The sequence below is a fragment of the Aliidiomarina sp. genome, from assembly GCF_022565475.1.
Lineage (GTDB): Bacteria > Pseudomonadota > Gammaproteobacteria > Enterobacterales > Alteromonadaceae > Aliidiomarina.
In genome coordinates this window covers 1-103,952 of the sequence record NZ_JAIUMR010000011.1, presented here as the reverse complement: position 1 = coordinate 103,952, position 103,952 = coordinate 1, and the positions used below count along the sequence as shown (strand labels likewise).

The 103,952-nt window shown below is 51.1% G+C and carries 103 protein-coding genes and 1 tRNA gene; 80 read left to right on the top strand and 24 right to left on the bottom strand.

The genetic code is table 11. The features are described 5' to 3' along the window. Nucleotides 1–300: 300 nt before the first annotated feature. Nucleotides 301–1,101 (bottom strand): inositol-1-monophosphatase, encoded by an 801-nt coding sequence (gene suhB, locus LAT77_RS10415; protein WP_290564498.1) that lies wholly within the window; start codon nt 1,099–1,101, stop codon nt 301–303. A 149-nt stretch (nt 1,102–1,250) separates the two neighbouring features. On the opposite strand from suhB, the gene trmJ reads away from it, so the two are divergent. From trmJ to fdx, 8 genes are all read left to right on the top strand, one after another. Beyond that, nucleotides 1,251–1,997: a tRNA (cytosine(32)/uridine(32)-2'-O)-methyltransferase TrmJ gene (gene trmJ / locus LAT77_RS10410; protein ID WP_290564497.1), complete on the top strand. Its 747-nt coding sequence runs from the start codon at nt 1,251–1,253 to the stop codon at nt 1,995–1,997. Nucleotides 1,998–2,177: 180 nt separating this feature from the next. Next, the gene (iscR, locus tag LAT77_RS10405; protein ID WP_290564496.1) at nt 2,178–2,648 is read left to right on the top strand and encodes a Fe-S cluster assembly transcriptional regulator IscR; all 471 of its coding nucleotides are present in this window, start codon (nt 2,178–2,180) and stop codon (nt 2,646–2,648) included. 99 nt (nt 2,649–2,747) lie between these two features. Beyond that, complete coding sequence (locus LAT77_RS10400) at nt 2,748–3,962, top strand: IscS subfamily cysteine desulfurase (RefSeq protein WP_290564495.1); 1,215 nt, start codon at nt 2,748–2,750, stop codon at nt 3,960–3,962. A gap of 82 nt (nt 3,963–4,044) precedes the next feature. Beyond that, entirely contained in the window at nt 4,045–4,425 is a 381-nt protein-coding gene (iscU, locus tag LAT77_RS10395; protein WP_290564494.1) for a Fe-S cluster assembly scaffold IscU, read from the top strand. Nucleotides 4,426–4,436: 11 nt separating this feature from the next. Continuing rightward, a complete protein-coding gene (iscA, locus tag LAT77_RS10390; protein WP_290564493.1) occupies nt 4,437–4,760 on the top strand; it encodes an iron-sulfur cluster assembly protein IscA in 324 nt (107 codons plus the stop codon). Between the two features lie 71 nt (nt 4,761–4,831). Then, nucleotides 4,832–5,341, top strand: coding sequence for a co-chaperone HscB (gene hscB, locus LAT77_RS10385; protein WP_290564492.1), 510 nt, complete (start codon nt 4,832–4,834; stop codon nt 5,339–5,341). A 104-nt stretch (nt 5,342–5,445) separates the two neighbouring features. Beyond that, nucleotides 5,446–7,305: a Fe-S protein assembly chaperone HscA gene (gene hscA / locus LAT77_RS10380; protein ID WP_290564491.1), complete on the top strand. Its 1,860-nt coding sequence runs from the start codon at nt 5,446–5,448 to the stop codon at nt 7,303–7,305. A gap of 10 nt (nt 7,306–7,315) precedes the next feature. After that, nucleotides 7,316–7,654: an ISC system 2Fe-2S type ferredoxin gene (gene fdx / locus LAT77_RS10375; protein ID WP_290564490.1), complete on the top strand. Its 339-nt coding sequence runs from the start codon at nt 7,316–7,318 to the stop codon at nt 7,652–7,654. 796 nt (nt 7,655–8,450) lie between these two features. On the opposite strand, the gene msrA is transcribed toward fdx, so the two are convergent. Continuing rightward, complete coding sequence (gene msrA, locus LAT77_RS10370) at nt 8,451–8,996, bottom strand: peptide-methionine (S)-S-oxide reductase MsrA (RefSeq protein WP_290564489.1); 546 nt, start codon at nt 8,994–8,996, stop codon at nt 8,451–8,453. A 227-nt stretch (nt 8,997–9,223) separates the two neighbouring features. Between msrA and ndk the strand changes: the two genes are divergently transcribed. From ndk to der, 8 genes are all read left to right on the top strand, one after another. Continuing rightward, nucleotides 9,224–9,655 (top strand): nucleoside-diphosphate kinase, encoded by a 432-nt coding sequence (gene ndk, locus LAT77_RS10365; RefSeq protein WP_290564488.1) that lies wholly within the window; start codon nt 9,224–9,226, stop codon nt 9,653–9,655. A 96-nt stretch (nt 9,656–9,751) separates the two neighbouring features. Next, nucleotides 9,752–10,888 (top strand): bifunctional tRNA (adenosine(37)-C2)-methyltransferase TrmG/ribosomal RNA large subunit methyltransferase RlmN, encoded by a 1,137-nt coding sequence (locus LAT77_RS10360; protein WP_290564487.1) that lies wholly within the window; start codon nt 9,752–9,754, stop codon nt 10,886–10,888. A gap of 57 nt (nt 10,889–10,945) precedes the next feature. Next, a complete protein-coding gene (locus LAT77_RS10355) occupies nt 10,946–12,016 on the top strand; it encodes a RodZ domain-containing protein (RefSeq protein ID WP_290564486.1) in 1,071 nt (356 codons plus the stop codon). A gap of 36 nt (nt 12,017–12,052) precedes the next feature. Then, a complete protein-coding gene (ispG, locus tag LAT77_RS10350; RefSeq protein ID WP_290564485.1) occupies nt 12,053–13,174 on the top strand; it encodes a flavodoxin-dependent (E)-4-hydroxy-3-methylbut-2-enyl-diphosphate synthase in 1,122 nt (373 codons plus the stop codon). A 119-nt stretch (nt 13,175–13,293) separates the two neighbouring features. Next, nucleotides 13,294–14,571 (top strand): histidine--tRNA ligase, encoded by a 1,278-nt coding sequence (hisS, locus tag LAT77_RS10345; RefSeq protein ID WP_290564484.1) that lies wholly within the window; start codon nt 13,294–13,296, stop codon nt 14,569–14,571. A 13-nt stretch (nt 14,572–14,584) separates the two neighbouring features. After that, the gene (locus tag LAT77_RS10340) at nt 14,585–15,202 is read left to right on the top strand and encodes a tetratricopeptide repeat protein (protein WP_290564483.1); all 618 of its coding nucleotides are present in this window, start codon (nt 14,585–14,587) and stop codon (nt 15,200–15,202) included. Between the two features lie 2 nt (nt 15,203–15,204). Continuing rightward, entirely contained in the window at nt 15,205–16,389 is a 1,185-nt protein-coding gene (gene bamB, locus LAT77_RS10335; RefSeq protein WP_290564482.1) for an outer membrane protein assembly factor BamB, read from the top strand. A gap of 135 nt (nt 16,390–16,524) precedes the next feature. Next, nucleotides 16,525–17,988: a ribosome biogenesis GTPase Der gene (gene der, locus LAT77_RS10330; RefSeq protein ID WP_290564481.1), complete on the top strand. Its 1,464-nt coding sequence runs from the start codon at nt 16,525–16,527 to the stop codon at nt 17,986–17,988. Between the two features lie 68 nt (nt 17,989–18,056). Here der and hslO read toward each other — a convergent pair whose 3' ends face one another. Together hslO and hslR are read right to left on the bottom strand one after the other, a co-directional pair. Next, nucleotides 18,057–18,923, bottom strand: coding sequence for an Hsp33 family molecular chaperone HslO (hslO, locus tag LAT77_RS10325; RefSeq protein WP_290564480.1), 867 nt, complete (start codon nt 18,921–18,923; stop codon nt 18,057–18,059). Nucleotides 18,924–18,940: 17 nt separating this feature from the next. Next, complete coding sequence (gene hslR / locus LAT77_RS10320; protein WP_290564479.1) at nt 18,941–19,333, bottom strand: ribosome-associated heat shock protein Hsp15; 393 nt, start codon at nt 19,331–19,333, stop codon at nt 18,941–18,943. Between the two features lie 150 nt (nt 19,334–19,483). On the opposite strand from hslR, the gene gspC reads away from it, so the two are divergent. From gspC to LAT77_RS10250, 14 genes are all read left to right on the top strand, one after another. After that, nucleotides 19,484–20,392, top strand: coding sequence for a type II secretion system protein GspC (gene gspC, locus LAT77_RS10315; RefSeq protein WP_290564478.1), 909 nt, complete (start codon nt 19,484–19,486; stop codon nt 20,390–20,392). Between the two features lie 8 nt (nt 20,393–20,400). After that, nucleotides 20,401–22,494 carry a type II secretion system secretin GspD gene (gene gspD, locus LAT77_RS10310; protein ID WP_290564477.1) on the top strand — a complete coding sequence of 698 codons (2,094 nt, stop codon included), beginning with the start codon at nt 20,401–20,403 and terminating at the stop codon, nt 22,492–22,494. Then, nucleotides 22,491–24,083 carry a type II secretion system ATPase GspE gene (gene gspE, locus LAT77_RS10305; RefSeq protein WP_290564476.1) on the top strand — a complete coding sequence of 531 codons (1,593 nt, stop codon included), beginning with the start codon at nt 22,491–22,493 and terminating at the stop codon, nt 24,081–24,083. Before gspD ends, gspE begins: the two co-directional genes overlap by 4 nt. A gap of 3 nt (nt 24,084–24,086) precedes the next feature. Next, nucleotides 24,087–25,307 carry a type II secretion system inner membrane protein GspF gene (gspF, locus tag LAT77_RS10300; RefSeq protein WP_290564475.1) on the top strand — a complete coding sequence of 407 codons (1,221 nt, stop codon included), beginning with the start codon at nt 24,087–24,089 and terminating at the stop codon, nt 25,305–25,307. Then, nucleotides 25,307–25,741, top strand: a complete 435-nt coding sequence (gene gspG, locus LAT77_RS10295) for a type II secretion system major pseudopilin GspG (RefSeq protein WP_290564474.1) — start codon at nt 25,307–25,309, stop codon at nt 25,739–25,741. Before gspF ends, gspG begins: the two co-directional genes overlap by 1 nt. Nucleotides 25,742–25,743: 2 nt before the next feature. Next, entirely contained in the window at nt 25,744–26,358 is a 615-nt protein-coding gene (locus tag LAT77_RS10290) for a type II secretion system protein (RefSeq protein WP_290564473.1), read from the top strand. Further along, the gene (gspI, locus tag LAT77_RS10285) at nt 26,352–26,741 is read left to right on the top strand and encodes a type II secretion system minor pseudopilin GspI (RefSeq protein ID WP_290564472.1); all 390 of its coding nucleotides are present in this window, start codon (nt 26,352–26,354) and stop codon (nt 26,739–26,741) included. The genes LAT77_RS10290 and gspI overlap by 7 nt, the downstream gene beginning before the upstream one ends. Beyond that, complete coding sequence (gene gspJ, locus LAT77_RS10280) at nt 26,741–27,367, top strand: type II secretion system minor pseudopilin GspJ (RefSeq protein WP_290564471.1); 627 nt, start codon at nt 26,741–26,743, stop codon at nt 27,365–27,367. Before gspI ends, gspJ begins: the two co-directional genes overlap by 1 nt. Further along, nucleotides 27,364–28,404 carry a type II secretion system minor pseudopilin GspK gene (gene gspK / locus LAT77_RS10275; RefSeq protein ID WP_290564470.1) on the top strand — a complete coding sequence of 347 codons (1,041 nt, stop codon included), beginning with the start codon at nt 27,364–27,366 and terminating at the stop codon, nt 28,402–28,404. Before gspJ ends, gspK begins: the two co-directional genes overlap by 4 nt. After that, a complete protein-coding gene (gene gspL, locus LAT77_RS10270) occupies nt 28,364–29,557 on the top strand; it encodes a type II secretion system protein GspL (protein WP_290564469.1) in 1,194 nt (397 codons plus the stop codon). Before gspK ends, gspL begins: the two co-directional genes overlap by 41 nt. After that, nucleotides 29,554–30,108, top strand: a complete 555-nt coding sequence (gene gspM / locus LAT77_RS10265; RefSeq protein ID WP_290564468.1) for a type II secretion system protein M — start codon at nt 29,554–29,556, stop codon at nt 30,106–30,108. The genes gspL and gspM overlap by 4 nt, the downstream gene beginning before the upstream one ends. A 14-nt stretch (nt 30,109–30,122) precedes the next feature. Beyond that, a complete protein-coding gene (locus tag LAT77_RS10260) occupies nt 30,123–30,869 on the top strand; it encodes a type II secretion system protein N (RefSeq protein ID WP_290564467.1) in 747 nt (248 codons plus the stop codon). A gap of 35 nt (nt 30,870–30,904) precedes the next feature. Next, nucleotides 30,905–31,765: a mechanosensitive ion channel domain-containing protein gene (locus tag LAT77_RS10255; RefSeq protein WP_290564466.1), complete on the top strand. Its 861-nt coding sequence runs from the start codon at nt 30,905–30,907 to the stop codon at nt 31,763–31,765. Between the two features lie 74 nt (nt 31,766–31,839). After that, nucleotides 31,840–32,079 (top strand): hypothetical protein, encoded by a 240-nt coding sequence (locus LAT77_RS10250; RefSeq protein WP_290564465.1) that lies wholly within the window; start codon nt 31,840–31,842, stop codon nt 32,077–32,079. A 6-nt stretch (nt 32,080–32,085) separates the two neighbouring features. Here LAT77_RS10250 and LAT77_RS10245 read toward each other — a convergent pair whose 3' ends face one another. Together LAT77_RS10245 and LAT77_RS10240 are read right to left on the bottom strand one after the other, a co-directional pair. Beyond that, complete coding sequence (locus tag LAT77_RS10245) at nt 32,086–32,382, bottom strand: HigA family addiction module antitoxin (RefSeq protein WP_290564464.1); 297 nt, start codon at nt 32,380–32,382, stop codon at nt 32,086–32,088. Continuing rightward, nucleotides 32,382–32,660, bottom strand: a complete 279-nt coding sequence (locus LAT77_RS10240) for a type II toxin-antitoxin system RelE/ParE family toxin (RefSeq protein ID WP_290564463.1) — start codon at nt 32,658–32,660, stop codon at nt 32,382–32,384. The genes LAT77_RS10245 and LAT77_RS10240 overlap by 1 nt, the downstream gene beginning before the upstream one ends. A gap of 225 nt (nt 32,661–32,885) precedes the next feature. On the opposite strand from LAT77_RS10240, the gene LAT77_RS10235 reads away from it, so the two are divergent. Next, the gene (locus LAT77_RS10235) at nt 32,886–33,965 is read left to right on the top strand and encodes a hypothetical protein (protein WP_290564462.1); all 1,080 of its coding nucleotides are present in this window, start codon (nt 32,886–32,888) and stop codon (nt 33,963–33,965) included. A 379-nt stretch (nt 33,966–34,344) separates the two neighbouring features. Here the strand turns inward: LAT77_RS10235 and xseA are convergent, their stop codons facing one another. After that, a complete protein-coding gene (gene xseA / locus LAT77_RS10230; RefSeq protein WP_290564501.1) occupies nt 34,345–35,748 on the bottom strand; it encodes an exodeoxyribonuclease VII large subunit in 1,404 nt (467 codons plus the stop codon). A 137-nt stretch (nt 35,749–35,885) separates the two neighbouring features. Between xseA and guaB the strand changes: the two genes are divergently transcribed. From guaB to tadA, 4 genes are all read left to right on the top strand, one after another. Continuing rightward, nucleotides 35,886–37,352 carry an IMP dehydrogenase gene (gene guaB, locus LAT77_RS10225; protein WP_290564461.1) on the top strand — a complete coding sequence of 489 codons (1,467 nt, stop codon included), beginning with the start codon at nt 35,886–35,888 and terminating at the stop codon, nt 37,350–37,352. 84 nt (nt 37,353–37,436) lie between these two features. Beyond that, nucleotides 37,437–39,014, top strand: coding sequence for a glutamine-hydrolyzing GMP synthase (guaA, locus tag LAT77_RS10220; protein WP_290564460.1), 1,578 nt, complete (start codon nt 37,437–37,439; stop codon nt 39,012–39,014). Between the two features lie 81 nt (nt 39,015–39,095). Next, the gene (locus LAT77_RS10215) at nt 39,096–40,511 is read left to right on the top strand and encodes a Na+/H+ antiporter NhaC family protein (protein WP_290564459.1); all 1,416 of its coding nucleotides are present in this window, start codon (nt 39,096–39,098) and stop codon (nt 40,509–40,511) included. A gap of 8 nt (nt 40,512–40,519) precedes the next feature. Next, the gene (gene tadA / locus LAT77_RS10210; protein WP_290564458.1) at nt 40,520–41,023 is read left to right on the top strand and encodes a tRNA adenosine(34) deaminase TadA; all 504 of its coding nucleotides are present in this window, start codon (nt 40,520–40,522) and stop codon (nt 41,021–41,023) included. A gap of 2 nt (nt 41,024–41,025) precedes the next feature. Here tadA and LAT77_RS10205 read toward each other — a convergent pair whose 3' ends face one another. After that, entirely contained in the window at nt 41,026–41,217 is a 192-nt protein-coding gene (locus LAT77_RS10205; protein ID WP_290564457.1) for a hypothetical protein, read from the bottom strand. A gap of 39 nt (nt 41,218–41,256) precedes the next feature. Next, on the bottom strand, nt 41,257–42,696 hold the full coding sequence (mltF, locus tag LAT77_RS10200; RefSeq protein ID WP_290564456.1) for a membrane-bound lytic murein transglycosylase MltF: 1,440 nt from the start codon (nt 42,694–42,696) through the stop codon (nt 41,257–41,259). Nucleotides 42,697–42,846: 150 nt separating this feature from the next. Here mltF and purL point away from each other — a divergent pair, with 150 nt between their 5' ends. After that, nucleotides 42,847–46,752: a phosphoribosylformylglycinamidine synthase gene (gene purL, locus LAT77_RS10195; RefSeq protein ID WP_290564455.1), complete on the top strand. Its 3,906-nt coding sequence runs from the start codon at nt 42,847–42,849 to the stop codon at nt 46,750–46,752. Between the two features lie 273 nt (nt 46,753–47,025). On the opposite strand, the gene LAT77_RS10190 is transcribed toward purL, so the two are convergent. The 4 genes from LAT77_RS10190 to LAT77_RS10175 form a co-directional block, all read right to left on the bottom strand. Beyond that, the gene (locus LAT77_RS10190; protein ID WP_290564454.1) at nt 47,026–47,829 is read right to left on the bottom strand and encodes a thioesterase family protein; all 804 of its coding nucleotides are present in this window, start codon (nt 47,827–47,829) and stop codon (nt 47,026–47,028) included. Nucleotides 47,830–48,269: 440 nt separating this feature from the next. After that, nucleotides 48,270–49,634 (bottom strand): alkaline phosphatase, encoded by a 1,365-nt coding sequence (locus LAT77_RS10185; protein WP_290564453.1) that lies wholly within the window; start codon nt 49,632–49,634, stop codon nt 48,270–48,272. Nucleotides 49,635–49,680: 46 nt separating this feature from the next. Then, nucleotides 49,681–50,283, bottom strand: coding sequence for a DNA endonuclease SmrA (smrA, locus tag LAT77_RS10180; protein WP_290564452.1), 603 nt, complete (start codon nt 50,281–50,283; stop codon nt 49,681–49,683). Between the two features lie 119 nt (nt 50,284–50,402). Next, on the bottom strand, nt 50,403–51,563 hold the full coding sequence (locus LAT77_RS10175; RefSeq protein WP_290564451.1) for a DcaP family trimeric outer membrane transporter: 1,161 nt from the start codon (nt 51,561–51,563) through the stop codon (nt 50,403–50,405). Between the two features lie 186 nt (nt 51,564–51,749). Here LAT77_RS10175 and acs point away from each other — a divergent pair, with 186 nt between their 5' ends. Genes acs through LAT77_RS10160 form a run of 3 tightly spaced genes read left to right on the top strand, consistent with a single transcriptional unit; the run spans nt 51,750 to nt 55,419 of the window. Continuing rightward, on the top strand, nt 51,750–53,693 hold the full coding sequence (gene acs, locus LAT77_RS10170) for an acetate--CoA ligase (protein WP_290564450.1): 1,944 nt from the start codon (nt 51,750–51,752) through the stop codon (nt 53,691–53,693). A 40-nt stretch (nt 53,694–53,733) separates the two neighbouring features. Further along, complete coding sequence (locus LAT77_RS10165) at nt 53,734–54,393, top strand: response regulator transcription factor (RefSeq protein ID WP_290564449.1); 660 nt, start codon at nt 53,734–53,736, stop codon at nt 54,391–54,393. 27 nt (nt 54,394–54,420) lie between these two features. Then, nucleotides 54,421–55,419 carry a Fic family protein gene (locus LAT77_RS10160; RefSeq protein ID WP_290564448.1) on the top strand — a complete coding sequence of 333 codons (999 nt, stop codon included), beginning with the start codon at nt 54,421–54,423 and terminating at the stop codon, nt 55,417–55,419. Nucleotides 55,420–55,428: 9 nt separating this feature from the next. Here LAT77_RS10160 and LAT77_RS10155 read toward each other — a convergent pair whose 3' ends face one another. From LAT77_RS10155 to LAT77_RS10140, 4 genes are all read right to left on the bottom strand, one after another. Continuing rightward, nucleotides 55,429–56,997: a YdiU family protein gene (locus LAT77_RS10155; RefSeq protein ID WP_290564447.1), complete on the bottom strand. Its 1,569-nt coding sequence runs from the start codon at nt 56,995–56,997 to the stop codon at nt 55,429–55,431. Beyond that, nucleotides 56,987–60,478 (bottom strand): PAS-domain containing protein, encoded by a 3,492-nt coding sequence (locus LAT77_RS10150; protein ID WP_290564446.1) that lies wholly within the window; start codon nt 60,476–60,478, stop codon nt 56,987–56,989. The genes LAT77_RS10155 and LAT77_RS10150 overlap by 11 nt, the downstream gene beginning before the upstream one ends. A 70-nt stretch (nt 60,479–60,548) precedes the next feature. Continuing rightward, complete coding sequence (locus LAT77_RS10145; protein WP_290564445.1) at nt 60,549–61,793, bottom strand: type II toxin-antitoxin system HipA family toxin; 1,245 nt, start codon at nt 61,791–61,793, stop codon at nt 60,549–60,551. Further along, nucleotides 61,790–62,050 carry a helix-turn-helix domain-containing protein gene (locus tag LAT77_RS10140; protein WP_290564444.1) on the bottom strand — a complete coding sequence of 87 codons (261 nt, stop codon included), beginning with the start codon at nt 62,048–62,050 and terminating at the stop codon, nt 61,790–61,792. The genes LAT77_RS10145 and LAT77_RS10140 overlap by 4 nt, the downstream gene beginning before the upstream one ends. 285 nt (nt 62,051–62,335) lie before the next feature. Here LAT77_RS10140 and LAT77_RS10135 point away from each other — a divergent pair, with 285 nt between their 5' ends. The 6 genes from LAT77_RS10135 to rhlP all read left to right on the top strand — a co-directional run bounded on the left by LAT77_RS10135 (nt 62,336) and on the right by rhlP (nt 68,182). Then, nucleotides 62,336–62,602 carry a DUF4212 domain-containing protein gene (locus LAT77_RS10135; protein ID WP_126794293.1) on the top strand — a complete coding sequence of 89 codons (267 nt, stop codon included), beginning with the start codon at nt 62,336–62,338 and terminating at the stop codon, nt 62,600–62,602. A 3-nt stretch (nt 62,603–62,605) separates the two neighbouring features. Next, nucleotides 62,606–64,312, top strand: coding sequence for a sodium:solute symporter family protein (locus LAT77_RS10130; protein ID WP_290564443.1), 1,707 nt, complete (start codon nt 62,606–62,608; stop codon nt 64,310–64,312). Nucleotides 64,313–64,452: 140 nt separating this feature from the next. Next, on the top strand, nt 64,453–66,294 hold the full coding sequence (locus LAT77_RS10125; protein ID WP_290564442.1) for a DUF294 nucleotidyltransferase-like domain-containing protein: 1,842 nt from the start codon (nt 64,453–64,455) through the stop codon (nt 66,292–66,294). Nucleotide 66,295: 1 nt separating this feature from the next. Then, entirely contained in the window at nt 66,296–66,916 is a 621-nt protein-coding gene (locus LAT77_RS10120) for a 3'-5' exonuclease (protein WP_290564441.1), read from the top strand. Between the two features lie 121 nt (nt 66,917–67,037). Beyond that, nucleotides 67,038–67,298, top strand: coding sequence for an acyl carrier protein (locus LAT77_RS10115; protein ID WP_290564440.1), 261 nt, complete (start codon nt 67,038–67,040; stop codon nt 67,296–67,298). A 35-nt stretch (nt 67,299–67,333) separates the two neighbouring features. Beyond that, nucleotides 67,334–68,182 carry a rhombotarget lipoprotein gene (gene rhlP, locus LAT77_RS10110; protein ID WP_290564439.1) on the top strand — a complete coding sequence of 283 codons (849 nt, stop codon included), beginning with the start codon at nt 67,334–67,336 and terminating at the stop codon, nt 68,180–68,182. Between the two features lie 109 nt (nt 68,183–68,291). On the opposite strand, the gene rpsT is transcribed toward rhlP, so the two are convergent. Continuing rightward, on the bottom strand, nt 68,292–68,558 hold the full coding sequence (gene rpsT / locus LAT77_RS10105) for a 30S ribosomal protein S20 (protein ID WP_290564438.1): 267 nt from the start codon (nt 68,556–68,558) through the stop codon (nt 68,292–68,294). 263 nt (nt 68,559–68,821) lie between these two features. Here rpsT and murJ point away from each other — a divergent pair, with 263 nt between their 5' ends. The 21 genes from murJ to LAT77_RS10000 all read left to right on the top strand — a co-directional run bounded on the left by murJ (nt 68,822) and on the right by LAT77_RS10000 (nt 87,340). Further along, nucleotides 68,822–70,396: a murein biosynthesis integral membrane protein MurJ gene (murJ, locus tag LAT77_RS10100; protein ID WP_290564500.1), complete on the top strand. Its 1,575-nt coding sequence runs from the start codon at nt 68,822–68,824 to the stop codon at nt 70,394–70,396. 40 nt (nt 70,397–70,436) lie between these two features. Further along, nucleotides 70,437–71,462, top strand: coding sequence for a bifunctional riboflavin kinase/FAD synthetase (gene ribF, locus LAT77_RS10095; protein WP_290564437.1), 1,026 nt, complete (start codon nt 70,437–70,439; stop codon nt 71,460–71,462). A gap of 37 nt (nt 71,463–71,499) precedes the next feature. Next, complete coding sequence (gene ileS / locus LAT77_RS10090) at nt 71,500–74,352, top strand: isoleucine--tRNA ligase (RefSeq protein WP_290564436.1); 2,853 nt, start codon at nt 71,500–71,502, stop codon at nt 74,350–74,352. Then, the gene (gene lspA / locus LAT77_RS10085) at nt 74,352–74,858 is read left to right on the top strand and encodes a signal peptidase II (RefSeq protein ID WP_290564435.1); all 507 of its coding nucleotides are present in this window, start codon (nt 74,352–74,354) and stop codon (nt 74,856–74,858) included. Before ileS ends, lspA begins: the two co-directional genes overlap by 1 nt. A gap of 18 nt (nt 74,859–74,876) precedes the next feature. Continuing rightward, entirely contained in the window at nt 74,877–75,338 is a 462-nt protein-coding gene (gene fkpB / locus LAT77_RS10080; RefSeq protein WP_290564434.1) for an FKBP-type peptidyl-prolyl cis-trans isomerase, read from the top strand. Beyond that, nucleotides 75,335–76,279: a 4-hydroxy-3-methylbut-2-enyl diphosphate reductase gene (gene ispH, locus LAT77_RS10075; RefSeq protein WP_290564433.1), complete on the top strand. Its 945-nt coding sequence runs from the start codon at nt 75,335–75,337 to the stop codon at nt 76,277–76,279. The genes fkpB and ispH overlap by 4 nt, the downstream gene beginning before the upstream one ends. A gap of 83 nt (nt 76,280–76,362) precedes the next feature. After that, nucleotides 76,363–76,854: a GspH/FimT family pseudopilin gene (locus LAT77_RS10070; RefSeq protein WP_290564432.1), complete on the top strand. Its 492-nt coding sequence runs from the start codon at nt 76,363–76,365 to the stop codon at nt 76,852–76,854. Continuing rightward, the gene (locus LAT77_RS10065) at nt 76,848–77,327 is read left to right on the top strand and encodes a prepilin-type N-terminal cleavage/methylation domain-containing protein (RefSeq protein ID WP_290564431.1); all 480 of its coding nucleotides are present in this window, start codon (nt 76,848–76,850) and stop codon (nt 77,325–77,327) included. Before LAT77_RS10070 ends, LAT77_RS10065 begins: the two co-directional genes overlap by 7 nt. Then, entirely contained in the window at nt 77,327–77,701 is a 375-nt protein-coding gene (locus LAT77_RS10060) for a hypothetical protein (protein ID WP_290564430.1), read from the top strand. The genes LAT77_RS10065 and LAT77_RS10060 overlap by 1 nt, the downstream gene beginning before the upstream one ends. Continuing rightward, entirely contained in the window at nt 77,698–78,033 is a 336-nt protein-coding gene (locus LAT77_RS10055) for a type II secretion system protein J (protein ID WP_290564429.1), read from the top strand. The genes LAT77_RS10060 and LAT77_RS10055 overlap by 4 nt, the downstream gene beginning before the upstream one ends. Nucleotides 78,034–78,152: 119 nt before the next feature. Next, complete coding sequence (ccmA, locus tag LAT77_RS10050) at nt 78,153–78,776, top strand: cytochrome c biogenesis heme-transporting ATPase CcmA (RefSeq protein ID WP_290564428.1); 624 nt, start codon at nt 78,153–78,155, stop codon at nt 78,774–78,776. Next, nucleotides 78,776–79,483, top strand: a complete 708-nt coding sequence (gene ccmB, locus LAT77_RS10045) for a heme exporter protein CcmB (RefSeq protein WP_290564427.1) — start codon at nt 78,776–78,778, stop codon at nt 79,481–79,483. Before ccmA ends, ccmB begins: the two co-directional genes overlap by 1 nt. Before the next feature lies 1 nt (nt 79,484). Then, nucleotides 79,485–80,255: a heme ABC transporter permease gene (locus LAT77_RS10040; protein ID WP_290564426.1), complete on the top strand. Its 771-nt coding sequence runs from the start codon at nt 79,485–79,487 to the stop codon at nt 80,253–80,255. Between the two features lie 4 nt (nt 80,256–80,259). Continuing rightward, a complete protein-coding gene (ccmD, locus tag LAT77_RS10035) occupies nt 80,260–80,484 on the top strand; it encodes a heme exporter protein CcmD (protein ID WP_290564425.1) in 225 nt (74 codons plus the stop codon). Between the two features lie 81 nt (nt 80,485–80,565). Beyond that, entirely contained in the window at nt 80,566–81,099 is a 534-nt protein-coding gene (gene ccmE / locus LAT77_RS10030) for a cytochrome c maturation protein CcmE (RefSeq protein WP_290564424.1), read from the top strand. Further along, nucleotides 81,089–83,083: a heme lyase CcmF/NrfE family subunit gene (locus LAT77_RS10025; protein WP_290564499.1), complete on the top strand. Its 1,995-nt coding sequence runs from the start codon at nt 81,089–81,091 to the stop codon at nt 83,081–83,083. Before ccmE ends, LAT77_RS10025 begins: the two co-directional genes overlap by 11 nt. Then, nucleotides 83,080–83,670, top strand: coding sequence for a DsbE family thiol:disulfide interchange protein (locus LAT77_RS10020; RefSeq protein ID WP_290564423.1), 591 nt, complete (start codon nt 83,080–83,082; stop codon nt 83,668–83,670). The genes LAT77_RS10025 and LAT77_RS10020 overlap by 4 nt, the downstream gene beginning before the upstream one ends. Next, nucleotides 83,667–84,173, top strand: a complete 507-nt coding sequence (locus LAT77_RS10015) for a cytochrome c-type biogenesis protein (RefSeq protein WP_290564422.1) — start codon at nt 83,667–83,669, stop codon at nt 84,171–84,173. The genes LAT77_RS10020 and LAT77_RS10015 overlap by 4 nt, the downstream gene beginning before the upstream one ends. After that, nucleotides 84,173–85,375: a c-type cytochrome biogenesis protein CcmI gene (gene ccmI, locus LAT77_RS10010; protein WP_290564421.1), complete on the top strand. Its 1,203-nt coding sequence runs from the start codon at nt 84,173–84,175 to the stop codon at nt 85,373–85,375. The genes LAT77_RS10015 and ccmI overlap by 1 nt, the downstream gene beginning before the upstream one ends. Then, nucleotides 85,375–86,274, top strand: a complete 900-nt coding sequence (locus LAT77_RS10005; protein ID WP_290564420.1) for a VacJ family lipoprotein — start codon at nt 85,375–85,377, stop codon at nt 86,272–86,274. The genes ccmI and LAT77_RS10005 overlap by 1 nt, the downstream gene beginning before the upstream one ends. A gap of 85 nt (nt 86,275–86,359) precedes the next feature. Then, nucleotides 86,360–87,340 (top strand): response regulator, encoded by a 981-nt coding sequence (locus LAT77_RS10000; RefSeq protein WP_290564419.1) that lies wholly within the window; start codon nt 86,360–86,362, stop codon nt 87,338–87,340. Between the two features lie 5 nt (nt 87,341–87,345). Here LAT77_RS10000 and galU read toward each other — a convergent pair whose 3' ends face one another. Both galU and LAT77_RS09990 read right to left on the bottom strand, forming a co-directional pair. After that, entirely contained in the window at nt 87,346–88,248 is a 903-nt protein-coding gene (gene galU / locus LAT77_RS09995) for a UTP--glucose-1-phosphate uridylyltransferase GalU (protein WP_290564418.1), read from the bottom strand. Continuing rightward, the gene (locus LAT77_RS09990) at nt 88,241–88,387 is read right to left on the bottom strand and encodes a hypothetical protein (protein ID WP_290564417.1); all 147 of its coding nucleotides are present in this window, start codon (nt 88,385–88,387) and stop codon (nt 88,241–88,243) included. The genes galU and LAT77_RS09990 overlap by 8 nt, the downstream gene beginning before the upstream one ends. Before the next feature lie 213 nt (nt 88,388–88,600). Here LAT77_RS09990 and LAT77_RS09985 point away from each other — a divergent pair, with 213 nt between their 5' ends. Beyond that, nucleotides 88,601–88,957, top strand: a complete 357-nt coding sequence (locus LAT77_RS09985; protein WP_290564416.1) for a DUF6170 family protein — start codon at nt 88,601–88,603, stop codon at nt 88,955–88,957. Nucleotides 88,958–88,977: 20 nt separating this feature from the next. Here the strand turns inward: LAT77_RS09985 and LAT77_RS09980 are convergent, their stop codons facing one another. The 4 genes from LAT77_RS09980 to cmoA all read right to left on the bottom strand — a co-directional run bounded on the left by LAT77_RS09980 (nt 88,978) and on the right by cmoA (nt 91,417). After that, nucleotides 88,978–89,346, bottom strand: coding sequence for a DNA-binding protein (locus LAT77_RS09980; RefSeq protein WP_290564415.1), 369 nt, complete (start codon nt 89,344–89,346; stop codon nt 88,978–88,980). Nucleotides 89,347–89,356: 10 nt separating this feature from the next. Then, nucleotides 89,357–89,536 carry a type II toxin-antitoxin system HigB family toxin gene (locus LAT77_RS09975; RefSeq protein ID WP_290564414.1) on the bottom strand — a complete coding sequence of 60 codons (180 nt, stop codon included), beginning with the start codon at nt 89,534–89,536 and terminating at the stop codon, nt 89,357–89,359. 149 nt (nt 89,537–89,685) lie between these two features. Further along, the gene (cmoB, locus tag LAT77_RS09970) at nt 89,686–90,666 is read right to left on the bottom strand and encodes a tRNA 5-methoxyuridine(34)/uridine 5-oxyacetic acid(34) synthase CmoB (protein WP_290564413.1); all 981 of its coding nucleotides are present in this window, start codon (nt 90,664–90,666) and stop codon (nt 89,686–89,688) included. Continuing rightward, nucleotides 90,659–91,417, bottom strand: a complete 759-nt coding sequence (cmoA, locus tag LAT77_RS09965; protein WP_290564412.1) for a carboxy-S-adenosyl-L-methionine synthase CmoA — start codon at nt 91,415–91,417, stop codon at nt 90,659–90,661. The genes cmoB and cmoA overlap by 8 nt, the downstream gene beginning before the upstream one ends. A 95-nt stretch (nt 91,418–91,512) precedes the next feature. Here cmoA and LAT77_RS09960 point away from each other — a divergent pair, with 95 nt between their 5' ends. From LAT77_RS09960 to LAT77_RS09900, 13 genes are all read left to right on the top strand, one after another. Then, nucleotides 91,513–93,318, top strand: a complete 1,806-nt coding sequence (locus LAT77_RS09960; RefSeq protein WP_290564411.1) for a diguanylate cyclase — start codon at nt 91,513–91,515, stop codon at nt 93,316–93,318. Between the two features lie 178 nt (nt 93,319–93,496). Continuing rightward, a complete protein-coding gene (gene aspS, locus LAT77_RS09955; protein WP_290564410.1) occupies nt 93,497–95,251 on the top strand; it encodes an aspartate--tRNA ligase in 1,755 nt (584 codons plus the stop codon). A gap of 3 nt (nt 95,252–95,254) precedes the next feature. Then, a complete protein-coding gene (gene ruvC, locus LAT77_RS09950; RefSeq protein WP_290564409.1) occupies nt 95,255–95,752 on the top strand; it encodes a crossover junction endodeoxyribonuclease RuvC in 498 nt (165 codons plus the stop codon). Between the two features lie 58 nt (nt 95,753–95,810). Next, nucleotides 95,811–96,422, top strand: a complete 612-nt coding sequence (ruvA, locus tag LAT77_RS09945; protein WP_290564408.1) for a Holliday junction branch migration protein RuvA — start codon at nt 95,811–95,813, stop codon at nt 96,420–96,422. 130 nt (nt 96,423–96,552) lie between these two features. Next, entirely contained in the window at nt 96,553–97,572 is a 1,020-nt protein-coding gene (gene ruvB / locus LAT77_RS09940; protein WP_290564407.1) for a Holliday junction branch migration DNA helicase RuvB, read from the top strand. 610 nt (nt 97,573–98,182) lie between these two features. Next, on the top strand, nt 98,183–98,662 hold the full coding sequence (ybgC, locus tag LAT77_RS09935) for a tol-pal system-associated acyl-CoA thioesterase (protein WP_290564406.1): 480 nt from the start codon (nt 98,183–98,185) through the stop codon (nt 98,660–98,662). Further along, nucleotides 98,652–99,362, top strand: a complete 711-nt coding sequence (gene tolQ, locus LAT77_RS09930) for a protein TolQ (RefSeq protein WP_290564405.1) — start codon at nt 98,652–98,654, stop codon at nt 99,360–99,362. The genes ybgC and tolQ overlap by 11 nt, the downstream gene beginning before the upstream one ends. A gap of 1 nt (nt 99,363) precedes the next feature. Then, on the top strand, nt 99,364–99,792 hold the full coding sequence (gene tolR, locus LAT77_RS09925; protein WP_290564404.1) for a protein TolR: 429 nt from the start codon (nt 99,364–99,366) through the stop codon (nt 99,790–99,792). A gap of 4 nt (nt 99,793–99,796) precedes the next feature. Beyond that, the gene (gene tolA / locus LAT77_RS09920; RefSeq protein WP_290564403.1) at nt 99,797–100,711 is read left to right on the top strand and encodes a cell envelope integrity protein TolA; all 915 of its coding nucleotides are present in this window, start codon (nt 99,797–99,799) and stop codon (nt 100,709–100,711) included. A gap of 23 nt (nt 100,712–100,734) precedes the next feature. Next, entirely contained in the window at nt 100,735–102,132 is a 1,398-nt protein-coding gene (gene tolB, locus LAT77_RS09915) for a Tol-Pal system beta propeller repeat protein TolB (protein ID WP_290564402.1), read from the top strand. 51 nt (nt 102,133–102,183) lie between these two features. Beyond that, nucleotides 102,184–102,717: a peptidoglycan-associated lipoprotein Pal gene (pal, locus tag LAT77_RS09910; RefSeq protein ID WP_290564401.1), complete on the top strand. Its 534-nt coding sequence runs from the start codon at nt 102,184–102,186 to the stop codon at nt 102,715–102,717. 158 nt (nt 102,718–102,875) lie between these two features. Beyond that, nucleotides 102,876–103,664 (top strand): tol-pal system protein YbgF, encoded by a 789-nt coding sequence (gene ybgF / locus LAT77_RS09905; protein ID WP_290564400.1) that lies wholly within the window; start codon nt 102,876–102,878, stop codon nt 103,662–103,664. A gap of 212 nt (nt 103,665–103,876) precedes the next feature. Then, a tRNA-Lys gene (locus LAT77_RS09900) sits at nt 103,877–103,952 on the top strand.

Sequence of the window (103,952 nt, the reverse complement as noted above, 5' to 3'; positions counted from 1 at the left end):
TTGTTTTGTAGTGAGTTCCTAATAAACCACAAAGTTTAGTAGCGTTAAAGCACTTTCTTAACTAAAAGTTAACAAACTGCCAAGAGAAAGGGGTCAGTGAGGCACTTATCTGTCCCTCCCCCCCCGCGCCGTTTGGTTGGCTATTTGCTGGACTCGAGTGGATGCCGCATCCCTGCGGCATACACTCTGGCTTTACTTATTCCAGCGCCGCTTGCGCGAGCTGGCGAAAGTCCGCTTCCGCGGCACTGGAGCAAGTACGCCAGAGACGCGGTAAACTCACACGCGTGAATTAATTGGAGCTTATTTGCGCATTGACTCTGGTAGCAATGGGCGCATTTGCGTGACCATGGCTTGAAGGACGCGCGGAGAAGCGGCGACGATGTTGCCGGATTGAGCATGGTTCATTCCGCCGCCGAAATCGGTGACGACGCCACCGGCTTCACGGACGAGTAGGTCGCCTGCGGCGGTATCCCAGATTTTCAAACCTGCTTCCCAGAAACCGTCGTAACGGCCTGCGGCAACATAAGCGAGATCAAGGGCAGCTGCGCCAGCACGACGGATGTCGGCGGCTTGTTCGAAGAATTTATTGAACACTGCTTGGTAGTCCGGCAGGAAATGCTTCATGCGGAATGGGAAGCCTGTCGCTAGCAAAGCACCGTTCAAATCTTTGCCGCCACCAACTCGAATCCGAAAGCCGTTTAACTGTGCGCCTGCACCGCGACTAGCGGTAAATAATTCTTCGCGCACTGGATCGTAGACGACCGCGTGCTGCACTGAACCTTTATAGGCGAGTGCGATAGAAATACAGAAGTGAGGAATGCCACGCATGAAGTTGGTGGTGCCATCAATTGGATCGATGATCCACTGGTAATCCCCTTGCACACCACTTTCACCTGATTCTTCGGCAAGAATCTGATGACCCGGATAGGACTTCAAAATGGTGCTGATAATCACTTGCTCGCAAGCTTTATCAACGTTAGTGACGTAGTCATGTAAGCCTTTACTTTGAACTTCGAGGTGCTGAGGTTCATTAAAGCTTTTGACCGCCAAACGGCCGGCTGCACGCGCAGCCCGCACCGCAATATTTAACATTGCATGCATGGGAATTTCCTGTAATGGCAAAGAACGGGTGAAAAAATCGCCAGCATTATAGGCAGATTCTCGCGTGATTGCAATGTCCAAGGTTAATGCATCGACGCTGCTGGTGTGCTAAAATCCCGCGGCTTTTTTAACCGCTAGAGGAAATACCCATGTTGGAGAACATCCGCATTGTCTTGGTGAGTACGACGGATCAGCGAAATATTGGCTCGGCGGCTCGGGCGATGAAAACTATGGGTCTCAGTCAGTTGGTTTTGGTGAATCCACAAGATCCGCCACAGGGCAAAGCGCAAGCCTTGGCTGCAGGAGCAACCGATGTGTTGGCGAATGCCAAGGTGGTATCTTCGTTAGCGGAAGCCCTAGCTGACTGTTCGTTGGTGTTGGCAACGAGTGCTCGTAATCGGACTTTGGATTGGCCGCAGCTGGATCCGCGGGAAGCGGGTGAGAAGATTGTTCGGGAAGGAATGTCTGCGCAAGCAGATCAGTCGCCGCAGATTGCGATTGTGTTTGGTCGCGAAGCAAATGGCCTGACCAATGAAGAATTGCAACAAAGCGATGTTCACATCCACATTCCGGCGAATCCTGACTATAGCTCTCTCAATTTGGCCATGGCGGTTCAGACGGTCTGTTATGAGGTGCGTATGGCGTGGTTAGCGGCAACGAAGGTGCAGCCGGAGCAGGCTCCGGAGTATCCGTTGCATCAGGAGCTCGACAGTTTTTATGTGCATCTTGAACAAGTGTTAACAAAGTCTGGCTTTATTGTTCGTCAGCACCCCGGTTTGGTCATGACGAAGTTACGGCGGATGTTTACACGAACACGCCCCGAGGAAAATGAACTGAATATTTTGCGCGGTATTCTCGCCTCGGTTGAGAAGTTTCTCCCGCAAGATAAGCCGTAACACGGTTTTCTCTTGCATGGCCGATACGCTTGTTGCAACTGCATAATAAGGAAGGTTCTCGAGGTTCATGGGCTATTAAGCGGCGAGTTTTTAATCTTGACTAAATTAGTCAGGTAAATACTTGATGAAAATAGTCGGGAATGTTAAAATTTGCCCAGATTTAGTCAGAGGTGAACCATTATGCGATTGACATCAAAAGGACGCTACGCTGTTACAGCGATGCTGGACGTTGCCTTACATCGTGATCGCGGCCCGGTGCCCTTAGCCGATATTTCTGAGCGGCAGGGTATCTCGCTTTCTTATTTGGAACAGCTGTTCGCGCGTTTGCGCCGCAGCGGTTTAGTGACGAGTGTGCGTGGTCCAGGCGGTGGTTATCAACTCGGTTTACCGGCAACCGATATCTCAATTGCAGCGGTGATTCATGCGGTTGACGAAAGTATCGACGCCACCCGCTGCCAAGGCAAGTCGGATTGTCACGGCGGTACGCGGTGCTTAACCCATTCTTTATGGTCGGGTTTGAGTGACCGCATCGACGATTTTTTATCATCGATTACGCTTGGTGAATTAGTTGACGACCATGACGTTCAGCATGTGGCCAAAGGCCAGCAAGTGCGTCGCGGTGAGAAAATTGCTTTAGATTTGCAGTTTTAATCGCTTGGATTTGCAGACGATTTAGAACGTTTAGTGTTACCAAAATGATAGCAGCGTCGGACGCCCCCAGAGCCGATTTGCTGAAAGAGGAGTAGCTTGATGAAATTACCGATTTATCTGGACTATGCGGCCACGACACCGGTCGATCCGCGTGTTGCAGAGAAAATGATGCAGTACCTGACGATGGACGGGATTTTTGGTAATCCGGCGTCACGCTCACACCGTTTCGGTTGGCAAGCAGAAGAAGCTGTGGATGAAGCACGGCAAAACATTGCTGACTTAATTAATGCGGATCCGCGTGAGATTGTCTTCACTTCAGGTGCGACCGAATCAAGCAACTTAGCCATTAAAGGTGCCGCTGAGTTTTACCAGCGCAAAGGTAAGCACGTCATTACCGTTAAAACCGAGCACAAAGCTACGCTCGACACCTGCCGTGAGTTAGAGCGTCGCGGTTGGGAAGTGACCTACTTAGATGTTCAAGAGAACGGTTTGCTTGACCTTAACAAATTAAAAGACGCAATTCGTGAAGACACGGTCGTTATTAGTGTGATGCACGTGAACAACGAAATTGGTGTTATTCAAGACATTAAAGCGATTGCCAAGCTTTGTCGCGAAAACAAGATTATTTTCCACGTCGATGCCGCGCAAAGTGCCGGAAAAATCCCAGTCGATGTGCAGGATTTAGATGTCGACATGATGTCGTTGTCGGGCCATAAAATGTATGGTCCAAAAGGTATTGGTGCGCTCTATGTACGCCGTAAGCCACGTACTCGTCTTGTTGCGCAAATGCACGGTGGCGGTCATGAGCGCGGTATGCGTTCTGGCACACTGGCAACGCATCAAATCGTCGGTATGGGTGAAGCAGCACGCATCGCGAAGGAAGAATTAGCCGGTGAAGTCGAGCGCATCCGTAGTTTGCGCGACCGTTTGTGGAATGGCGTGAAAGATATCGAAGAAACGTATATTAATGGCGATCCTGAAAACGGTGTTCCGGGTATTTTCAATATCAGCTTTAACTTTGTTGAAGGTGAGTCGTTGATTATGGCGTTGAAAGACTTAGCGGTTTCTTCGGGCTCGGCATGTACTTCAGCGAGCTTAGAACCGTCTTACGTATTACGTGCTTTGGGTCGCAACGACGAATTAGCGCATAGCTCGATCCGTTTTAGTATTGGCCGTTTCACTACGGAAGAAGAAATTGACTACGCCATTGAGTTAATTAACAACTCGATCGGGCGCCTGCGTGAAATGTCACCATTGTGGGACATGTTTAAAGAAGGCGTCGACTTGGAAAGCGTTGAGTGGGTTGCGCACTAAGCAACCCCATGCCCGCATGGGCAATTACTGATTTAGATTGCTAATTGGATGAATTAGCATTGCATGGCTGGAGGTAAGTACCATGGCATACAGCGAAAAAGTTATTGATCACTACGAAAATCCACGCAACGTGGGTGCGTTTGATAAAAACGACCCAAGCATCGCAACGGGCATGGTGGGTGCACCTGCTTGTGGTGACGTGATGAAACTACAGTTGAAGATTGGTGAGAATGGCGTGATTGAAGACGCAAAATTCAAAACCTACGGTTGTGGCTCCGCGATTGCGTCAAGCTCATTGATTACTGAATGGGTGAAAGGTAAGACACTTGACGAAGCAGCATCGATTAAAAATACCGATATCGCTCAAGAGTTAGCGTTACCACCGGTAAAGATTCACTGCTCGATTCTTGCTGAAGACGCCATTAAAGCGGCGATCGAAGACTACAAGAAAAAGCACGCCTAACGGAGGTTCGCATGGCAATTACCATGAGCGACGCGGCAGCTGAACGTGTCCGTAAGTTTATGGAAAATCGTGGCAAAGGTGTCGGTTTGCGCTTGGGCGTAAAGACGACCGGGTGCTCGGGCTTAGCGTACGTTCTTGAGTTCGTCGATCAGCTTGAAGACGGTGACCAAATGTTTGAAGAAAAAGGCATTAAAGTTATCGTCGACGGTAAAAGCATGGTCTACCTTGACGGCACTGAGCTTGATTTTGTCCGTGAAGGCTTAAACGAAGGGTTTACGTTTAAAAACCCGAATGTGAAAGACGAGTGCGGATGTGGCGAAAGCTTTACCGTATAAGCCAATCAAACAGTAAACACAGTCGCCGTGAATACGGTCAGCGTGTTTACTGAAGAGGTCACTGCGATTTCATGAATTATTTTGAACTCTTCGATTTTCCTGTCAGTTTCGACCTTGATACCGGTGAGCTCTCGCGCCGGTATCGTTTATTACAGCAGCAGTTTCACCCGGATCGCTTTGCCTCCAGTGGCGAACGGGACAAACTGAATGCGTTGCAGAAAACATCGCAAATCAACGATGGGTTTCAAACGTTGAAGATGCCATTGAGTCGAGCGGAACATCTGCTTGGCCTGCGTGGTGTCGAGTTAGCACATGAACAGCGGACCCTGCGTGATCCTGAATTTTTGATGAAACAAATGGAATTACGCGAAGCGCTAGAGACCATCGAGACACCTGAAGCCGTGCTCGATATGGATGTGCAACTGCAAGCTGAAATCAAAACCTTGATGGATGTATTGCACCGCGAAATTACAGCGAACGAAGACGAAAGCGCCGCCGATACTGTGCGAAAATTAAAATTCATGCACAAGTTACGCGATGAGTTGGAACGCATTGAAGACTCGCTGATGGACAGCTGGTAGATCTTTTCAGCTGCAAAAGTCATTAACGTCACTTTGGCGAAATTTAGATAGGTTAATGACCTCCATGACGACGCCAACATTCACCTAATTGAAGAAACGAAACTATGGCCTTATTACAAATTGCAGAGCCAGGGCAGAGTAGTAACCCGCATGAGCATCGTTTAGCCGCGGGCATCGACTTAGGCACCACCAACACCATGGTTGCGACCGTTCAAAGTGGTGCGTCACGTGTGTTGACCGACCGTGAAGGGAACGCAATGATTCCATCTGTCGTCCGTTATGCCCACGATCAGGCACCTGTTGTCGGACTCGCAGCACAAGCACAGGCGAGCCAAGCCCCGGAAGATACCATTGTCTCCGTGAAACGCTTTATTGGTCGTACCTTGACCGATGTGCAGCGTACCTTTTCACATTTGCCGTATCGCCTTAGCGAAACAGAATCTGGTGTTCCGGTTTTTAACACCGCAGCAGGTGATGTGAACGCCGTGCAAGTGTCTGCCGATATTTTACGTGCCGCCAAAGCACGCGCAGAAGCCGCCCTTGAAGGCGAGCTGACCGGCGTGGTCATCACCGTGCCAGCCTATTTCGATGACGCTCAACGTCAAAGTACCAAAGACGCAGCACGACTTGCCGGCCTGAATGTCTTGCGTTTGTTGAACGAGCCGACGGCAGCAGCCGTTGCCTATGGTTTAGACAGCAATGAGCAAGGCAATATTGTGGTTTATGACCTCGGCGGTGGCACGTTTGATGTGTCCATTTTGCGCCTCGATCAAGGTGTTTTTGAAGTTCTTGCAACCGGCGGTGACACCGCGCTTGGTGGTGACGATTTTGACCAGTTGATCGTGCAGCAGTTTAAACAACAGCTGGGACTAGAAGACCATGTAAGCGCCGGCTTGGAGCGCGAGCTTACCGATAAAGCGCGGGCCTTGAAGGAGCAGCTGACGTCAACTGCAAGTGCCTCCATTGCCGTAGCAGATTTAGGAAGCGTACGACTCACTCGCGACGAGTTCAATACGCTCATTAGTCCTTTAGTGAAGCGCACCTTAATGACCTGTCGTCGCGTCCTGAAAGACTCCGGCCTCAGTGCCGATGAAATAAGCAATGTAGTGATGGTCGGTGGCTCAACGCGCGTACCGTTAGTGCGTGAACAAGTCGGCGCATTCTTCCAACGCGATCCCATGATCGATATCGACCCAGACCAAGTGGTTGCAATCGGTGCTGCGATTCAAGCAGATATTTTGGCCGGTAACAAACCTGACTCTGACATGCTGTTGCTGGATGTCATTCCTCTGTCGTTAGGCCTGGAAACCATGGGCGGACTGGTCGAAAAAGTAATACCGCGCAACACCACAATTCCGGTCGCTCGGGCGCAAGAATTTACCACCTTCCAAGATGGCCAAACCGCGATGGCGATTCACGTCGTCCAAGGCGAACGCGAATTAGTTGACGACTGCCGCTCATTGGCGCGCTTTGTCTTGCGTAATATCCCCGCTATGGCTGCAGGTGCCGCGCATATTCGTGTCACCTTCCAAGTCGATGCCGATGGCCTGTTGAGCGTCACTGCCATGGAAAAATCTTCAGGCGTAAGCGCGTCGGTTGAAGTTAAACCGTCGTATGGACTTGATGAAGACACCATTACCGGTATGATCTCAGCGTCAATGACCAATGCTGAAGTTGATATGGCCGCACGTATGCTGCGTGAGCAACAAGTAGAAGCCAAGCGTGTGCTTGTTGCCCTGCAAGCCGCTTTGGCAAAAGACGCGGACTTGCTCGACGACAATGAGCGTGGTCAACTTGAATCTAGTATGCAAAGTCTCGCTGCGGCCGCTGAAGGATCGAGTACAGACGAAATTAAACAAGCGATCGAAGCCGTTGATGCTGCCAGCCAAGAATTCGCAGCGCGGCGCATGGACGCTTCCATTCGTAAGGCCTTGAAAGGGCAAACCATTGATGATGTTAAGTAAGGTGTAACCTATGCCAAAGATTATTTTTCTTCCTCACCACGAACTTTGCCCAGAGGGCGCAGCCCTCGACGCCGCAAAAGGTGACACAGTACTCGACGTTGCTCTGCGTAACGGCATCGGTATCGAACACGCCTGCGAAAAAAGCTGTGCCTGTACCACCTGCCACGTCATCGTCCGCGAAGGTTTCGACTCCCTCAATGAGTCCGATGAACTTGAAGACGACATGCTCGACAAAGCTTGGGGCCTCGAACCGGAATCACGCCTCAGCTGCCAAGCCATCGTCGATGACGAAGATCTCGTCGTCGAAATCCCCAAATACACCGTCAACATGGTCTCCGAAAACCACTAAACACCGCTCGCCGGCACAGTGCTTGGCTATGGCTCTACGCTGGCTTGCCGGGCAAGGGCTTGGCTGTGGCTCTGCGCTGGCTTGCCGGGTTAGGACTTGGCTGTGGCTCTACGCTGGCTTGCCGGGTTAGGACTTGGCTATGGTTCTGCGCTGGCTTGCCAGAGATAGGTTTAGGGATGTCAGAGACGCCGTGAACCCATCCATGGGGGCTTATATTCGGCATCCATGCCTCATATACTCTGCCATCCCTAAACCTACCCCTGACAGCCGCTCCGAGCCTGCAGCCAAGCTCTAACCCGACAGCCGCTTCGATCCTGCAGCCAAACCCTAACTCGGCAGCCGCTTTGTTCCTACAGCCAAGCTCTAACCCGACAGCCGTTTCAAGCCTGCAGCCAAGCCCTAATCCAGCAGTCACACTCCAGCCACAAGAGCGTTGCGGCGTGTTGTACTCCATTTGCGCTCAGAGTTACCAGCGAGGAGATCGCTTTCGAGTTGTCGCGGTAGGGCTTTTGCCTTCTGAGTTCGTGCCGGTTAGGGTGTGGTCCAGCTTTCGCATGCTTAAGCCAGTGTAGGTTGCGAGTAGGTGGTGTTTTCGCTGCCTATGTAAGAGTAGGGTGCGAAGTGGTGGCATAGGCGCTAGCGGAGTCGTAGGTGGGGTTTTCAGAGTGTATGCCGCATGGATGCGGCATCCAAGCCCCCATGGATGGGTTTACGGCGTCTCTGAAAAACCCACCTCGACGCAGCGAAAGCAGCCACCGCCTCGCAGCCCAGCTCGGAGCCAGCAGCGAAAGCCGCCTTAGGCTTTGAGCTTGGCGGCGAAGGTTTTGCGGAACTTGGCGAGTTTGGGGGAGACTACGGCTTGGCAGTATTGGTTTTGTGGGTTGCGGGCGAAGTAGTCGCGGTGGTATTCCTCGGCGGCGTAATAGGTTGAGAGTGGTTCGACGAGGGTGACGACGGGGTTGTTGCCGTAGATTTGTTCGGCGTTGATTTCGGCGATGATTACTTCGGCTTCTTGACGTTGGTTGTCGTCGTGGAAAAACACGGCGGAGCGGTATTGGCTGCCGATGTCATTGCCTTGGCGATTCAACTGCGTTGGATCGTGAAGGGCAAAAAAGATTTCGAGAATCTGGCGAAAGCTGATTTCGTCTGGATTGAAGTTAATTCGCACAACTTCAGCGTGTCCGGTTTCACCGGTGCAGACAGCTTCGTAGCTGGGGTTCTCGGTTTGCCCACCGGCATAGCCGGGCTCGGCGTCGATAACGCCGTGAACTTGGTTGAATGCGGACTCGATACACCAGAAACAGCCGCCGGCTAGGGTGGCTTGTTGTTGCTTAACTGCCATGAATGCCTCTATATTGACTACAAATAACCATCTAGACGTCTAAAATAACTGAGTTATACAACTTTGCCAAGCTTTCTTTTTGTTTGCGCTGCTAAATCTCAAATTTAGTGGGAAATTTTCTCTAAATCACGTATAATCCGCGCGTCTTTTTTAACCACTTGTCAGACCGAACACTTCCTGTTGTGAACAGCAAGTTTCGAGTCAAACACACTTATCAGGAGCAAACAATGGCTTTGGAACGTACTCTTTCGATTATCAAGCCTGACGCGGTCGCTAAAAACGTGATCGGCGCTATTGTAAACCGTTTTGAAACTTCAGGTTTACGTATCGTTGGTCAGAAAATGATGCACTTAAGCAAAGAACAAGCGGAAGGTTTTTATGCTGAGCATAAAGAGCGTCCTTTCTTCGGCGCTTTGGTTGAGTTCATGACGTCTGGCCCAATCGTCGTAATGGCGTTAGAAGGTGAAGACGCGGTTCGTAAAAACCGTGAAATCATGGGTGCAACCAACCCACAAGAAGCTGCTGCAGGCACGTTACGTGCAGACTTCGCAGAGACGATTGACGAGAACGCGGTACACGGTTCTGACGCGGTTGAGTCTGCTGCGCGTGAAATCGCTTATTTCTTCTCTGACGAAGAAGTGTGCGCACGCACTCGCTAAGCTATAATTTAGCGTTAGCAAGCTGAACAAAAAGGGGCTTTGCGCCCCTTTTTTGCCAGACCAATGTAAGATTTAGGTAAGTATGAGGTCGCCAGTATGACAACCGAAACCAAAAAGATTAATTTACTCGACTTGAACCGTCAGGGGATTCGAGACTTTTTTGCCGACTTAGGTGAAAAGCCGTTCCGTGCGGATCAGGTGATGAAATGGTTGTATCATTACTGCATTGACGACTTCGATGAAATGACAAACCTCAACAAAGCATTGCGGGCAAAGTTGAAAGAAGTCGCTGAAGTGAAAGCACCAGTGATCAAAACCCAGCAGCAGTCTGCGGATGGGACGATCAAGTTTGCGATGGAGCTGGAAGACGGTCAAGAAGTTGAGTCGGTTTGGATTCCTGAAGATGACCGTGCCACGTTGTGCGTAAGCTCGCAGGTGGGATGTGCTCTTGAATGTACATTCTGTTCGACTGGACAACAGGGCTTTAACCGTAACTTAAAAGTTTCTGAAATCATTGGCCAAGTTTGGCGAGTGAATAAATTATTAGGTCCATTTGGTGAAACTAATGTCAAAGCTGTAACTAATGTCGTCATGATGGGTATGGGAGAACCTTTGCTCAACGTGAAAAACGTTGTTCCGGCGATGGAACTCATGATGGAAGATTTCGGCTTTGGTTTATCCAAGCGTCGAGTGACCTTAAGTACATCGGGTGTTGTACCAGCGCTGGACAAGCTGGTTGATCAAATTGATGTGGCTCTTGCTATTTCTCTCCATGCGCCAACGAATGAACTACGTGACGAGATTGTGCCGATCAATAAAAAATACCCAATTGAAGAATTTTTAGCGTCTTCGCGACGTTATGTAGAGCGGTCAAAAGCGCAAACGAAAGTGACGGTCGAGTACGTGATGTTAGATCATATTAATGACTCAACAGACCAAGCGCATCAGTTGGCGAAAATGCTGAAAGACACGCCGAGCAAGATTAATCTGATTCCGTTTAACCCATTTCCGGGGTCTGATTATGGGCGTTCAAGTAATTCTCGTATTGATCGTTTCTCAAAAGTGTTGATGGATTACGGATATACCGTTATCGTAAGGAAAACTCGCGGAGACGATATAGACGCAGCGTGCGGACAACTAGTCGGCGATGTGGTTGACCGGACGAAGCGACTGATAAAACGGCAACAAAAACAAAAATCTGGGGAACCGATTAACATAAATATGGTCGGTTAGCTCTAGAGTCTTTCTTTTTGCTATGGATAGCATTAACGAACATTACCTCAGGCAATCATGACCCAATTAAACGACGACCAAGAACAACAACAAGAGGAAGCGGCTGAAGCTGCGTTGCCGACGTCTGGTGAACTGCTTCGCGCTGCGCGTGAGCAAGCGGGCCTCACTGTACTTCAGGTGGCAGACCGGTTGCGACTCCGTCAACAATTAATTCAAGATTTAGAGAATGATCATTTCGATGGTCAGGCCGGTGGCACCTATGTACGCGGGTATCTGCGTGCGTATGCGAAACTGTTGCAAATTTCTGAGTCTGAGATCATGGACGCTTACAAGCGCACTCAGGGGTCTGAAGAAGTCACCCAGAGCACTATGCAGAGTTTTTCGAAGAAAACCAGCATTGAGTCTCAAGATAATAAGCTGATGATTTTGACATGGATTATTGTCATCATTTTGATTGGCTCGGTCGCTGTGTTTGTTTGGCAGCAGTTTTTGGAAGACAAAAACGGTGCGAATCAATCCAGTGCCGCCGAAACCCAGCAACCAACAGCGGCTGTGGTAAGCAATACCGATGCGGAGGCATACAATAATGCTGCTGATGAATGGTCGGTAGAACCGCAATCATCCGAACTTGGTCACGAAGAGCCTGAATCCCTAACGACCACGGACGAGTTAGCCGCTGGTGCAGCAACTGAATTACCAACGCGCGGCGAGTTGACTGCCGCAGCGAATCAAGCTGCAGAGGATTTGGCTGAATCTGCACAAGGCATTGTGACTGACGCCGCAGAACAAGTATCGACGCCAGCGGTGACGAGCTCGCAAAACGCCACAAACTCAGCAACAAGCGCACCTGCAACAGAAGAATTGAATTTGGCGACTGCGCTTGCGAGTCACCCATTAGTGTTCGTTTTTCATGGTGATAGCTGGGTTCGCATTGAAGATGCAGACGGCGAGCCGTTAGCCTTTGGTGTGAAAGTGAAAGACTATATTATGCCGTTGGCTGGTAAGGAACCCTATAGTATTACCCTAGGTGCGCCGCATTTAGTGGACATTTATTACTTAGGCGAAAAAGTTGATTTAAGTGCATTTGGTGGTGGCCGCGTTGCCCGTTTACAGGTGCCGGAAGAGTAACATCGAGTAACTTTCCTATTTTAGAGCAGTAAAATAATGACTCACCCGTCCCCGATTACCCGCAAGAAAACTCGCCGAATTTACGTCGGAAATGTGCCGATTGGTGATGGTGCGCCAATTGCTGTGCAATCGATGACGAACACGTTAACAACCGATGTCGATGCAACCGTTGCGCAAATAGAACGCATTGTTGCTGCCGGCGCCGATATCGTTCGTGTTTCGGTCCCGACTATGGATGCCGCTGAAGCATTTAAATTAATTAAGCAACGGGTTGAAGTTCCGTTGGTTGCTGATATCCACTTTGATTATCGCATAGCGTTAAAAGTAGCTGAATATGGCGTCGATTGTCTGCGCATTAATCCGGGTAATATCGGTCATGAGGATCGGATTCGTGCGGTTATTGAAGCAGCAAAAGATTACAACATTCCGATTCGGATCGGCGTGAACGCGGGATCACTAGAGAAAGATATTCAAGAAAAATATGGTGAGCCGACCGGTGCGGCACTAGTTGAGTCAGCGATGCGCCATGTTGATATTCTGCATCGCTATAACTTTGAAAACTTTAAAGTGAGCGTGAAAGCGTCAGACGTATTTTTGGCAGTCGATGCGTATCGACTGCTTTCGCAGCAAATCGACCAACCCTTGCACCTTGGCATTACTGAAGCAGGCGGCGCTCGGGCCGGTGCGGTCAAATCGGCGATTGGTTTGGGTATGCTCCTCAGTGAAGGGATCGGCGACACGTTACGGGTATCGTTGGCCGCGGATCCGGTGGAAGAAGTGAAAGTTGGCTTTGATATTCTTAAATCACTAAGAATTCGCAGTCGTGGCATTAACTTTATCGCTTGTCCGAGTTGTTCGCGTCAGGAGTTTGACGTAATTGCCACGGTCAATGCGCTTGAACAGCGCTTAGAAGACATCACCACAGCACTGGATGTGTCCGTCATTGGTTGTGTGGTCAATGGCCCTGGTGAGGCGATGGTCGCGAATATTGGCTTAGCGGGTGCGAAGAATAAAAGTGGCTTTTACAAGGATGGGCAACGTCAGAAACTGCGCATTGATAATCAGAATATTGTTGATGATCTGGAAGCGCAAATTCGTGATTATGTCGCCAAGGTGAAAAAACAACAGTCGATTGCTGTTCAGCAAGTCGACGATTAACGCGATTTTACCGCAAGCACGGAAATACGTATAATCAGCCCTCAGATTCAATTCGATGACGGCGCTGGCACAAAATGTGCCATAGCAGCCGTCATTTTTTAACCAAGGAATATCATCAGGTGGCCAAGCAGATTCAAGCCATTCGCGGAATGAACGACATTCTTCCCGAACAAACAGGCCGTTGGCAGTATTTTGAAGCAGTCATTCGTGATTTGCTTGCAAGCTATGGATATAGTGAAATTCGGATGCCAATCGTCGAGCAAACTGATTTGTTCAAGCGCTCCATTGGTGAAGTCACCGATATCGTAGAAAAAGAAATGTACACCTTCGACGATCGCAATGGTGACAGCCTAACCTTGCGGCCAGAAGGGACCGCCAGTTGTGTGCGCGCTGGTAACGAACATGGTTTGCTGTATAACCAAACTCGGCGAATGTGGTACATGGGACCGATGTTCCGCCATGAGCGTCCACAGAAAGGGCGTTATCGTCAGTTTCATCAGGTCGGTGTCGAAACATTTGGTCTGCAAGGACCCGATATCGATGCGGAACTTATTTTGATGACCGCACGACTCTGGAAGAAATTGGGTCTTAGTCAATTTCTCACCTTAGAGCTAAATTCGTTAGCGTCCAATGCTGCACGAGCGGCGTATCGGGAGGCATTGACGGCGTATCTGCGTGAGCACAGTGCTGTGCTGGACGAAGATAGCGTGCGCCGACTCGACAGTAACCCACTGCGAATACTGGACTCAAAAAACCCAGCCATGGCAGAGATGTTGGCCCAAGCACCGAAATTGAGTGAATACTGGGACGAAGAATCGCGAGTACACTTTGCTGAGCTTTGCGCCAGACTAGACGCGGCAGGCATAAGCTATGTCCATAACGAGCGCTTAGTCCGCGGTCTTGATTATTACAATCGCACGGTGTTCGAATGGGTCACTGAAAGCTTGGGCGCGCAAGGGACAGTGTGCGCTGGCGGCCGCTATGATGGCTTGGTCGAGCAACTCGGTGGCAAAGCGACACCGGCGGTAGGATTTGCGATGGGTGTGGAGCGTCTAGTCCTGATGTTAGAGCAGCTTGACCAACAAAGCTTGCCTCGGGAAGTCGATGTCTATATTTTAGCGGCGACTCAGGACGCGGAAATTCCAGCGCAACAGCTTGCTGAACAGATACGTGATCAGGTCACCGGTCTCAGAGTTATGTTACACTGCGGCGGTGGTAAGTTCGCCAAGCAGATGAAGAAAGCGGATCAAAGCGGTGCCGAGCTGGCATTGATTCTCGGCACGGATGAAGTGCAAAATGAACAAGTGACAATTAAGTATTTGCGCCAAGAGAAAGCGCAGGAAACATTAACCTATGCGGCCTTGACTGAAGTGCTTGGCGCTTTAGTTGCAAAATAAGAGGAAGAAGTCCGTGGAACATGAAGATCAACAAGTCGAAGAGATTAAAAAGTTTATAAAAACTTACGGCCCATGGATTGTTGCCGGTGTCGTCATCGGTTTAGGTTCGTTGTTTGGCTGGCGCACATATAGCGATCATCAAGTGGCAACGCAACAAGCGCGTACAGCTGTCTATGAGCGCGCACTCGAGCGTTTACAAGCAGCGTCGCCAGAAGAAGCCCCAGGGATTGCCCGCAACTTATTAGAAGAAGTCAGCGGAACTGAACATGCGGGTTTAATTCGTTTACAGTTGGCGCAAAAATTGGTTCTCGGTAACGACCTCACGGCCGCGAAACAAGAGCTGGAAACTGCCTTAGGGGAAGTCAAATCGTCTGAATTACAGGCGTTGATTCGTACGCGGATTGCCCGTATTGCTATTGAGCAAGGCGACTTTGATGACGCAGAACGGCACTTAAGTGCAATCAATCAAGCTGCCTATCGTGGCCTTGTTGCAGAAATTCGTGGTGATTTACTTTACGCGCGTGGAAACTTTAGCGCCGCTCGCGAGTCGTACCTGCTAGCGCAAACAGAGCAGGCAGAAACAGCGTCGCAAGCTCTGCAAATGAAAATCGATAATTTAGCAGGACAATAATAATGGTATTAAAACGTTGGCTTACCGCGTTCGCAGCAACCGCTTTACTTGCCGCGTGTTCATCGTCTGACGATGGCCCGCGTCATGCAGAACTGCAGCCGATCACCACCACAGTGGAAGGTCGCATTGAATGGCAAACGCGGGTTGGACAAGGCATTGAAGGGCACTATTCACAATTACGACCCGTGGTGCAGGACGAGACAATTTATGTTGCTGATCGTCACGGTACCGTGGTCGCGCTCAATGCAGCCAACGGCCGTCAACTCTGGCGTGCTGACTTCGGTGGACGCCGAGGCATCCTGAATCGTTGGTTCCGTGGCGAGCCCGCGCGCATTAGCGGCCTCGCGGTCGCCGGCTCGATGCTGTTTGTCGGTTCTGAAAACGGTAAAGTGATGGCGCTGAATAGCGACAATGGTGAGCTGATTTGGGAACAGAAAGTTCCAGGCGAAGTTTTGTCGGCACCGACAGTCGGTGACGGTCGCGTGGTCGTTCATTTAGGTAGCGGCTATGTTGTTGCCTTAGCGGCACGGACGGGTGAAATTCAATGGCGTCATGAAGATGACGTGTCACTCCTTTCACTGCGTGGTACTTCACGTCCAGCGATCGCAAGTGGCGGTGTCATGTACGGCAGTGCTACGGGTAAGGTCGTAGTATTGATCGCGCAAACAGGTCAAATGGCTTGGGAAGAGCGAATCGCGACGCCAACCGGCTCAACCGAACTTGAGCGCATTGTCGACGCCGACGGGTCACCACTGATCGTGGGAGGTACCATGTATTTGTCGGCTCAGAATGGCGAGCTTGCCGCGCTTGATTTGCGCACCGGTGAAGTTCTTTGGAAACGTGATTACGCGGCATGGCGCTCACCAGTACAAGTGCAAACGCGGGTTGTTGTGGTTGATCAGGAAAGCTATTTAGTGGCAGTCGATCGCAATAATGGTCTTGAACAATGGCGCAACACCGACTTGTATTTGCGTAGTGTAACCGAGCCAGTGAATGTGGGCTCGTATTTAATTGCCGCTGATCGATTCGGTTATGTGCATTGGTTTAATCGTAACGATGGCCAATTGGTCGGTCGTTTGTCACTGAATGATGATCCGGTACGTGCAGCGCCTGTGGTAGCCGGTGACCGCATTATCGTGCAAGACGCTGCCGGCCGAGTGTATGCAATCAGTCAGCACGAACGCTAGCGCGGCAGCAACGACATCGCCCTAAACAGCAACGCGAAAGCACCGAAAGTCAGCTAAACTGACTGGCAATAGGTCATACAACGCCTGAGTCGTCGTCGACTGCTCAGGCGTCTTTTAGTTTATAGAGGAATAAATATGTTACCAGTGGTCGCATTGGTTGGACGCCCAAATGTGGGTAAATCAACATTATTTAACCGGCTCACGCAGAGCCGTGATGCACTGGTTGCTGACTTTCCGGGCTTAACCCGCGATCGGCAGTATGGTCAAGGTCGTTACGACGACTACCAGTTCATCGTGGTGGATACTGGCGGTATTCATGGCAAAGAAGAAGGGCTCGATCTTGCGATGGCGCGGCAGTCATTAGCGGCAATTGATGAAGCCGATGTGGTGTTGTTTTTGGTCGATGCACGAGAAGGCGCAAATGCGGCGGATGAGTTTATTGCCGAGTATTTGCGCAAACAAGATAAACCAGTGTATTTGGTCGCGAATAAAGTGGATGGTCTAGATGGCGATGCCGCTGCAGCAGACTTCTACGGCTTGGGTTTAGGTCAAGTGTTCCAAATCGCTGCCGCCCATGGTCGTGGTGTCTCGCAATTACTGCGCGAAGTGATGGATCCGCTTGCCCTTGAGTTCCCCGGCATGTTGGAACTTGCGCGCAAAGAAAAAGAAGAAGTCCCCACGGAATTGACCGAGGAAGACGCGGACGCAGAAATTGAACGTTTGCAAGCGCAACCGATTAAATTGGCCATTATTGGCCGCCCAAATGTAGGTAAATCAACCCTGACTAACCGCATCCTTGGCGAAGACCGGGTCGTTGTCTATGACATGCCAGGTACAACTCGCGATAGCGTATTCATTCCGATGGAGCGTGACGGTCGCGAGTATGTGTTAATTGATACTGCAGGTGTTCGTCGCCGTGGGCGCATCGACATGGCTGTGGAAAAGTACTCGGTGGTGAAGACCTTGCAAGCCATCGAACAAGCGAACGTGGTCATTTTAGTGATCGACGCCCGCGAAGTGATTAGCGATCAAGATTTGAACTTGCTTGGTTTTGTGCTCAACGCTGGTCGTTCAGTGGTGATCGCCGTGAATAAATGGGATGGCATGGAGCAGGACGCCAAAAATCGGGTTAAAGATGAGCTGGATCGCCGTCTTGGTTTTGTTGACTTTGCACGTATTCATTTTATTTCAGCGCTCCACGGTACCAACGTCGGCCATTTGTTTACATCCGTTCAAGAAGCCTATGCAAGTGCGACTCAGCGTGTCGGCACGGCGAAACTGACGAAGATTATGGAAGCCGCTCAAGAAGACCATCAGCCGCCACTCGTGCGCGGTCGTCGGGTGAAATTGAAGTTTGCCCATGCGGGAGGTTACAACCCGCCGCTGGTTGTGATTCACGGCAACATGGTCAATGAGTTACCGGTGAGCTATAAGCGTTATTTAATTAACTACTTCCGTAAGTCGCTACAACTCATGGGTACGCCGATTCAAGTGGAATTCCGCACCAGCAAGAACCCTTATGAAGGCCGGAAAAATTCACTGACCTTGTCGCAACAGCGTAAACGGAAGCGTTTAATGAAATTTGTGAAGAAAAAGTAAGCACAGCAAGTAACAAAAAAGGACAGTTTGCTGAGCAGACTGTCCTTTTTCAGTATTGAGAGCCAAATTTATTGCGGCTGGCTAGGTGCTTCATGTGCATTTAAGGCATCAACGTCAAACGCAGTGTAGACGTAGTCTGTTAAGCAATAGTCGCAGGTCAGTCGCAGCTCGCCTTCTTCGGCAATAATTTCACGTAATTCATCCATTGGCACACTGCGTAACGCGGTAGCAGTCCGTTCCCGTGAGCAGCCACAGAAAAAGCGAATCGCCTGTTCTGGGTAGAGTTCAACGTCTTCTTCATGATACAAACGATGCAAGACTTCTTCTGTGCTGAGTTGGTACATTTCTTCCGCAGTTAGTGTCTCTGCCAGAGTACTCAAATGGTCAAAGCCTTCTGTCTCTTGGTCGCTGGCGGGTAATACCTGCAGGAAAAATCCAGCGGCTTGGCCACTGCCAGGATCTGCAAATAGCCAAACGCGCGTGGGCAATTGCTCCGATTGGAGGAAATAGGCCTCAATGGTGCTCGCGAGGCTATCACCTTCAATGCCGACCACGCCTTGATATTCTTCACCGTGTTCTGGGCTCAAGGTAATCACCAAGTAGGCACCTTCGCCCACCAAACCCAGAAAGCTTTCGTCTTTCGGTGTGTCGACTAATCGAGCGACACCACGCAGTGCTTGATCGTGGTTACCATTCACCGTGGCATAATTCAACGGACCATCGCCTTGAATTTGGACGTTGATATGGCCTTCAAATTTTAGCGTTGCGGTCAACAGACTGGTCACCGCCATTAATTCGCCCAGCAGTTTTTGGACACCCAGTGGATAGTCATGATTGGCAATTAAAGCACGATAGCTTTCTTGTAAGCGAACTAACTCGCCACGAACATCGTGGTTACGAAACGCAAATCGAGCAATAATATCGTTGCCATGCATAGGAAAACCTCGTTCAACTACTGGTTTTTAAAATGAATAAGTTCGCGTCGTTGTTTCTTATCCGGACGCTTATCAGGGTGCGGATTATACAGTGAATTCAATTTCCGTGCTTCAGCATTTTCCGCGCGCTTGGCTTCACTTTCGGATGTCTCTCGGTAGAGTGCCTGTGCTTCAGTCGCACTGCGTCGCTGTTCACTCACGGTGACAATTTCTACTTCCATGCGGTCATAGCCGCGAGGAGTTACAATATGCCCACCGACCTCAACTATTTTCGCTGGCTTGCTGCGTTGGCCGTTATACGTTACTTTGCCTGCCTGAATCGCCGTTCGAGCAAGGCCTCGAGTTTTAAAAAAACGCGCAGCCCAGAGCCATTTGTCGAGACGCACAGCTTTAACATCAGAGTCTGACATGCAATGCTCCTTGTGATCACGTATGAAAATGGATTTTAACATGCTTACTTACATTTTTTTACCCGATTACACGTTGTAGTTAACGGCATTTGCGCGCTAGAATGCTTTTCTTATAACAAAAATTCAATAGGCCGATTTAGGCATTCGTTTATGAAGACATTTTTTACATCGAAGCTTCGCTTCGGTGGTTTAGCGGGAAGCGCAAAATCTGCAGTCGGGGGATTAGCAATGGCGAAGGTGGCTATGCTGATTGGTACCCTGTTGATCATTGCTATCGCTATTCAGGCGGCTTTCTTCACATTGCGGCTGATTACACCGACAGCCGTGGCTCCATTGGTCGTTGCCAGTGCTGGAAGCTCAGCAACTGCTGCATCGCCGCTGCGCATCGAAGCTGTTCGCGGTTTAAACCTGTTTGGCGAATATGGCGCACGTCCAACCCAACAAGCGCAACGTATTGAAGCACCGGAAACGACATTGAATGTTCGCTTGGTCGGCGTGACTGCAAGCTCGAATCCAAGTCTCTCAGCCGCGATTGTCCAACAAGGCAATAACCAAGTTGTCTATATTATCGGTGAAACTATTTCGGGAAGTCGAGCTGTCGTCCGAGAAATCCATGCCGACCGTATTCTGATTGAAAATGGCGGTCGCATGGAAACCGTCTATTTGGAAGGCCGTGACGGCTTTACGCCAGAATTCTCTCGCACTCAGGCAACTAGCTCACGCACCAGCGGAGCGGTTCCGGCGCAAGCTCCGCGTGAACTCACCGCCTCACCCGAAGTGATGATCGATAATGTCATGGAGCTGATTAATATCACACCAGCTTCCAATGATGGTGAGTTGATCGGTTATCGACTGAGCCCGAAATCGAATCCAGAAATTTTTCGCGCAGCGGGTCTGCGCGACGGCGATATAGCCATTATGTTGAATGGTTATGACCTCACCAATGCAGCGGAAGCTATGTCATTGGTACAAAGTTTAGAGTCTATGACGACGGCCTCGATTGTCGTGTTACGCGACGGTGAAGAAGTGACCATCGAACTCAGTATTCCAAATCAATAGGTAAGTACATGCGTCTTTTATTACAGATTTTTGGCCTCACGCTCGCTGCTAGCTTGGCACTCGTGCCCGCATCGGCAATGGCTGAGGAAGAGTTTTCTGCCAGCTTCATGAACACGGAAGTGTCTGAGTTTATCCAGTCAGTGAGCCGAAACCTCGAAGAAACCATCATCATTGACCCTGAGGTTCGTGGGCGCATCAATGTTCGCAGCTATAATGTGATGAATCGCGACCAATATTACGCCTTCTTCCTTAATGTTTTGGAAGTCTACGGCTTTGCCGTTGTGCGCATGGACAATGGTGTCTTAAAAGTCATTCGCGAACGTGACGCACGAACGCGGCCTTCGCCATTAGTGGACGACGATAGCTATACCGGTGACGAATGGGTCATTCGTGTGATTCCTGTTGAAAACGTTTCGGTCCGTGAGCTTGGACCATTATTACGGCAGTTAAATGAACAAGCTCGCGGTGGCGCGGTCATGACTTATGATCCGTCTAACGTGGTGATGCTGTCGGGTCGTGCAGAGCTTCTTAACCGGATCGCAGAAATTATTCGCCGGGTCGACCAAGCCGGGAATCAGGACGTGGAAGTGGTTGAGTTGAAGCATGCTTCAGCCGCTGAAATGGTCCGGATTGCGCAGGCTATTTTCCAACAGCAAGGTACCAATGTTCCGGAAATGTTGGTGCCGCGTATCGTTCCTGATGAGCGCACCAATCGTGTGCTCGTTAGCGGTGAGCCGCGTGCTCGAGCGCGTGCGATTCGTTTGATCCAGCAACTCGACACAGAAATGGAAACCAGCGGTAATACCCGCGTGTTCTATTTGCGTTATGCCAAAGCGACCGAGATGGTGGACTTGCTGCGTGGGATGACGCAATCGATTTTAGCGGAACAAAGACAACAAAGCTCAGGTGGTTCCGGTGGCGCGGCTCCAGCACAGCGTCGGGCCGGTGGTGAAATTAGTATTGAAGCGCATGAGCCAACGAACGCTCTTGTGGTGACGGCACAGCCAGACATGCTGCGCTCGATTGAAGGCGTGATTGGACAGCTTGATATACGTCGCGCTCAGGTCCTTGTCGAAGCCATTATTGTTGAAGTCTTTGAAGGTGATGGAATTAATTTTGGTATTCAGTGGGTTAGCGAAGACTTCGGCATGATGCAGCATAGCAATGGTCAGATGATTCCGATTGGCCAACTTGGGGTCGCTGCTGAAGCAGCACGGACTCAACGTGGGGCCGAAACCGAGCGTGTGGACAATGCCGGCAATATCTTTACGACCCGAGAGCCAGACCGTCGCGGTGACTATACCTTGTTAGCAAATCTGTTAAGTAACGCCAATGGTTTGCTCATGGGGACTGTGGAGAATGGTTGGGCGGCCGTGGTTCAAGCCGTGGCCACGACGACAAATTCAAATATTCTGTCAGCACCGAGTATTACGACACTCGACAACCAAGAAGCAAGCATTTTGGTCGGTCAAGAAGTACCAACACTGACAGGCTCTACAGCGAGTGCTAATAATACCAATCCATTCCAGACTATCGATCGTCGTGAAGTGGGCGTGCGTTTGCGGGTTACACCACAAATCAATGAAGGCGACGCGGTCCAACTTCTGATTGAACAAGAAGTATCGAGTGTCGCCGGTAGCACGTCGGTAGACGTTACCTTCAATAAGCGTGAATTGAAAACCACCGTGTTAGCACGCGATGGTGAAACTATTGTACTTGGCGGCTTAATTGACGAAGACGTCCAAGAAAGCCTCTCGAAAGTACCATTACTGGGCGACATTCCAATTCTTGGCCATCTCTTTAAGTCGACGAGCGTGACCACACGCAAACGCAATCTGATGATCTTTATTCGTCCAACGATTATTCGTGATGACGATCGTATGGGATCACTGAGTCAACGCAAGTACAGTTATATTCGTGCCCAGCAGATCGAACAACGCCAACGTGGTGTGTCACTGCGGTCGCGAGATACGGTACCGGTCTTACCTGAGTGGGATGACGACGCCGAACTGCCACCAGAGTATCAACGTTTCCTTGATGAATGGCGTCGCGAAACTGAAGAGTTGCGTCGCGAAGCAGAAAGAGGACGTGGTCGCGAATGACAGATGAAGTAATGATGCGTTCGGAAGGTAATGATGAACAGACAGCTGCGCTTGCTGAGCAGGCCAGTGCGGAACTGACCGATGTACAAGCGCAAGAGTTAGTCACTGACGCCGAGCCGTTAACACGCAAACGCCTGCCGTATGCGTTTGCACGTCGTGAAGGCGTGGTACTGAGTTGGCAAGATGATCGGCCGGTTTTGAATACCCGTGGTCGTCCGCGGGCATCGACATTGCATGAAGTACGGCGGATGCTCGGGCAAGCGTTCCAGGTGCAGGAATATAGTGATACTGAATTCGATGTGCTGCTCAGTCAGGCTTATCAGCGCGACTCTTCCGAAGCCAAACAGCTGATGGAAGACATTGGAAATGAAGTGAACTTGTTTTCCCTTGCTGAGGAGCTTCCACAAACCGAAGACTTGCTCGACAGTGAAGATGATGCCCCGATTATTAAGTTAATCAATGCAATGCTTAGCGAAGCCATTAAAGAAGGTGCTTCTGATATTCATATCGAAACCTTCGAAAAAGACTTGGTGATTCGGTTTCGTATCGACGGCGTACTCCGTGAAATTCTCCGGCCACATCGGAAGCTCGCGTCTTTGTTAGTGTCGCGGATTAAAGTTATGGCGCAGTTGGACATCGCCGAGAAGCGACTCCCTCAAGACGGCCGTATTTCCTTATTGATCGCCGGTAGAGCTGTCGATGTGCGGGTTTCGACCATGCCATCGAATCATGGCGAACGAGCGGTATTGCGTTTGTTAGACAAAAACAACGCACGACTTGATTTAGGCGAGCTGGGGATGACATTGGAAAACCGGCAACTCTTTTCGCAGCTGATTCACAAACCCCACGGCATTATTTTGGTCACCGGTCCGACCGGCTCGGGTAAAAGTACCACGTTATATGCCGGTCTCAGTGAAATTAACACCAAAGATCGGAATATTCTGACCGTTGAAGATCCCATCGAATATGCTCTCGAAGGCGTTGGCCAAATGCAGGTCAACCCGCGTGTCGATATGACGTTTGCGCGCGGCTTGCGGGCGATTTTGCGGCAAGACCCGGATGTGGTCATGGTCGGTGAGATTCGTGACGGCGAGACCGCACAAATTGCAGTGCAAGCGTCCCTGACCGGTCACCTAGTGTTGTCGACCTTGCATACGAATACCGCATCGGGTGCGATTACGCGTCTAGAAGATATGGGCATTGAGCCGTTTCTTTTGTCGTCGAGTTTGCTGGCGGTTTTGTCGCAACGCTTGGTGCGAACTTTATGTAAAGATTGTCGAGAAATTCATACCGCGACTCCAGAAGAATGCGAACTCTTGGGCGTTAATGCCGAGAACCCACCGCAGATCTATTCAGCGAAAGGTTGTGCCAAATGCAGTCACACGGGCTACCGCGGTCGAACCGGCATTCATGAAATGCTTATCGTTGACGAAAAAATTCGTGAGATCATTCATAACGGTCACGGTGAGCAGGCGATTGAAAAATATGCGCGTACTCGTTACCCAGGAATACGCCAAGATGGCCGCGATAAAATTTTGCAAGGACGCACAACGCTCGAAGAAGTATTGCGCGTGACGCGCGAGGAGTAAAGTATGCCAGCGTTTGCGTACGAAGCTCTGGACAAGCAAGGGCGAAAAAAGCAGGGTGTCCTTGAAGCCGATACAGAACGGCAGATTCGACAGCAATTGAGGGAACAAGGTTTGTTTCCGGTTGCGGTTGAAATTGCCAACGCCCAAGAAAAGGGTTCGGCGCGCAAGCAGGTTTGGTTTCAACGGCGTATCAGTACCCATGACCTCGCGTTAATTACTCGACAACTGGCGACCCTAGTGGCCGCCGCCTTGCCGATTGAGCAAGCTTTGTTAGCGGTTGCTGAACAAACCGACAAGCCGCGTTTGCAGAAAATGCTCATGTCAGTGCGTAGTCGTGTTGTTGAAGGTTACAGCTTGGCGGAAGGCATGCGCGACTTCCCCGCTATTTTTGATGACCTCTTTTGCTCGATGGTGGCGGCTGGTGAAAAATCGGGACATCTCGATGAAGTCCTCAACCGCTTAGCCGACTACAGTGAACAGCGGCAAGCGATGAAAAGCCAGATCAATCAGGCCGCTGTGTATCCGATTGTGTTAACCGTTGTGGCGATTGGCGTGGTGGCATTCTTACTCGCTGTGGTCGTGCCGCAAATCGTGGAACAATTCGAGGATCTTGGCCAAGACTTGCCGATGATTACGCAGATCCTCATTGCCGTCAGCGATGGCTTACGTGCTTACGGCCTCTACCTTACCATCGCTCTGATTCTTGGCTTTGTGCTTTGGAAGCAAGCCATGCAAAAGGAGAGGTTTCGTTATCAGGTGCACAAAAGGCTACTGTATTTGCCCTTTATTGGCGGCTTAGTGCGTGGCGTGAATACAGCTAGATTTGCACGGACATTGAGCATTTTGACCGCTTCTGCTGTCCCATTATTAGACGGTTTGAAAGTTACCGCCTCGGTTTTAGGTAATTTACGCATGCGTGAGGTTGTTGAAGATGCTGCCGACCGTGTGCGAGAAGGATCGAGTTTGCGTGCAGCTTTGGCGCACAGTAAGCTTTTTTCACCAATGATGTTGCACATGATTGCATCAGGGGAAAAAAGCGGTGAGCTCGAACAAATGCTGCGTCGCTGTGCTGATAACGAAGATAATCAGTTTTCAGCAGTGGTCAATGTCAGTTTGAAGATCTTCGAACCGTTATTGATTGTCGTGATGGCAGTCATTGTGTTGTTTATTGTGCTAGCGATTATTTTACCAATTCTAGCGCTCAATCAATTAGCAGGTATGTAATGATGAATAAAAGACAATCCGGTTTTACCATGATTGAACTCATGGTCGTATTGGTTATTCTCGGTATTTTGGCCAGTTTTGTGGTGCCGAATGTTTTCTCTCAGCGTGATCAGGCGGATCGACAAAAGGCGATTTCTGACATCACCGCATTGGAAAATGCAATGGAACGTTTCTACCTCGATAACGGCTTTTACCCGAATACCGCGCAAGGACTGGATGCATTGGTGAGTGCGCCCAATATGGATCCACGCCCACGAAATTATCCTGAAGGCGGTTATATTCGTCGTCTGCCACCTGATCCTTGGGGAAATGAATACCGTCTGTTAAGCCCAGGTCAATACGGTCGATTTGATATCTTCTCAATGGGCCCAGATGGACAAGCAGGTACCCAAGACGATATTGGCAACTGGAATATGCACGACCGGAATAACTAATCATGTTCGCATGGGGCTCTGGAGCACCGCAGCAAAACTTCACTCGAGGCCAAAGCTCGCGACGACAAGCGGGCTTTACCTTAATTGAAGTTATGGTCGTTGCGGTCATTATCGGTATCGGCGCCCTGTTTATTGTTATGAATGCACCCTCACGCGCCTTAAATGAGGGCGCAGAAGTGAGTGCAAAGCAGTTTTTACAGCAACTTCATTTTGCTCGCGAACGTGCGCTGTTACGCAATCATGTCTATGGTATCGAGTTTGACGAAGAAGAGCAGTGGTACCAGTTTTATCGGTGGCAAGACGGCCGCTGGACGACGCCCGATGCGCAACAATTGCAGCGCGTGCAAATGCCAGATTATGTTGTTTTTGAGCTTGAGATGGGTCAGTTCCGTTTGCTTGATAATATGCAAGAAGGACGTGAAAGCGTGTTTGGCCGCGATCGCCGCGCCGATAACCCAGATGAGCGCGTTCCTCGTCCGACCATTCTAATTTTCGAAAGTACTGAATTTATTGGTTTTACGTTGCGCATTGAAAACCTGAATGATGTGCGTGACGCAGTGGTTATCGACGCTCGCGACGGTTATAGCGCGTCACTTCGCGAGGCGGATGTATGGTGAATCCGAACGCCCGCCAAGCAGTGCATGGCTTTACGCTCGTTGAAACCATGTTTGCGTTAACTATATTTGCCTTAGCGGCACTCGCTGCGGTATTTGTTGCCACTGAACAATTACGCAGTACCAGCGCGCTCGAAGAACGTTATCTTGGTCAATTGGTGGCGAGTAATCGTTTGGCAGAGGTTCATGCCAATACCATTGCGGGGAGCTGGCCACCGCAAGCGGAGGCGAGCGGTGAAGTGGAGCTTGGCAGTCGCGAATGGTACTGGCAGCAGCGCACAGTTGAAACCGTAACCGACGACCTGCGGGAAGTTACAATAGCAGTCAGCCGTCGTGAAAATGGCCCCGTGATCGTTGAGCTGAGTACGTTTGTGGGGCGGCGTTGATGAAGTCGACACACCGCCGTGCGCAAGGTTTTACGCTAATTGAAGTTATGGTTGCGATCATGATTCTTGCCGTGATTGGCGCTGCCAGTGCCGTCGTTTTATCGAATATGATTGACGCCAACCGCACTAGTGAACGGCGCCATGAGGCGCTGCAAGCGTTGCAGTTTGCTTTATTAACGCTGGATCGTGATGTCCGACAAATGGTGGTGCGGCCAGTACGTGCAGTACCCGAAGAGCGTCGGCATTATTATCTCACCAATGATGGCGCCTTGATTGACAGTGACAGTGGTGGTCTTGCGTTCGTGCGAGCGGGCTGGACGAATCCGCAACAGATGTTGCCACGCAGTGAGTTACAGCCTGTCAGTTATCGTATTCGTGACGAGATCTTGCAGCGGGTGTCACAACCTTTTGTCGATGACGCTAGCGGTGAAGCGCAAATTCAGAATCTCTTAGACGGCGTCACCGAACTTGAGGTTCGGTTTCTCTTTCGCGGCCAAGAAGTTGAACGCTGGGAGCTGCAACACTCGCTGCCGGATTTGGTCATTTTGACCATGGACACGAAAGAATTCGGCGTGATTGAACGTTGGCTCTTGGTCAGTGGTGCGAAAGCGGAGAATATTCCATGAAGTCGCCAAAACGCCAGCAGGGCGTCGCGATTATCACGGTGCTGCTGATCGTCGTTATTGTCACTGTATTAGCGGTGCAAATGAGTGGTCGCTTGCGCTTACAAATCGCCCGCGTTATTAGCAGTGATCACGCCGAGCAGGCCTACTGGCATTGGATGAGTGCAGAGTCACTTGTGCGACAAGTGCTGCTTGCTGAGCTTGAGGAAGACGACAATCGCGTGCATTTAGAGCAGAACTGGGCGACTCAGCAAGGCCCATTCCCTGTTCGTAATGGCATGATTGCTGGAGAAATCAAAGATTTACATAGTTGCTTTAACCTCAACGCGCTGTATAAAAACGAAGAAGATTTGGCCGCGCTGACGTTGGCCATGGAGCAGTATCAAGCACTATTGGAAGCCCTTGAATTTGATCAATATACAGCGGAACGGCTTACCGCAACTTTAATTGACTGGATCGACAAGGACAGCCAGCTGCATAGTAATTTAGGTGCTGAAGATGCCGACTACGAGTCGTTACCGCAGCCATACCAAGCCGCAAATAGTTTGCTTTCGCATCGCTCGGAGTTGCGCCAAATCATGGGTTATACGCAGGAGGTCTATGAACGATTACGACCGTTTGTCTGTGTCATACCCGCGCAAACCCAGTGGCGATTGAATCTAAATACGGTACCTGAGGATCGTGCCGAACTTATTGTCGCGTTTTTCCGCGGCCAAATGGACATGAATAGTGCACAGAGTCTACTTGGTGCTCGACCGCAGGACGGCTTTGCCGATGTTGAGAGTATTCAGCAACAAACCGAAATTCAAAATCTCGTAGGCGAAGGACAAACCATCCAGGGGCTTCCAGAAATAGAAGCTTTGACCGTAGAAAGTCAATACTTTGAGTTGCGTGCAGCAATTCAATATGGTGATCTAGAGTTTTATGGGGTTAGTCAGTTACATATAACCAACGGTGAGGCATACGTCGTGCATCGCTCGCGGGGAGGATACGAAACGGATGAACGAACAGATAATAATTCGTCTTCCAGCTTCCGATAATGCGCCAGTATTTTGGTTGATTTGGAACTCGGCCGGAAGAACAACGGTAGCTAGTGGCCAGTTGGCAGGATTGAATGACTTACCCAGTCTGACCGAAAAGGCGCAGGGGCGAGACTTGCGCGTGTTTGTGAGCTCGCTAGCGGTTGCTTGGCATAACATTGAGATTCCGCAAAAGTCGCGCCGCCAGTTGCAACAGGTAATCCCGTTCGCACTTGAAGATGAGTTGGCGGAAGACATAGATAATTTGCATTTTGCTTGGCCGGAGCAGCTGCCGAAGTCCGATCAAATCCCGGTGCTCGTGGTTGCCAAACGGGCCATTGACCGCTGGCTCGAAGCGCTGGCAGCAGCAAAATTGAGACCTACAGCTCTGTATCCTGACTTTTTTATGCTGCCCGTGGTCGAGCAGCAATGGAGCGTGGCTGATTTTGCTGAAGCTTGGGTTATCCGCCAAGGACCATGGCAAGCGTTGAGTTTGGACCCTTATTTAGCGACCTATGTGCAACCAGACGGTGACGAGGTTTTGGCAAAAATCGTGAGTTACGGTGAAATTGAATGGCAACAACCACCTGCTGTCGTCGAGGCCGGCGAGGAAACATTAGCGCTTGAGCTTGGTGCGCAGTTAGCAGCGCATGAAGCGGTCAATCTCCTGCAGGGGGATTATCGAGTCCAGCAGAAAACAGCCTTTAATATAGGCCCCTGGAAATTCCCAGCGGTGGCCGCTGCTGTGCTCGTAGCTCTGCTCTTTGTCGACAAAATGGTGACTGTTATTGAACTAGAACGCGAAGCGCAACAGGTTCGGCAGCAATATGAACAGCTGTATTTAGATACGTTCCCTGAAGAAAGCCGCGTGGTCGATATCCGCTATCAACTGCAACAACATGTCGCACGAACGGGCGGTGCGAGTGGCGGCGGGGTTGTGGTGTTATTGAATCAGTTGGCACCAGCGTTTCGTGCAGCACCGATCGAATTGACCAGCTTGAATTATGATCAGCAGCGCGATGAGCTGCGTATCCAAGCCAATGGTCAAAACTTACAGTCGTTTGAGCGCTTTGTGCAAGCCGCGCGGGAGCAATCACTGCAGGCGGAGCAGGGCCAGTTGGCGAATCGAGCAGGACAAATTAACGGGACCATTATCGTCAGGAGCGGCTCATGAATGCATTAGCGAAAATCACCGCACCGCTGAATGAAAGGTTACGCCCAAGTTTGGATAAATACAAAGCGCAACTGGCTCAGCGCTGGCAGGGGCTGCAAACTCGAGAACAACGCTTAATTCAAGTCATGGCTGTGTTTATTGCCCTTGCGATTCTTTGGTTTGGTTTCTGGCAGCCGCTGAACGAGCGCATTGAGCGGGCGGAAATGCGTTTGCAAGCACAGATACAAACCCAGCGTCATGTGGAGCAACAGATTGCCTTGGTGCTGCAAGCGCGTAATCGGCAGCAACAAAGTGTGCAACAAGTTCGTGCAAACCAACTCAATAGCGTCGTCAATCAGCTCACTGGTCAGTTAGATATAGACGTCTCACGGGTGCAGCCTCAGAATGAGTCTTTGGTTTTAGTATTCAATGAAGCACAATTCAACGCGTTGCTGGAGTTACTCGTGCAATTGAGTGAACGTGGCGTCTTAATTGAAAGCTTGGACGTTACCGAAACGAACACGACCGGTGTTGTTCGGGTGCGCCGTTTGCAAATTCGCGCCACTGGTTAAAATAGGAAGTGTCCATGGCTGTTCGGACTAAGTTAATTGTTGTTTTTATTCTGGCTTACATGATCACCTTGGTCGTGATGTTGCCGGCTCGCCTGGTTGTTGCGTTTGCGCCGCTCCCTAATGGAATTGAGCTTCAGCACGTTCAAGGAACGATTTGGAATGGTCAAATAGGCCGTGTCGAGACGCCTGATTTTGCGTTGAACGCGATCCAGTGGCAACTTCGACCGTTGCATTTCTTCACCCTCCACGCGGTTGCTGATGTGCAAATCACCTCACATCGTGACAATCCATTGACTGGTCAGGCGCGCGTCATCGCGAGCATGAATTCAGTCGAAGTTATTGATGCTCGCTTTGCAGGTAATCTACAAGAAATCATGGCGCTCAGCCCAGTGTCGTCGCCGATTCCATTGCGCGGTGCGCTGACCTTGCAAATCGATGAGTTCATGCTTGGCCAGCCGCTGTGTGAAATCCTGAATGGTCAGGCCCGGGGCTTTGATATCGAAGGTGAATTTAATCGTCGCTGGCAACCATTAGGTGACTACACGACCAACATTGGCTGTGCCGATGGCCGCATGTTAGTGCAGATGCCACGAGACAATTTACTCGGCTTAAGTGTCGACGGCACAGTTGCTCCCAATGGAATTGATTTACGCATTGGGATTGCGCCACAGGCTGGTGCACCGCAAGGGCTGACCGAGTTACTCGCTTGGTTAGGTCAACCGGATGCAGAAGGTCGAAGGTACTTTAACTTTCGGCTATAATGCATTCATACTTTCTAATAGATAAGGAATCTTTCATGAACGAGCCTCTCGACTGGGTAGCAGAAAATCAAGAAACCATGTTGCTCTTTGGCGGCAAGGTGATTGTCGCTTTGATCATCATCATCGGCGGTTTCATGATCGCAAGAGCGCTGTCCAACTTTATGGTCAAGCGTCTTGAAACCAGCAAAATTGATAATGCCGTGGTGTCTTTCCTTGCGAGTATATTGCGGGCAATTATTATTGTTGCTGCAATTCTCATGTCACTCTCGCATGTCGGTATCCAAACCACTTCGTTTGTCGCCATTCTTGGTGCGGCCGGTTTAGCCATTGGTTTGTCATTACAAGGCTCACTCGCCAACTTTGCATCGGGCGTGCTGATCATGATCTATCACCCGTTCAAATCGGGCGACTATGTTGACGCAGGTGGTATTCAAGGCACGGTTCAACGCATTGAGCTGTTTACAACAATCTTGAAAACGCCCGACAACAAGTTGGTGATCGTGCCGAACTCGCGTATTACCGGCAGTGAAATCACGAACTTCTCCGAAGAAGCGACGCGCCGCGTCGACATGCTTATCGGTGTTTCGTATAAGGCAGACCTGAAAAAGACGAAAGAAGTCCTGATGAACGTCATCACCAACGACGAGCGTGTTTTAAAGGAACCAGCTCCGCGCGTTGCAGTCACTGCATTGAATGACTCGTCGGTTGATTTAATTGTCCGCCCATGGGTCAAGAGCGAAGACTATTGGCCAGTCTACTGGGACATGATGGAACGTATTAAAAACGCCCTCGACGAAAACGGCATCGGCATCCCATATCCACAAATGGATGTTCACCTCCACCACCCCGAAGGCGAAGCCGGCGAGATGCGCGTCCTCAAGGTCGACAAAACCTAAAGGCTGGCGCTTCAGCTTCCGGGCCACCGGAGGGGACTCCTGAGGACCGCTCGAAATAGGCTTCGTAGGCTTCCATGGCTTGCGAAGCCACTTTCTCGGATCGCTCGAGTACATCCGTGTATCGCTATGGCGTCGCCATCCATGGCGACGACATTCCGAGAAAGCAGCATTCGCAACCCATTCACGCCTTCGAGCCTTTAGTTTGGCATTCCTCAGCAATCCCCTCCGGCGTCCCTCGCGCTGAAGCGCTGCAACATGGCCATCCGAGAAAGCAGCATTCGCAAGTCATTCACGCCCACATACTGAGGCTTTAATTTCGCTTAGACAGCGAACTCGATGGTTTCGTATTCAGCTAGATCAATAGTCTTTCGTGCTTGCCATAGGTTGAAGTTGTCTTGCATTGCCAGCCAGCTTTCCGGGGAGCGGCCTAGAACCTTCGAGAGCTTTAGCGCGACAGTCGGAGACAAATCGGACTTACAATTGAGTAGCCGGCTCACTTGGGCAGCGCTCATTTTTAGCTTTCGAGCCAATTCATTGGAACTCAGGTTAAATGGCTCAAGATACACCCGCTTGATGAATTCCCCTGGGTGCAAAGGCTTGTATTGTTGAATGCTCATCAGTGGTAGTCCTCATAATTCACAACGTAGGCGTGACCATCAATAAACTCGAAAACGATGCGCCAGTTTCCACTTACGTTAATTACCCATAAGCCTTCACGATTTCCTTTTAGTGCGTGTAGACGCCATCCGGGAATGTCCATATCTTCGACGACCGTAGCGGTATGAAGCGCTTGTAATCGTTCTTCAATACGTTGTGCGTGGTGAGCCTGAATGCCTGCCTTGCTCCCGTTGGTGAAGAACTTTTCCAGTCCTTTGTGTTTGAAGCTTTTAATCATACAATTATTCTGCCCAATCGTTACGCATTACGCAATATGTAATTTATTAAGCCGGAATTGAAGTTGTTGTTACGCTGCAGCTCCAACTAAAACAAAACGCTCAAAAAAGTTCAGAAAATACAAAACGCAACCCTAGAATGCAATTAGCCATTAGATTAAATGTGCTTGCGGTCGGTTGGTGTTGGCGGTAGGTTGGAATTTAATCGAATGTTAAGGAACAATGTTATGCAGAGGATTTGCTTCACTTTTTTATTTTTGATTTACCTGCTACCTATTCAAGCGCTGGCTGATGCCGAGCCTATCACTTTGCGTCACGCCATCATTGATTACCGCGACGGTAATTATGAGTCGGCTTATGACCAAATGTTAAAGTATTTGCCGTTAGGTAGCCCTGATGCTGCCTATTACTTAGGTGTGTTCAGCATTGAAGAGCTTGGGACGGATTATGACCCAGTGAAATCGGTGGGCTATCTGCGGGCTGCGAAAGCGTGGCGACATCAGAGTGCCGAGGATTTGTTGGTGCAAATTGAGCCGCACTTAAGTGCAGAAGAGCTCGATGCAGCAGAAGCGTTTTATACAATGTTGAAAGATGAGCTCATTGTCGCTCGTTCACCCAGTTGGCTTGAGCTTCGTGACCGTGAATATCGTCCTGCACGACGACGCGCACAACCTGAATACCCACCTCATTATGATCGGCAAGGCATGCAGACTTGGGTGAATATCGTGCAAGTGGTCAGTAAACGAGGGCATGTGTTGGCCTCAACGGTATTGAATGAACCGATGACTGATTTCACCCGTAACTATCGCCGCGTTGAAAATCAATTTCGCTATCCAGCAGCCGATCAAATTCAGTATACGCGTGTCCTATTAGACTATCGACTCGACCTCAATACCGCTGAGGAACTGAAAGTCATTCAGGCATCGCTCGATCGTGCCTTGCCTTTGGCGGAAGCTGGTGTTCCGGAACAACAAATGTTTTTAGGTGGCTTGGCTATGACGCGCGACCGCAATAACGAACCCTATCCTATGTTGGCTGATTATCGCCCGTGGGTTTGGTATGACCGCGCTGCTCGAGGCGGTTATCAGCCAGCCCAGCACTTTATGGCGTTGCAATTTTTTTCTCAAACCTGGGCGCAATATCTCATTGACCAAGGCGATCTCACTGTCATGACTTTCTATGGTGCACAGCTTCATAATCTTGCGGCTGATGACGCTGAGCGCGCTCGCGGTCTGCAACTTCTCGAACAAGCAGCTGCCGCGGGTGACGAACGTGCTGTAGCAATCCTCGCCGATATTAGATCTTGAGCTAAGCGTTTGCTTGGGCGCGAGTGGTGGGGCTTGGGCTGTTATCGGAATGTCGTCGCTATGGTGGGAAGTCATAGCTTTGCAGGTTTGGGCTTTCGCTGAGCGTTTGCTTGTGCGCGAGTGGTGGGACTTGGGCTGTTATCGGAATGTCACCGCTATGGTGGGAAGTCTTAGCTTTGCAGGTTTGGGCTTTCGCTGAGCGTTTACTTGGGCGCGAGTGTTGGGGCTTGAGCTGTTATCGGAATGTCGTCGCCATGGATGGCGATGCCATAGCTATACATGTATGTACTCGAGCTATCCGACAACAGCTCAAGCCCCAACACGGAAGCCCAAGCCCCAACACGGAAGCCCAAGCCCCAACACGGAAGCCCAAGCCAAGCTAGGGATTAACTTGGCGGACTTCGCTGATGACTTCGCCTTCGGCGAAGCGGGTGCGTAGCTCGTCGCCAGGTTTGAAGGCGCTGGCGTTACGGATGATGTTGCCGTTGGCGTTGACGGTAATGCTGTAGCCGCGTTTAAGGGTGTGCAAGGGGCTGACGATGTCGAGGGTTTGCTGGGCTGCTTGCTGACGGCTGAGGGCTTGATTGAGGCGCTGTGTGATAGCGCGTACGCCTTGATTGTAGAGCTGCTCGGTACGCTGACGCAGTGCGGGCAATGCGTGACCGGGTTGGGCACGTTGGAGACGGTGTTGGAGCTGCTGCAGTTGTTGCTGCTGTTGGCGCAGACGACGCACCATTGCTTGCTCCGCACGTTGTTGCCAGTCATCGAGCTGCTGAGCACGCATTTGCAAACGCTGTTGCGGGCTTAATGGCTGCAGACGTTGACGTAAATGCACTAACTGCGTGCGTTGACGTTGTAAGATTTGCTGCATCGCGCGGGTTGCTTGTTGTTCGGCTTGTTGCAATTGCCGCACCAGCTGCTGTTGATCTTGGCTGACCAATTCAGCTGCAGCTGATGGGGTTGCCGCACGTATATCAGCGACAAAGTCGCAAATACTAAAATCGACTTCGTGGCCAACCGCACTAATGGTGGGTAACGGACAGGCGGCAAGGTCGCGAGCCAAGGCTTCGTCGTTAAAACAGCATAAATCCTCTAACGAACCGCCCCCACGGGTGAGCAAAAGCACGTCAACTTCATTGCGGCGAATGGCTGTGGCCAAGGCTTGGCGCAACTGCGCCGGGGCGTCCGCGCCTTGCACTTGCGCGGGATAAATAATGACTTCGAGACTCGGGTCGCGGCGCTTCAAAACACTAAGAACATCTTTAATGGCGGCGCCTGTGGGCGAGGTAATCACACCGAGCGTGCGCACTTGTTTGGGTAACGGTTTTTTGCGCTCAAGGGCGAACAGCCCTTCTTGTTGGAGTTTTTGTTTCAGCGCTTCAAACTGTTGCTGCAATAAACCTTCACCGGCGGCTTCAAGATGTTCGACAATCAACTGATAATCACCGCGCGGCTCGTACAAGCTTAGCCGAGCACGAACAAGAACTTGCATGCCGTGCATGTTTTGTGAATTGGGTCGGCCATTGACGGCAAGTCGCACGCGCTGATTGTTGCCACGGAACATGGCGCAGCGAACTTGTGCTTGTTCGTCTTTGAGCGTGAAGTACCAGTGCCCCGAGGAGGGCGCGGAGAAGTTTGAGATTTCGCCGACCAACCAAAGGTTGCCGAAGTGCGACTCGAGTAGGCGCCTGACTTCACTGTTCAGGCGGGAAACGGTAAAAATTTGCCGTTGTTGGTCGCCGGATTCGCGCTTTTGCCCAAATGGGTCGTCGAAAGATGGCATGTCCATGGATAGTTTTACCTCAATGTAATTTGGCGCGCGATGAGAAAAATCATTTTTTAGTTTACTGTAGACGACGATCTGAGTAAAATACCGCCGCAACATTAATCCACCACCTACGATTCAGCGGAGATGTTGCCATGCTACGAATTGCCCAAGAAGCCCTGACCTTCGACGATGTTCTCCTGCTGCCTGCGCACTCGACTGTGCTGCCGCATACAGCAAACCTAAATACCCGTTTAACGCGCACCATTAGCCTGAATATTCCAATGGTTTCTGCTGCTATGGATACCGTGACTGAAGCCGATTTAGCGATCGCTTTAGCGCAAGAGGGCGGTATAGGTTTTATTCATAAAAACATGAGCATCAGCGAGCAAGCTGCGCATGTCCGCAAAGTGAAAAAATTCGAAAGCGGTATTGTTGCTGACCCAGTGACAGTCACTTCAAAAACCACCATTAAGCAAGTGAAAGCGTTAGCGCAAGAGCATGGCTTCCATGGCTTCCCTGTGGTTGATGATGGCCGTCTAGTTGGTATCGTTACCGGCCGTGACACGCGCTTTGAAGAAGCCAACAACAAAACCGTTGCCGACGTGATGACGCCAGAAGATCGTCTCGTTACGGTAAAAGAAGGCACAGACAGCAATACTATTCTTAATTTGATGCATAAACACCGCATCGAGAAAATTTTGATCGTCAACGACGCCCACGAAATGCGTGGCATGATTACGCTGAAAGATTTCGAAAAAGCAGCCAACAAACCGAATGCCTGTAAAGACGATCAAGGTCGCTTGCGCGTGGGCGCTGCGGTCGGCGTTGGCGCTGGCACGGAAGAGCGCATCGCGGCATTAGTTGACGCAGGTGTGGACGTAATCCTTATCGACACCTCGCATGGTCATTCGGAAGGTGTGCTTGAGCGTGTTCGTCAGACCCGTAAACAATATCCGGACCTTAATATTATTGGTGGTAACGTGGCAACAGCTGCAGGCGCCAAAGCACTGGCCGACGCTGGCGTTGACGCGGTGAAAGTTGGTATTGGCCCAGGCTCTATTTGTACGACGCGCATTGTTACCGGTTGTGGTGTGCCACAGATCACGGCGATTTCAAATGCTGTGGAAGGCCTCGAAGGTTTGGATATCCCAGTGATTGCCGACGGTGGTATTCGCTTCTCGGGTGACATCGCCAAAGCGATCGTTGCTGGCGCAAGCTGCGTGATGGTCGGTAGCATGCTTGCCGGAACGGAAGAATCACCGGGCGAAGTGGAACTGTATCAAGGTCGCTACTACAAATCGTATCGTGGTATGGGCTCCATCGGTGCAATGAACCAAAGCCACGGCTCGTCAGACCGTTACTTCCAAGCGTCAAATCAGGCGGAAAAATTGGTTCCTGAAGGCATTGAAGGACGCGTTGCTTATAAAGGTCCAATCGCGAATATTATTCACCAGCAAATGGGCGGATTACGTTCAGCGATGGGCTTGACCGGCTCGAAAGATATCGAAACCTTGCGAACCAAGCCGGAGTTCATTCGCGTCACCTCTGCGGGCATGGGTGAATCGCACGTACACGACGTCCAAATTACCAAAGAAGCGCCCAACTATCGTATGGGCTAGTGACCAAGCGCGCAGGCGTAAACTGCTGCAGATTGGATGACCAATCGTGGCCTTAATGACTTTGCTAACCGAACTGGAAAACACATGACACAAGATATTCACCAGCATCGAATTCTGATTCTTGATTTTGGTTCTCAGTACACGCAACTGATTGCCCGTCGTATTCGTGAAATCGGCGTTTACTGCGAATTATGGGCATGGGATGTCGATGCCAGTGATATCAAAGCGTTTAACCCAGACGGGATTATCTTGTCGGGCGGCCCAGAGAGTGTCACTGAAGCAGGTTCGCCACGCGCACCTGAGTATGTTTTCGAGGCCGGCGTACCCGTTTTTGGTGTCTGTTATGGCATGCAAACCATGGCGGCGCAGCTCGGTGGCGCGGTGCAAGGGTCGAACTTGCGTGAGTTTGGCTACGCACGTGTCGAGCAAATTGCTGACTGTAAACTGTTTAAAAACATTGAAGACGGCATTAGCGATGACGGCTTGCCATTACTCGATGTGTGGATGAGTCACGGCGACAAAGTCAGTGATATTCCGGAAGGCTTTATTACCGTTGCGCGCACAGAAACATGCCCGCATGCAGCGATGGTTAACGAAGAGAAGAAATTCTACGGTGTCCAATTTCACCCAGAAGTAACGCACACGCGCCAAGGTTTGCGCATGCTTGAACACTTCGTAATTGATATCTGTAAGTGTGAAAAGCTGTGGACACCGGGTGCAATTATTGAAGACGCAATTCAACGCATTCGCGAGCAGGTCGGTACGGGCAAAGTCATGCTTGGCTTGTCGGGTGGTGTCGACTCGTCAGTGACAGCGATGTTGCTACACCGTGCGATTGGCGATCAGCTGACCTGCGTGTTCGTCGATAACGGTTTATTGCGTTTGAACGAAGCCGACCAAGTCATGGAAATGTTTGGCGACCACTTTGGCTTAAATATCATTCGTGTCGACGCCGTTGACCGTTTTATGGATGCGCTCGCCGGAATCGACGAACCCGAAGCGAAACGTAAGACCATCGGTCGTGCGTTTATTGAAGTGTTCGACGAAGAAGCGCACAAGTTAACCGAAGTGGACTGGTTAGCGCAGGGCACGATTTACCCTGATGTGATTGAGTCTGCAGGTTCAAAAACTGGTAAAGCGCACGTGATTAAATCGCATCACAACGTGGGCGGTTTACCACCAGAAATGCGCATGAAACTGGTTGAGCCGCTGCGTGAATTATTTAAAGATGAAGTGCGTAAAATTGGTTTGGAACTTGGCTTGCCGTATGACATGTTATTCCGTCATCCGTTCCCAGGGCCAGGCCTTGGCGTTCGAGTACTCGGTGAAGTGAAAAAAGAGTACTGCGACATCCTACGTCGCGCCGATGCAATTTTCATTGAAGAGCTGCACAAAGCCGACTTGTATCATAAAGTCAGCCAAGCCTTTGTGGTGTTTCTACCTGTGCGCTCGGTCGGCGTCATGGGTGATGCGCGCAAGTACGACTGGGTTGTGTCGCTCCGTGCAGTCGAAACCATCGACTTTATGACCGCTCATTGGGCACACTTGCCTTACGATTTACTGGGCCGGGTGTCGAATCGAATTATCAATGAAATTGATGGTATTTCGCGTGTGGTTTACGATGTATCCGGTAAACCACCAGCCACTATCGAATGGGAATAAGCACTTAATCTTGTTGTAAAGCGTGGCTCGTGGCATATTTGATGTGCTCGAGCCACAATAAAAACAACAAGGAATTAGACCATGTCCACAGAGTTAGGCTGGCTTAGCCTACTACCCTCATTGCTCGCAATTTTCTTTGCTATTCTCACGCGCCGGGTCATTTTGGCCCTATTCGGCGGCGTGGTTTTAGCCTATGTCTTGCTCTTTATGCCAGCGGTTGGTGACGGTCTGGTGGCCGCGGGGGGCGGCTTATTTGAAACCTTAGTCAAACCATCGAATATGCTGATATGGGGCTTTACCTTGGCGATAGGTGCACTGTTTGGCGTTCTCGAGCGGGCAGGGACCTTCCAACATTTTGTCGCCGCCCTCGAACGTAAGCAAATTGTTCCCAACAAACGCCGTGCACGCATGTTTAGTTGGTTTTTGGGCGTGGCGGTCTTTATCGAATCCAATGTGTCAATCATGACCGCGGGAACCACGTCGCGCCCGGTCTACGATAAGTTGGGTGTGAGTCGGCAAAAACTCGCCTATATTATCGACTCCACTTGCGCCCCAGTCTGTATCTTAATCCCTCTGAATGCATGGGGTGCATTCAACTTAGGCTTGATTGGTAACCAAGGTGTCGCTGACCCGCTGATGACTTTTGTTTATTCAATTGGACTTAATTTCTACGCGATTTTTGCCTTAACTTTGGCACTCATTGTTGCTTGGACGGGATGGGCATTTGGGCCGATGAAAGCGTTTGAAGCGGCAGCACAAGAACGGGTGCGAAAGGCGAATCAGGCTGCGCTCGTGCAAGCGAGTGACGACGCTCACCATGACTTTACTCTCAATCGAGGCGCCGTTGCGACCGTGATTATCAGTTTAGTAACCATGGTTTTAATGGTACCGATTATGCTGTGGTACACCGGTGACGGTAGTATCGTTCGCGGCAGTGGGATGCAAAGTGTCTTTGTTGCGATCGTGACAGCGTTAGTCATCGCTATTATCGGTAGTGTGGTCACCTTGAAAGCCTCGGCAGCCGTGATTTTGGAAAGTGTTTTGCGCGGTGCATGGAAAATTTTACCGTTGGCGGTCATTCTCTGGCTGGCTATTGCTCTAGGTGACGTAACGCGAGCCTTGGGCTCAGGTGAGTATTTGGCGGGTATTTTGAACCAAACCTTACCGAGCTGGACTTTACCAGCCCTCATTTTCCTGTTGTCGGCCTTGACCGCGTTTGCGATCGGCTCAAGCTGGGGCACGTTCGCGATTATGCTGCCGTTGGCGATTCCGCTAGCGATGACATTAGGCTTACCGGTACCACTCTTTATCGCCGCAGCGCTGGCCGGAGGCATATTTGGTGACCATGCGTCACCCATCAGTGATACCACAATCATTGCCTCTTTGGCTTCGGGAACGGAGCACATCGATCACGTTCGAACCCAGTTGCCTTATGCGTTGTTGGCTGCGTTATTGGCAACCATTGGTTACCTGATTGCCGGAATTATGGTGGTGTAAATTCGGACATGCAGATCATTGACATGACAACAGATGAGAAATTTATGCGCGAGGCCATGCGTCTCGCTGCAGAGGCTGAGTCTGACGGCGAAGTGCCGGTTGGTGCGGTGTTGGTCTACCAAGGTGAAATTATCGGTCGCGGCCGCAACCGTGTTATTGGTGGGTTGGACCCATCATTGCATGCGGAAATGGAAGCCGTTCGTCAAGGTGCGGCTGCGATCGGCAATTATCGGTTGCTCGACACCACGCTATACGTCACTTTAGAGCCCTGCCCAATGTGTGCGGGTCTACTGGTACATAGCCGAATTCAGCGTTTAGTGTTTGGTGCCTTTGACTTAAAAACGGGAGCGGCAGGGAGTTTGTTTAATCTAGTTGCACATCCGCAACTCAATCATCAGATCGATGTCACGCCTGGAGTGCTACACGACGAATGTGCGGCGCAAATTTCAAATTTTTTTCAGCAACAGCGAGCGCGTAAAAAAGCACTCAAAGCCAAGCTGATAGGCGATTAACTCTATTCGAAATCGCCGTCTTCACACTCAGGGTCGGCACAATTCTCAGGGAGCGGATTGAGTCCGCAAGTTTCGTTTAAATAGAACCATTTATTGCGGCGGTCGACGACCATGCGCGTGTGCTTACGCCATAATTGTCGGCGTCTTTCGCTGCGAATAAATCGGTTTGCAGCGCCTCGTCTGACTACACCCATGCTGGTTCCTTATGCTGCTCAATACAGCAATTGTATTTGTTAATTGGCTGGTAAACGTCCCTGCTCGTCGAGCCAAACTAAGGTGTCGTAATAACGGCGAATATTTTCTACATAGCGTACAGGTTCATCGCCGCGAGCGAAACCAAAACGTGTATTTCGATAAAATTGACGCTGGCGCAACAATGGCAAGCGCTCACGCACATGAATCCAGTAATCCGGATCAGCGCCTTGGCGTTGCGTGATCACCCGCGCGTCTTCTAAATGCCCAAGACCGACATTATATGCCGCCAAAGCAAACCAAGTGCGATCAGGCTCGGTCATACGGTCTGGCAGGCGCTGATGCAACTGACGCAAGTATTCCGCTCCGCCACGAATGCTTTGCTCCGGGTCGATGCGATTATACACATTGAGTTGCTCAGCAGTTGGCAACGTTAACATCATCAGGCCGCGTACACCGGTCGCGGAGCGCGCCCAAGGGTTCCAATGTGATTCTTGATAACTGATCGCGGCCAATAAACGCCAATCGAAGTCACCTGCGTATTGGCGAAACAAATCGATATAGTCGGGCAATACGGTTTCTGTTGCGGCAATAAACGCTTGGGTGTCCACATAATTGAACTGCGAGACGTGGCCGAAGTGGCGATCAATTAACGTAAGTAGCTCGCCACTTTCATGGTGCTTACCAATATATTCAATGGCAGCGGCATACAGTGAATCGTCGCCATTGTCAGCAAATGCCCACGCTAATTGCGCTGGGTTGCGCACGGTGAAGGCGATGCTTAAATCTGGCCAAGTGCGGCGCTTAATATCTAAATGGTGTGAATCGGCAATGGTAAAGTCGATCGATTCGTTAATCACGTGGTCGAGTAACTCGTCGGCGTCATAAAGATGGCTACTCGTCCACGTCAGATGCGGATATTCTTGCTCTAACTCGGAAAGTAATTCCGCGTGACTGCTACTGGTGACCACACGAATCATCCCTTCGACCTGACTCCAATCACGAGGGCGGTTACGAGTACCTTGTTTGTAAACGAGTTTTTGATCAACAGCGTGATAGGCCGGCGTAAACCGATAGCGTTGAAGACGTGGTTCGGTTACATCGAGTCCGGCGGCGACAAAATCGATTTCTTGGGCGTCGAGTAAGTCCCATAGTTCGCGCAGCTCATAACGATTGATGATTTCAAGACGGACGCCGAGCTTGTCAGCCAAGCCACGGGCGAGTTCATATTCGAATCCGGCTTCCTGCTCAAAGCTATCGAGGTAATAATTGGTTGGCCCCATCATGGTGCCAACGTATAAAACACCACGATTTTCGATGCGTTGTAGCTGGTTTTGCTCCAGGCTATCAAAGTTACAAGCGGCTAAGATCAAGGCAAATAGCATCACTACAAGTGATCGTAATGTTCGCTGCGCCGCTCGGAAACGCACATTCGTGCTGCGTAAGTGCCGGCTTTTTTTAGTCGAAAAACATTTCAGCATGTAGGGGATAACCACTTTCCTTCGTAAGACAATCTCAGTTATAGCAAAACTTGCGTGTCACTGCATCGCATTTACGGTCGCAAATTCGCACAGATTTCATTATAATGCTGAGCCATCCTAATCCCTTCAAGTTAATCCGGAGCTAAACCAGTGGATATCCTGCGCGGTTCGCCTGCTTTGTCTGATTTTCGTCGTGAAAAGTTACTTCAACGTCTGCAAGCTGCAGGCCTTCCCGTTCAACAGGTCTATGCAGAGTTTGTCCATTTTGTGAATGCTTCAGTCGAGCTCACGAATGAGCAACGGCACGTTTTAGACCGCTTATTGCAGTACGGACCCACCCGTGAATCGCACGCACCGGAAGGGCAACTTGTGGTGGTCACGCCGCGCGTCGGCACGATTTCACCATGGGCTTCGAAAGCGACAGATATTGCACACAATTGTGGTTTGCAACACATTCGCCGGATTGAACGCGGGATTGCCTATTATTTAGAGGTTTCGTTAGAAGGCTCGCTCAGCAACGAGCAACAAGCACAAGCTGCGGCTTTATTACACGACCGCATGACCGAGAGCACTTTTTCCGAACTTGCCGCCGCCTCTGCGCTCTTTCAAGAACAACAGCCCGCTCCGTTTACCACGGTCGATATCCTTGGCCAAGGCCGAGCAGCGCTTGAATCTGCAAACCAGAGCTTAGGCTTGGCACTAGCCGCAGACGAAATTGACTATTTGACCGAGAACTTCTTAAAGCTCCAGCGCAACCCGGTCGACGCCGAACTGTACATGTTCGCGCAAGCGAATTCGGAGCATTGCCGACACAAAATCTTCAATGCGTCATGGACGATTGATGGCGTGGAACAAGAGAAATCCTTGTTTAAGATGATCAAGCGTACTTATGAAGCGACGCCTGATTACGTCTTGTCAGCCTACAAAGATAACGCCGCGGTCATGGTGGGTTGCGAAGCCGGTCGTTTCTTCCCAGACGCAGGCAGCTGTGAATATCGTTATCATGGCGAGCCAATTCATATTTTGATGAAGGTCGAAACCCACAACCACCCAACTGCAATTTCACCTTACCCAGGTGCCGCAACTGGTTCTGGTGGTGAGATTCGAGACGAAGGCGCAACCGGTATTGGTGCCAAGCCAAAAGCCGGTTTAGTCGGTTTCTCGGTGTCAAATCTGCGTATTCCGGGCTTTGAACAGCCGTGGGAGCAAGATTTTGGGCGCCCAAGTCGGATTGTCAGCGCACTCGAGATTATGATCGAAGGCCCTCTCGGTGGTGCGGCGTTTAATAACGAATTTGGCCGGCCGAATATTCTCGGTTACTTCCGTACCTATGAAGAGCAAGTGGTCAGCTTTAACGGCGAAGAAGTTCGTGGCTACCATAAGCCGATTATGATCGCCGGTGGTCTCGGTAACATCCGTGAAAACCACGTTGAGAAAGGTGAAATTCTCGTCGGTGCACCGTTGGTTGTGCTCGGTGGCCCAGCCATGAATATCGGCTTGGGTGGCGGTGCAGCGTCGTCAATGGCGTCGGGCGACTCGTCCGAAGATCTCGACTTCGCTTCGGTACAGCGGGAAAACCCAGAAATGGAACGCCGCTGCCAAGAAGTCATCGACCGCTGTTGGCAGCTCGGTGACGACAACCCGATTGCCTTTATTCATGACGTTGGTGCAGGGGGCTTGTCGAATGCGCTGCCGGAGTTAGTTAACGACGGTGGCCGTGGTGGTGAATTTAAACTCCGTGCTATTCCGAATGACGAACCGGGCATGTCGCCAATGGCAGTCTGGAGTAACGAATCGCAAGAGCGTTACGTTTTAGCCTTAGTGCCAGAGCGCCGCGAACTGTTCGAAGAGATATGTCGCCGTGAGCGTGCACCGTTTGCCGTTGTTGGAGAAGCAACGTCTGAACAAACACTGCGTTTGTACGACGAAGTTTTCGATAACTACCCAGTCGACATGCCGCTCGATGTGTTACTTGGTAAACCACCGAAAATGCATCGTGAAGCGACGACGGGCAAAGTAGCGGGCACGCCTCTAGCAACAGCAAACGTGAACGTTGCAGATGCAGTTAGCCGCTTGTTACGCCTACCGACAATCGCTGAAAAGACATTCTTAATCACCATCGGTGACCGCTCGGTGACCGGCTTAGTCGCACGTGACCAAATGGTCGGCCCTTGGCAGATTCCGGTGGCGAACTGTGGTGTGACCGCTGCGTCATTTGACACCTATGCCGGTGAAGCCATGTCGATGGGTGAGCGCACGCCAGTGGCCTTGCTTAACCATGCAGCGTCTGCGCGTTTGGCAGTAGCAGAAGCCATTACCAACATTGCCGCGACCGCAATTGGTGATTTAAAACGCATTAAATTGTCAGCCAACTGGATGGCGCCTGCAGGCCATCCAGGTGAAGACGCTGGTTTGTATGCGGCGGTGAAAGCCGTGGGTGAAGAACTCTGTCCGGCACTCGGTTTAACTATCCCGGTCGGTAAAGACTCCATGTCAATGCAGACGCGTTGGCAAGAAGACGGCAGCGACAAAGCGGTTATTTCGCCATTGTCGCTCGTGATCACCGCATTTGCACCGGTACAGGACGTGCGCAAAACCGTTACGCCAATGTTGCGCGCGGAGCGCGATGATGCCCGCCTCATGTTGATCGACTTGGGCCGTGGTCAAAACCGTTTAGGCGCGTCGTCGCTGGCGCAAGTGTATCGTGAGTTAGGCGCTGAGCCAGCTGACTTAGATTCACCAGAGCATTTACGTTTCTTCTTCAACACCATTCAAAGTTTGGTGGCGAATGACGAACTACTGGCGTACCACGACCGCTCAGACGGTGGTTTGTTGGTGACCTTGGCAGAAATGGCGTTTGCCGGCCACTGCGGTGTTGAAATCGATCTGCCTGCTGGTCAAGACACGGTTGCTGCGTTATTTAGTGAAGAACTTGGTGCCGTGATTCAGGTTTCAGAAGCCGTCGCTGCGCGTTTGAACGCTGAATTTGCTGCCGCCGGTTATGACGATATGCTGGTTAATCTTGGCCGTGCGGTAAGTGAAGACTCACTTGTCATTCGTCAGGACGAGCAAGTGGTGTATCAAGCAACGCGTTCTGAGCTGCGTACCACTTGGGCGGAAACGACGCATCAAATGCAACGCTTGCGGGATAACCCAGCCTGTGCGGACGAAGAATTTGCCCTCAAGCAAGACACCAATAACCCAGGTTTACATGCGCAATTGACGTATGATCCGGCGGAAGATATTTCGGCGCCGTTTATTCTGAAAGGTGTGGCACCGAAAATTGCGATTCTGCGCGAGCAGGGCGTTAACTCCCACTACGAAATGGCAGCGGCCTTTGACCGTGCCGGCTTTAGCGCGATTGACGTGCACATGAGCGATATTCTTACTGGCCGTGTTAGCTTAGACGAGTTCCAAGCGCTGGCCGCCTGTGGTGGCTTCTCGTACGGTGACGTGCTCGGTGCTGGTGAAGGCTGGGCGAAATCAATTCTGTTCAATGCCAATGCGCGGGAGCAATTCAGTAACTTCTTTGCTCGCCAAGACACGCTGGCGCTCGGCGTGTGTAATGGCTGTCAGATGTTGTCGAACTTACATGAGCTTATTCCGGGCACGGAGCATTGGCCGCATTTTGTCACGAACCGCTCTGAGCGTTTTGAAGCGCGCGTGGCGATGGTTGAAGTGCAAGACAATAAGTCACCATGGTTTGCTGGCATGGCTGGCTCGCGCATGCCCATCGCGGTTTCTCACGGTGAAGGTCGCGTTGAATTCAGTCGTAACGACGCCAACCAAGCTCTATCGGCGCTCAATGCCGATCAATTGATTGCGCTGCGTTATGTGGACAACTATGGCAAGGTGACGGAAAGTTACCCAGCGAACCCGAACGGCTCCGTACAAGGTATCACCGGCCTAACCAATGCCGACGGTCGCGTTGCCATCATGATGCCACACCCTGAGCGCGTTTTCCGCGCCGTGGCCAACTCATGGTACCCCTCATCCTGGGGCGAAGACGGCGCCTGGCTACGCCTCTTCCGCAACGCCCGCCGCAGCTTAGGCTAGCGTCGCCGTCGAAGTTTGCTTCCGAGGGTTGGGCTACACGATGTCAGAGACGCCGTGAACCCATCCCTGGGGGCTTATATTCGGCATCCATGCCTCATATACTCTGTCATCGCGCAGCCCAACCCTCTCGCGCAAACTTCGAAGCCGCTTTTGCGCCGCACGACAGACTGTGTCAGAGACGCCGTGAACCCATCCATGAGGGCTTGGATGCCGCATCCATGCGGCATACACTCTGTCACAGCCTATCGCACAGCGCTTGCGCTGGCTTCGTAGCTAGGCGAATACGGTGATGGTTTGGCGGCTGATGGCGACGAGGTTGCCGTCATCGTCCCACACGTGGGAATGGGTGTGGCCGTAACCATCAGCGGCGTAATCGATATAGGCAACATACTGCCACCAGTCGGTGGCTTTTTTGTGGGTCGGTAATAATTCTGGGAACTCGATCGTCCACGTTAATGAGCTAGCAGGTGCCGGCTGATTCAGCATCGGCAATACCGCAGGTGGCCAAGCGTCGACGAGACCAAGAAAGAGGCCGACGTCGATTGGTGTGTCTTCGTTACAGAAACGTACCCAACCTCCAAATTGACGCGACTGGGTGTTGCTAAACGGTAAACCACCGACCGTGACGCTGTAGTCAAAGTGATGTGCAAATTCAGGAAGAATGGGTGTTTTCGGGAAAGGCAAGCCGTGTTCACGATTGGGTACCTCAGCAGGTAAGGTGTCCGTGATGCGGACTTGCGAGGGCCGTGAACGGCCAAACGTGAATAAGCCACTTAGTTGCACACCGCCATTTTGCACAATTTCCACGCGGACTTGGGTGACGCTTTTACCTTTACGCAAAATGGTGCGTTGCAAAGTGGCCGTTCCAGGTTCTAGCGGACCGACAAATGAAATGGTTAGTGCTCGAATCGGTTGCTCAAGATCAACGCCGAGTTTTGCATGTTGAAACGCGATCGCTGCCGAAAAACCACCAAAGAATGCACGCCCCTGTGCCCAACCTTGCGGCAACACAAATTCTTGCTCTGCATCAGGGTCAATACTCGCTAAAACGTCAGAAAACTTCGCCACGTCACTCATTTTTGCTTTCACCTAGAAATTTAAACATGCGTTTAATTCTAGCTAGGCGAGAAGCAAGTTACTAGTCAAGATTGGTCAATTGTTTGGGTGTGCGAGCGGGCGGTCAGAGATATACAGCCAGTGCAGCGAAGCCAGCGCAAGCGAAGCACGGTTGGTGCGGTTAGAGATATACAGTCAATGCAACGAAGCCAGCGTAAGCGAAGCACGGTTGGTGCGGTCAGAACAGTAAGCATCATGCTCGAAGCCAGCGCTAGCGGTGTGCGCCTAGGGGTGGCAGAGTGTATGCCGCATGGATGCGGCATCCAAGCCCCCATGGATGGGTTCACGGCGTCTCTGACACCCCTAGGCGTGCACCGCGGAAGCGGCTTCGACGCACAAAGCTCAGCTTTCTGACCGCGCGAGGCATGCAGCGCGGAAGCGGCTTCGCGGCACTAAGCTCGTTATTGCAGCCAGTTGATGATGATGTCGGCGATATCGGTTTGGTCTTGGAAGCCGCGGAAGCGGTCGCTCCAAGGGCCGATAGCGATGACTGGGACATCTTCGCCGGTGTGACCGCCCGTGGTCCAGCCGGTGCTGGTGTGGTAGCGAACAATGTCAATGAGCACGTCTTGAATGCGTTGACGATGGCGCGAGCCGCTGTCTTGCGCGACTGTTTGTAGTGCATTTTGTTGGTCGACTGTAAGTGGGAATGGCAGGTACTGCTCAACATAAGCTTCCCAGTCGATGAACGGCATGCTGGTTAAGTCTTCAGCCATGGTGCGCAAGCCGCGGCCAATGCGGGCGACGTCAGCGGCGCGCCATTGATAATTACCGTCAGCACCGAGCGTTAAGCCGCCCGTTGAGTGGTCGGCTGTGAGTAGGACTTGCGTGCCCGGATTTTCGTTGGCGTACGCTTCTAGAAACTGCATCAAGTGGTCGAGTTCTTCCATTTCACGCATCGCACAAGCAATGTCATTGGCGTGGCCACACCAGTCGACCATTGACGCTTCGATCATGACCACATAGGGCTGATCAGTGTTGTCGAATAAGCGAAGACCATGGCGCGATAGCTGTTCTAAACGCATTTCGTCGTCAATCACGTACGGGAAAGCATCGTCGAAGAACAGGCCAAGTACCGGCAGACGTTGTTGCGCATGCAGCTCTTCGTAAGTTTCAACGATGCGAACACCGGCATCGGTGAGCGTCGTTAAATGGTTAATTTCTGTACCGTCTTCGTCAGTGCGAACAAAGTGTTTACGGCCGCTACCGAGCAACAGGTCGAAGATGGGTTGACCGTTCTCGTCTAATGTTGCGTATTGGTCGGCAATTTCATCTTCCATTCGGCGAGACGGCACGTGAGTATAGAAAGCAGCTGGCGTTGCGTGGGTGACTCGGGTGGTCGCGATTGCGCCAGTCAACCAACCGTTTTCACGGCCAATTTGCATCATGGTCTTCAGCGGATTACCGTCGGCATCGACGGAAATGGCGCCATTGTATGTTTTAATGCCGGTGGCGAGTGCTGTGGCGCTCGCGGCAGAGTCCGTGACTAAGGTGTCGTCCGCAGGGTAGGTGCTTGCGGCGCCAACCAAGTAGTTATCGAAAATGGTTGGTGAAATGTCACTGGCATGGGTGAAATTGCGTCCGTCTTTGAAGTACCGGTATGCAGTTAAGTAAGGGAAGCCCATGCCGTCTGCAATGACAAGGATAATTCGTTGTGGTTGCACTGAAGTACTGTCATCCGCGTGAGCGTTTGGAGCCCAAGCGAAGAGGGACGTTGCGACAACAGCAACGAGTGAAAGATGAGTGATTTTTTGCCAAATACGCATAGTTAATTCCTGTATTGCCCACCTGAATAGTCCGCGACAGTGCGGTCTATCGTTTCCGATTTTGTTCTTTGGTCGCAAGTTTAACACTTTGATTTTTCCGAATCATGACATAGGTTGCGCCCATGCCACCGTGAAATTTTTGGGCGCTATGGAATGCCATGACATTCTCAATATCTGGTAGCCACTGATTGACTAAGCTTTTCAATAAGCCCGGGCGAGGCTGGCTTTTCAAGCCGATGCCGTGAATGATCAGCGCGGTGCGAACACCAGTTCGGTAGCATTCTTTGATAAAGCGACTGATTTCGATCCGTGCTTCGCTGACGCGCATATTGTGCATGTTCAAGGTCGCTTGCGGTTCGTAGTGGCCACGCTTGAGCTGACGAAACACGCCGTCTTGGATGCCATTAAGTCGCCACTCGATGGGGTCATTGGGTTCAACCCAGTCACGCACTTGTTCACTTAGCGCGGCAGCTTCTTCTGCTTCTGCAGCTGCCATGGCTGCTTCGCGCCGAGCGGCTTGTTGCTCGGTGGTCAGGCAGCTGCGTTCAAGCGCAACGGTATCGGGCTTAGTCAGCGGCTTAACGTCTTGCATGAGCTCTTGAAACAGCGCGATTTCGTCGTCGTTATCGGGTGACTTTATCTCAGACATAAAAAAACTCCGACGCTCATTAACTGCAAACTGAACGCCGGAGTGTAACAAATTTTCCTTGGGGGGGCAGCTCAGCCGCTGTATTTCACAACGACCGACTGGAATTTGCGATGAATGGCTTAAAACGCGTACTGTACGCTTACTTGCACACGATCGAGATTGCCATCGTCGCCAGAGAGTAATTCACGGGTTGCGCGGCTATATTCGAAACCGACGACCATGCGCTCGTTGGCTTGATACATCAAGTTCGCAGCGATACGCTGGGTGTGATCGTTGGCATTCAATCCGGTCAATTCGCGTTTGTCTTCGAATTTGCCGCGGGTGAAAATCAAGTTGCTTCGATATTGGGCATTCCAGACATGGCGATAGGCCAATGAAAAGCCGGTATAGCCAAGTGCATCTAAGTTCAGCGCCTGATCGACCACAGCGTCGTTGACGGAGTTGACGCCGACATAACGGCCGATCCCTTCACCATGAACGATACCAGCGCGCAAATCGTGCGGGCCGAAGTTGATTTTGGTGGTTAAATTTACACCCCAACCGGTTTCAGTCGCATCGACGCCGTTCTGGCGATACTCTAAACGACGGAAAATACCGGCAATACTGTAGTGAATGTTGTCCACCTGTTGCTGGTAGCGGGCGGTGAGATCCGGCATCGCGGTGTCACCCGTGGTGATACGTGCTGTGCCGCCGAGGTTTGGCGTCACCGTCGTTTCTGGTTGCTCGACAGACACGGAAAAACCGTTGTTGCTGTAACGAATCTGTGGCTGACGGTTAAACACAATGCCGTCTGGTGAACCAATAAAGTCAACCGATTCAGGAATAATTGCCGTATCCTGGAAGTTGCTCCAAAACTGGCCGGCGAGCCAATTACGGTATTGAATATAGGCGTGGCGGACGCGCGGCGAGTAGGAGTTGGTGACGCGCTTATCGCCGCCCGGTGTGCCGAGGAAATCGAACTCGACATAACCAGAAATGGTCTCACCATTTTCCAAGGTTTGGTTGGCACGGAAGAAGAACCGAGTTTCGCGCGCATGAAAATCCGTGTATGTATTGCTATCGCCGCCAATTGGGGTTAAGCCAGGAATGTAAAAGTCCCGGCCAATACTGCCTGACGGCAACGAGCCACTGTCGGTGCGGGTAACCATGGCGTCGAGTTTGATGTAGCCGCCATAGCTAAATTCGGTTTCTGCCTTGGCGCTAGCCATGCTGATTAGGCCGCCTGCGGTTAACGCAGCAGCAACAGCAGTGGCCGTCATCGCGGTTTGTAAACGTTGCATGTAAGCTTCCTCATGTTGTCTTTTATGGCATTGTTGGCATGCCTTGAGTGCACAGCTACTGCAGGTTTGTGCGTGCTTTTAAGCATTCGGGAAGATGCGCAATGGGTCAATCTAGACTATGGTCTAATAGGTTTCAGCCAGCGAAATCAGTACAAATGAGGCTATAGAATTTAGGAGGAATGAAATATGTCAGCACTGAGTTATCCAATGCCTGAAGCAGTGAAAGCGTCTGCACGGCTGAATCCGCAAACCTATGCGGAGAAGTATCAGCAGTCGATTGCTGACCCAGAAGCGTTTTGGGCAGAAGAAGGTAAGCGTATTAGCTGGTTCAGCCCGTATAGCCAAGTTAAGAAGACTAACTTTGCGTCTGGTGAACTCGACATTCAGTGGTATGCCGACGGCACCCTTAACGCTTGCTACAACTGTGTTGATCGTCACTTGAGTGAGCGCGGCGACAAGACCGCGATCATTTGGGAAGGTGACGAAGTTGATGTGCAAAAGCACATTACGTTCCGTGAACTCCATGAAGAAGTGGCTCGTTTTGCCAACGGTCTAAAGAAACTCGGTGTGAAGAAGGGCGACCGCGTTGCGATTTATATGCCGATGGTGCCAGAAGCCGCCTATGCCATGCTGGCTTGCGCCCGGTTAGGCGCGGTACATTCGGTGATTTTTGCTGGGTTCTCGCCGCATGCGATTGCCGACCGAGTGAATGACTGTGGTGCGAAAGTGATTATCACTTCGAACGAAGGCCGTCGTGGCGGTAAAGGCGTCGCGTTGAAGCCAAACGTCGACGAAGCCTTAAGTGGTGACGCCTGCCCAACCATTGAACACGTGGTGGTTCTGAAACACACCGACGTTGATTTTGACATGCAAGAGGGCCGCGACGTTTGGTGGCAGGAACTCATTGGTGATTGTGACGCCGACTGTCCACCGGAAGTGATGCAAGCCGAAGATCCGCTGTTTATTCTCTATACCTCTGGCTCAACCGGCAAGCCGAAAGGCGTTGTACATACCACGGGTGGCTACATGGTGTATGCGTCAATGACGCACGAATATGTTTTCGATATTAAAGAAGACGACGTCTACTGGTGTGCGGCCGATGTGGGCTGGATTACCGGTCACAGTTATATTGTTTACGGCCCGCTCGCCAACGGTACGACCACGCTGATGTTTGAAGGCGTGCCAACGTATCCGGACGTGTCGCGCATTGGTAAGGTGGTCGACAAGCATCAAGTTAATATTCTGTATACCGCACCGACAGCGATTCGTGCCTTAATGGCCAAAGGCGATGCTGCAGCTAAGGGCAGTAAACGTGACTCGCTGCGGATTATGGGCTCGGTGGGTGAACCAATTAACCCAGAAGCGTGGGAGTGGTATTACAAGGTTATCGGTAACAGCAAGTGCCCGATTGTCGACACTTGGTGGCAGACCGAGACCGGCGGCATTTTGATTGCGCCGTTCCCAGCAGCTACTGATATGAAGCCAGGCTCGGCGATGTTGCCGTTCTTCGGTGTGAAACCAGCGTTAGTCGACAATGAAGGCAAAAAGCTTGCTGGCGCGACAGAAGGTAATTTGATTATCGAAGACTCGTGGCCAGGTCAGGCACGCACCTTGTGGAACGACCATGAGCGCTTTGAGCAGACGTACTTCAGCACCTACAAAAACGTTTATTTCACCGGTGACGGCGCACGTGTCGACGACGACGGTCATTTCTGGATTACCGGTCGAGTCGACGATGTACTCAACGTCTCAGGACACCGCTTAGGTACCGCTGAAATTGAAAGCGCATTGGTTGCCCATGAAGCCGTTGCCGAAGCCGCTGTGGTCGGTTACCCGCATGATCTCAAAGGCCAAGGTATTTATGTGTATGTGACTGTGGTTGATGGCGTTGAAGCCAATGACGATCTGCGCAAAACCTTAGTGCAGTGGGTCCGTAAAGAGCTGAGTCCGATTGCGACGCCAGACCATATTCAGTGGGCGCCAGGCCTACCGAAAACTCGCTCGGGTAAAATCATGCGTCGTATTCTGCGGAAAATTGCCAGCAATGAGTACAGTAATTTGGGTGATACCTCTACGCTCGCCGATCCGAGTGTGGTAGATTCGTTAATTGAGAATCGATTAAACCGCTAAGGATAGGAAGCGACCAGGTAGCGCTTCCACAAAAAGTGCTATGACCCGATTACTAATTGCTGATGATCATCCGTTATTTCGCGAGGCCCTGCAGGGGGCTCTCGCGAATCATTTTGCCGACCTCGATATTCGCGAGGCCGATACCCTCGACTCTACCCTCGACGCGTTAAGCCAAGACGACGACATTGATTTGTTGTTGCTCGACTTACACATGCCCGGTGCGGGTGATTTATATGGTTTAATCCGCATTCGCAACGACTATCCGTTGTTACCGGTGGCGGTCATTTCTGGGTCGGAAGACTTGCAGGTGATTTCCCGCTGTATGGGTTTCGGTGCGCTCGGTTTTATTCCAAAATCATTGTCGTCGGCCGACATTGCCAATGCAATTGCTGCAATTCTTGATGGCGATGAATGGTTGCCAGAGGGCATGGCTGAGCAAATCGTTGATGTCAGCCAAGAGGACAAAGAGCTCGCCGAGAAAGTGGCCGACTTAACCCCGCAACAATATCGGGTGTTGTATTACGTACACGAAGGCTTACTGAACAAGCAAATTGCCTATCAACTGGGCATTACCGAAGCGACGGTGAAGGCTCACATGACGGCTATTTTCCGTAAGCTTGATGTCTACAGCCGCACTCAAGCGGTACTGTTAGCCGAACGCCTACAGCTTTCACCGCCTGAAAGTGAAGGTGATCGTTAATCATTGGGACGGCTAAGGAGTTTGAGTTTGGCTTATTCACCACCCTTTAAGCTCAACACGGCGATTCTGAACCATGTGGCGAATATTTCGATATTAGTTGGTTCTTGGGTGGTGAAAGAGCAACGTCAACAACCAAGTTTAAGACGAGAGAACCGGATCAAGACCATTCAAGCCTCGCTGGCGGTTGAGCAAAATACCTTGAGTCTTGAGCAGGTGACAGCTGTGTTAGAAGGCAAGCGTGTACTCGGTCCACCGCGCGAGATTCAGGAGGTCTTGAATGCTTTTCAGGCTTACGAAGCATTACTGAACTGGCAACCGCAGAGTCTTCAAGACCTGTGCGCAGCACATCAGCTAATGATGCAAGGTTTACTTGCTGAAGCAGGTCGCTGGCGCTGTGGTGGAGCCGGTATCTATCGAGGTGACCAGCTTGTGCATATGGCACCGCCCGCGAATCAAGTTCCACGCTTGATGAACCAGCTCGTCGATTGGCTTGCGACAACCAAAGTGCATCCGCTTGTGGCTTCTGCAGCATTTCACTACGAATTTGAATTTATTCATCCATTTGCAGATGGTAATGGTCGTTTGGGCAGGTTATGGCAAACCTTGATTCTAAGTAAATGGCAGCCGCTGTTTGCGTACCTCCCCGTTGAATCGGTTATTAAAGACTCCCAAACGGAATATTACCAAGCCTTGCGCGATGCCGATCAGAAGAGCGACTGCACGCAATTTATTGAGTATATGCTGGCAGCAATAGCAACTGCGCTGGAAAATGCGATCGACGCGGATACGACAGTGCGGGAATTAGCACCCGAAATGCGGGTAGAAACGCGGGTAGAAATGCGGGTAAAAACGCCGGATGCGATATTATCGCTGTTGCAAGAAAGCCCAACACACAGTCTCGCGTGGGTTGCTCAGCAGCTCGGTGTTGCGACTAGTACCGTTGAAAGAGCTGTAGCGAAATTACAGCAAGACAAGAAGCTCAAGCGCATCGGGCCGCGCAAAGGCGGCTCTTGGCAAGTGCTTTGATTTTTACCTTTAAGTTCCACAAAAGGTTCGTTGCACTTCCTCTGCTTTGGACGGCGCCTGATAGAGCTCAAGTTCTAGCTCGCTGGTGGGCATGTTATAGGGTGTTTTCCACGCATTGAGCAGGGTATAGAAACGTTTTAGGCTGCCGCTTTCCTCAACTTCGGTAATCGCTTCGGCAATACGATGATTGCGCGGAATGAGCGCTGGATTCACGCTGCGCATGGCATCGATGGTATCCTTGACTGACCGCTGATTCTCGCTGAGTCGTTGCAGCCAGCGTTGGCGCCAAGCGAGGTAATCTTCCGGCTGGGTAAAGAGGCTGGCGGCTGGCGCGGTTGGGGCGACTAATGCAGACTCCCCTTGTAGAGATGACCCAGCTCTTTCGCTCAGTTCATTGGCGAGTTGCCAGAACGCCTGGGTGTAGTCGACGTCATGGGTTTGCAATACGACGAGAAAATCTTGAATCAGTTCGTCGTCCTCAGCTTGGGCTTGTTCAAGACCGATCTTGGTGGCCATCGTGCTGAGCCACAGCGCTTGTACCTGCTCCGAATACGCATCTAAAACGCGAGTGGCAAGGGCAATGGCGTCTTCACGCGCTGCCTTTACGCTGGCTTCGTCATCACCATGTTCTGACTCAGCGGTGAGCAACGGCAAAAGGCATTCGGCCAAGCGAGCTAGATTCCATTGCGCGATCGCCGGTTGACTGCTAAACGCATAACGTCCCCGGCGGTCGATCGAGCTAAAGACTTTTTGCGGATGATAGCGGTCAAGAAATGCCGCTGGGCCATAATCGATGGTTTCGCCACATATTGATGTGTTGTCGGTATTCATGACGCCATGAATAAACCCGACGCGTAGCCACTGACTGACCAACTCGGCTTGCTTCATGGCGACTGCATGTAACAAGGCGAGGTAGCGCTCAGTTCCGGTTGTGTCCGCGAGTTCCGGATAGTGGCGGGCAATCGCATAGTCCGCCAGCTCTTGAACTTTCTCGGCGCCGCCATGCAAGGAAGCAAACTGAAAACTACCGATGCGTAAATGGCTGCTGGCAACACGGGTAAATACAGCGCCCGGCACGCCACCTTGATCACGAAATACCAATTCGCCACTGGCCACGGCAGCGAGCGCGCGGGTCGTCGGCACCCCGAGAACAAACATGCTTTCACTCAGCAAGTACTCGCGCAATACCGGACCAACCGCTGAGCGACCGTCACCACCACGGGAAAACGGGGTTGGCCCAGCGCCTTTGAGTTGAACATCCCAACGCTTGCCGTGTTTATCAACAACCTCAGCTAAGAGCAGTGCCCGGCCATCGCCGAGTTGCGGCACGAGGTTACCAAATTGGTGGCCCGCATAAGCATGCGCAATCGGTTGCGCCCAACTTGGCACCTCGTTCCCGGACCAAACGCTGAGGCCGGTCTGTGTTGCATGCAGTTCGGCTGGCAGTTGCAGTTGCTCTGCGAGCGTTTGATTAAAGGCAATCCACTGGGGTTCGCGCACCGGTGAGGGGGCGACTGGCTGCGAAAAAAATGAGCCAAGTGCTTGAAAGCTATGCTCGGGACGAAAGTTAGTTGGCACGGGGAGGCTCCTCGCTCGGGCTTCGGTGTGTCTCTTTATGGCGCTGCATATGCTGCATCAGCGCTTTTAACTGCGCCGGTTTAACCGGCTTGGCTAAGAATTGCAGACCGAGCTTCCGTGTTTCTGCTTTCAAATCGGGGTCTCGAACAGCCGTCACCAAAGCACCCGGAACTCGCGTTGGCCAAATGCCACTCAATGCTTGCCACAGCGTCAAGCCGTCGCCGTGTTCACCGAGCTGATAATCCAGCAAGACGCCGTCTGGCGCTGGATTTTCTTTTGCCCAAACCAGAGCGTCCTGCGGGGTGGTGAACTGAATCGGGTGGCAGTCCCACTTATGCAGCAGCGCTTCCAGCGCTTTTAAGTTCTCTGGGTCGTCATCGACACAGAGAATCTTCAGACCGTCGTAAGCTTGATTCGAGCGCTCTGGCCGGACGCGTGGAATCACCATGGCAGCAGAACCAAGTGGCACCAGCACCGAGAAGCGGCTACCTTGACCGAGTGCCGACTTTATCTTTAATGGACAGTTTAGTTGTTCAGCCATGCGCTTGGCCACGCTTAGCCCCAAACCGACACCGCTAATGGAGCCTTGATGCAAACGAATAAAGGCCTCAAAAACTTCGTCGTGTTTTTGTTCTGGAATACCGGGGCCCGTGTCCCAAACCGCTAATTCGGCATGTTCGCCGCGTTTGCGAACGGTTAACAAAACACGGCCGCTTTCGGTATATTTCACCGCATTTGACAGGAAGTTCTGCACAATTCTCCGCAAGTACGTTGGGTCGGTATACACGGTTAAGTTGCGCAAACGGGCTTTGAACTGTAAGTCGCGTTGTTCGGCTAAGACCGCGTATTCAGGTACCAATGGCCCCAAAATCGTATTGAGGTCAATGTGTTTCAGCTGTGGCTGCATCGCGCCCTGTTCCATTTTGGCAATGGATAGTAAGGCCGAGAGCAGATGCTCGGTCGAATCGAGGGCGTTATCGACTTTATGAATCAACCCTTGGTTCTTCGGATCAAGCTGTTCATGATCCACTGCGGACAAATACAAACGCGCTGCGTTCAACGGTTGCAAAATATCGTGGCTAGCCAATGCGAGGAAGCGTGTTTTGCTGGCATTAGCATTTTCTGCTTCCGCTTTGGCCGCTTGTAAGGCGACTTCGATTTCACGACGACGGTCGATTTCCTCGGTTAGCTCACGGTTAATTTCCCGGACTTCGTCGGTGCGACTGCGGATCCGCGCTTCGAGGTCGATATTGGCATCTTCGAGCGCCTGCTGAGTTTCAATGTGTTCAGTGACGTCGGTAAAACTGGTCACGAAGCCACCGTTGGGCAGCGGATTACCGACCATTTCAATCACGCGACCGTCAGAGCGACGACGAATGAATCGGTGCGGTGAGCCAATTTGCATATAGTACAAACGCTTGTTGACTAACTCTTCGACTTCACCGACGCCGCATTCACCGCGCTCGGCGTTGTAACGAATCAAGTCAGCAATCGGACGCCCCGGTTGTACCATGCCGTCGGGATAGTCAAACAACTCGAGGTAACGGCGGTTCCACACCACTAACCGCAATTCTTTGTCGACGACGGAAATACCTTGGGCAAGATTCTCCAACGAGCTATACATGATTGACTGTTGGGTTTGTAGCGCTTGGGTAGTGTCGTCGAAGAAATGCACCACTTCTTCAAGATTGAGCTGGCGATTCTCAATCGCAGCATTCACCAGTGAACGGGCAGTGGCCGCACCGAGCACACCGCTAATGGCACGCTCGGCATAGTCAGTAAATTTGGCATCGGCAATACCGTCGCGGTCGAGCTCGCGATGACGTTGGTAACTTTGTAATAATTCTTCGCAGCGATGCGGACCAAGAAAGGTCTCCATCAGTAAAACTAAGTCGGCAACACGGGTTTGCTGCGGTCGTTGGGGACCGACATTGGTGTGGCTGCTGCGCGGTTGCACAAACGCCGTGGCTTGAATTTTATCGACGAGCGCCGGCACGGCTAAGTAGCTAAAAATCACATACCCAGCAACGTTTGCGGCCATGGCAATCAGGGTGCCGTGGGTAATGATCGTATCAGCTTGTTCCAGTGGCGCCTGAGTCAGAGGTAACAGTATCGCAATAAGCCAGGCCACCATACCGGCAATTAAACCCCAATAGACCCCTTGAGCATGACCACGCCGCCAGTACATGCCACCGATGATGGCGGGCAATAGCTGCAACACCACAGAGAACGCCAGCAGACCGATACTGACCAAGTTAAGGCGTGCAAACCAGAGGTGGTAACAAGCCCAACCGAGCACTAAAACGCTAACAATGGCATAGCGACGAACGCGAATTAACCGTCGTGAGAATCGGTGCGGTTGCGGAATTTTCTGACCTTCACGGGTGAGCCAAACGGGCATGACGACGTCGTTACTGATCATGGTGCTGAGCGTTAGGGTAGCAACGATGACCATGGCCGTCGCCGCTGAAATACCGCCGATATAGACCACAATCGCGAGCCAAGTTTGGCCATTCACATAAGGAATCAATAATGGAAATACCGAGCGTTCGTCTGGTAAACCATTGTAACTACCGAGTAGCTGTGTGCTGGTGATCGCCAGAACGGCAATGGCTACAGAGGTAAGTAGTAAGTAAACCGGAAACAGCCAGCGGGCAGTTTTCAGGTGCGACAAATGAACGTTATCAACGACGGTCACGTGGAACTGACGCGGTAAACAGAGAATCGCACCAGCGGCCATCGCCAGTTGAATGAAAAACTCTGCGTTAAGTGCTTGCCAACCCCAGCTGCTGCTGAGCTGTAGGCTTTCCAGCTGGGCGGTAATGGTCAGCACACTGTCGCTGCGAAAAGCAATCCAAGCAAAAACGGCTACGCCGAGCAAGGCGACGAGCTTGACTGTTGATTCGAAGGCGATGGCGAGCATCATACCGCTGCGGTACTCGGTGACGTCCAGACGCCGTGTACCAAAAACGATGGCAAATGCCGCCATCAGCAAGGCGACAATGAGTTCTTTCAGCGATCCGCCAGTAACTTCTGGCGGCATACCGCTGAGCACATTAAAGCTGATACCGACCGCTTTCAGCTGCAGCGCAATGTAGGGAATCACCGCCGCAGCGGCAATCATAGTGACCACCAACGCCATTTTGTGGTTTTTACCGTAACGCGAGGCGATAAAGTCAGCTATCGAAGTGATGTTTTGCCGTTTGCTGACGGCCACAAGCTTGGTCACAACGGGTAGGCCAAACACATACAACAACACAGGACCGAGCAAAATCGGTAAGAAACTCCAGCCTCCGTCAATGGCATTGCCAACCGCGCCGTAGTAGGTCCAGGTTGTACAATAAATAGCCAAAGAAAGGCCATACACCCAGGGGTGTAAGCTAATTTTGTAGCCTAATGAGTGTTTGCGCTCACCCCATAGGGCAATAAGAAACAGCAGCGCAATGTAGCCTAGTGCAGAGGCAATCAGAATCCAGATCATGTCGGTTGTTATGTCATTGATGGAATATTCACGGCTCACTGTGGCGTATTAGAAGACGCTCGTCAATCCGCTATTCATACTTCTTGATCCGGTCATGACGATATTTTGTCGTACCTGAAGAGGAGACCATCACCTTTGCGACCGAGTGTTCAATGGATTCACGTAAGCCCTTAAAAAGCTCAACTTCTTGTGATTGCCTGAGATAATCAAGAATGCCTTCAGCGAGTTGCTCAATGATTTCTCTGGCTTTGCGAATTCGATATCCCTTGCCTTCCGCTAAACGCAGAAGTGTTGCCATGTCTGGAAAAGATTTACTCCGGGCTAATTTTAAGGCTAGCTTATTATCGATCGTGTCGTAAATAAGCGTATGCGTGATATCGAATGGGGGCGATACATAGATATCACTCATGTCTGGCAAGTACTGCAGCGCAAAGTTCTTCAAATGCGCATCGCCATTACCAATAAGACAGTTAAAGGCAATGTATCGATACATTTTTTCGACTTCTGTTTGGCTATTGGTGTACAAAAGCGTTGCATGCAAAATTGCTTCATAGCTACCTGAGTATTTTGCGTCGGGGTCATTTGGCTTCTTCATCAGTGTGGTGAAGTCCTCGTACCCAAGTCGGTCCCCATTGCTTGACGTGTCGAATCGCTCGACCACATAAGTCTCCAAATTTTCCGCCAAATAGGTTTTCGGTGGGTTAAGTCCACACCAACGTGCTGCTTCCATACAGACAAACTCATTCACGGTAAGGAGGGGAAATTCTTCATCAAACGTTTTAACAATGATGTCGCGTTGCTCAACCGTTCGATCCGTCGCTAGCGTTTTGCTGCTCGGTACGCTCACTTTTGGCTGCACGCCCGCTAACGAGTTGCGTAAATAATATTTCTCTAGCAATTGCGGGAATAACGGCTCGGGACTGTTGTAAGACAAGATGTCTTTAAGTGCTATGGACTCAGTTACAGGTAGTTGAATCTCGCTTTGATAAGACAGCATGCCAATACCTTGATCGCCTTGTAGTGCGAGAAGATACATGTCGTTTACTTTCGCGTATCTGGCCAATTTTTCGGCAATAAATCGACGATTAAAACCTTCGGGTAGGTTCTGCGAGAAAATGGGATGCAGGTTTCCTGATGCGTAGCCATCTAATCCCTTTCTTGTCATTGTGAGCGAGATGTGATGCTCTTCTTGCGTAGGCTGAAAATGGTGGACAGCACCATGCGTGAGCAGTCCTGCTTCTATTTCGCCAACACACACTTGAATACGGGTGATTTTAGCAGGTAACTCAGGTCGCCCATTCGCAGTGCGAGTCATGATTCATCCTCCGAAAACAAGGAATCAATGTCGTCCCAGTCCGGTAAACGATGTGTCTTGCTCGACACCTCAAACTGCAAATTGACACTGTCGAGCAGGCGTTCGAAGATATCGAAAGAGCCGCTAAAGCGCCCATTTTCGATTTCAGAAATCGTTGATTTGTGAACACCCGTCAGCTCTGACAAAGCGTGTTGGGTGTATCCTAATTCCTTTCTACGCTCGCGAATTGCATTGCCGATCTCGATTCGTGTTGCCATCTTGCCACCATTAATGTTCGCTAATTGGCAAGCATTATAGCAAGAATATAAAGAGTTTGCCATATGGCGAACAATTATACGTAAATAGTGACATATTTGAGGAAAAAGACTGATTTTCAACGGTGTTGTTCCAACACAATCCACGGGTCTTCTTAACAAATAATTCACCTATTAGACTAACGTCCAATTTCCTCATTGCCATTTCTCTACGATGCTTGTTATCGACAAAAAGGTAGAACTACTCAACTAAGAGTAGCGCCAACAAACATACGTGGAGGAAATCACATGGCATTTGAATCGCAAGATCATGCCAAAGCCTACTGGAAAGAGAACCTGTCGTTGATGGTCAAGCTATTGGCTGTCTGGTTCACGGTCTCCTTTGGGTTCGGTATTATTTTGGTGGACTGGCTGAATCAGTTCTCCTTCTTCGGCTTTAAGTTGGGCTTTTGGTTTGCCCAACAAGGCGCAATTTACACCTTTATCGTGCTGATCTTTGTGTACATCGCACAAATGAACAAGCTCGATAAAAAATATAAAGTCGACGAGGAGTAAGCCATGGATATCAAAACACTGACGTTTATCGTCGTCGGCGCGACGTTTGCCCTTTATATCGGTATTGCGATATGGGCGCGCGCTGGTTCAACAACTGATTTCTACGTTGCTGGCGGTGGTGTGCCTCCAGTCGCCAACGGTATGGCCACTGCCGCTGACTGGATGTCAGCTGCATCGTTTATTTCCATGGCCGGTTTGATTTCCATGCTCGGTTATGACGGTAGTGTCTACCTGATGGGCTGGACCGGTGGTTACGTACTCCTGGCACTGTGTTTAGCACCGTACTTACGGAAATTTGGTAAGTTTACCGTGCCAGACTTTATTGGTGACCGCTATTACTCGCAAACCGCGCGAACGGTTGCCGTAATTTGTGCGATTCTGGTTTCCTTTACTTACATTGCTGGCCAAATGCGTGGCGTTGGCGTGGTCTTTAGTCGCTTCTTGGAAGTTGATATCACCACCGGCGTTCTGATTGGTATGGCCTTAGTGTATTTCTACACCTTATTGGGTGGTATGAAAGGGATTACTTATACCCAGGTGGCGCAGTACTGTGTGTTAGCCTTTGCTTACACCGTGCCAGCGGTGTTCATTTCCATGCAAATGACCGGTCACTTCCTGCCGCAAACCGGTTTCGGTGCGACCTTAGCGGACGGTTCAGGCATGTACATGCTTGAGCGTCTCGACGGCTTGTCGCAAGAGCTTGGTTTTGCTGCGTATACGGAAGGGACGAAGTCCGGCATCGATGTCTTTGCCATTACCATGGCACTGATGGTTGGTACCGCCGGTTTACCACACGTAATTATTCGTTTCTTCACGGTTCCGAAAGTGAGTGATGCACGGAAATCAGGTGGTTGGGCACTCGTCTTTATTGCAGTGGTTTACACGACGGCTCCAGCAATTGCGTCAATTACTAAAGTGAACATTCTGAACACGCTGAACGGCCCTGAGCAGCAAGGTGTCTTGTATGAAAATGCACCAAGCTGGGTGACCAACTGGGAACGTACCGGCTTAATTGAATGGAATGACCACAACGAAGACGGTCGCATGTTCTACTCGGCTGACGAGCGTAACGAAATGCGCGTTGACGCGGACATTATCGTACTGGCCAGCCCAGAAATCGCTAACTTACCGAACTGGGTTATTGCTTTGGTTGCTGCAGGTGGTGTTGCCGCTGCGTTGTCGACCTCTGCTGGCTTACTCTTGGTAATTTCGAGTTCCGTGTCCCACGACTTAATGAAACGAACATTGGCGCCGAATATCACCGACCGACAAGAGCTACTCTATGCACGAATTGCAGCGGGTGTGGCGGTTGTTATCGGTGCGTGGTTCGGTATTAATCCACCCGGATTCGTGGCGCAGGTGGTCGCCTTCGCGTTCGGTCTGGCAGCTGCCTCGTTCTTCCCAGCGATTATTATGGGTATCTTCCATAAACGCATGAATAGCGCGGGTGCAATTGCCGGTATGGTGGTGGGTGTCGTCTTTACCTTGTCGTACATCATCTACTTCCGCTTTATCAACCCAGCGGCAGATACCCCAGAGAATTGGCTGTTTGGTATCTCGCCAGAAGGGATTGGTACCGTGGGTATGATCCTGAACTTCATTGTGGCGCTGACTGTGCTGAAGTTCACCAAAGATGCACCAGAAGAGATTCAAGAGCTAGTCGAGTCGATTCGTTATCCGAAAGGTGCGGGTGAAGCCACTCACCACTAAGGTTGAGCTGGTGAAATCCTGAGTCATGGAAGCCCTATGGAGTGAGTGCCATGGGGCTTTTTTATCAGTAACATGTTGTTTTATGTGGGAACAGGCTAGACTGAAGATGATCTCGGTAGGGCCGATCAAAGGACTTAATGATGACCGCAGACAGTGTCGATATTCGCAGCTTTCTTAAACAAACACCGCCGTTTGACGGCTTAGCCGACGCTGAGCTACAACTTGCGGTCGACAAGTTACAAGCGGTGTACGTCTGTCATGATAATCGTAAGGAGATCATGCAGCCGGATGTACACCAGTTGTATCTCGTGCGTTCCGGTGCCTACGACTTGGTCGATAAGGACGGGCAACATCTCGACCGCCTCGAGCCCGGCGACCTGTTTGGTTTTCCGTCGCTGCTCACCGGTCGCAAGATTACAAATCAGTTGCAAGTCATTGCCGATGGCATTATTTGGCAGTGGCCAGAACCTGTGTTCGAACAGTTGCGCCGAAAAAACCAAGACTTTGAACGTTACTTTGTGAACGCGCACGGTCAACGTCTGCTCACAGAACAAGGGCAGAAACGCGGTGCTGATTGGAGTGAAATGCGCATCGCTGAAGTGATTCAACGCACACCCATTCAAATTCACAGCCAAGCGAGTATTCGCGAAGCAGCTCAGCTGATGTCAGCTGAACGGGTATCATGTTTGTTGGTGGTTGATGAGCAACAATTGCGCGGTATTGTGACCGATCGCGACTTGCGTAACCGGGTGGTAGCCGCGGGGCTGAATGTCGATATTGCGGTTGCGGCGGTAATGACCCCAGCGCCGCAAGTGGTGTACGGCGAGCAAAGTTTATTCGATGCACTAACGACCATGAGTCAGACGAATATCCATCACTTACCCGTGCTCGATCGCAATGACGTGCCGCTCGGCGTGATTACCAACACCGACCTCATGCAGCAGCAACGTAGCGAGCCGGTGCTCTTGATTAGCGCTTTGTTTAAAGCACCGGATCGTGCGGCATTGGTTGCCGAGGCCACAAAAATACCCGATTACTTGCGCAGTTTTGCTGGGCGGGTGAAGGACATCAGCATGATCGGTCGGCTACTGAATTCGTTAACCGACGGGATGACGCGCAAGCTCATTCGTCTCTACGAACAAGAGCATGGAAGCGCACCGGCCACGTATGTTTGGTTGGCCTTCGGCTCGCAAGCGCGGGGCGACCAAACCTTAGGTTCGGACCAAGATAATGCCTTGTTGTTTGCCGATGAAATCAGTGATGGTCAACGTGCGTGGTTTGCCGGCATGGCCAAATATGTCAATGAAGGGCTGGCGGATTGTGGGATTCGCTTGTGTCCGGGTGACATCATGGCAATGAACCCGACTTGGCAGAAAAATCAAATTGAATGGCGTGAGCAGTTTATGAAATGGATTCGCTCACCAACCCCGAAAGCCATTATGCATTCGATGATTTTCTTTGATAGTCGTCCAGTCGCGGGCAACAATGCCTTGTATCGTCGCCATCGTGACGACATTGCGAAGCTCGCGCAAAAAGACATGTTCCTTGGCAATATTGCCCGTCATATTGGTGAGTTGACTGTTCCGCTGGGCTTGTTCAATCGCTTTCGCACCAAAAGTGAGGGCGACTTTGATTATATTGATATTAAGAAGCAGGCGATTGCGATCTTGAACGATATTGTTCGCCTGTATGCACTTGCGGCCGGGCTGGTGGAGCCATCGACGCCGGGGCGCCTCGAGCAACTGAAAGGCAGCCGTTCGCTGAGTAGTAAGGACAACCAAAATTTGCTTGAAGCCTGGCAATTTCTGACGCAACTGCGCATGAATGCGCAAATGTACCGGCAAGAAGGCTCGAAAATCCCATCCAACTCGGTCGATCCAGAAGCATTATCGACCTTGCAACGACGGCAGCTGAAAGCGGCGTTTAAAGTGATTAAAGATTGCCAGCAAGGTGTGGCGTTTAAGTTTGGCCGGAATATGTAGCATGGGAACATGGTCACGTTGGCAACATCGCCGCAAGCCTTGGCAGCAGGGAAACTGGCTTGCGGTCGACATCGAAACCAATGGCTTAGATACAAAAAATGACGCCATGCTGACGTTGGCGTGGGTGCCGATTCGACCACCGGTGATTGCTGTCGATCGTCATGGTTATAAGGTTGTGCAACGCACCGAAGGTCTTTCCCAAGCAGCGGTCGTACACCAGTTATCGTCTGCAGATCTCGCAGCTGGAGAGCCGCTCGAAGGGGTGATGCGTGCGTTCATGGAGGCCGCGCAAAACTCACTTCTCGTGGCGCATAATGTTCGTTTTGACTACGAAGTGCTGCAAGTGGCATTGGCTAAATTAGGCCAGGAGCGTTGGCGGCCGGATGGACTATATTGTACGTTGCAAGCGGAACGACGACGGTTGCTGGGCTCACAACAAGAATTGCAGCAGGGCGAATTAACATTGGCGGCGTGCCGAGCACGCTACGGTTTACCAGAATTTAATGGACATCATGCTCTCAATGACGCCATCGCGTGTGCAGAACTCTTTTTGGCCCAATCTTACCGTTTTGCTTCAGGCCATCAGTCTTCAGTCGCCGCGCTACTGAAGCAAGGCCGTTAAGCCAGCGAAGATCTTTTTGCTGCAATTTCGCGCAAAATGCGTATACTCGCAACATAATCATAACAAATACAAGCGTTGAAATACTAACGGCAAAGCTGTAAAGCGGCTGTAAGAGGGCGTTGTGACCATTCGAAATCATCAAGTAGAACAACTCATTCGTGATGTCATGGACGAAGTTGCCGCAGAAACTGGCCGGGAAGAGCTAGGTGTGATCGAAGGCAATACGGTACTGACTGAAAGCGGCCTTGATTCGCTCGGTTTTGCTATACTCATTGCTCGTCTCGAACAAAAAACTGGCTATGACCCGTTTTCGCGCTTGCCAGCAGACCAAATTCCCCATACCTTTTCTGAACTCGTTGCTGTTTATCAGCGCGAACTTTAAATCGATTCAAGTGTGTTTCTAAAAGGAACCTGTGCATGCGTAATTGGCTTCTGGTCGTAGGCGGTGTGGTTGCAGTGTTTGGACTCTTTGGGTGCAGCTCGGCATTTATGAATTATAACGACGCAGCGACGTCGTCGAGTAGTTTAGTTAACTTCTTATACCCTGACGAAAAGTCACGGGAAGTACTGGAACCGACGATTCCGACCTTGTCATTGCCGCTGCGGGTCGGCGTGGCCTTTGTACCGGCGCAACGCTCGCATCGTGAGATTCCTCATGCGCAGCAAATTGCCTTGCTTGAGCAGGTGAAAGCTGAATTTGCTCAGTATGAATATATTGATCGCATTGAAGTGATTCCGAGCACTTACTTAAGTGGCGGTCAGGGTTTTACTACACTCGACCAAGTCGCGCGCTTATACAATGTTGATGTCATGGCATTGGTTTCGCATGACCAAGTGGTGAATACCTTTGATCGGAAAAGCTCGCTCTTGTATTGGACCATTGCTGGCGCGTACGTCGTCAAAGGCACCGAGAATGAAGTGCAAACATTTGTCGATACTGCCGTATTTGATGTGCGTTCGCGAACCATGTTGTTTCGTGCGCCAGGTGTTGCGACAACCGCAAATCGCACAACGTTAGTTGAAGCGAGCGCAGAGCTTAATGCGCAGCGCAGTGAAGGTTTTAGCCTTGCGGTGGAAGAAATGAACGAGAACCTTAAATTTGAATTAGCACGCTTTGAGGATCGGGTGAAGAACGAGCGCATCGCTCGAGTTGAGCGCCGCAGCGGCTATTCAGGCGCTAGTTTTGGTACGAGTTTATGGGGCGCTTGGCTTGCGTTACTTGCGGCAGTGGCGGTGCGCCAATGGCGTGTACGCGTGCGTCGGTAACGCCAGTGGTAATATAGACTTGCTTGTAACAGCGTCGACTGCAGTGACGATCAAAACGCAGATACAAAAAAACCGCCATGTGGCGGTTTTTTGTTGCAGCTTCTAGCGATTAAGCAGAAAGTGCATTGATCTGAGCATTCAAACGGCTCTTATGACGAGCAGCTTTGTTTTTATGGATCAGACCTTTGGTCGCATAGCGATCGATAACCGGAGTCAGAACAGCAAATGCCTGCTGAGCCTGAGCTTGGTCACCAGCAGCGATAGCTGCTTGAACTTTTTTAAGATAAGTGCGCATCATTGAGCGGCGGCTGGCATTGTGGCGACGGTTCTTTTCCGCCGTGATCGCGCGCTTCTTCGCAGACTTGATGTTAGCCAAGGTGAAACTCCTGATAATTCGTAAACTTGTGCCGGACTTTTTAAGGCCGAGGATCATGCCTCGTTTGCGATAAAAAGTCAAACGGATTCGATGAAATATTGTGCGCGGATATTACGGATCTTAACGGTGAAAAGCAACCATTTTGTGGTAATCTGCTAAGCAATTTATGATTCAGTGTAATTTTTACACGTTCACAACGCAGCAACAGGGACACTGTGAGCATTAATACACCCAAAAGAGAGCCGAAACCGGCCAACGAATCAGTGCCGACTGCACCACCTCCCGCTCCGCGTCTGCTGCGCTCGGGTTTAATTGTCAGTGTCATGACCTTTTTGTCGCGCATTCTTGGTTTAGTGCGCGACGTGGCTATTGCAGCCTTGGTCGGCGCGGGCGCAGCTGCGGACGTGTTTCTTTTCGCCAATAAAATTCCTAACTTTCTCCGCCGACTATTTGCTGAAGGTGCTTTTGCGCAGGCATTTGTACCGGTTTTGACCGAGTATCACCGTGGTAAGTCACTGGATGAGACTCGTTTATTATTGGCGCGAGTCGCCGGAACGCTCGGTACATTGGTAGGTGTCGTGACCCTGCTCGCGGTTATTTTTTCTCCCGTGGTCGCGGCCTTGTTTGGTATGGGCTGGTTCATGGATTGGTTGCAGGGCGGCGAGCAGGCGGATAAGTTTGAGTTGGCCAGCCTGTTATTAAAGATTACCTTTCCTTACCTATTCTTTATTACCCTCACTGCATTAGCGGGCGCTTCACTCAACGTATTGGGTCGCTTTGGGGTGGCTGCGTTTACCCCGGTCCTGTTAAACGTGTCGGTGATCGTTGCCGCGCTTTGGCTTGCCCCTATGCTCGAACGTCCCGAAATTGGTTTGGCGCTCGGCGTATTTTTTGGTGGCATCGTTCAGTTTCTTTTTCAGCTCCCGTTTCTTAAACAAGCAGGTTTGTTGGTCATGCCGAAATGGGGTTGGAACGATCCGGGCGTGGTGAAGATTCGCACCTTAATGATTCCAGCGTTATTTGGCGTGTCGGTCAGCCAAATTAATTTATTGTTAGATACCGTCATTGCTAGCTTTTTAGTCACCGGTTCGATCAGTTGGTTATATTACGCCGACCGCTTGCTCGAATTTCCGTTGGGCTTGTTCGGCATCGCCATTGCGACGGTAATTTTGCCCGCACTGTCTGCTCGCCACGTCGATCAGTCACTGGAAAAGTTTCAGCAAACACTGGATTGGGGCGTGCGCATGGTAGTGATGCTCGGATTGCCAGCCATGGCCGCATTGTTTGTGCTGGCTGAACCAATGATTTTGGTCTTGTTTGAGCGCGGCTCATTTACGCCGAATGATGCTGCGTTATCGTCCTATGCACTGATGGCATACGCGACGGGCTTGCTCAGCTTCATGTTAGTCAAAGTTTTAGCCACGGGCTTCTTCTCGCGGCAGGACACTAAACGTCCAGTGAAATATGGCATTATTGCGATGGCAGCGAATATGGTGATGAACATTGTTCTCGCCATCCCATTTGGCTACGTTGGCTTGGCTTTAGCAACCGCGTTGTCCGGTACCGTAAATGCAGCGTTATTGGGAATCGTTTTGTATCGTGAAGGTGTCTTATTGCTCAGTTCGCAAACGCGCCGCTTTATTGTCCAAGTCGCGTTGGCGACCCTAGTCATGGTGGTGGTGTTGCTGTGGTGGCTACCGGCAAGCGCAGAATGGATCGCCGCGCATTTTTGGCAACGGACACGTTGGTTGATGGCCTTGATTGTTGCGGGCGGTGTGACCTACGTATTGAGCTGGTTCTTATTTGGTGGTCGATTACGGGCGATTCGCGCCCATTAAGGATGCATGCGGATAGGGTTTACAGTATAATCGCGCGCCTATGGAATTAATTCGTGGTTTACATAATATAAAGCCGAAGCATCGCGGGTGTGTCCTTACCATCGGCAATTTTGACGGCGTACATTTGGGTCATCAAGCGGTGCTTGCGCGCGTGCGTGAGCAAGCCGCGAGTTACGGCGTGGCGTCGGCGGTGATGATTTTCGAGCCGCAACCGTTGGAGTTATTCGCACCGGAAAAGGCACCAGCTCGGTTGTGTCGCTGGCAGGACAAATTCCGGCTGTTAAGTGAGAACGGCATTGATCGCGTATTGCTGACGCAATTTAATCCGCGTTTTGCTAACCTCACGGCAGAGCAGTTTATTGAAGACGTGTTAGTGGCGAAGCTCGGTGTCAAATTGTTGGTGGTCGGTGATGACTTTCGTTTTGGCAAAGGCCGCACCGGTGACTTTAAGTTATTGCAGCGTGCGGGTGAGCATTTTGGCTTTACCGTGATTGATACCGCGAGTTATCGCACCGAAGAAATTCGCGTGTCGAGCACGGCCATCCGTAGCGCATTAGCGACCGCAGATTTTGCTGCGGCAGAACGGATGCTAGGGCGGCCATTCACCTTCAGTGGGCGGGTGCGGCATGGTGCCAAACGTGGTCGCACGATAGGCTTTCCAACGGCGAACATCGCTTTACAGCGCTTGCATTCACCCTTGCATGGCGTTTACATGGTGAACGTCGAAGCCGCGGGCAAGTTATATGGTGGCGTCGCCAATATCGGCCGCAAGCCAACGGTTGCAGGCGATAAAGAGTTGCTGGAAGTTCATATTTTTGACTTTGCAGCAACGCCAGAACTGCCCGACTTGTACGGACAAACGCTACACGTCACACCTTTAGTGTGGTTACGTGACGAAAAGAAATTTGCTGACTTTGCGGAGTTGCAAGCACAAATTAAAGAAGACGCAGCAACGGCACGTGCACTCTTCACAGCCATGCACGACGCTGCATTACATGAAACGTGTCACGAAACGATTCACGAAACGTTTCACGAATCATTAGACGATATGTCAGACAACAAATAACTCACTTGCAGTACAAAATAAAACGGACCTAAATGGCATGAGCGATTATAAACAGACCTTAAACCTGCCAGACACCGCGTTTCCAATGCGCGGTAACCTTGCGCAGCGCGAACCTGAGATGTTAAAGCAGTGGTACCAGGATGACCTCTACGGTCAAATTCGTCAGGCGCGAGCAGGCCGTGAGAAGTTTATTTTGCACGATGGCCCTCCCTACGCCAACGGTTCGATCCATATCGGTCATGCGGTCAATAAAATCATCAAAGACATGATTGTCAAAGCCAAAACCATGGGTGGTTTTGATTCACCGTACTTACCGGGCTGGGACTGTCATGGCCTACCGATCGAGTTGGTCGTTGAGAAAAAATACGGTAAGCCGGGACAAAAGCTCAGCGACGCGGAATTCCGTGCCAAGTGTCGTGAATACGCAATGACGCAAGTGGAAGGGCAACGCGAAGACTTTAAACGTTTGGGTGTGTTTGGTGACTGGGACAACCCGTATCTGACCATGAACTTTGCCCAAGAAGCGAATATTATTCGGGCGCTTGGTGCCATCATTGAACGTGGCCATTTGCAACAAGGCTTTAAGCCGGTGCATTGGTGTACCGATTGTGGTTCAGCATTGGCGGAAGCGGAAGTTGAATATAAAGACAAGACGTCGCCGGCGATTGATGTTCGTTTCCCTGTAGTCGACGAAGCTGCGCTCGTGAGCAAGTTTGAGCACCCGCAAGGTCATGCGGGGGAAGGAAAAATTAGTGTACTGATTTGGACCACGACACCGTGGACAATTCCAGCCAACCAAGCCGTCACCATTGAACCGAGTCTTGAGTATGCGCTGGTACAAATTGAAGCGGACGCAGAGCATGACATTGCTGCAGAACGCGTGATTTTGGCCAGTGACTTGGTCACTTCGGCGATGGAACGTTACGGCGTGCGCAAGTACCACAAACTTGGCTTCTGCAAAGGCGCTGATTTAGAGTTGGTGCAGTTACAGCATCCACTCTATGACCGCCAAGTACCATTAATTTTAGGCGCACATGTCACCACTGACTCCGGTACGGGTTGTGTGCATACCGCACCTGGCCATGGTGTCGACGACTTTTTGGTCGGTCAAGAGTACGGCTTAGAGGTGTACAACCCAGTCAATGACAACGGTGTCTATAAAGAAGACACCGAACTGTTTGCTGGCCAACATGTATTTAAAGCGAATACCCCGATTGTGGATGCGTTGCGCGACGCCGGCAACCTGATTCATCACGAAGCTTACGAGCATAGTTACCCGCATTGCTGGCGACACAAAACGCCAATTATTTTCCGGGCGACACCCCAGTGGTTTGTGAGCATGGACAAGCAAGGCTTGCGCGCCCGAGCACTGAGCGAAATTAAGCAGGTACGTTGGGTGCCCGAGTGGGGCGAGAACCGTATCGCTGGCATGATCGACGGCCGTCCGGACTGGTGTATTTCCCGGCAACGGACGTGGGGCGTACCGATTACATTGTTTATCCACACAGAAACGGCTGAGCCGCATCCACGTTCGCTCGAGTTACTCGAGCAAGTAGCCCAACGCGTGGAAAAGGAAGGGATCCAAGCCTGGTTTGATCTTGACGCGAAAGAGCTCTTAGGCGACGACGCCTCGTCCTACCGTAAACTGACGGATACCTTAGATGTTTGGTTCGACTCGGGGGTCACCCATTATTGTGTGTTGAAGCAAAACGAGAACTTACAATGGCCTGCAGACCTGTATTTAGAAGGTTCCGATCAGCATCGTGGTTGGTTCCAGTCGTCCTTGTTGACCGGCGTTGCGACCCAAGGTAAAGCGCCCTATAAGCAAGTGCTTACTCACGGCTTTACCGTTGACCAGCACGGTCGCAAAATGTCGAAGTCGCTCGGTAATGTGGTCTCACCACAAGACGTGATGAATAAACTCGGTGGTGACATTTTACGGTTGTGGGTTGCCAGTAACGATTACACGGCAGAAATGACCGTCTCTGACGAAATCTTGAAACGGTCTGCCGATGCGTATCGTCGTATCCGCAATACCGCGCGTTTCTTGTTAGCCAATTTGAACGGTTTTAATCCAGCCGAACATCAAGTGGCGGCAGCGGATATGGTCGAATTGGATCGTTGGATTGTCGCCCGCGCGCAGGCTTTGCAGACGGAAATCCAAGACGCTTACGACAACTATCAGTTCTTGAGTGTGGTGCAAAAACTCATGCATTTCTGCTCAATTGAACTGGGTAGTTTCTATTTGGACATCATTAAAGATCGCCAATACACCGCGAAAGCCAATAGTAACGCTCAACGCTCGTGCCAAACAGCGCTTTGGCACATCGCTGAAGCGTTAGTCCGTTGGATGACGCCGATTTGTAGCTTTACCGCGCAAGAAATTTGGCAGCAAATGCCGCAGCCGGTCTCTGGTGAGCGTAGCACCTACGTGTTCACCGCCGAGTGGTATCAAGACTGGCCGAGCGATTTAGCTGCGGGCAAAGTTAGTAACGATCAATGGCAGCAACTGATTGACGTCCGCGATGCGGTCAATGGCGCACTTGAAGCCGCACGTCGCAATGAAGTGATCGGGGGTGCACTGCAAGCGGAAGTTACCCTTTATGCCGCCCCAGAACTTGCGCAAACTTTAGCGGTACTTGAGGATGAGCTGCGCTTTGTGCTGTTAACCTCAGCGGTGACGGTTGCTGATCTTGCTGCAGCGCCGGCGACCGCAGAGAGCACAGAAATGAAACAGTTACAGGTTGTCGTTGCCCGCACCAGTCATGCGAAATGTGGTCGTTGTTGGCACCATCGTGAAGACGTTGGCGCAGTTACAGCGCATCCTGATCTGTGTGGCCGTTGCGTCACCAACGTCGATGGTGACGGTGAAGTGCGAGTGTTTGCCTAATGAGTAAGGTTACTAAACCAGAGCAGTGGCAGCAAAGTGGCTGGCACTTGTGGTGGCTTATTGTTGCTTTAGTGCTTGCTGACCAGTTCACTAAGTGGCTTGTGGTTGCCAACATGGATTTGTTTCAGCGAATTAACCTATTGCCGTTTTTCGATTTGGTCCATGTCCGGAACTATGGTGCGGCTTTTAGTTTCTTAAGTGATCAAGGTGGCTGGCAACGCTGGTTCTTTACCGTTATCGCGATAGCCATTAGCGCTGTGATTGCTTGGTTGTTGCGGCGCCAAACGCGACAAATGGTGATCGCCAACTGGTCGTTTGCTTTGATTCTTGGCGGTGCAATTGGCAATTTGGTCGACCGTATTCGTTTAGGCTATGTGGTCGATTTTCTCGATTTTTATGTTGGTAGCTATCATTGGCCAGCATTTAACGTCGCCGATAGTGCCATCGTCATTGGTGCTGGTTTAATGATTTATGAAGGTTTCTTCGGTAAATCATCAGAGTCTTAATGTAAGGTAGCTGTGAACATGAGCGAAGCTGTACAAAGTTCTCCCGTTTTAATTGGCCCAGGTAGTCACGTGGTCATGCATTTTTCCATCAAGCTTGCCGACGGCTCTGCTGCGGACAGCACGAAAGTGCATGGAAAACCTGCGCGTCTAACCATTGGCGATGGCAACCTAACGAAGAACTTTGAAGACTGCTTGCTGGGCTTGAAAGCCGGTGACAATCGTGAGTTCACGCTGGCACCCGAGGATGCCTTCGGACAACCGTTGCCAGAAAATATTTACCATATCGAACGCGTGCGTTTTTCGGGTGACACCCCCGCGGAAGTCGGTGCGATCATCGCTTTTGGCCAACCCGACGGCCGTGAAATTCCGGGAATTATCCGCGAAGTCACTGCCGACATCGTGACCGTTGACTTTAACCATCCATTGGCCGGTCAAGAAGTTACGTTTGCGGTAGAAATACTCAGTGTGGAGGCGCCATGAAAATTATCTTAGCCAATCCGCGTGGATTTTGTGCAGGTGTTGACCGCGCAATCACCATTGTCGAACAAGCCCTCGAATTGTTTTCGCCGCCGATTTACGTGCGCCATGAAGTGGTGCATAACAAACACGTGGTGGATGGTTTGCGCGAGCGCGGCGCGGTGTTTGTTGAAGAACTGCACCAAGTGCCCGACGATAGCATTGTCATTTTTAGTGCTCATGGGGTGTCGCAAGCGGTGCGTGAGAATGCCAAAAATCGTGGTTTAAAAGTGTTTGATGCGACCTGCCCACTGGTCACCAAAGTGCATATGGAAGTGACACGTGCGAGTCGCCGTCATCACGAGTGTGTCTTGATTGGTCACGCCGGACACCCGGAAGTGGAAGGTACGATGGGCCAATATAATAGTGATCAAGGTGGTATCTATTTGGTTGAATCCGTTGCTGATGTCGGTAAGTTGGCTGTGAAAGATCCAAGTAATCTTTATTACATGAGTCAAACCACACTGTCGGTGGACGATACTGCGGATATTATTGACGCGCTGAGAGAGCGTTTTCCGGAAATACACGGGCCTCGCAAAGACGATATTTGCTACGCCACGCAAAACCGCCAAGACGCAGTTCGTGATTTGACCAATGAGGTCGACGTATTGCTGGTGGTTGGCGCGCGAAATAGCTCGAACTCTAATCGCTTACGCGAGTTGGCTGAGAAAATGGGGACGCGGGCGCATCTTATTGATGACGCAAGCTGCATTGACCCTGCTTGGCTTGAAGGCGTTGAACGCGTGGGCGTAACCGCAGGGGCTTCTGCCCCGGAAATCCTTGTCCAAAACGTCGTCCGCTGGTTGCAGGCTCGCGGCAAGGACATCACCGTCGAAGAGCGTTCTGGGCGAGAAGAAAACGTGACCTTCTCCATTCCACCGGAATTGCGCGTGACCGCGATTTAAAGTTGTAGGTCATTACTGAGTTGTCTTGAGTAAATTGTCGAACCAACCTATGTTCCTAACAGCTAGGAACATAGGGGCAGCTCATGGAACGAGGATTTACATTACACGAGGTGATGCTAGTTTGTGGTATTCTCGGTTTTCTGTTGTTACTCAGTTTGCCGTCATTACAAACGTACCGGCATCGATTTCAACTGCAACAAGCCGCCGATGACTTAACCCAATTAGTCCGCTCTGCACGGTTATATGCGATAGCCAACAATCATGTGGTTTGGGTTGGTGCTGCGTATAATGGTGAGGTCTGCATGTGGTTTGATGAACAACGTCCGGCCAACTGTACGACCACCGGAAAATTAGCAAACTCACCCGCACCGCAAGTACGCGTTAATCCTGAGTTCGGGAATTTTAAAGCAACGCGCTTTTTCCCCGGTTCGGGGATGGCCGGCTTCGTCCAAGGTCGTTTTGAACTCTTTCACGAGGCGTTACCTGAAGAAAGCTTGCGCATCGTGGTTTCATCGCTAGGACGCATTCGCACTTGTGCGGTCGGTCCGCGGCAACTGCGCACCACGCCATGCTAAAGTCTCAGCGTCTAGCCGCCGGTTTCACCTTGATTGAATTGTTGGTTGCGCTCAGCATCGCTGCCGTTTCGACGTTGGCGGCTTTAACCCTCCATAGCGAACTGTGGCGCAATGCATGGCAGCAACAAGCCCAAGGCGAGTCTGAACAAGGTTTTTACGCCTTGGGACATTGGCTCTATCGGGAGTTGCGTCGACATGGGGGCGGCCACTTATGGCAGTTTGATCCGAGGTCTAGTTGCTTGTTGTTTGCTGACAACGGTGTGAGGCTGCGCAACGGCGCATTGCAATGGAAGCCCGAACACGGTGACTGCGGCAGCTCCGGCTGGCTAAATTTACACGATCCTGCACTGTTCAAAATCAATCATTTCTTTGTTGACCAGCCGACACCGGACACGCGAAAGCTCTGCCTTGAACTACTGCATTCGGGAGAGTTGCCGACGTTATGGTGTTACTCATGGAGGAGTAATGGTTAATGCTTATCTTCATTTTAGTACTGATTCAGCTGTCGTCCGTTCAACTGCTCGCGGGTCTGAATTATTCTCAGCAGAGCGTCGTGCTGCTATTCCATGACATTCGTTTAGCGCGAATTGAGCGACAACTCGACAGCTATGGCGCTTGGTTTGCGTGGCAACTAGCTCAAGGTAAGGTGCAGAATGCACCGCTGCATTCCGATTACCAAATTGATGCGCAATGGTCGGACGTTGACTGTACTGATAGCGAACAGCGATGTTGGCTGCTCGATCTGAGGCTGCGCCATACAGTTATTCCACTGCAACGGTCCACACGTTTTTTTTACCAACGTCACGTAACCGATGGCGGCGTTGCATGGCAAAGGCTCGGTGAATGAAGGCACACGGCTTTACCTTGCCAGAGGTTATGCTGGCCAGTGCGCTGTTAGCAACGACGGTCGTGTTTTTGCTGACAGTTCTTATCGAGTCGCAACGTGTTTGGCGATTTGTACAGACACAATATAAGGCGGATATGGAGATCCAGCTGTGGTTGAGCCATTGGCAGCAACAGCCACCTCAGCAGCATCAAACCGGAGAGCTAAGCGGCGGACTGCGTTGGCAAATCCTGCCGAGCGATGGCCTCTGGTCGTGGCGGGTCGACGACGTTGATGGTGAACGCATTGAGCAAGGGTGGTATACCCCTTCTGGGGCGGTGCTTGAAATTCCTTGATTTCGCGCAATTCGACGCGACTTATTCAACCGATTCGACAGCGGAAAAGGTCGCGGAACAGGCAATTATTGTGGTAGGATGAGGCCAATTTATCCTTACAGACCAAGGTTGTTAGAGCGGTGCTATTGCAAGGTAGAGAACTGCAATCTGTGCGCGGTGAGCGTGTATTGTTTAGCAACATAAACCTTGACGTTGCCAGCGGCCAATTGTGGCAAATTGAAGGCCCCAACGGTGCTGGTAAATCAAGCTTGCTGCGGATTCTTGCGGGTTTATTGCCGGCCCAGCAGGGCGATGTGCTGTTCCAAGGAGAAGAGATTCAGCAGTGTCGCGAACGCTACTATCATGACTTGCTGTTTATCGGCCATAAATCGGGGATTAAACCCGAACTTACCGCCATTGAAAATCTTGAGTTCTATGCTGCAGTTGAAGGCCATGAATTTTCCACTCCGCCTTATGAATTACTGGCACAAGTTGGCTTAGTCGGTCTTGAAGACATCCCGGCGCAACGACTTTCAGCGGGTCAACAGCGGCGTATAGCCTTGGCCCGACTATGGTTTTCACAAACGCGCTTATGGATTTTGGATGAGCCTTTCACGGCGCTCGACGTTGACGGAATCGCCATGCTGCATGATCGTTTTCAAGTGCATTTGGCGCAGGGTGGAGCAATTATCCTCACCTCGCATCAAGATTTGCAGAGTATGAGCTATCCGGTGAACCGCTTGCAGTTGAGGTATCAACACTAATGAGCAAGCCAACACCAAACACACGTAAGCCGGTCGCCAGTGGCCAGATTTTCCGCCAGATCATCCGTCGAGATTTGCGTGTGGCCATGCGTCAACGCAGTGACTTATTGAATCCGTTAATTTTTTTGCTGATTGTGATCACGCTGTTTCCACTCGGCGTTGGGCCAGGGCCAGATATCTTGGGACGAATTGCCGCCGGTGTTATTTGGGTTTCGGCTTTACTGTCAGCCATGCTGGGTTTAGAACGAATTTTTCGTGACGACTTTCGCGACGGCGCTCTGGAACAACTGATGTTATTGCCGGTCGCAGTAGAGTTTAGTGTGTTGGCAAAAATTATCGTCCATTGGCTGCTGACCGCCGTACCTGTATTGGTCATCACGCCGTTGTTGGCCTTGTTGCTAAATTTACCCATCCAAGCATGGGGGGTGTTATGGCTGACGCTGCTGATCGGTACACCGATATTGAGCGCAGCAGGCGCCATTGGTGTCGCCTTGACGGTCAGTTTGAACAAGGGCGGGGCGCTACTCAGTTTGTTATTATTACCTTTGTTGGTGCCGCTACTTATTTTCGCAACAGCGGCGGTCGAAGCCACCCTCGCAGGCGTGTCGCCGGCGGGCCCGTTGGCATTAATTGGTGCGTTTAGTGTCCTCAGTGTGACACTCGCGCCGTTCGCGGTGAAAGCCGGTTTACGAGTGAGTGTGAATTAATATGTGGCAATGGTTACATCCGTATGCAAAGCCAGAAGCAACCTTTCACTTGGTGCAAAAACTGCTGCCTTGGTTCCTGATTCCCGGTCTGATTTTGTCGGCTGTGGCTTTGGTGTGGGGACTGGCGATAGCGCCGCAGGATTATCAACAGGGTGAGAGTTACCGGATTATTTTTGTCCATGTTCCGGCAGCCATGTGGTCGATGGGCTTTTATGTGGCAATGGCAATCGCCGGCTTACTGGCATTAGTGTGGCAAATCCGAACCGCAGAATTGGCTTTGCTCGCCATTGCGCCGGTGGGGGCAGTATTGACCTTTATTTCGCTGTTTACCGGTGCCTTGTGGGGCCAACCGATGTGGGGCACATGGTGGGTGTGGGACGCTCGGTTAACGGCACAGCTGATTCTTCTATTCCTTTATCTGGGTGTAATGGCTTTGTACATTGCCTTTGAAGATGAACGCGCAGGGGCTAAAGCCGCGAGTATTTTGGCACTGGTTGGCGTGATCAATATTCCGATTATTCATTACTCAGTGTATTGGTGGAATACTCTGCATCAGCAGTCGACCGTGACGCGCGCAATTACCCGCTTGGAAGCGCCAAGTATCGCGCCGGAAATGCTCTACCCGCTGCTGGTGAGCATTGTTGCCATGATGCTGGTGAGTGCCGTATTGGTGATGAAGCGGCTGAACAATGAAATCTTACGCCGCGAAATTCACCGGCCTTGGGCGCTGACCTATTTAGGTATTCCCGTCGTGCAACGGAACGAGGAGTAGGCCGATGCAATTTGATAGCTTACAAGCATTTTTCCACATGGGCGGTTACGCAGTGTGGGTATGGTGGTCGTTTTTAGGCACCTTGCTGTGTTTTGCATTACTCGCTGTAGAAGCGAGTTGGCGCCGGCGTAAGCTGGTCAGTGAAGCGCACAAACATGCGGCTCGTGCCGAGCGTATTTTGCAGGCTCGGCAAGCACGGCGACAGGCCCAGCAAACGAACCAGAACTAGCCGAGTTGCGTAGTAGACTTGCATGTTGCAAAGCGAAACGAACAGGCGAACCGATTTTAAATTGACGAAACGAGAACGATCATGAACCCAAGACGTAAAAAACGATTCATCATGACCAGCGGTATTCTCGGTGGTGTAGCCATCGCGACCGCATTGGTGCTGTACGCTTTGTCGCAGAATATCGATTTGTTCTATACCCCAACAGAAATCATCGACGGTAAGGGTAGCGAACAGGTTCGTCCCGAAGTGGGGCAACGGATTCGCGTCGGTGGCTTGGTTGTGCCGGGTTCGGTGCGCCGCGAAGGTTCAGGTTTAACGGTTTCTTTTAACCTGATTGACACCGGCCCAGCCGAAATTATTGTTGATTTTGAAGGCATCCTGCCGGACTTGTTCCGCGAAGGCCAAGGGATTGTCGCGCAAGGCGTCTTGATTGAACCGAATCGCTTGTTGGCCAGCGAAGTCTTGGCTCGCCACGACGAAGAATATATGCCGCCAGCGCTCGCGGAAGCCTTGAAAGGTATCGAACATGTGCCGCCATCACAGTGGAGTGATGACGACTATCGGAACAACGACAAGGATGACGACAACGAATCAGGTGGTGGTTATGATCGGTGAGTTAGGGCACTTTGCGCTGGCGCTGGCGTTTGCATTCTCAGCGTTACTCGCCTTCATTCCATTAATCGGTGTGGCGCGTGGTCATGGTGGTCAAATGGCGCTCGCTCGGCCACTGACCTATGGCATGTTTATCTTTACCCTGATTTCATTTATTGCCCTGGTTTGGGGGTTTCTGGCGAATGATTTCAGTATTGCTTACGTTGCCAATAACTCCAATACCGCACTACCTGCAATTTACCGCTTTACCGCAGTTTGGGGTTCGCATGAAGGTTCATTCCTCCTGTGGATGCTGGTGCAAGCGAGTTGGGCGGCAGCGTTAGCCTTGTTCTCAAACCGTTTACCGTTAGTTTTCGCGGCGCGAGTTCTTGCGGTGATGGGGATGATTGGGGTCGGTTTCTATTTGTTCATGTTGCTGACGTCAAATCCATTTGAGCGCACCATTCCATTAATTCCGGTCGATGGCCGCGATTTGAATCCATTGCTGCAAGATCCGGGAATGATTATTCATCCGCCATTGCTGTATATGGGCTATGTTGGCTTCTCAGTGGCTTTTGCCTTTGCGATTGCTGCCTTACTGGGTGGCCGTTTAGATTCCGCCTGGGCACGCTGGTCGCGGCCGTGGACGATTGCTGCGTGGGTGTTCCTCACGCTCGGTATCATGGTTGGTAGCTGGTGGGCCTACTATGAACTTGGCTGGGGCGGTTGGTGGTTCTGGGATCCAGTTGAAAACGCCAGTTTCATGCCCTGGTTGGCAGGTACGGCGCTGATGCACTCATTGGCGGTCACGGAAAAACGCGGCACCTTTAAGTCGTGGACCGTATTATTGGCCATAGCCGCATTTAGCTTGAGTTTGTTAGGAACCTTCTTGGTGCGTTCCGGGGTTTTGGTCTCGGTCCATGCATTCGCAGCCGATCCAACGCGCGGCATGTTCCTCCTTGGGTTCCTGGGTGTAGTGATTGCCGGCTCGTTATTGTTATATGCGATTCGAGCGGCGAAAGTGCAAAGCCACAGCCGCTATGACCTATTCTCGCGCGAAGTGTTGCTCTTGGGTAATAACGTGGTCCTCGTCACCGCCACAGTAGTGGTGATGATCGGTACCCTATTGCCGTTATTCTTCCAGCAGCTAGGCTTAGGGAATATCTCCATCGGTGAACCTTTCTTTGATGAAATGTTCATGTGGTTGACCATCCCATTTGCCATTATTCTCGGCTTAGGCCCGCTGACCCGCTGGCGCCGCCAAGGGTTTAGCGAAATCCGCAATAGTTTAGGTCTGGCACTGCTGTTAGCTGTCGTACTTGGTTTCGCCTTACCCTGGATATTTGCTGATGTCGTGCATGGTCTCGCCGCACTTGGTCTAATCCTCGCGTTATGGGTGGTGTTTACTACGGTCGCCGAGTTACGTATGCGTGTGGCCAGCCGCGAACACAAGCTGCCAGCGTTAGTCAAGCTTGGACGCAGCCACTGGGGTATGGTACTCGGCCATTTAGGTTTTGCGGTCATGGTGATTGGTATTGCCATGGTGCAGAATTACGAAGTCGAGCGCACGGTGCGAATGGGACCGGGTGACACCTTCGAAGAGCGCGGTTATGTGTTTAGTTTCGAAGAAATGTACGAATGGCAGGGGCCAAACTTTATTAGTGATACAGCGACGTTCCGTGTTACGCGCACCGATGGCAGCCGTGTTGGCATTATCAAGTCAGAGAAACGCTTTTATACGGTAACACGGCAGATGCAAACGCAAACGGGCTTGCAGGTCAATCCTTTCCGTGACCTCTACATCGCCTTGGGTGAAGAGCTCGAGGATGGTAGTTGGGCGGTGCGGATTCATATCAAGCCGTTTGTGCGCTGGATCTGGGGTGGCTCCATCCTGATGGCCATTGGTGGTATATTCAGTATGACAGATAAGCGCTACCGCCTGCGTCGTCGCTTACGCGATGAGCGTAAGCGTGAACATGACGCAGCTGAACAGGAGGCGAAGGCATGAATCCGAAACTCAAGCTTGCGTTCTTTTTAATGCCACTGATTCTATTTTTATTGGTGGCGGTATTCCTGTTTAAAGGCTTGTTCTCCGACCCAACGCGGCTCGATTCCGCGTTGGTTGGACGTGAAGTGCCTCAGTTCGAGTTACCCGATTTGTATCAACCGGATGTCATTCATGACAACCGCATCATTGGTCAGCGCCCGTTGTTGATCAACGTGTGGGCCACTTGGTGTCCAACCTGTTATGCCGAGCATACGTTTTTAAACCAACTCCTCGCTGAAGAGCAGGTCTACATTATTGGTTTAAATTACAAAGACGACTCCCGCGGTGCGGCTGTACGTTGGCTGCAAAACTTGGGCGACCCGTATGCGATCAATTTGTTTGATGCGACGGGACTGTTAGCATTGGACTTAGGTGTCTACGGCGCACCAGAAACCTATGTGGTTGATCAACATGGTGTGATTCTTTATCGCCATGTGGGTGACTTGAATGAGCGGGTGTGGCGACGTGAAGTCGGGCCAATTTATTATCGTGCGATGCGTGATGCTGGCTTGCCGATTCCAGAACATCGCCAGGAGCTGGTCTTATGATGAAACAACTCCTCCTCGTTATGACGCTGGCATTCACGTTTGCCATCGGACATGCGGCCGCGTCAGCCGAATTTTATGAATTCGAAACGGCAGAACAAGAGCGCCGGTTTAATCAATTAGCGGGTGAACTGCGCTGCCCGAAGTGTCAAAACCAAACCATTGCCGACTCCGACGCACCTTTGGCGCAAGATATGCGTCAGCGTGTTTATGAAATGGTGATGGCCGGCGAAAGCAACCAAGAAATTATTGAGTTTATGAAAGTTCGCTATGGTGACTTTGTTCATTATCGGCCACCGGTCAATCGTTCGACGTTGATCCTCTGGCTTGGGCCGTTACTGGCTTTTGTTATTGGCATTGTCGTCATTGTACTGAATGTCCGGCTGCGTCGTCATGACGACAGTGAATTAACACCTGAAGAAGAAGCGCGTATGCGCCAAGTGTTGGCCAACAGCGACATTGACACCAATACCGATGAAGAGAATAAAGAGGAGCACAAACAATAATGTGGTACTTCCTTCTTGCGCTCCTGTTAGTCCTTGCCATTATCATGATGGTGCTCGCGCGCCGCAATCAATGGGAAACGTGGACGATTGAACAGGCAAATAAAGAGATTTATGAAAGCCGTCTGAGTGAACTTGAAGAAGACGTTCGCCAAGGCGTGATTTCCGAAAAAGAACGTGTTCATGCGGAAAAAGAGCTGCTCAAAACCTTCGTCACGGATATTCATGATCCGGACAGTCACGTCGAGAAAAAACCGGCCAGCATGCTGATTCCGACCATCATTTTGGTGGTGCTCGCGGTGGGTATTTATATCTATGACGGTTCGTGGAAGCAACAACAGCAGTCGGATCGTGCGCATGAGGCATTACCGCTGTTAAGTGCTTGGTTGCAAGGCGACCAAAATGCTGCGCCGCGTTCTGAAGAAGAGCTTTGGACCTACGCGTTGGGGCTGCGTCAGCGATTGATGGAAGAACCAGAGCCAAACGCTTGGAGTCTCTATGGGCGCTTGATGATGCAAGTTCGTCAGCTTGAACAAGCACTGGAAGCGTTCGAAGTGTCTTATAATCTTGAACCAGACAACTACAACAATCTGATGTCCTATAGTCAGGCGCTAATTATGTCCGGTAGTGACCATGATTTGGCGCTGGCAGCACGGAATTTGCGTCAAGTGTTGCAGCAGAATAATCAGAACGTCGAAGCCTTAGGATTACTCGGTATTGTTCATTTTGAACGCGCTGATTTTGAGCGCGCAGCCGCCTCATGGGATCTAGCGTTAACACTGATGGATGAGAGTGATCCGCGATACAGCGCAATTGCTGATTCGCTGCAGCAGGCGCAAGATCGTATCGACGGTACGATCACGACATTAACCGTCACTATCGATATTAGCGAAGCCTTGCGCAATGAAATGGCGTGGATTAATAATTTGTTTGTCTTTGTCCGCAACCCTGATGGTGGTCGCGAACCGATTGCGGTGACCCGCCAGCGTGTCACCGATTTTCCTGTGACGGTAACCTTAACGGATGAAGATGCCATGCTCGAAGGCGTGAATTTGTCCTCTGCTGCGAGCTGGTTAGTGCAAGCTCGGTTGACCACAGGTGACAGCATGGAACGACGTCGCGGCGATTTTGAGACACGACCGATGTTGATTGAGCGTGAGTCGGGTCAGCAGATACGGATTACACTTGTGGACATGGTTGAATAATGCGGCGCGTGCATTTTATCGTAGCGATGATGGTGGCTCTGGGAGCAGTTGGTTTAACTGGCTGCGCCCAAACACCAGACACGGACAGTGCAACCGATGTCGATGTCGATACAACAGCAGCGATAGCGGAATCGTATGATTTCGATTTTCGTGATGAGCGCGATCCATGGGAATCCATGAACCGCAGTTTTTACAATTTTAATCGGCACGTCCTCGACCCGTATTTAATCAGCCCAGCAGCGAGTGCCTATGCGTTGATTCCAAGTCCTGTGCGTGATGGTCTCTATAATGCTACGGAAAACATTACTGAGCCGGCGTCGACGGTGAATAACCTGTTGCAGCGTAAGTTCAAGTCGGCGGGCATTAGTGCAGGCCGCTTTCTCATGAACTCAACGATTGGTGTGTTTGGCTTGTTTGACGTCGCCGGTAAAATGGGTGTCGGTCAAGAAAGTGAAAGCTTCGGGCAAACATTGGCGGTCTACGGTGTGCCTGATGGCCCATATATTATGCTCCCCGGCGCAGGACCAACCGTCATTATCGATCGTGGCGGTGACGTAATTGATGACTATGTCTGGCCGGCGACCTTGTTTAGCTGGTCACTGAGTATCGGTCGCTATGTGATTCGGGGTTTGGAAACGCGAATCGCCCTGCGTGAACTGGAGCCTATGTTGGAAAATGCTATCGACGAATATGCGTTCGTCCGAGAAGCCTATTTTTCCACATGGCGCGATAAAGTGTATGACGGTAATCCGCCGATCGACGACTTTTACGATGACTTCGATGACTGGGATGATGATTGGGGCGATTGGGATGATCGCAGTGTGCGCGTGCCGATCTATCAGCCGCAACTGAAACTACCCGACGATTACATTGTCATTCGTGTACGAGTAGCGCCTTAATTTACTCAATATTATCGATTCTAGGTTTGACGCCAGCGCGTTTGTGAACGACGCTTAAGGTAGGCGAGGAAGTGGAGTTCCCAAGATGAATCGAAAAGTCCTGATCATTGAAGATGATCGCGTTTATGCCTCGATTCTCGACAGTTTTTTAAGCGAACGAGGCTACAGTGCTACACATGCGCCTGACGGCGAAACGGCGCTGCGGCTGCTGAAACAGATTGAACCTGATGTGGTGCTCTGTGACTTAAGCCTACCTGATATGTCTGGCTTGGCGATTCTTGAACGTTTAGTCAGCTCACCAGACCCGATTCCCGTAATTGTCATCTCAGCGTCAGACCGCATGGCCGATATTCGTGAAGCTGTGCGCCTTGGCGCAGCGGACTATTTGGTAAAACCGGTGGCGAAACTCGATGTGCTTGAATATGCTTTAGAGAGTTGTCTCGATCGAGTAGCGCTCGAAAAGGAACACGAGCATGACCGTTGGGAATTTGATGACCATCTTGATGTTCTATTTCAAGACGACAGCGTCGTGCAACGTTTAAGTTATGATTTAATTCGCCGCGATCAATTAGCCGTGGGGCCATTCCAAATCATCCACCATGTCGGCCCTCGCGACGAGCAACGGCTATGGCTCGATTACTACCGCTTGCCCAATGATCAATTGATTATGGTGCTTGCCCGAGCGCAAGCGCTCAGTGGGCAAGATATTCTCGCGCTGTTGGTGCTGAAAACACTGTTTAATCCGCTCTTGCGAGCTACTTTGGCGGAAACGACACACTTACTGATGCATCCGCCGAAACTGCTGGCGCGCTTGAACAGTGAGCTCTGTCATTCACGTATTCGTGCGGCTTTTGACATGGTTGTGGTGTGGATTGATACGCGCACGGGGGTCGCACGTTGGAGCCAAGCCGGGGACAAAATCTTGCTCAGCCATGAAGGGAAGCCTGATTTAGCGTTGGGCATTTGGGGCAATGCGACTTACCGTCAACACCAAGTGCCGCTGGATCGACAAGGTTTCTATATGGCCTGTGAGGAAACTTGGCTGCGGGCGCAACCCCGCAGCTAATTGACTTATTTAATGCTCTGCAACCAGGAACCGAACTCTTTGCCGAGTTGCGGATGGCGTAGGGCGTAGGTAACAAACGTTTGCAAATAGCCCAGCTTATTACCGCAGTCGTGGCTATGTCCCTGCATGTAGTAAGCGTTCACTCCTTCTTGTTCAAGCAGCATTGCAATCGCGTCGGTTAACTGTATTTCGTTGCCTGCTCCGGTCGGTGTTTTCTCCAGCAATGGCCACAAGCCATTGGAAAACACGTAGCGTCCAACCACAGCAAGATCTGACGGTGCTTCGTCTACGGGTGGCTTTTCGACTAAGGCTTTAATTGGCGCTTGTTCACGCGGGCGAAGTTCCGCACCACCAATGTCGGCGACTCCATATTGGTCAACGAGATTCGCGGGCACTTTTTCGACCATGACTTGACTGGCCCCGGTGTGAGCGAAGTTTGCGATCATTTCTGCCATGTTTTCTGTTTTTGTGTCGTAGCTCGCCTCGTCCATGAGAACGTCAGGCAAAACGACAGCAAATGGTTCGTCGCCAACCAACGGCCGCGCGCACAACACGGCGTGACCAAGGCCTTTAGCTGCGCCTTGACGAACATGCATGATGGTCACACCTTGCGGGCAAATGGCCTGTACTTCGTCCAATAATTGGCGCTTAACGCGTTTTTCTAATATCGACTCCAGTTCAAAGCTGGTATCAAAATGGTTTTCAATCGAATTTTTACTCGAATGCGTCACCAAAATAATTTCCGTCAACCCAGCGGCGGCACATTCATTAACGATATACTGAATTAATGGTTTATCCACTAACGGCAGCATTTCCTTCGGAATCGCCTTCGTCGCAGGTAGCATCCGTGTCCCAAGGCCGGCCACGGGAATAATCACTTTGGTTACGGCTTGTCCTTTCTTACTCATAATTCACCTTTCTCGTTTTAAAATACTGTTGCACCACTTCCGGTGCCCCTGCACCGCGGAAGCGCTGCACGCTAAATGCTGTCGCACCACTTCCGGTACCCAACCGACCGGTTTTCATAGACGCCGTAAACCCATCCATGGGGGCTCGGATGCGGCATCCATGCCGCATACGCTCTGAAAACCGGCCGGTTGGGCACCTCACGTGGTACTCCGCCTTTTCAGCGTGCAGCGCATTCACGTCGCTCGGGCACCTCGCGTGGTGCTTCGCTTTAACCTTGAGTTTACAACATGTTGCCCGTAAACAGAATGCAGGAGTTGTGCTAAACTTTTGTGAAACAAAGGAGTCAAGCGAATGATTTATTTTTCAGCGAGTAAAATTAAGGCATTGAAAGGTTTTTCGACGTTGGAGCGTGCTCAGATTGTAGCGATGGCGGCGCGTTCGATGCCGTTTGAGCGCAAAGCCATTGCGAATGTTCTGAAAGTCATTTTGCTGGTAGCAATGTTCTGGATACTGTTGGATGTGCCAGGTATCGCTTTGAAAATTGTTGCGTTGTTAGCGGTAGGCTTGCTCTATCCTTTGGTGCTGCAACCGATTACTTTAACTATGGCGGTGCCTTATATTCCGGAAGCGGCGAGCCGTTTTCAGCGCAGCAAGGCCTTTGCCCAAGACGCACCGGATGGAGATGGCGAGGACGGTGGCGCAGATTAGGCGCTGTTGTGGTCGGATGGCTAATCGGCCAGAGGGTAATCTTGAATCAAGCAATGAAGCGGGATACGTAAGCCAACATGCAAGCTACGTATCATTTTGATACTCAGGCCGCGTTTGCGATTAAGTATTTCGCTCACGCGGCTTCGTGTTCCTAAGAACGGCATGAGATCTTTGTCGGCTAGGTCAAGTTGCTCCATTCGAAATCGAATGGCTTCGATTGGGTCGGGTGCATCGATAGGAAACTCTTTTTCTTCATATGCGGTGACTAATGTTACCCATACTTCCAGTTCATCCCCTGCGGTTGTGTTCGGTTCGGCATTCCATAATTCGTCAATTCGCGCGAGGGCGGCACGATAGTCTTGTTCGCTTTTAATCGGTTTGATGTTCATAGCTCAGCCTTTATATGGTCGCTGCATCGATCTGGTCATATTCATCATGATTTCCGACAAAGCGGATGTATATGATTGAAAAAGAAAAATTGATTGCGACAACTAATCTGTACTTGTTCCCATGGATATTAAAAACAACCCTATTATTCCCAACAAAGCTTGCGTGACGATAGAGTTCCTTATTTCCCATTATGGGAAAATCAATTGAGTTATGCAAGAATTTTCCCGAATTGGGAAAATTCTTGTTCGTGGTTGTGTGCCAAAGCGGGAAGTGTAGCGATGATTTAATGCGAAATTGAAGGGATACGAATGTAGGCAATCGCGGATTGCCTACTCTCTTTATTTTTCTGCAACAATTACGGCCCGTTTCGGGGCGGGGTAACCTTCGATGGTTTTGCTGTTGTCGTTGGGGTCGAGGAAGTCGGCGAGGGAATGGCTTTCCATCCACTCGGTGGCGCGTTGTTCGTCGGTGGTGGTGATGCACTCGTCGACGACGCGAATGTTTTTCATGCCGAGGCGCTCAAGCCAGTGGCAGAGGGCGGCGGATGAGGGCAGGAACCAGACGTTGGGCATCTGTGCGTAGCGGTCGCCGGGGACAAGGACGGTGTTGCGGTCGCCGTCGATGACGAGGGTTTCCAATATAAGTTCGCCACCTTTGCGCAGTTGATCGACGCACTGCTGCAAGAAATCGACCGGTGAGCGGCGATGGTATAAGACGCCCATGGTGAAAACGGTGTCAAATGCTTGGAGCTTGGGCATGTGCTCGATGCCGAGTGGCAGCAATTCAATACGTTGAGCCAGTTCTGTGGGTACGAATTTGCGTACGGCGCGGAATTGGCTGACGAAGAGCTCTCCGGGATCGATGCCAACGGCGAGGTCGGCGCCGGCGCCGAGCATGCGCCAAAGGTGGTAGCCGCTACCGCAACCGATATCCAAAACGGTGCGTCCGTTTAAATCGCTGATATGTGGTGCCACGCGGTCCCACTTCCAATCGGAGCGCCATTCGGTGTCGATGTGCACACCAAACAAGTCAAACGGGCCTTTGCGCCAGGGCATTAGTTGCTTTAAGAGGCCGCGGATGCGCGCTTGTTGGCCGGCATTGGCTTCGTCTGCTTGACCGAGCTCGACTTTACTGTGCAGGTCAATATGTTTGGCGGTGAGCTCTGGTAATTGCTGTATAACGCGCTGCCATTTGTGAAATTCACCGTGCGGTTGTTGTTGCCATGTCCGCAGTTGAGCGGGCAAGGTTTCGAGCCAATGTGCAAGTGGGCTGTCGGCGAGAACTTTGTAAAAATCGTTAAATTCACTGGCTTTATTCATGACTCTCACCTTTAATTGCAACCCATGAGGCAAAGTTGAAACAGCGGAACCAATTTTGCACTGTGGTGAAGCCGGCATCATGTAAACGCCGCTCTTGTGTTTCGGGTGTATCGATGCGCATGACGTTTTCGAGTGCGGCGCGTTTTTGGCTGACTTCAAGTTCGCTGTAGCCGTTGTCGCGTTTGAATTGGTGGTGCAAGTCGACTAAAAGTTCTTCGGCTACGGGGTCGCTGTGGCGTACTTTTTCGGAAATTACTAGTAGCCCGCCAGGCAATAATTGTGCGAAAATCGAGTTTATGATCTTCTGGCGCAGTTTGGGATCGACAAACTGTAAAGTAAAATTCAGAATGACCATTGAACATGGCTCAAGCTGCACGTCACTAATATCGGCGCAGATAATGTGCACTTGGCTATCACCGCGATAGGCATCGACGTAGGTTTGGCAGCGTTCGACCATAGCCTGGGAATTGTCGATACCAATAATTTCAACACCGGATTGTTGACAATGCTGTTTCACGGCAAGCGTTGCTGCACCTAACGAACAACCAAGGTCGTAGACCTTCGTATGCGGTTGGATGTAGCGTTCAGCAAGACGTCCAATAGTGTGGATAATATTGGCGTAGCCGGGAATTGAGCGATTAATCATGTCAGGGAACACATTGACGACTTGGGCGTCAAAGGTAAAGTCACTGACTTTTTCTAATGGCTGCGAGTAAACGGCATCGCGTTGTGTCGGTTGAATTGGTTTCATGAGTGTTTTTGCACTAATAACTCGGGATAATGACTAAATTGTACCTTAAGCAGAGTGTAGCGACCATATTTGCGTCGAAACTGCAGAAGCGTGTTATGCAGCATAACCTTCGTTGTCTTTGGTCGTTGGTCCTGTTGTTTATGGTTGTGCTTCAATCCCCTGCGTGGGCGCAGTCGGCAGGCGCACAGATTTGTGTGGCAGCGGATGTTAACGCTAACGAACAAACGCTAAGCCAGTTAGTCATCGCGGTTCCCAACGAAGCAGTGCGTTTGCGTTTGCAGCGCGCTTATCCAGAGTATACGTTGCGGGTGGTTAGTGACCAAATTCAGCGCAACGGGCAATCAACCTCGTTCCTTACGGCGATTCAAAGTAAGCAGGTTCTTGCGTGGTGGTGCGGCAGCGATCTCGAGGACGCTTTGCATGCTGAGTTGCAGGTGATTCCGCAGCAGTCCATTCACTTGTTACGTACGGTGCAGTTGGATCAAACCCTTGATCTAGACTTTATAAGCGAATCCGAGCAAGCGATTAATCTGCGTCCATCGGAATTCGAAGCGGTGTTGTCTGCAGGTGTGCTTTATATCGGTCTGCCGGAAGATTCTTCACCGATTTCGTTTCGCGACCGCAGCGAACGTGCAGTCGGTCTTGATGTTGACGTGATGCAACTTCTGTCAGAGCGGATCGGTTTCAGCTATGAGTGGGTTGACTGCGGCACTTGGAATCAGTGTGTGCGCGCATTGGAACAGCGTGATATCGATGTGCTGAGCTTTATGACGCCGACCAGCGAGCGGCTCAATTATGCTGCGTTCAGCGTACCTTATTGGGATGTTGCTTGGGCAACGGTCAGTTTAGAAAGTAACCCGGTGCGTGGGCAGAACTTTAATAGTTTGCGCACGAAGGTTATTGCAGTGGTCGAAAACTACTCAATTTTAGATCAAATTAAGGCGATTCCCGGCATGACGATCTTGCTAGTGGAAACGCCGGAAGACGGTCTTAGTGCGGTGCTCAACGGCGTTGCGGACGCGTATTTAGATAGCTTGCCTTTATTGATGAACCGTGTACGTGAGCAAGGGCTGACGGGCATGGTATTAAATATATTGCGCGACGAGCCCGGCGACCAGGTGAGTATTGGCGTGCACCGCGATTTTGCTGATTTAGTGCCAATCATTGACCGCGCGATACTTTCGGTGTCGGCAGCCGAGCGCCAAGCGATTCAAGAAGCGTGGTTTGATCCGAGCTTGGAAAGTGGCCTGAATCGGGAGCAAGTGCAGCGCTGGGCCATTATCATGACGATTTTGGTCATCGTCATTATTACCTTGTTCGTCGCGCGGATGTTTGTATTACGAAAGCACATTCGGCGACAAAAGCAGCGCGAAGCCAAGATTCGTCATCAGGCGCTGCACGACTCCTTAACAGCGTTACCGAATCGCGCGCACATTCTTGAACGTGTCAACGACGTTTTAACGAAGCATCTGTTGGACGATAAAAAATTCGCATTGTTGTTCATCGACCTAGACGGTTTTAAAGCCATCAATGATGAACGCGGTCATGAAGCGGGTGACGAACTTTTGATTGCGGTGGCTAAACGGCTGCAGCATTCGGTGCGCGAGTCCGACTTGGTCGGACGCTACGGTGGTGACGAGTTTGTGATTTTATTGACCGACTTAACGGCGACGGATCAAGCGACTGTGGTCGCCGAGAAAATTCTTTCGCGCATGGGTCAGCCGTTCCGGATTGATTCAGGTTTGGCGCAAATCGGTGCGAGTATTGGTGTGGCCATGTTCCCTGATCATGGCGACGATCTTGAAAGTCTGCTGAGCGCTGCCGATGAAGCCATGTACAAGGTTAAAGAGTCGGGCAAGCATGGTATTTTCTTGGCCAAGCCCGCGGTTCCAGCGGAGTAGGTTTCTCGCGATGATTTTAGCGGCTCTAAGGTGACCACTTTAGACAGCCGCACAGGGTGACTTTAACCCCTGCTGTCCTTTATACTACCTCCTTTATTAAATTAGATTATTGTTGCCAAAATTCGTTTGGCGGCTTTAAATTTTTTTCCGATTTTTCAAAACGTGGAAGCAAAGAAACATGCGCAGTCATTATTGTGGTCAGGTCACCGAGCAGGAGCTCGGCAATCAAGTTACCGTTGCAGGTTGGATTCATAAGCGTCGCGATTTAGGTGGTTTGATTTTCGCTGATGTGCGTGATCGTACTGGCTTACTGCAAGTGGTATTTGATCCTGATTTAGCCGACATGTTTGCTGAAGCGAACAAGTTGCGCCAAGAATTCTGCGTGCAAATTAAAGGTGACGTGCGCGCCCGTCCGGAAGGGCAAGTGAATGAGCGCATGACCACGGGTAAAGTGGAATTGCTGGCGAAAGAAGTGACGATTTTGAATCGCTCGGCGCCTTTGCCCATTGATTACAATCAGCAAGTGAGCGAAGAGCAGCGCCTGCGCTATCGTTATTTGGATCTCCGTCGTCCGGACATGAATGAAAAAATTCAGTTCCGTGCGCGGGTGGCGAGTGCGGTGCGCCGTTTTATGGACAGTCAAGGCTTCTTGGACATTGAAACACCCATGTTAACGCGGGCGACGCCAGAAGGTGCGCGCGATTATTTGGTGCCAAGCCGCACCCATAAGGGTAAGTTCTTTGCGTTGCCACAGTCACCGCAGCTGTTCAAACAGTTGCTGATGATGTCGGGTTTTGACCGTTACTATCAAATCGTCAAGTGCTTCCGCGACGAAGATTTACGTGCGGATCGTCAGCCTGAATTTACTCAGATTGATATTGAAACCACCTTTATGAGCGCCGACGATGTGCGTGCGCTCACTGAAAGCATGGTGCGGTCGTTATTTAACGAAATGCTGAATGTGGAATTGGGTGACTTCCCAATTATGCCGTATAGCGAGGCGATGCGTCGTTTCGGTAGTGATAAACCAGACTTGCGTAATCCGCTTGAATTGGTGGACGTTGCCGACTTGGTCAAAGACATCGATTTTAAGGTGTTCTCTGGCCCAGCGAATGATGAAAAAGGTCGTGTGGCAGTGATTAAAGTGCCAGGTGGCGCGAGTTTGAGCCGCAAACAAATTGATGAATACACAGCGTTTGTTGGCATTTATGGCGCCAAAGGTTTGGCGTGGATGAAGGTCAATGACCGTGCTGCTGGCCTTGGAGGCTTGCAGTCGCCGGTGCTGAAATTTTTCCCAGAAGATGTGGTGCAGGCGTTATTGGAGCGGGTTGACGCGGCGGACGGTGACATTCTGTTGTTCGGTGCCGACCGTGGCACAGTGGTTTCGGAAGCGCTCGGTGCATTGCGTTTAAAACTCGGCCAAGATTTTGGTTTGGTCGAAGACAGTTGGAAACCATTGTGGGTGGTCGACTTCCCCATGTTTGAAGAAACCGATGAAGGTTATTTTGCCTTGCATCACCCGTTCACTGCACCGATTGGTGTGACCGCCGACGAATTGAAAGCCAACCCGGGCGCTGCGCTGTCGAATGCCTATGATATGGTACTGAACGGCTGTGAAGTTGGTGGTGGCTCGGTGCGTATTCACGACAATGCCATGCAACAAGCGGTGTTTGGTATTTTGGGTATTGACGAAGCCGAAGCGCAAGAGAAGTTTGGCTTCTTGTTAGAAGCATTGAAGTATGGTGCGCCACCGCATGCGGGCTTAGCATTTGGCCTCGACCGTTTGGTGATGTTGATGGTGGGTGCGAGCTCGATTCGTGACGTGATTGCGTTCCCGAAAACGACCACGGCACAGTGTCCGTTAACCGACGCGCCAGGTGTTGCCAACCCTGCGGCATTGGTTGAGTTGGGCATCGATTTACGTAAGGATTAATGGGTGACCCGCATCGTGTTGGGCATCGACCCCGGATCACGGATTACCGGTTACGGGGTGGTGCAGATGTCGGCGGGCAAGCTCACTTATTTAGGGAGTGGCTGCATCAAGCTGGCGCGCACCGGTGGTTCGACTGACATAGCACTGTCGACCCGCTTGAAGATGATTCATGATGGGGTGCAGCAGCTCATTGAACAATTTCAGCCGACGGAATTTGCTGTCGAGCAAGTGTTTATGGCGCGCAACCCGGATTCAGCATTGAAACTCGGGCAAGCACGCGGTGCGGCGATTGTGGCTGCGGCGCTGGCTGATTTGCCCGTTTATGAATACGCTGCGCGAGCGGTAAAGCAAGCTGTGGTTGGCACCGGTGGGGCGGCGAAAGAGCAGGTGCAGCACATGGTCAAGCACATGCTGAAGTTGCCTCGTATGCCGCAGGCAGATGCCGCAGACGCCTTGGCGGTGGCTATTTGTCATTTGCATACGTCGGCGCAGTTGCGTTGAGTGGCCTAAGCTAGTGACTTGCGCTAGCGATGAGAATAATTAAAACAATGGGACAGCCATGATTGGACGATTACAAGGGATACTCGCGGCGAAGCAGCCCCCAGAACTGTTGATCGACGTGCAGGGTGTGGGCTATGAAGTGCAAGTGCCGATGACGTGTTTTTACGATTTGCCGGAACTCGGCAAGGCGGTGACCCTCTGGACCCATTTTGTCGTGCGTGAAGACGCGCAGCTTTTATTCGGCTTTAATACGCTCGACGAACGTGCTTTGTTTCGGCAATTGATCAAAGCGCAAGGTGTTGGACCGAAGATGGCACTCGGAATCATGTCCAGCTTGTCGGCACCGCAGTTTATTAACTCCGTGCAGCAAGGCGATTTGACTACGCTCGTGAAGATTCCCGGCGTCGGCAAGAAAACCGCCGAGCGCTTGTTGGTCGAGATGCGTGACCGCCTGAAAGACTTTGGTGGTGCTGATGTGAACACAGGTTTACCGGGAGTTACGCCAACGGCGCCAGCGGTTGTGTTGGTGTCGGCCCGTGACGAAGCTTTAAGCGCATTGGTGGCGCTTGGGTATAAAGAGTCGGTGGCGCAGAATATGCTGAAGAAGACTTCCGACGATGGCATGAGTGCGGAAGAGCTGATTCGGGCAGCGTTAAAATCGATGCTATAGAGCTGTTGAATTGTTGCTGTAAGGTCGTGAGTACTCGACTCTTGATGAGCAGGGGCGAAGCCGCCGAAGACAGCGCAGTTTGTAGCAAACCCGAGACCACAAAGAAAAACGAGAATACATAGGACGAATGATGATTGAAGCTGATTCGATGATGCCAGAACGACCGGTGCAAGCGCGCGCTACCGGCGAAGACGAGGTCATTGATCGCGCCATTCGTCCCAAACGTTTGGCCGACTACACAGGTCAGAAACACGTCGTTGAGCAGCTCGGTATATACATTGAAGCAGCACGTGGACGTGAAGATGCGCTTGATCATGTGCTGATATTCGGCCCCCCTGGATTGGGTAAAACTACGTTGGCAAATATTATTGCCAATGAGATGGGCGTGGGTATCAAAACCACGTCAGGTCCCGTGCTTGAAAAGGCCGGTGACCTTGCTGCGCTGCTGACCAACTTAGAGCCAAATGACGTGCTCTTTATCGACGAAATTCATCGCTTAAGCCCAGTGGTGGAAGAAGTTTTGTACCCTGCCATGGAAGACTATCAGCTTGATATCATGATTGGCGAAGGGCCTGCGGCGCGTTCGATTAAACTCGATTTACCTCCCTTTACGTTAGTTGGTGCAACAACACGGGCTGGCGCTTTGACGTCGCCGCTGCGTGATCGTTTCGGCATTGTTCAGCGCTTAGAGTTTTATTCGGTGGACGAGCTGACCAAAATTGTCGTGCGCTCGGCTTCCTATTTAAATATGGATCTCGCTGCGGATGGCGCTCGTGAAGTCGCGGCACGTTCTCGTGGCACTCCGCGCATAGCGAATCGTCTATTACGCCGTGTGCGTGACTTCGCGCAAGTGAAATCGTCGGGCCCAATTACCGCAGAGGTTGCGGCGGCGGCCTTGAACATGGTCGACGTCGACAAAGCTGGTTTTGATTATATGGATCGCAAGCTACTTGAAGCGATTATTGACAAGTTCACCGGTGGTCCGGTTGGTTTGGAAAACCTCGCAGCCGCGATTGGTGAAGAGCGTGACACCATTGAAGATGTGTTGGAACCGTATTTAATTCAGCAAGGCTTTATTCAGCGCACCCCGCGCGGCCGCATTGCCACACAGCGAGCCTACCAACACTTTGGGCTGCAGAAGCCGGAGTAAATGATAGGCAAAAAAAAGCCCACTCGGGGGGAGTGGGCGAAGTTGTAACAACAACAAGGAGGAAGTTAAATCCAGGAACTACATGAGAGCAGTTGCTCTCAAAATAAGGAACGCGACAATCGTTACCTTAAATTCTTTCGTCAGGCAGGAACCTTGTGATTGCCCCCTGAACATGCCGCGTATTATACGGCTTCTCCGACCAGTCTCAAACGAGAAAAACTACAACTTCGCATAAGATAAAGTAATGTGTTAATGAAATGTGAAGGTTGTTTTTTCGCCAACACAATCCTAACAATTGCCAATTAGGTGCATAAAATCAACAAGTTAACAAATTCGATTAAATTTTGACGGATAAGTAAAAGTCTTGCGAACGTGCTTATGGAAGCCTTCGTGGCTCGGAGCCGGAATGTGCCGTGGCAGGGTCGAAAACGAATTGCGGCTCCGAGCCAAAATGAATTACGGCTCCGAGCCAAAAAGCGGTAGACCGCATTTTTCGTAAGTTTGTCGCAAATCGAACGACTCTTAATTTCTTCTTGTAGCTAAGGTATAGTAACCTGCGATTAGTGAGTCATCGCAGTTCCAGAACGAATGCGCGAAAACGAAAAAATAGATGACGTATGACGGAACTGAAAGACAAGCTGCATACCTAACGCAGCAAGCTCGACAGATCGTGGGGGAAGTGAGTTTGGGGGAATTTTCTTGGCCGGTGCGCGTGTACTACGAGGACACTGACGCTGGCGGCATTGTTTACTATGCAAATTACCTAAAATTTTGTGAGCGCGCACGCACCGAATGGCTGCGTGCTTTAGGTGTTGAGCAAGATGGTTGGCTCGATGAAAAAATAGGTTTCGTGGTCCGCCATGTTTCACTTGATCTTCGTGCGCCGGCTCGATTTAATGACTTCCTCACAGTGACCGTGGTGCCAACGCGAATTCGTAAAGTGTCGATCGAGTGCGTGCAGGAAGTTCGCAACGTCAATGGCCAAGTTTTGTGTGTCGCCGAAGTGAAGGCGGCATGTGTCAATTTAGCAACAATGAAGCCGGTCGCAATTCCCGGCCCAATTATAGAGGTACTCGGACGTGGAAGCTGATATGTCCTTTTTAGGCTTGTTCTTGGAAGCAAGTCTGTTAGTGCAAGCGGTGATGGTGTTATTGGTGGCAATGTCTATTTTATCGTGGGCCTTGATTTACCAGCGCCGCAAAGTTTTAAAGGCAGCGGAAACGGAAGCTCTGAAATTTGAAGAGCGTTTTTGGTCAGGCGTTGACCTCGCAAAACTCTACAAAGAAGTCAGCGCGAAAGGCAATAAAGTGCAAGGAACCGAGCATCTATTTCATTCTGGTTTCCGCGAGTTTGCCCGACTTCGCCAAGTTCGCAGTATGGATCCTGTGTCGGTGATGTCTGGTACTCAGCGTTCGATGCGGGTTGCTCACAGCCGTGAAATGGAACGTCTTGAAACGCACCTTAGTGTTTTGGCGACGATTGGCTCCATCAGCCCTTATATTGGTTTGTTCGGAACGGTATGGGGCATCATGAATGCATTTATCGCGCTCGGTAGCGTGCAGCAAGCGACCTTGCAAATGGTTGCACCGGGTATCGCGGAAGCATTGGTGGCGACGGCAATGGGTCTATTCGCAGCCATTCCGGCGGTCATTGCGTACAACAAATTCTCTACCCAAGTGGCGACGATTGACGGCAACTACATTAACTTTGCCGAAGAATTTACCGGTATTTTGCAGCGCCAAACGTTTGGCAGTGTTGCGCAGGCTGAAGCGCAGGGGCAGGAGGCTTAATATGGAAGCCTTTATTCCGCGCAAACGGCGCAAAGCAATGTCGGAAATTAACGTCGTGCCCTATATCGACGTCATGCTGGTGTTGCTGATTATCTTTATGGTAACCGCGCCGCTAATTACGCAAGGGGTCGATGTCGACTTGCCACAAGCGGATGCTCAACCCTTACCCGAAGATAGTCGCCAACCCTTGGTCGCCTCGGTTGACCGCGAAGGGAATTACTATTTGAATTTGGGTGATAATCAGGATCAACCCATGTCGGCAGTCGACGTTGCAACATTAGTTGCTGCGCACCTGCGCATGGATCCGGAAACTCCAGTGGTTGTGCGCGGCGATGGCAATGTCGCCTATGCGCAAGTGGTTCAGCTGATGGTGCTGTTGCAACGAGCAGGCGCACCGAAAGTGGGTCTCATGACCCAGCCGCCGGAGTAAGATGATGAGTAAGAAGCAGGACCAACCGCAGCAAAAAGGTTTGTTTGGCATCAGCTGGAAGGCCTATGGATATTCAGCGGCGTTGCATGTGGTGCTGATTTTGGTGTTGGTGCTGAGTATGGAATTTACCCCAGCGCATGATGCCAAAGACTCACCGATGCTGTCAGCGCCTGATGTGGATATTGTCGAAGCGGTTGCCGTCGATGAAGCGCAGGTGCAAGCGCAAGTGCAGCGTTTACAGGAAGAGCGCGATGCACAGCGCCGCGCCGAAGAGCAGCGGGTGGCTGAGTTAGAGCGCCGCGCTCGCGAAGCGGAGCAATTAAGACAACGCGAAGCGGAACGGGCAGCACAAGTTCAACGTGAACGTGAGCAGCAAGAACGTCAGCGTCAGCAGGCGGAGCAACAGGCACGGCAAGCGCGGGAAGAAGCGCAACGCGCAGACCAAGAGCGTGAGCAAGCAGCTGAACGTCTACGTCAGCAGCAGGAACAAGAGCGACAAGCGGAAGCTGAACGTCAGCGCCGTGAACAAGAACGGCAAGAAGCGGAGCGACAAGCCCGCGAGCGTGCCGAGCGTGAACGCCAATTGCAAGAACGTTTGGCGGAAGAGCAGGCGGCACGGAATCGGGCACGGCAGCAGCGGGTGTTGACTGAAGTGGAGCGCTATCAGGCGCTGATTCGGCAAACCATTCAACGCAACTGGATCGTCGACTCGTCGATGCGCGGCAAGTCGTGTATTCTGAATATTAGTTTGGCTCGCGACGGCTTTGTTACCAATGTGACTGTTGGTGAAGGTGATCGGGCGGTGTGTGAGTCTGCGCGGGCAGCCGTCATGCGTGCAGGTAGTTTACCAATGTCCGACGATCCGGATGTCGCCGAGCAATTAAGAAATATTCGTTTGCGCGTTGAACCGCAGCTTTAAGTTTTAACTGGAGTAGGGTAACCATGAAGATGTTCAAGCACGTTTCCCAAGTTTTCCTGCAGCGAGCGGCGTTGTGGCTCGTTGCAAGTGTTGTTTTGCTCGCGGGGGCACTGCAAACAGCGCAAGCACAGACTGCATTAGAAATCGTTATCACTGAAGGCCAAGACAGTGCGCGGCCCATTGCCATTGTGCCATTCCAATTCCGTGGTGAAGGCGAATCACCGTACGACTTCGCTGAAATTGTTGCCGCTGACCTACGTCGCAGTGGCCGCTTTGGCCCGGTCAGCCGGAATCAATTACCCGGCACTCCGGGCAAAGACGCTGATATCGAAGACTACGCGGCGTGGGGACGACTTGGCGTCGAAGCACTGTTAGTCGGCGAAGTTTCGCGCTTGTCTGACGGTCGTTACCAAGTCACCTACGAACTCATTGATCCACTGCGTGGCCAAATCACCGGCGGCAGTGCCCAAGCATTGGTCGACGGTCGGTTGATTGATAGCAATGACCATATTATTGAAGGGCGCAGTTCGGTGGTCAGCGAACCACAATTCCGCCAATATTCGCACCGAATTTCCGATGTTGTTTATGAAGCACTGACCGGCGAACGCGGCGCATTCTTAACGCGCATCGCCTACATTTATGTCGACTTTGATGCCGAAAATCCCTACCACTTAATGGTTAGCGATTATGATGGCTATAATGAAAGGGTGTTGCTAAGATCACCAGAACCATTGATGTCGCCGACTTGGTCGCCAGACGGGAACAAACTGGCATATGTCAGTTTTGAGAACGGCCGACCAGAAATTTTCATGCAAGATATTTACACCACCAGCCGAGAAAAGTTAACCTCTTTTCCGGGTATCAATGGTTCGCCTGCGTGGTCTCCGGACGGACGTCGTATGGCCATGGTGTTGTCGAAAGACGGCGCACCAAATATCTATGTGATGGACATTGAAAGCCGTCGCTTAGAGCAAATTACTGACCACTGGCGGATTGATACCGAACCGTCGTGGACACCGGATGGACAGTCGCTGACGTTCACCTCAGAGCGAGGTGGGCGCGCACAAGTGTATCGAGTGGATTTAAATAGTAAGCAAATTCGTCGCGTGACTTTTGAGGGTGAAGCAAACCTCGGTGGCGTGGTGACTCCTGATGGCAATGGACTGGTGGTCGTGCACCGCGCAAATGGGCGTTTCCATATTGGGCGGCAGGACTTCCCCAGCGGGAATTTACAGGTGTTGACTGAGACGTCTCTGGATGAGTCGCCGAGTGTGGCACCAAACGGAAGTATGATCATTTATAGTACAACCCACCGCGATAAGCAGGTGTTGGCTCTGGTGTCGATGGACGGGCGTTTCCGCGCTCGTCTACCTTCACGGGAAGGTGAAGTGAAGGCGCCTGCATGGTCACCGTTTTTATAATATGGTACAAATTAGGTTATTCGGCTAAAACTTTCTGACAGGACGACAATAATGCAGTTATCTAAATTAGTAAAAGCAATGATCGTAGCGGTTCCAGTTGTGATGTTAGCAGCGTGTTCAAGTGCACCTGACGACACATCGACCACTTCAACCGACGGTACCACCACAACAGGTGCAGATCGTCGTGGCGTTGAGTCTGGCGCAGCTGACCGCATGTTAAGCCCGGAAGAGCAGCGTCAACAGCGCTTTGCTGAGTTGCGTCAAGAGCATATCATTTACTTCGACTTCGATACCTCGGAAGTACGTGGTGAATTCGCTGAGCTATTAGCTGCGCACGCTGACTACTTAGTCCGTAACCCGTCAGTTCGCGTTGTTATCGAAGGTCACACCGACGAGCGCGGCACGCCTGAGTACAATATCGCGTTGGGTGAGCGTCGTGCGCAAGCCACCGCTGACTACCTGCGTAACCTCGGCGTTTCTGCATCGCAAATGACGATTGTGTCATACGGTGAAGAGAAGCCATTAGCACGTGGTAGCAATGAGCGTGCATGGGCGCAAAACCGTCGTGCGGTTTTAGTCTACTAAGTTACTGACGCCCTTAGTGGTGGCAGTTGCTGAAGTAAGATGAAATAGTTTAAAGAATGGCGCAACCATCGCGAGCTCGGCTCTCGGGTTGCGCCTTTTTGTTGGTCACGTCGTTGTTTTGGCAATGTCGATAAATCGAGAAACAGGTGATGAAACTGATGAAACTTTCAGGAGTGGTACTGGCGGTAGGCTTCACGGGGCTAGTGATGGCGCAATCGGGAGCACCTGTGGTCAACGTCGCGCAGGCCCAGCAAGGTAACGAAAGCGTGCAACAGCGGTTAGATCGTATTGAACGATTACTGGAAGCGCGCACGCAAGGTCAAGCCTCGATGATGGAGCAGCTTGGACGGTTACAGCGCGAAGTCAGTGAATTGCGCGGAATTTCTGAAGAGCAAGCCTATCAGCTCGACCAAATCGTGCAGCGTCAACGTGATATTTATCAAGAGCTTGACCGAGTCTCACAACAAGTTCGCAGCGGTGGGGCGGTATCTGGTGCAGCGACATCAGGTGGTTCAGGTAGCAGTGCAGCAATTGATGCACCGAGTTTACCGGTGACCTTGTCCGACAATGTCGGCGAGAACGAAGCCTATGATCGTGCAGTGCGGTTAGTGTTGCAAGATCGTCGATACGACCAAGCAATTCCAGAATTTCAGGCATTTTTAAGCAATTATCCGAATTCATCGTACGCCGGTAATGCGCACTATTGGCTCGGTCAGCTGTTCTACGCCCAAGAAGAATACGACCAAGCGATTCCGCATTTCCAGCGCGTGGTTCGAGACTTCCCTGATTCAAATAAACGTGCTGACTGCATTTTGAAATTAGGCATGATTGCCCAAGCGCGCGGCAACGTCAGTGAAGCACGGCGTTTCTTTGAACAAGTTCGCAGCGAATACGCCGGTTCAACGGAAGCGGGTATGGCCGGTCGACAGCTTGAGCAGCTGCGCTAAAATTTTTTCGCTCAATTCACAATTTGTGATCGAAGAATTGGCGAAAAACGTTAAAGAAAAGTTGCAAAAATGGCGCTTCCGGTTATTAATTGGCCGGAAGCGCGATTGTTTCAAAAAAAATTAGCAATATAGGCAGATTGTTTCTTGCATCGAGGTCAGATTTCAGTAAACTATGCCGCCGTTGCAGAGGCAAATTAGCAACGTTTGAAAGTGGGTCGTTAGCTCAGTTGGTAGAGCAGTTGACTTTTAATCAATTGGTCGCAGGTTCGAATCCTGCACGACCCACCA

Coding starts and splice junctions, on each gene's coding strand:
- suhB (WP_290564498.1), bottom strand. CDS start 1,101: ATGCATGCAATGTTAAATATTGCGGTGCGGGCTGCGCGTGCAGCCGGC.
- trmJ (WP_290564497.1), top strand. CDS start 1,251: ATGTTGGAGAACATCCGCATTGTCTTGGTGAGTACGACGGATCAGCGA.
- iscR (WP_290564496.1), top strand. CDS start 2,178: ATGCGATTGACATCAAAAGGACGCTACGCTGTTACAGCGATGCTGGAC.
- LAT77_RS10400 (WP_290564495.1), top strand. CDS start 2,748: ATGAAATTACCGATTTATCTGGACTATGCGGCCACGACACCGGTCGAT.
- iscU (WP_290564494.1), top strand. CDS start 4,045: ATGGCATACAGCGAAAAAGTTATTGATCACTACGAAAATCCACGCAAC.
- iscA (WP_290564493.1), top strand. CDS start 4,437: ATGGCAATTACCATGAGCGACGCGGCAGCTGAACGTGTCCGTAAGTTT.
- hscB (WP_290564492.1), top strand. CDS start 4,832: ATGAATTATTTTGAACTCTTCGATTTTCCTGTCAGTTTCGACCTTGAT.
- hscA (WP_290564491.1), top strand. CDS start 5,446: ATGGCCTTATTACAAATTGCAGAGCCAGGGCAGAGTAGTAACCCGCAT.
- fdx (WP_290564490.1), top strand. CDS start 7,316: ATGCCAAAGATTATTTTTCTTCCTCACCACGAACTTTGCCCAGAGGGC.
- msrA (WP_290564489.1), bottom strand. CDS start 8,996: ATGGCAGTTAAGCAACAACAAGCCACCCTAGCCGGCGGCTGTTTCTGG.
- ndk (WP_290564488.1), top strand. CDS start 9,224: ATGGCTTTGGAACGTACTCTTTCGATTATCAAGCCTGACGCGGTCGCT.
- LAT77_RS10360 (WP_290564487.1), top strand. CDS start 9,752: ATGACAACCGAAACCAAAAAGATTAATTTACTCGACTTGAACCGTCAG.
- LAT77_RS10355 (WP_290564486.1), top strand. CDS start 10,946: ATGACCCAATTAAACGACGACCAAGAACAACAACAAGAGGAAGCGGCT.
- ispG (WP_290564485.1), top strand. CDS start 12,053: ATGACTCACCCGTCCCCGATTACCCGCAAGAAAACTCGCCGAATTTAC.
- bamB (WP_290564482.1), top strand. CDS start 15,205: ATGGTATTAAAACGTTGGCTTACCGCGTTCGCAGCAACCGCTTTACTT.
- der (WP_290564481.1), top strand. CDS start 16,525: ATGTTACCAGTGGTCGCATTGGTTGGACGCCCAAATGTGGGTAAATCA.
- hslO (WP_290564480.1), bottom strand. CDS start 18,923: ATGCATGGCAACGATATTATTGCTCGATTTGCGTTTCGTAACCACGAT.
- hslR (WP_290564479.1), bottom strand. CDS start 19,333: ATGTCAGACTCTGATGTTAAAGCTGTGCGTCTCGACAAATGGCTCTGG.
- gspC (WP_290564478.1), top strand. CDS start 19,484: ATGAAGACATTTTTTACATCGAAGCTTCGCTTCGGTGGTTTAGCGGGA.
- gspD (WP_290564477.1), top strand. CDS start 20,401: ATGCGTCTTTTATTACAGATTTTTGGCCTCACGCTCGCTGCTAGCTTG.
- gspE (WP_290564476.1), top strand. CDS start 22,491: ATGACAGATGAAGTAATGATGCGTTCGGAAGGTAATGATGAACAGACA.
- gspF (WP_290564475.1), top strand. CDS start 24,087: ATGCCAGCGTTTGCGTACGAAGCTCTGGACAAGCAAGGGCGAAAAAAG.
- gspG (WP_290564474.1), top strand. CDS start 25,307: ATGATGAATAAAAGACAATCCGGTTTTACCATGATTGAACTCATGGTC.
- LAT77_RS10290 (WP_290564473.1), top strand. CDS start 25,744: ATGTTCGCATGGGGCTCTGGAGCACCGCAGCAAAACTTCACTCGAGGC.
- gspI (WP_290564472.1), top strand. CDS start 26,352: ATGGTGAATCCGAACGCCCGCCAAGCAGTGCATGGCTTTACGCTCGTT.
- gspJ (WP_290564471.1), top strand. CDS start 26,741: ATGAAGTCGACACACCGCCGTGCGCAAGGTTTTACGCTAATTGAAGTT.
- gspK (WP_290564470.1), top strand. CDS start 27,364: ATGAAGTCGCCAAAACGCCAGCAGGGCGTCGCGATTATCACGGTGCTG.
- gspL (WP_290564469.1), top strand. CDS start 28,364: ATGAACGAACAGATAATAATTCGTCTTCCAGCTTCCGATAATGCGCCA.
- gspM (WP_290564468.1), top strand. CDS start 29,554: ATGAATGCATTAGCGAAAATCACCGCACCGCTGAATGAAAGGTTACGC.
- LAT77_RS10260 (WP_290564467.1), top strand. CDS start 30,123: ATGGCTGTTCGGACTAAGTTAATTGTTGTTTTTATTCTGGCTTACATG.
- LAT77_RS10255 (WP_290564466.1), top strand. CDS start 30,905: ATGAACGAGCCTCTCGACTGGGTAGCAGAAAATCAAGAAACCATGTTG.
- LAT77_RS10250 (WP_290564465.1), top strand. CDS start 31,840: ATGGCTTGCGAAGCCACTTTCTCGGATCGCTCGAGTACATCCGTGTAT.
- LAT77_RS10245 (WP_290564464.1), bottom strand. CDS start 32,382: ATGAGCATTCAACAATACAAGCCTTTGCACCCAGGGGAATTCATCAAG.
- LAT77_RS10240 (WP_290564463.1), bottom strand. CDS start 32,660: ATGATTAAAAGCTTCAAACACAAAGGACTGGAAAAGTTCTTCACCAAC.
- LAT77_RS10235 (WP_290564462.1), top strand. CDS start 32,886: ATGCAGAGGATTTGCTTCACTTTTTTATTTTTGATTTACCTGCTACCT.
- xseA (WP_290564501.1), bottom strand. CDS start 35,748: ATGCCATCTTTCGACGACCCATTTGGGCAAAAGCGCGAATCCGGCGAC.
- guaB (WP_290564461.1), top strand. CDS start 35,886: ATGCTACGAATTGCCCAAGAAGCCCTGACCTTCGACGATGTTCTCCTG.
- guaA (WP_290564460.1), top strand. CDS start 37,437: ATGACACAAGATATTCACCAGCATCGAATTCTGATTCTTGATTTTGGT.
- LAT77_RS10215 (WP_290564459.1), top strand. CDS start 39,096: ATGTCCACAGAGTTAGGCTGGCTTAGCCTACTACCCTCATTGCTCGCA.
- tadA (WP_290564458.1), top strand. CDS start 40,520: ATGCAGATCATTGACATGACAACAGATGAGAAATTTATGCGCGAGGCC.
- LAT77_RS10205 (WP_290564457.1), bottom strand. CDS start 41,217: ATGGGTGTAGTCAGACGAGGCGCTGCAAACCGATTTATTCGCAGCGAA.
- mltF (WP_290564456.1), bottom strand. CDS start 42,696: ATGCTGAAATGTTTTTCGACTAAAAAAAGCCGGCACTTACGCAGCACG.
- LAT77_RS10190 (WP_290564454.1), bottom strand. CDS start 47,829: ATGAGTGACGTGGCGAAGTTTTCTGACGTTTTAGCGAGTATTGACCCT.
- LAT77_RS10185 (WP_290564453.1), bottom strand. CDS start 49,634: ATGCGTATTTGGCAAAAAATCACTCATCTTTCACTCGTTGCTGTTGTC.
- smrA (WP_290564452.1), bottom strand. CDS start 50,283: ATGTCTGAGATAAAGTCACCCGATAACGACGACGAAATCGCGCTGTTT.
- LAT77_RS10175 (WP_290564451.1), bottom strand. CDS start 51,563: ATGCAACGTTTACAAACCGCGATGACGGCCACTGCTGTTGCTGCTGCG.
- acs (WP_290564450.1), top strand. CDS start 51,750: ATGTCAGCACTGAGTTATCCAATGCCTGAAGCAGTGAAAGCGTCTGCA.
- LAT77_RS10165 (WP_290564449.1), top strand. CDS start 53,734: ATGACCCGATTACTAATTGCTGATGATCATCCGTTATTTCGCGAGGCC.
- LAT77_RS10150 (WP_290564446.1), bottom strand. CDS start 60,478: ATGATCTGGATTCTGATTGCCTCTGCACTAGGCTACATTGCGCTGCTG.
- LAT77_RS10145 (WP_290564445.1), bottom strand. CDS start 61,793: ATGACTCGCACTGCGAATGGGCGACCTGAGTTACCTGCTAAAATCACC.
- LAT77_RS10140 (WP_290564444.1), bottom strand. CDS start 62,050: ATGGCAACACGAATCGAGATCGGCAATGCAATTCGCGAGCGTAGAAAG.
- LAT77_RS10135 (WP_126794293.1), top strand. CDS start 62,336: ATGGCATTTGAATCGCAAGATCATGCCAAAGCCTACTGGAAAGAGAAC.
- LAT77_RS10130 (WP_290564443.1), top strand. CDS start 62,606: ATGGATATCAAAACACTGACGTTTATCGTCGTCGGCGCGACGTTTGCC.
- LAT77_RS10125 (WP_290564442.1), top strand. CDS start 64,453: ATGACCGCAGACAGTGTCGATATTCGCAGCTTTCTTAAACAAACACCG.
- LAT77_RS10120 (WP_290564441.1), top strand. CDS start 66,296: ATGGGAACATGGTCACGTTGGCAACATCGCCGCAAGCCTTGGCAGCAG.
- rhlP (WP_290564439.1), top strand. CDS start 67,334: ATGCGTAATTGGCTTCTGGTCGTAGGCGGTGTGGTTGCAGTGTTTGGA.
- ribF (WP_290564437.1), top strand. CDS start 70,437: ATGGAATTAATTCGTGGTTTACATAATATAAAGCCGAAGCATCGCGGG.
- ileS (WP_290564436.1), top strand. CDS start 71,500: ATGAGCGATTATAAACAGACCTTAAACCTGCCAGACACCGCGTTTCCA.
- lspA (WP_290564435.1), top strand. CDS start 74,352: ATGAGTAAGGTTACTAAACCAGAGCAGTGGCAGCAAAGTGGCTGGCAC.
- fkpB (WP_290564434.1), top strand. CDS start 74,877: ATGAGCGAAGCTGTACAAAGTTCTCCCGTTTTAATTGGCCCAGGTAGT.
- ispH (WP_290564433.1), top strand. CDS start 75,335: ATGAAAATTATCTTAGCCAATCCGCGTGGATTTTGTGCAGGTGTTGAC.
- LAT77_RS10070 (WP_290564432.1), top strand. CDS start 76,363: ATGGAACGAGGATTTACATTACACGAGGTGATGCTAGTTTGTGGTATT.
- LAT77_RS10065 (WP_290564431.1), top strand. CDS start 76,848: ATGCTAAAGTCTCAGCGTCTAGCCGCCGGTTTCACCTTGATTGAATTG.
- LAT77_RS10060 (WP_290564430.1), top strand. CDS start 77,327: ATGCTTATCTTCATTTTAGTACTGATTCAGCTGTCGTCCGTTCAACTG.
- LAT77_RS10055 (WP_290564429.1), top strand. CDS start 77,698: ATGAAGGCACACGGCTTTACCTTGCCAGAGGTTATGCTGGCCAGTGCG.
- ccmB (WP_290564427.1), top strand. CDS start 78,776: ATGAGCAAGCCAACACCAAACACACGTAAGCCGGTCGCCAGTGGCCAG.
- LAT77_RS10040 (WP_290564426.1), top strand. CDS start 79,485: ATGTGGCAATGGTTACATCCGTATGCAAAGCCAGAAGCAACCTTTCAC.
- ccmD (WP_290564425.1), top strand. CDS start 80,260: ATGCAATTTGATAGCTTACAAGCATTTTTCCACATGGGCGGTTACGCA.
- ccmE (WP_290564424.1), top strand. CDS start 80,566: ATGAACCCAAGACGTAAAAAACGATTCATCATGACCAGCGGTATTCTC.
- LAT77_RS10025 (WP_290564499.1), top strand. CDS start 81,089: ATGATCGGTGAGTTAGGGCACTTTGCGCTGGCGCTGGCGTTTGCATTC.
- LAT77_RS10020 (WP_290564423.1), top strand. CDS start 83,080: ATGAATCCGAAACTCAAGCTTGCGTTCTTTTTAATGCCACTGATTCTA.
- LAT77_RS10015 (WP_290564422.1), top strand. CDS start 83,667: ATGATGAAACAACTCCTCCTCGTTATGACGCTGGCATTCACGTTTGCC.
- ccmI (WP_290564421.1), top strand. CDS start 84,173: ATGTGGTACTTCCTTCTTGCGCTCCTGTTAGTCCTTGCCATTATCATG.
- LAT77_RS10005 (WP_290564420.1), top strand. CDS start 85,375: ATGCGGCGCGTGCATTTTATCGTAGCGATGATGGTGGCTCTGGGAGCA.
- LAT77_RS10000 (WP_290564419.1), top strand. CDS start 86,360: ATGAATCGAAAAGTCCTGATCATTGAAGATGATCGCGTTTATGCCTCG.
- galU (WP_290564418.1), bottom strand. CDS start 88,248: ATGAGTAAGAAAGGACAAGCCGTAACCAAAGTGATTATTCCCGTGGCC.
- LAT77_RS09990 (WP_290564417.1), bottom strand. CDS start 88,387: ATGGATGGGTTTACGGCGTCTATGAAAACCGGTCGGTTGGGTACCGGA.
- LAT77_RS09985 (WP_290564416.1), top strand. CDS start 88,601: ATGATTTATTTTTCAGCGAGTAAAATTAAGGCATTGAAAGGTTTTTCG.
- LAT77_RS09980 (WP_290564415.1), bottom strand. CDS start 89,346: ATGAACATCAAACCGATTAAAAGCGAACAAGACTATCGTGCCGCCCTC.
- LAT77_RS09975 (WP_290564414.1), bottom strand. CDS start 89,536: ATGGGAAATAAGGAACTCTATCGTCACGCAAGCTTTGTTGGGAATAAT.
- cmoB (WP_290564413.1), bottom strand. CDS start 90,666: ATGAATAAAGCCAGTGAATTTAACGATTTTTACAAAGTTCTCGCCGAC.
- cmoA (WP_290564412.1), bottom strand. CDS start 91,417: ATGAAACCAATTCAACCGACACAACGCGATGCCGTTTACTCGCAGCCA.
- LAT77_RS09960 (WP_290564411.1), top strand. CDS start 91,513: ATGCAGCATAACCTTCGTTGTCTTTGGTCGTTGGTCCTGTTGTTTATG.
- aspS (WP_290564410.1), top strand. CDS start 93,497: ATGCGCAGTCATTATTGTGGTCAGGTCACCGAGCAGGAGCTCGGCAAT.
- ruvA (WP_290564408.1), top strand. CDS start 95,811: ATGATTGGACGATTACAAGGGATACTCGCGGCGAAGCAGCCCCCAGAA.
- ruvB (WP_290564407.1), top strand. CDS start 96,553: ATGATTGAAGCTGATTCGATGATGCCAGAACGACCGGTGCAAGCGCGC.
- ybgC (WP_290564406.1), top strand. CDS start 98,183: ATGACGTATGACGGAACTGAAAGACAAGCTGCATACCTAACGCAGCAA.
- tolR (WP_290564404.1), top strand. CDS start 99,364: ATGGAAGCCTTTATTCCGCGCAAACGGCGCAAAGCAATGTCGGAAATT.
- tolA (WP_290564403.1), top strand. CDS start 99,797: ATGAGTAAGAAGCAGGACCAACCGCAGCAAAAAGGTTTGTTTGGCATC.
- tolB (WP_290564402.1), top strand. CDS start 100,735: ATGAAGATGTTCAAGCACGTTTCCCAAGTTTTCCTGCAGCGAGCGGCG.
- pal (WP_290564401.1), top strand. CDS start 102,184: ATGCAGTTATCTAAATTAGTAAAAGCAATGATCGTAGCGGTTCCAGTT.
- ybgF (WP_290564400.1), top strand. CDS start 102,876: ATGAAACTTTCAGGAGTGGTACTGGCGGTAGGCTTCACGGGGCTAGTG.